This is a genomic window from Pseudomonas sp. CNPSo 3701 (assembly GCF_028674975.1).
GTDB classification, from domain to species: Bacteria; Pseudomonadota; Gammaproteobacteria; order Pseudomonadales; family Pseudomonadaceae; genus Aquipseudomonas; species Aquipseudomonas straminea.
In genome coordinates this window covers 394,599-507,246 of the sequence record NZ_JAQZSI010000003.1, presented here as the reverse complement: position 1 = coordinate 507,246, position 112,648 = coordinate 394,599, and the positions used below count along the sequence as shown (strand labels likewise).

General features: G+C 61.9%; 110 protein-coding genes and 5 tRNA genes (2 of these 115 only partly in view). 35 read left to right on the top strand and 80 right to left on the bottom strand.

Features of this window, described 5'->3' with window-relative positions; translation table 11 throughout:
* From PVA39_RS11610 to ihfB, 11 genes are all read right to left on the bottom strand, one after another.
* Positions 1–906: the 5' portion of a glycosyltransferase gene (locus tag PVA39_RS11610; RefSeq protein WP_274124172.1), read on the bottom strand. Its footprint begins 63 nt before the window's first position; the window shows 906 of its 969 coding nt (coding positions 1–906); it begins with the start codon at positions 904–906; the stop codon falls past the left edge of the window.
* Entirely contained in the window at positions 903–2,258 is a 1,356-nt protein-coding gene (locus PVA39_RS11605; RefSeq protein WP_274124171.1) for an oligosaccharide flippase family protein, read from the bottom strand. Before PVA39_RS11605 ends, PVA39_RS11610 begins: the two co-directional genes overlap by 4 nt.
* Positions 2,240–3,259, bottom strand: coding sequence for a GDP-mannose 4,6-dehydratase (locus PVA39_RS11600; RefSeq protein WP_274124170.1), 1,020 nt, complete (start codon positions 3,257–3,259; stop codon positions 2,240–2,242). The genes PVA39_RS11605 and PVA39_RS11600 overlap by 19 nt, the downstream gene beginning before the upstream one ends.
* Complete coding sequence (locus PVA39_RS11595; protein WP_274124169.1) at positions 3,256–4,131, bottom strand: NAD-dependent epimerase/dehydratase family protein; 876 nt, start codon at positions 4,129–4,131, stop codon at positions 3,256–3,258. Before PVA39_RS11595 ends, PVA39_RS11600 begins: the two co-directional genes overlap by 4 nt.
* Entirely contained in the window at positions 4,131–5,444 is a 1,314-nt protein-coding gene (rfbH, locus tag PVA39_RS11590; RefSeq protein ID WP_274124168.1) for a lipopolysaccharide biosynthesis protein RfbH, read from the bottom strand. The genes PVA39_RS11595 and rfbH overlap by 1 nt, the downstream gene beginning before the upstream one ends.
* A 50-nt stretch (positions 5,445–5,494) precedes the next feature.
* Positions 5,495–6,562, bottom strand: coding sequence for a CDP-glucose 4,6-dehydratase (gene rfbG, locus PVA39_RS11585; RefSeq protein ID WP_274124286.1), 1,068 nt, complete (start codon positions 6,560–6,562; stop codon positions 5,495–5,497).
* Positions 6,563–6,567: 5 nt separating this feature from the next.
* On the bottom strand, positions 6,568–7,341 hold the full coding sequence (rfbF, locus tag PVA39_RS11580) for a glucose-1-phosphate cytidylyltransferase (protein WP_274124167.1): 774 nt from the start codon (positions 7,339–7,341) through the stop codon (positions 6,568–6,570).
* A gap of 19 nt (positions 7,342–7,360) precedes the next feature.
* Positions 7,361–8,344, bottom strand: coding sequence for an FAD-binding oxidoreductase (locus PVA39_RS11575; protein ID WP_274124166.1), 984 nt, complete (start codon positions 8,342–8,344; stop codon positions 7,361–7,363).
* Positions 8,345–8,437: 93 nt separating this feature from the next.
* Complete coding sequence (locus PVA39_RS11570) at positions 8,438–9,868, bottom strand: mannose-1-phosphate guanylyltransferase/mannose-6-phosphate isomerase (RefSeq protein WP_274124285.1); 1,431 nt, start codon at positions 9,866–9,868, stop codon at positions 8,438–8,440.
* A gap of 147 nt (positions 9,869–10,015) precedes the next feature.
* Positions 10,016–11,533 carry an MBL fold metallo-hydrolase gene (locus tag PVA39_RS11565; protein WP_274124165.1) on the bottom strand — a complete coding sequence of 506 codons (1,518 nt, stop codon included), beginning with the start codon at positions 11,531–11,533 and terminating at the stop codon, positions 10,016–10,018.
* A gap of 440 nt (positions 11,534–11,973) precedes the next feature.
* Positions 11,974–12,261 (bottom strand): integration host factor subunit beta, encoded by a 288-nt coding sequence (gene ihfB, locus PVA39_RS11560; protein WP_013791075.1) that lies wholly within the window; start codon positions 12,259–12,261, stop codon positions 11,974–11,976.
* Positions 12,262–12,522: 261 nt separating this feature from the next.
* Here ihfB and PVA39_RS11555 point away from each other — a divergent pair, with 261 nt between their 5' ends.
* Complete coding sequence (locus PVA39_RS11555) at positions 12,523–12,792, top strand: YheU family protein (RefSeq protein ID WP_443200956.1); 270 nt, start codon at positions 12,523–12,525, stop codon at positions 12,790–12,792.
* 71 nt (positions 12,793–12,863) lie between these two features.
* Here the strand turns inward: PVA39_RS11555 and PVA39_RS11550 are convergent, their stop codons facing one another.
* The 6 genes from PVA39_RS11550 to PVA39_RS11525 form a co-directional block, all read right to left on the bottom strand.
* On the bottom strand, positions 12,864–14,393 hold the full coding sequence (locus PVA39_RS11550; protein WP_274124163.1) for a DHA2 family efflux MFS transporter permease subunit: 1,530 nt from the start codon (positions 14,391–14,393) through the stop codon (positions 12,864–12,866).
* Between the two features lies 1 nt (position 14,394).
* Positions 14,395–15,582, bottom strand: a complete 1,188-nt coding sequence (locus PVA39_RS11545) for an efflux RND transporter periplasmic adaptor subunit (RefSeq protein WP_274124162.1) — start codon at positions 15,580–15,582, stop codon at positions 14,395–14,397.
* A gap of 9 nt (positions 15,583–15,591) precedes the next feature.
* On the bottom strand, positions 15,592–17,037 hold the full coding sequence (locus PVA39_RS11540; protein ID WP_274124161.1) for an efflux transporter outer membrane subunit: 1,446 nt from the start codon (positions 17,035–17,037) through the stop codon (positions 15,592–15,594).
* Positions 17,037–17,504, bottom strand: coding sequence for a MarR family winged helix-turn-helix transcriptional regulator (locus tag PVA39_RS11535; RefSeq protein ID WP_274124160.1), 468 nt, complete (start codon positions 17,502–17,504; stop codon positions 17,037–17,039). The genes PVA39_RS11540 and PVA39_RS11535 overlap by 1 nt, the downstream gene beginning before the upstream one ends.
* 202 nt (positions 17,505–17,706) lie before the next feature.
* Complete coding sequence (locus tag PVA39_RS11530) at positions 17,707–18,351, bottom strand: DUF1109 domain-containing protein (protein WP_274124159.1); 645 nt, start codon at positions 18,349–18,351, stop codon at positions 17,707–17,709.
* Positions 18,341–18,925: a sigma-70 family RNA polymerase sigma factor gene (locus PVA39_RS11525; RefSeq protein WP_274124158.1), complete on the bottom strand. Its 585-nt coding sequence runs from the start codon at positions 18,923–18,925 to the stop codon at positions 18,341–18,343. The genes PVA39_RS11530 and PVA39_RS11525 overlap by 11 nt, the downstream gene beginning before the upstream one ends.
* Positions 18,926–19,127: 202 nt before the next feature.
* Here PVA39_RS11525 and PVA39_RS11520 point away from each other — a divergent pair, with 202 nt between their 5' ends.
* From PVA39_RS11520 to PVA39_RS11505, 4 genes are read left to right on the top strand one after another with little or no spacing between them, the layout of a single operon-like run.
* Complete coding sequence (locus PVA39_RS11520; protein WP_274124157.1) at positions 19,128–19,409, top strand: BufA1 family periplasmic bufferin-type metallophore; 282 nt, start codon at positions 19,128–19,130, stop codon at positions 19,407–19,409.
* A 19-nt stretch (positions 19,410–19,428) separates the two neighbouring features.
* Positions 19,429–20,262, top strand: a complete 834-nt coding sequence (gene bufB / locus PVA39_RS11515) for an MNIO family bufferin maturase (protein WP_274124156.1) — start codon at positions 19,429–19,431, stop codon at positions 20,260–20,262.
* A complete protein-coding gene (locus tag PVA39_RS11510) occupies positions 20,259–21,005 on the top strand; it encodes an HvfC/BufC N-terminal domain-containing protein (protein ID WP_274124155.1) in 747 nt (248 codons plus the stop codon). The genes bufB and PVA39_RS11510 overlap by 4 nt, the downstream gene beginning before the upstream one ends.
* A 12-nt stretch (positions 21,006–21,017) precedes the next feature.
* Positions 21,018–21,467 carry a DoxX family protein gene (locus PVA39_RS11505; RefSeq protein ID WP_274124154.1) on the top strand — a complete coding sequence of 150 codons (450 nt, stop codon included), beginning with the start codon at positions 21,018–21,020 and terminating at the stop codon, positions 21,465–21,467.
* Between the two features lie 122 nt (positions 21,468–21,589).
* Here PVA39_RS11505 and PVA39_RS11500 read toward each other — a convergent pair whose 3' ends face one another.
* The 6 genes from PVA39_RS11500 to PVA39_RS11475 all read right to left on the bottom strand — a co-directional run bounded on the left by PVA39_RS11500 (position 21,590) and on the right by PVA39_RS11475 (position 28,334).
* The gene (locus PVA39_RS11500) at positions 21,590–22,591 is read right to left on the bottom strand and encodes a TRAP transporter substrate-binding protein (protein WP_274124153.1); all 1,002 of its coding nucleotides are present in this window, start codon (positions 22,589–22,591) and stop codon (positions 21,590–21,592) included.
* A gap of 138 nt (positions 22,592–22,729) precedes the next feature.
* On the bottom strand, positions 22,730–23,554 hold the full coding sequence (locus PVA39_RS11495) for an HpcH/HpaI aldolase/citrate lyase family protein (protein WP_274124152.1): 825 nt from the start codon (positions 23,552–23,554) through the stop codon (positions 22,730–22,732).
* Positions 23,555–23,687: 133 nt separating this feature from the next.
* Positions 23,688–24,890, bottom strand: a complete 1,203-nt coding sequence (locus tag PVA39_RS11490) for a CaiB/BaiF CoA transferase family protein (RefSeq protein ID WP_274124151.1) — start codon at positions 24,888–24,890, stop codon at positions 23,688–23,690.
* A 14-nt stretch (positions 24,891–24,904) separates the two neighbouring features.
* Positions 24,905–26,257 (bottom strand): MmgE/PrpD family protein, encoded by a 1,353-nt coding sequence (locus tag PVA39_RS11485; protein WP_274124150.1) that lies wholly within the window; start codon positions 26,255–26,257, stop codon positions 24,905–24,907.
* A gap of 10 nt (positions 26,258–26,267) precedes the next feature.
* A complete protein-coding gene (locus tag PVA39_RS11480; protein ID WP_274124149.1) occupies positions 26,268–27,431 on the bottom strand; it encodes an acyl-CoA dehydrogenase family protein in 1,164 nt (387 codons plus the stop codon).
* Between the two features lie 75 nt (positions 27,432–27,506).
* Positions 27,507–28,334: an FAS1-like dehydratase domain-containing protein gene (locus PVA39_RS11475; RefSeq protein ID WP_274124148.1), complete on the bottom strand. Its 828-nt coding sequence runs from the start codon at positions 28,332–28,334 to the stop codon at positions 27,507–27,509.
* Positions 28,335–28,462: 128 nt separating this feature from the next.
* Here PVA39_RS11475 and PVA39_RS11470 point away from each other — a divergent pair, with 128 nt between their 5' ends.
* From PVA39_RS11470 to PVA39_RS11455, 4 genes are all read left to right on the top strand, one after another.
* On the top strand, positions 28,463–29,359 hold the full coding sequence (locus tag PVA39_RS11470; protein ID WP_274124147.1) for a LysR substrate-binding domain-containing protein: 897 nt from the start codon (positions 28,463–28,465) through the stop codon (positions 29,357–29,359).
* A 255-nt stretch (positions 29,360–29,614) separates the two neighbouring features.
* Complete coding sequence (locus PVA39_RS11465) at positions 29,615–30,283, top strand: CsgG/HfaB family protein (RefSeq protein WP_013791755.1); 669 nt, start codon at positions 29,615–29,617, stop codon at positions 30,281–30,283.
* Between the two features lie 14 nt (positions 30,284–30,297).
* Complete coding sequence (locus PVA39_RS11460) at positions 30,298–30,645, top strand: DUF4810 domain-containing protein (RefSeq protein WP_027906510.1); 348 nt, start codon at positions 30,298–30,300, stop codon at positions 30,643–30,645.
* Between the two features lie 5 nt (positions 30,646–30,650).
* Positions 30,651–31,313, top strand: coding sequence for a DUF799 domain-containing protein (locus tag PVA39_RS11455; RefSeq protein WP_093502488.1), 663 nt, complete (start codon positions 30,651–30,653; stop codon positions 31,311–31,313).
* 41 nt (positions 31,314–31,354) lie between these two features.
* Here the strand turns inward: PVA39_RS11455 and PVA39_RS11450 are convergent, their stop codons facing one another.
* Positions 31,355–32,908 (bottom strand): sigma-54-dependent transcriptional regulator, encoded by a 1,554-nt coding sequence (locus PVA39_RS11450; protein ID WP_274124146.1) that lies wholly within the window; start codon positions 32,906–32,908, stop codon positions 31,355–31,357.
* A gap of 214 nt (positions 32,909–33,122) precedes the next feature.
* Between PVA39_RS11450 and phhA the strand changes: the two genes are divergently transcribed.
* From phhA to cobF, 5 genes are all read left to right on the top strand, one after another.
* Positions 33,123–33,908: a phenylalanine 4-monooxygenase gene (gene phhA / locus PVA39_RS11445; RefSeq protein ID WP_274124145.1), complete on the top strand. Its 786-nt coding sequence runs from the start codon at positions 33,123–33,125 to the stop codon at positions 33,906–33,908.
* 107 nt (positions 33,909–34,015) lie between these two features.
* Positions 34,016–34,372 carry a 4a-hydroxytetrahydrobiopterin dehydratase gene (locus PVA39_RS11440; protein ID WP_274124144.1) on the top strand — a complete coding sequence of 119 codons (357 nt, stop codon included), beginning with the start codon at positions 34,016–34,018 and terminating at the stop codon, positions 34,370–34,372.
* A gap of 190 nt (positions 34,373–34,562) precedes the next feature.
* Complete coding sequence (locus tag PVA39_RS11435; protein WP_274124143.1) at positions 34,563–35,852, top strand: MFS transporter; 1,290 nt, start codon at positions 34,563–34,565, stop codon at positions 35,850–35,852.
* 88 nt (positions 35,853–35,940) lie between these two features.
* Complete coding sequence (gene ggpS / locus PVA39_RS11430) at positions 35,941–38,202, top strand: glucosylglycerol-phosphate synthase (protein ID WP_274124142.1); 2,262 nt, start codon at positions 35,941–35,943, stop codon at positions 38,200–38,202.
* A gap of 184 nt (positions 38,203–38,386) precedes the next feature.
* A complete protein-coding gene (gene cobF, locus PVA39_RS11425) occupies positions 38,387–39,151 on the top strand; it encodes a precorrin-6A synthase (deacetylating) (protein WP_274124141.1) in 765 nt (254 codons plus the stop codon).
* Positions 39,152–39,380: 229 nt separating this feature from the next.
* Here the strand turns inward: cobF and prmB are convergent, their stop codons facing one another.
* Entirely contained in the window at positions 39,381–40,286 is a 906-nt protein-coding gene (gene prmB / locus PVA39_RS11420; RefSeq protein WP_274124284.1) for a 50S ribosomal protein L3 N(5)-glutamine methyltransferase, read from the bottom strand.
* A gap of 247 nt (positions 40,287–40,533) precedes the next feature.
* On the opposite strand from prmB, the gene PVA39_RS11415 reads away from it, so the two are divergent.
* The 3 genes from PVA39_RS11415 to PVA39_RS11405 all read left to right on the top strand — a co-directional run bounded on the left by PVA39_RS11415 (position 40,534) and on the right by PVA39_RS11405 (position 42,136).
* Positions 40,534–41,133: a cysteine hydrolase family protein gene (locus PVA39_RS11415; protein ID WP_073265086.1), complete on the top strand. Its 600-nt coding sequence runs from the start codon at positions 40,534–40,536 to the stop codon at positions 41,131–41,133.
* 78 nt (positions 41,134–41,211) lie between these two features.
* Positions 41,212–41,532, top strand: coding sequence for a hypothetical protein (locus PVA39_RS11410; RefSeq protein ID WP_274124140.1), 321 nt, complete (start codon positions 41,212–41,214; stop codon positions 41,530–41,532).
* 46 nt (positions 41,533–41,578) lie between these two features.
* A complete protein-coding gene (locus PVA39_RS11405) occupies positions 41,579–42,136 on the top strand; it encodes a Smr/MutS family protein (RefSeq protein WP_027906500.1) in 558 nt (185 codons plus the stop codon).
* Between the two features lie 89 nt (positions 42,137–42,225).
* On the opposite strand, the gene efp is transcribed toward PVA39_RS11405, so the two are convergent.
* The 5 genes from efp to PVA39_RS11380 form a co-directional block, all read right to left on the bottom strand.
* Complete coding sequence (efp, locus tag PVA39_RS11400) at positions 42,226–42,798, bottom strand: elongation factor P (protein ID WP_013791768.1); 573 nt, start codon at positions 42,796–42,798, stop codon at positions 42,226–42,228.
* A gap of 46 nt (positions 42,799–42,844) precedes the next feature.
* Complete coding sequence (gene earP / locus PVA39_RS11395) at positions 42,845–43,969, bottom strand: elongation factor P maturation arginine rhamnosyltransferase EarP (RefSeq protein ID WP_274124139.1); 1,125 nt, start codon at positions 43,967–43,969, stop codon at positions 42,845–42,847.
* A 13-nt stretch (positions 43,970–43,982) separates the two neighbouring features.
* Positions 43,983–45,329 carry an MFS transporter gene (locus tag PVA39_RS11390; RefSeq protein ID WP_274124138.1) on the bottom strand — a complete coding sequence of 449 codons (1,347 nt, stop codon included), beginning with the start codon at positions 45,327–45,329 and terminating at the stop codon, positions 43,983–43,985.
* Positions 45,330–45,727: 398 nt separating this feature from the next.
* On the bottom strand, positions 45,728–46,423 hold the full coding sequence (locus PVA39_RS11385) for a histidine phosphatase family protein (RefSeq protein ID WP_274124137.1): 696 nt from the start codon (positions 46,421–46,423) through the stop codon (positions 45,728–45,730).
* A gap of 242 nt (positions 46,424–46,665) precedes the next feature.
* Positions 46,666–46,755: transfer RNA gene (locus PVA39_RS11380), tRNA-Ser, on the bottom strand.
* 338 nt (positions 46,756–47,093) lie between these two features.
* Here PVA39_RS11380 and PVA39_RS11375 point away from each other — a divergent pair.
* Entirely contained in the window at positions 47,094–47,783 is a 690-nt protein-coding gene (locus PVA39_RS11375) for a crotonase/enoyl-CoA hydratase family protein (protein WP_147176556.1), read from the top strand.
* Between the two features lie 89 nt (positions 47,784–47,872).
* On the top strand, positions 47,873–48,844 hold the full coding sequence (locus PVA39_RS11370) for a magnesium and cobalt transport protein CorA (protein ID WP_274124136.1): 972 nt from the start codon (positions 47,873–47,875) through the stop codon (positions 48,842–48,844).
* 31 nt (positions 48,845–48,875) lie between these two features.
* Here PVA39_RS11370 and PVA39_RS11365 read toward each other — a convergent pair whose 3' ends face one another.
* The 3 genes from PVA39_RS11365 to PVA39_RS11355 form a co-directional block, all read right to left on the bottom strand.
* On the bottom strand, positions 48,876–49,661 hold the full coding sequence (locus PVA39_RS11365) for an ABC transporter permease (RefSeq protein ID WP_093502494.1): 786 nt from the start codon (positions 49,659–49,661) through the stop codon (positions 48,876–48,878).
* Positions 49,661–50,593, bottom strand: a complete 933-nt coding sequence (locus PVA39_RS11360; protein ID WP_274124135.1) for an ABC transporter ATP-binding protein — start codon at positions 50,591–50,593, stop codon at positions 49,661–49,663. The genes PVA39_RS11365 and PVA39_RS11360 overlap by 1 nt, the downstream gene beginning before the upstream one ends.
* A 231-nt stretch (positions 50,594–50,824) precedes the next feature.
* Positions 50,825–51,445, bottom strand: coding sequence for a glutathione S-transferase family protein (locus PVA39_RS11355; RefSeq protein WP_274124134.1), 621 nt, complete (start codon positions 51,443–51,445; stop codon positions 50,825–50,827).
* Positions 51,446–51,778: 333 nt separating this feature from the next.
* Between PVA39_RS11355 and PVA39_RS11350 the strand changes: the two genes are divergently transcribed.
* Positions 51,779–54,226 carry an acyl-CoA dehydrogenase gene (locus tag PVA39_RS11350; protein WP_274124133.1) on the top strand — a complete coding sequence of 816 codons (2,448 nt, stop codon included), beginning with the start codon at positions 51,779–51,781 and terminating at the stop codon, positions 54,224–54,226.
* Between the two features lie 74 nt (positions 54,227–54,300).
* On the top strand, positions 54,301–54,711 hold the full coding sequence (locus PVA39_RS11345) for a PA2817 family protein (protein WP_274124132.1): 411 nt from the start codon (positions 54,301–54,303) through the stop codon (positions 54,709–54,711).
* 100 nt (positions 54,712–54,811) lie between these two features.
* Here PVA39_RS11345 and PVA39_RS11340 read toward each other — a convergent pair.
* The 4 genes from PVA39_RS11340 to PVA39_RS11325 all read right to left on the bottom strand — a co-directional run bounded on the left by PVA39_RS11340 (position 54,812) and on the right by PVA39_RS11325 (position 55,204).
* Positions 54,812–54,887 (bottom strand) — tRNA-Gly (locus PVA39_RS11340).
* Between the two features lie 13 nt (positions 54,888–54,900).
* Positions 54,901–54,976: transfer RNA gene (locus PVA39_RS11335), tRNA-Glu, on the bottom strand.
* Positions 54,977–55,023: 47 nt separating this feature from the next.
* Positions 55,024–55,099: transfer RNA gene (locus PVA39_RS11330), tRNA-Gly, on the bottom strand.
* A gap of 29 nt (positions 55,100–55,128) precedes the next feature.
* A tRNA-Glu gene (locus tag PVA39_RS11325) sits at positions 55,129–55,204 on the bottom strand.
* 315 nt (positions 55,205–55,519) lie between these two features.
* Here PVA39_RS11325 and PVA39_RS11320 point away from each other — a divergent pair.
* Positions 55,520–56,287: a hypothetical protein gene (locus PVA39_RS11320; protein WP_147176549.1), complete on the top strand. Its 768-nt coding sequence runs from the start codon at positions 55,520–55,522 to the stop codon at positions 56,285–56,287.
* A 32-nt stretch (positions 56,288–56,319) separates the two neighbouring features.
* Here the strand turns inward: PVA39_RS11320 and PVA39_RS11315 are convergent, their stop codons facing one another.
* Positions 56,320–56,802, bottom strand: a complete 483-nt coding sequence (locus PVA39_RS11315; RefSeq protein WP_274124131.1) for a GAF domain-containing protein — start codon at positions 56,800–56,802, stop codon at positions 56,320–56,322.
* Complete coding sequence (locus PVA39_RS11310; RefSeq protein ID WP_274124130.1) at positions 56,799–57,689, bottom strand: ATP-binding protein; 891 nt, start codon at positions 57,687–57,689, stop codon at positions 56,799–56,801. Before PVA39_RS11310 ends, PVA39_RS11315 begins: the two co-directional genes overlap by 4 nt.
* Positions 57,690–57,790: 101 nt before the next feature.
* Here PVA39_RS11310 and PVA39_RS11305 point away from each other — a divergent pair, with 101 nt between their 5' ends.
* Complete coding sequence (locus PVA39_RS11305) at positions 57,791–60,100, top strand: hybrid sensor histidine kinase/response regulator (RefSeq protein ID WP_274124129.1); 2,310 nt, start codon at positions 57,791–57,793, stop codon at positions 60,098–60,100.
* Between the two features lie 15 nt (positions 60,101–60,115).
* Here PVA39_RS11305 and PVA39_RS11300 read toward each other — a convergent pair whose 3' ends face one another.
* From PVA39_RS11300 to msrB, 3 genes are all read right to left on the bottom strand, one after another.
* The gene (locus tag PVA39_RS11300) at positions 60,116–60,568 is read right to left on the bottom strand and encodes a MarR family winged helix-turn-helix transcriptional regulator (protein WP_093501361.1); all 453 of its coding nucleotides are present in this window, start codon (positions 60,566–60,568) and stop codon (positions 60,116–60,118) included.
* Positions 60,561–61,049, bottom strand: coding sequence for a glutathione peroxidase (locus tag PVA39_RS11295; RefSeq protein WP_274124128.1), 489 nt, complete (start codon positions 61,047–61,049; stop codon positions 60,561–60,563). The genes PVA39_RS11300 and PVA39_RS11295 overlap by 8 nt, the downstream gene beginning before the upstream one ends.
* Before the next feature lie 118 nt (positions 61,050–61,167).
* Complete coding sequence (gene msrB, locus PVA39_RS11290; RefSeq protein ID WP_093501365.1) at positions 61,168–61,566, bottom strand: peptide-methionine (R)-S-oxide reductase MsrB; 399 nt, start codon at positions 61,564–61,566, stop codon at positions 61,168–61,170.
* 147 nt (positions 61,567–61,713) lie between these two features.
* Here msrB and PVA39_RS11285 point away from each other — a divergent pair, with 147 nt between their 5' ends.
* From PVA39_RS11285 to htpX, 3 genes are all read left to right on the top strand, one after another.
* On the top strand, positions 61,714–62,925 hold the full coding sequence (locus tag PVA39_RS11285) for a pyridoxal phosphate-dependent aminotransferase (RefSeq protein ID WP_093501367.1): 1,212 nt from the start codon (positions 61,714–61,716) through the stop codon (positions 62,923–62,925).
* A gap of 61 nt (positions 62,926–62,986) precedes the next feature.
* Positions 62,987–63,430 carry a hypothetical protein gene (locus PVA39_RS11280; RefSeq protein ID WP_274124127.1) on the top strand — a complete coding sequence of 148 codons (444 nt, stop codon included), beginning with the start codon at positions 62,987–62,989 and terminating at the stop codon, positions 63,428–63,430.
* Between the two features lie 217 nt (positions 63,431–63,647).
* The gene (gene htpX, locus PVA39_RS11275) at positions 63,648–64,520 is read left to right on the top strand and encodes a protease HtpX (protein WP_013791788.1); all 873 of its coding nucleotides are present in this window, start codon (positions 63,648–63,650) and stop codon (positions 64,518–64,520) included.
* A gap of 57 nt (positions 64,521–64,577) precedes the next feature.
* Here htpX and PVA39_RS11270 read toward each other — a convergent pair whose 3' ends face one another.
* Positions 64,578–65,228 (bottom strand): thiopurine S-methyltransferase, encoded by a 651-nt coding sequence (locus PVA39_RS11270; RefSeq protein WP_274124126.1) that lies wholly within the window; start codon positions 65,226–65,228, stop codon positions 64,578–64,580.
* Between the two features lie 105 nt (positions 65,229–65,333).
* Between PVA39_RS11270 and PVA39_RS11265 the strand changes: the two genes are divergently transcribed.
* Positions 65,334–66,101: a DODA-type extradiol aromatic ring-opening family dioxygenase gene (locus tag PVA39_RS11265; RefSeq protein WP_274124125.1), complete on the top strand. Its 768-nt coding sequence runs from the start codon at positions 65,334–65,336 to the stop codon at positions 66,099–66,101.
* Here the strand turns inward: PVA39_RS11265 and pabB are convergent.
* The 4 genes from pabB to PVA39_RS11245 all read right to left on the bottom strand — a co-directional run bounded on the left by pabB (position 66,086) and on the right by PVA39_RS11245 (position 70,883).
* Entirely contained in the window at positions 66,086–67,450 is a 1,365-nt protein-coding gene (gene pabB / locus PVA39_RS11260) for an aminodeoxychorismate synthase component I (protein ID WP_274124124.1), read from the bottom strand. The genes PVA39_RS11265 and pabB overlap by 16 nt on opposite strands.
* A gap of 138 nt (positions 67,451–67,588) precedes the next feature.
* The gene (locus tag PVA39_RS11255) at positions 67,589–69,295 is read right to left on the bottom strand and encodes a DEAD/DEAH box helicase (RefSeq protein WP_274124123.1); all 1,707 of its coding nucleotides are present in this window, start codon (positions 69,293–69,295) and stop codon (positions 67,589–67,591) included.
* Between the two features lie 295 nt (positions 69,296–69,590).
* Positions 69,591–69,989, bottom strand: a complete 399-nt coding sequence (locus PVA39_RS11250; protein ID WP_274124122.1) for an ester cyclase — start codon at positions 69,987–69,989, stop codon at positions 69,591–69,593.
* A 120-nt stretch (positions 69,990–70,109) separates the two neighbouring features.
* Positions 70,110–70,883: a spermidine synthase gene (locus PVA39_RS11245; protein ID WP_443200955.1), complete on the bottom strand. Its 774-nt coding sequence runs from the start codon at positions 70,881–70,883 to the stop codon at positions 70,110–70,112.
* Between the two features lie 172 nt (positions 70,884–71,055).
* Here PVA39_RS11245 and PVA39_RS11240 point away from each other — a divergent pair, with 172 nt between their 5' ends.
* The 3 genes from PVA39_RS11240 to PVA39_RS11230 all read left to right on the top strand — a co-directional run bounded on the left by PVA39_RS11240 (position 71,056) and on the right by PVA39_RS11230 (position 73,488).
* Positions 71,056–72,402 carry a class II 3-deoxy-7-phosphoheptulonate synthase gene (locus tag PVA39_RS11240; protein WP_274124121.1) on the top strand — a complete coding sequence of 449 codons (1,347 nt, stop codon included), beginning with the start codon at positions 71,056–71,058 and terminating at the stop codon, positions 72,400–72,402.
* 103 nt (positions 72,403–72,505) lie between these two features.
* Positions 72,506–72,673 carry a DUF2897 family protein gene (locus PVA39_RS11235; protein WP_093501385.1) on the top strand — a complete coding sequence of 56 codons (168 nt, stop codon included), beginning with the start codon at positions 72,506–72,508 and terminating at the stop codon, positions 72,671–72,673.
* Positions 72,674–72,732: 59 nt separating this feature from the next.
* Positions 72,733–73,488, top strand: coding sequence for a CPBP family intramembrane glutamic endopeptidase (locus PVA39_RS11230; RefSeq protein ID WP_274124120.1), 756 nt, complete (start codon positions 72,733–72,735; stop codon positions 73,486–73,488).
* Between the two features lie 14 nt (positions 73,489–73,502).
* Here PVA39_RS11230 and PVA39_RS11225 read toward each other — a convergent pair whose 3' ends face one another.
* The 8 genes from PVA39_RS11225 to PVA39_RS11190 form a co-directional block, all read right to left on the bottom strand.
* Positions 73,503–74,030, bottom strand: a complete 528-nt coding sequence (locus PVA39_RS11225; protein ID WP_274124119.1) for a hypothetical protein — start codon at positions 74,028–74,030, stop codon at positions 73,503–73,505.
* 110 nt (positions 74,031–74,140) lie between these two features.
* Entirely contained in the window at positions 74,141–74,689 is a 549-nt protein-coding gene (locus PVA39_RS11220) for a hypothetical protein (RefSeq protein ID WP_147176536.1), read from the bottom strand.
* Positions 74,686–75,273 (bottom strand): RNA polymerase sigma factor, encoded by a 588-nt coding sequence (locus PVA39_RS11215; protein WP_274124118.1) that lies wholly within the window; start codon positions 75,271–75,273, stop codon positions 74,686–74,688. The genes PVA39_RS11220 and PVA39_RS11215 overlap by 4 nt, the downstream gene beginning before the upstream one ends.
* A 2-nt stretch (positions 75,274–75,275) precedes the next feature.
* Complete coding sequence (locus PVA39_RS11210; RefSeq protein WP_274124117.1) at positions 75,276–76,934, bottom strand: vWA domain-containing protein; 1,659 nt, start codon at positions 76,932–76,934, stop codon at positions 75,276–75,278.
* Positions 76,935–77,017: 83 nt separating this feature from the next.
* Positions 77,018–78,448, bottom strand: a complete 1,431-nt coding sequence (locus PVA39_RS11205; RefSeq protein ID WP_274124116.1) for an aminotransferase-like domain-containing protein — start codon at positions 78,446–78,448, stop codon at positions 77,018–77,020.
* 152 nt (positions 78,449–78,600) lie between these two features.
* Complete coding sequence (locus PVA39_RS11200; protein WP_274124115.1) at positions 78,601–79,410, bottom strand: OmpA family protein; 810 nt, start codon at positions 79,408–79,410, stop codon at positions 78,601–78,603.
* Positions 79,407–79,760, bottom strand: coding sequence for a DUF4398 domain-containing protein (locus PVA39_RS11195; RefSeq protein WP_093501404.1), 354 nt, complete (start codon positions 79,758–79,760; stop codon positions 79,407–79,409). The genes PVA39_RS11200 and PVA39_RS11195 overlap by 4 nt, the downstream gene beginning before the upstream one ends.
* 9 nt (positions 79,761–79,769) lie before the next feature.
* On the bottom strand, positions 79,770–80,600 hold the full coding sequence (locus PVA39_RS11190; protein WP_093501406.1) for a substrate-binding periplasmic protein: 831 nt from the start codon (positions 80,598–80,600) through the stop codon (positions 79,770–79,772).
* A 97-nt stretch (positions 80,601–80,697) separates the two neighbouring features.
* Between PVA39_RS11190 and PVA39_RS11185 the strand changes: the two genes are divergently transcribed.
* Positions 80,698–81,663, top strand: coding sequence for an alpha/beta fold hydrolase (locus PVA39_RS11185; protein ID WP_147176532.1), 966 nt, complete (start codon positions 80,698–80,700; stop codon positions 81,661–81,663).
* Between the two features lie 62 nt (positions 81,664–81,725).
* On the opposite strand, the gene PVA39_RS11180 is transcribed toward PVA39_RS11185, so the two are convergent.
* The gene (locus PVA39_RS11180; RefSeq protein WP_147176531.1) at positions 81,726–82,655 is read right to left on the bottom strand and encodes an electron transfer flavoprotein subunit alpha/FixB family protein; all 930 of its coding nucleotides are present in this window, start codon (positions 82,653–82,655) and stop codon (positions 81,726–81,728) included.
* A complete protein-coding gene (locus PVA39_RS11175) occupies positions 82,655–83,404 on the bottom strand; it encodes an electron transfer flavoprotein subunit beta/FixA family protein (protein WP_093501412.1) in 750 nt (249 codons plus the stop codon). Before PVA39_RS11175 ends, PVA39_RS11180 begins: the two co-directional genes overlap by 1 nt.
* Positions 83,405–83,724: 320 nt before the next feature.
* On the opposite strand from PVA39_RS11175, the gene PVA39_RS11170 reads away from it, so the two are divergent.
* Entirely contained in the window at positions 83,725–85,389 is a 1,665-nt protein-coding gene (locus PVA39_RS11170) for an electron transfer flavoprotein-ubiquinone oxidoreductase (RefSeq protein WP_274124114.1), read from the top strand.
* 39 nt (positions 85,390–85,428) lie between these two features.
* Here the strand turns inward: PVA39_RS11170 and PVA39_RS11165 are convergent, their stop codons facing one another.
* The 3 genes from PVA39_RS11165 to PVA39_RS11155 all read right to left on the bottom strand — a co-directional run bounded on the left by PVA39_RS11165 (position 85,429) and on the right by PVA39_RS11155 (position 87,352).
* Complete coding sequence (locus PVA39_RS11165; RefSeq protein ID WP_274124113.1) at positions 85,429–85,995, bottom strand: DUF1285 domain-containing protein; 567 nt, start codon at positions 85,993–85,995, stop codon at positions 85,429–85,431.
* A gap of 12 nt (positions 85,996–86,007) precedes the next feature.
* Positions 86,008–86,613, bottom strand: coding sequence for a DUF4823 domain-containing protein (locus PVA39_RS11160; RefSeq protein ID WP_093501416.1), 606 nt, complete (start codon positions 86,611–86,613; stop codon positions 86,008–86,010).
* 100 nt (positions 86,614–86,713) lie between these two features.
* Positions 86,714–87,352 carry a TetR/AcrR family transcriptional regulator gene (locus tag PVA39_RS11155; protein WP_075959504.1) on the bottom strand — a complete coding sequence of 213 codons (639 nt, stop codon included), beginning with the start codon at positions 87,350–87,352 and terminating at the stop codon, positions 86,714–86,716.
* 73 nt (positions 87,353–87,425) lie between these two features.
* Between PVA39_RS11155 and PVA39_RS11150 the strand changes: the two genes are divergently transcribed.
* Positions 87,426–88,559, top strand: coding sequence for an aminotransferase class V-fold PLP-dependent enzyme (locus PVA39_RS11150; RefSeq protein ID WP_274124112.1), 1,134 nt, complete (start codon positions 87,426–87,428; stop codon positions 88,557–88,559).
* Between the two features lie 231 nt (positions 88,560–88,790).
* On the opposite strand, the gene PVA39_RS11145 is transcribed toward PVA39_RS11150, so the two are convergent.
* The 13 genes from PVA39_RS11145 to PVA39_RS11085 all read right to left on the bottom strand — a co-directional run bounded on the left by PVA39_RS11145 (position 88,791) and on the right by PVA39_RS11085 (position 98,985).
* Positions 88,791–89,582, bottom strand: coding sequence for a TatD family hydrolase (locus PVA39_RS11145; protein WP_274124111.1), 792 nt, complete (start codon positions 89,580–89,582; stop codon positions 88,791–88,793).
* An 85-nt stretch (positions 89,583–89,667) separates the two neighbouring features.
* A complete protein-coding gene (locus tag PVA39_RS11140; RefSeq protein WP_013791815.1) occupies positions 89,668–90,024 on the bottom strand; it encodes a PilZ domain-containing protein in 357 nt (118 codons plus the stop codon).
* A gap of 34 nt (positions 90,025–90,058) precedes the next feature.
* Positions 90,059–91,045 (bottom strand): DNA polymerase III subunit delta', encoded by a 987-nt coding sequence (locus PVA39_RS11135; protein WP_274124110.1) that lies wholly within the window; start codon positions 91,043–91,045, stop codon positions 90,059–90,061.
* Positions 91,038–91,670 (bottom strand): dTMP kinase, encoded by a 633-nt coding sequence (tmk, locus tag PVA39_RS11130; RefSeq protein ID WP_147176526.1) that lies wholly within the window; start codon positions 91,668–91,670, stop codon positions 91,038–91,040. The genes PVA39_RS11135 and tmk overlap by 8 nt, the downstream gene beginning before the upstream one ends.
* Positions 91,667–92,731: an endolytic transglycosylase MltG gene (gene mltG, locus PVA39_RS11125; RefSeq protein ID WP_274124109.1), complete on the bottom strand. Its 1,065-nt coding sequence runs from the start codon at positions 92,729–92,731 to the stop codon at positions 91,667–91,669. The genes tmk and mltG overlap by 4 nt, the downstream gene beginning before the upstream one ends.
* Positions 92,732–92,734: 3 nt before the next feature.
* A complete protein-coding gene (pabC, locus tag PVA39_RS11120; RefSeq protein WP_274124108.1) occupies positions 92,735–93,547 on the bottom strand; it encodes an aminodeoxychorismate lyase in 813 nt (270 codons plus the stop codon).
* Positions 93,547–94,791: a beta-ketoacyl-ACP synthase II gene (fabF, locus tag PVA39_RS11115; protein ID WP_147176523.1), complete on the bottom strand. Its 1,245-nt coding sequence runs from the start codon at positions 94,789–94,791 to the stop codon at positions 93,547–93,549. The genes pabC and fabF overlap by 1 nt, the downstream gene beginning before the upstream one ends.
* A 214-nt stretch (positions 94,792–95,005) precedes the next feature.
* Positions 95,006–95,242 (bottom strand): acyl carrier protein, encoded by a 237-nt coding sequence (gene acpP, locus PVA39_RS11110; protein ID WP_003245177.1) that lies wholly within the window; start codon positions 95,240–95,242, stop codon positions 95,006–95,008.
* A gap of 191 nt (positions 95,243–95,433) precedes the next feature.
* Complete coding sequence (gene fabG / locus PVA39_RS11105; RefSeq protein ID WP_274124107.1) at positions 95,434–96,177, bottom strand: 3-oxoacyl-ACP reductase FabG; 744 nt, start codon at positions 96,175–96,177, stop codon at positions 95,434–95,436.
* A 15-nt stretch (positions 96,178–96,192) separates the two neighbouring features.
* Positions 96,193–97,143, bottom strand: a complete 951-nt coding sequence (gene fabD, locus PVA39_RS11100) for an ACP S-malonyltransferase (protein WP_274124106.1) — start codon at positions 97,141–97,143, stop codon at positions 96,193–96,195.
* Between the two features lie 99 nt (positions 97,144–97,242).
* Positions 97,243–98,259, bottom strand: a complete 1,017-nt coding sequence (gene plsX, locus PVA39_RS11095; RefSeq protein ID WP_147176520.1) for a phosphate acyltransferase PlsX — start codon at positions 98,257–98,259, stop codon at positions 97,243–97,245.
* A 3-nt stretch (positions 98,260–98,262) separates the two neighbouring features.
* Positions 98,263–98,445, bottom strand: a complete 183-nt coding sequence (gene rpmF / locus PVA39_RS11090) for a 50S ribosomal protein L32 (protein WP_013791824.1) — start codon at positions 98,443–98,445, stop codon at positions 98,263–98,265.
* A 12-nt stretch (positions 98,446–98,457) separates the two neighbouring features.
* Positions 98,458–98,985 (bottom strand): YceD family protein, encoded by a 528-nt coding sequence (locus PVA39_RS11085; protein ID WP_013791825.1) that lies wholly within the window; start codon positions 98,983–98,985, stop codon positions 98,458–98,460.
* 111 nt (positions 98,986–99,096) lie between these two features.
* On the opposite strand from PVA39_RS11085, the gene PVA39_RS11080 reads away from it, so the two are divergent.
* Complete coding sequence (locus PVA39_RS11080) at positions 99,097–99,675, top strand: Maf family protein (RefSeq protein WP_274124105.1); 579 nt, start codon at positions 99,097–99,099, stop codon at positions 99,673–99,675.
* A gap of 145 nt (positions 99,676–99,820) precedes the next feature.
* Here the strand turns inward: PVA39_RS11080 and recD are convergent, their stop codons facing one another.
* The 4 genes from recD to PVA39_RS11060 all read right to left on the bottom strand — a co-directional run bounded on the left by recD (position 99,821) and on the right by PVA39_RS11060 (position 109,523).
* Complete coding sequence (recD, locus tag PVA39_RS11075) at positions 99,821–101,860, bottom strand: exodeoxyribonuclease V subunit alpha (protein ID WP_274124104.1); 2,040 nt, start codon at positions 101,858–101,860, stop codon at positions 99,821–99,823.
* Complete coding sequence (gene recB / locus PVA39_RS11070) at positions 101,857–105,507, bottom strand: exodeoxyribonuclease V subunit beta (RefSeq protein ID WP_274124103.1); 3,651 nt, start codon at positions 105,505–105,507, stop codon at positions 101,857–101,859. The genes recD and recB overlap by 4 nt, the downstream gene beginning before the upstream one ends.
* Positions 105,504–108,956, bottom strand: coding sequence for an exodeoxyribonuclease V subunit gamma (recC, locus tag PVA39_RS11065; protein WP_274124102.1), 3,453 nt, complete (start codon positions 108,954–108,956; stop codon positions 105,504–105,506). The genes recB and recC overlap by 4 nt, the downstream gene beginning before the upstream one ends.
* Positions 108,957–109,049: 93 nt before the next feature.
* Positions 109,050–109,523 (bottom strand): winged helix-turn-helix transcriptional regulator, encoded by a 474-nt coding sequence (locus PVA39_RS11060; protein ID WP_274124101.1) that lies wholly within the window; start codon positions 109,521–109,523, stop codon positions 109,050–109,052.
* A 262-nt stretch (positions 109,524–109,785) separates the two neighbouring features.
* Here PVA39_RS11060 and PVA39_RS11055 point away from each other — a divergent pair, with 262 nt between their 5' ends.
* On the top strand, positions 109,786–110,970 hold the full coding sequence (locus PVA39_RS11055) for an MFS transporter (protein ID WP_274124282.1): 1,185 nt from the start codon (positions 109,786–109,788) through the stop codon (positions 110,968–110,970).
* A 15-nt stretch (positions 110,971–110,985) separates the two neighbouring features.
* Here the strand turns inward: PVA39_RS11055 and PVA39_RS11050 are convergent, their stop codons facing one another.
* From PVA39_RS11050 to PVA39_RS11040, 3 genes are all read right to left on the bottom strand, one after another.
* Entirely contained in the window at positions 110,986–111,762 is a 777-nt protein-coding gene (locus tag PVA39_RS11050) for a hypothetical protein (protein ID WP_274124100.1), read from the bottom strand.
* A gap of 181 nt (positions 111,763–111,943) precedes the next feature.
* Complete coding sequence (locus PVA39_RS11045) at positions 111,944–112,501, bottom strand: ankyrin repeat domain-containing protein (RefSeq protein WP_274124099.1); 558 nt, start codon at positions 112,499–112,501, stop codon at positions 111,944–111,946.
* 80 nt (positions 112,502–112,581) lie between these two features.
* Positions 112,582–112,648, bottom strand: the end of a protein-coding gene (locus tag PVA39_RS11040) for a catalase (protein WP_443200963.1). Its footprint extends 1,433 nt past the window's final position; the window shows 67 of its 1,500 coding nt (coding positions 1,434–1,500); its start codon lies beyond the right edge, outside the window; its stop codon occupies positions 112,582–112,584.

Genomic DNA, 112,648 nt, shown 5'->3' with positions numbered 1-112,648 from the left:
TAAAACCCGAAGAAACAATCTATCAATAAAACAAACATCCAACAACGGCAGAGTCCTCAATAAAAGATAATCATTTGAATAACAATAAATAGAAAAGACAAACTTAAAAGAAGTAATTCTTCTTTGGTATAGAGACAAGCATTGACTCGCCACATTCCAATAGATCTTATTTGACAAAACCAAATTAAACCACAACGGTATCTCATGATATAAAATTAAAGTCTTACTTGAAGCCCATGTTTTTTCAGCCCCTCTTAGCAACACGGTCTTATCAGGCATACAAAAGACACTAACCTTAAAGCCTTGCTCGCACTTCCTTGCCAAGGAATCCCATATCACCCCAGTATACGCATGACTAGTTCCCATATAGCGTGCAGAAAAATCAAAATTAAAGTTTTCAGCAAAAAAAACAAAAGAGCCAAACGGCATGAAACTCCAAACATGAGAGAACGCCGCGGCCGGACAATCGAAACTCCTCCCCAGAAGTTCTGACGGCAAGTGCCCTCTAACCACTCTTAAACCATCATCAGCATGAAAGCCATTTAATAAAATCAAATCATATCTAGAGCGGGACACTAACTCTAATATAGCTAAAACAGACTCTCGACTGATAAAGTCATCATCCCCCAGAGGGAATATATATTCCGCGTCAGACAACCCAATCGCGCAAAGCATATTTTGATCTATAGTCAACAGTGCATCGTGATACTTGACTTTAAGACCGCAGTATTCTTCATCTTCCAACGACTTCAAAAATGAATGAGTGGTGTCCGAGCATTTATTAGCAGAAATACATAACTCTATGATGTCATCAACTAGCAAAGGCAGCAGCTCATTCACAACCCCCTTCAGGTATTTAACTCTATCAATCGTAGGGATAACTACTGCTAGCTTATACTTCTTCATGAAAATATCCTCTCACCCAAAATATTTTTTTGCCTATAAATTATAAAATACCATACCTGAACGGGACTTATTAACGAACTTAACAATATTGAAATAATTGTAGAACAAAGCACACCAGCAATTCCAAGGTCAAAAAATCTCACAAGAAAGATAGAAAGCGGAACATTAATCAGTGCAGACAAAAACGTATGTATCGCACCTAGCCTAACTTTATTAATAGCACCCAGAACAACACCAAAAATATTATTCCATATAGAAACAATTATAAAAACAGCAAAGATAAAATAAAGAGACCGATCAACAGAAAACTCTTCTCCTATCCATACTTTAACAATCCAAGGACCCAAACCTGCAAAAACGACAACACCAACAACTATTAAAAAATAAAACTTTAACTGATAATTAATGCTACGCGCAATCCAATCTAGATCGTTCTTTTGATATGCATCAGCACAAGCAGGCCAAAGTGGCGCAAGTATTAACCCATGAACCACAGTAAAAACACTGAACAATTTAAACAAAACATCATATGGCATTACATACTGCGGACCTAAGAGCTGCGTAATTAAAATTTTATCCGTCATGAAAATTAATAAAACTGATACCTGAATAACGAAAAACTTTAAACTTAATGCCAATAACGGTTTAACCTTATAAAAATCAAACTTTCTAACAGAGGGTATTAACTGACGCTTCGCGCTAAAAATAAATCGCGTAAGCAGTAAATTAGAAAAAAATAACGCACCACCATGCGAAAAGACCATAAATAAAATGGAGGAATTAGAAAATTTATATAAAAAAACAACTACTATTAAAGCAAAAAAATTTGATATTAATTGACCTAATACCACCATGGAGGATCTTTGCAACCCGTGGTATATTTGATTTACCAATCCTAGCCAAAAATTTAGAAAAACAAAAAACGATAGACATATAACCAAAAGCCTCAAATGACTTTCTGAAAAAATTCTCGTATTAAATATTGCCTGCCAAGGAAGCCAAAAACTAAGTGCGATAAAAAGAACAAACATAATCACCGAGAAACAACCGATGAGGATGTAAGCAGTTGAAATATAACCTGCCGCCGCCTTAACATCACCTATCGCAACGCTCTGAGCAATCTTATTTTTTAATCCACTGCCAATTCCAAGATCAAATATCATTATCCAAGAAAGAAGTGTGAGCATAGTCGACCACACTCCGAACTGCTCTGCACCTAAATACCTAAGCATAATAGGCACGGCTAAAAAACTTGAAGCTACGGCACCTATTTTATAGAAAAAAGCCCCCTTAAGCTGTTTAAAATAACTCTTGCCTCTGCTATTTGAGTCGCTCAACTTTTTGAAACCCACTCAATCATTTTCCTTATGCCTTCTGCCTTATTGACAAGTGGCGACCAGTTGATTGCATTTCTTACCTTGCCTATATCAGCAATAAATACACGCTGATCACTTTCTCTAGGTGGAATCTTATGAAAAGCCATCTTAATATTTAACTCGCCTTCTAAGAAATGAAATAGCTCTAACAAAGATGAGGAATTTTCAAGCCCACCACCTATATTGAATACCTCACCTTTAATGGACTCTATTTTTTTCGCAGCTTCTAAATATAAAGAAACGCAATCTGAGGCATAAAGCAGATCACGAACCTGCTTGCCACTGCCGGAGACAGTGAAAACCTCCTTGGCTGTTCCTGTTTTAATTTCGACAGCTTTCTGGACAAACCATCCCAGCCAGCCTTGATCAGCAGTCGCAAATTGCCTACCACCAAACATTGAAGAATGACGGAAAACAGCCGTTTTCAAACCATATATTCTTGCAAAATCCAGCATATATTGATCAGCACATCCTTTGGACGTGCCGTAAGGCGAATGAAAGTCTAAGTTTACATCCTCACCAAATCCAAAGGGCTTTTCGACACACTCGTAACGAGTAGCTGTCTCCTCATAATTGAATTGTTCAAGGTCTCCATAGACCTTATTTGTAGAAGAATAAATCACTGCAGTTTCGGGGGAGTACAGCCGAACCGCATTTAACAAATTAAAGCTACCGACTGCATTCACTTCAAAATCCATCCGTGGGTCTGCAATCGAAGTTGTCATAGCAACTTGACCAGCCAAGTGGTAAATCACATCTGGCTTATAATTCTTTATTACCCTCTCAATATCATTAGCACTCCTGATATCACCGTGAGCAAACTCAAAACTTCCTTGTAATTTAAGCCATTCAAGATTCTGATAACTACCATGCCTGTATAAACTGTCGAAGATGACTAATTCTTGGCCTGTCCCAAGCAATTCACTGGAAATGTTTGAACCAAGAAAACCACAGCCACCAGTGATTAAATATTTCATTTATTTTCCTTAAAAATTACTTTCAGCCCTTGCTCGACTGTAAAATCAATCTTCCAGCCCAACTTAATAAGTTCGTGATTATTTACGCATATAGATAGCGATTCCCCCGAGCGCATAGGAATATCACCAAACCCTAACTGCGAATTATTTCTTGGCTGCTGTGTCTTATACATTCTATATACGGCTTCGACAAACTCACGAACAGGCATCAGCAGACCCGTCGCTACGTCGAACTCAGAATATGCCGGAAGCAACGTTGCAATTTTAAGGATTAAAAGATATGCACCCACTACATCATCTATATAGATAAAGTCTCTTAACTGATTACCCTCTGTAAGCGGAACCCGGTCTACGTTGTCTCTAAGCTGCTTTATTAGCCATGGTAAGAATTTTTTTTCATCGTCTTTAGGTCCATACATATGTTCGACCTTAAGATTGACAACGCTTATCTCTTTGCTTCGATGTTGAACCCACTCACTGAAATGTTTTTTGGATAAAGAATACGAATTCAGATCTTTTGGCAACAATGTATCAGTGTTAATGAAAACCCCAACACCGTATTTAACTGCCGAATCAAGCAGCCGCAGACCGAACATTAGATTTGACTCTACAATCTCAGATGCCGCCTCACCACTTCGGCCATAACTACATGCTGTATGAATAACCGTATCAATTCTTTCAACTTTGAAAATATCTTCAATGCTGATTTGATCAACATCATAGCTACTAACGCTTCCTAAAAGCCCTTCGATGCGCCAAGTATCGGAGGTTGATCTCTTAAGGATAGTCACCTTATACCCTTGCGAAACCAAGGCCTCTAGCAGGTGACTACCTAAAAAGCCGGTCGCGCCAGTCAGTAGTACATGTTGCATCAGAAACTCAGCCCGAAGAATTCTTCAAGTTTTTCAGCCACAAATTCAAAATGCTCTTGGCCCAATGAGGGCTGCACACCCAGCCAGAACGTCTGATTCATGGTCCGGTCTGTGTTGGTCAAGTCTCCCACCACCCGGTACTCAATGTTCTGGAAATATGGTTGGCGTGTCAGGTTACCTGCGAAGAGCAACCGAGTGCCAATTTTGTGCTGATCCAGATACTTCAACAAATCTACACGCTGCACGCCGCTGCTTTCCTTCAGCGTAATTGGAAATCCAAACCAGGAAGGCTCGCTGTTGGGAGTAGCCTCGGCCACCTCGAGAAACTCAGCCAAACTGGCCAAGCGCTCTTTCAACAGTTTGTAATTACGCTTACGGGCAGTAATGAATTCAGGCGCACGCTCTAGTTGCGCCAGGCCGCAGGCAGCCTGCATGTCAGTAATTTTCAGGTTATAGCCCAAGTGGGCGTATACATATTTGTGGTCGTAACCTTGGGGGAGGCTTCCGAACTTCTGCCCGAAACGATTACCACACGTGTCATCGCAACCCGGAGCACAATAACAATCGCGCCCCCAGTCACGAAAAGACTCGGCAATAACTTTCAAAGTGGGGTCATTGGTAAATACTGCCCCGCCTTCCCCCATGGTGATATGGTGCGCGGGATAAAAGCTCAGGGTCGCAATATCACCCCAGGTACCTACCATTTTTCCGTCGTAGGTTGCGCCAAGCGCGTCACAGCAGTCTTCTACTAGCCAAAGTTTATATTTCTCACACAAGGCTTTCACTTTGGCCAAGTTGAACGGATTCCCCAAGGTGTGCGCGAGCATGATCGCTTTGGTCTTGGGTGTAATGGCGGCTTCGATCAGATCAGCATTGATATTGTGGGTCTGCATGTCGACATCCACAAATACCGGTATGGCGCCGAACTGCACAATGGGGTTAACCGTAGTCGGGAATCCGGCTGCAACACCTATTACTTCATCGCCCTTCCTTATCGCACGCTCGCCCAGTTTTGGGGAAGTAAGCGTACTGAAGGCGACCAGATTGGCAGAAGACCCGGAATTCACGGTGATCAGATACTTCACACCAATGAATTCAGCCAGCTTCTTCTCAAACTCAGCGTTAAACCGGCCCGTCGTCAGCCAACCATCCAAAGAAGCTTCAACCATCAATTGCAGCTCACGAACACCAATGACCTTGCCGGATGGAGGTATTACAGTCTCACCTGGTACGAAATTCTTGGTTGCCAGCGCAGTGTCAGCATACTGCTGTACTAGCTTACTTATTTCCTGGCGGAGTACTTCGGGAGTCATATTCGCTTCTCTATTATTCAATCGTATTTTGGGTCAGGTTTATGCCGGGCTCAGCGGAGCCCGTAGTAGTGAATCTGCTGTAGTGTTTTCTGGCGCATATCCTCGCCTCGCAGCCAGGCTTGATGCCAATCGACTATGCAGTCAAGCGCGTGTGCAAGTGACCAGCGAGGCTGCCATTCGAGCTTTGTTGCTGCCTTGCTGATATCAAGCTTTAACAATTGTGCTTCATGAGGTTGGAGATTAGTGTCCAGCTGCCAACAAGCTCCTGTTCCCCAACGCTCAGTCATGTGATTGAGTATCCAGGTTACCGGCTGTACATCTTCATCTCTCGGCCCAAAATTCCAGCCATCAGCATAGGCCTGACCTTTTGTATAAAGCCTTTCTGCCAGGATGAGGTAGCCACTCAATGGTTCCAGCACATGCTGCCATGGGCGGGTTGCCAGTGGGTTACGGATTGTCACTGGCTGTCTCTTTTCAAACGCACGCAGGATATCGGGTATCAGGCGATCTTCAGCCCAATCTCCGCCACCGATCACGTTCCCTGCCCGAGCGGACGCCAAGGCGGCATTATCCGGAGCACTGAAAAAAGAACTTCGATATGCAGCGGTTACAAGTTCGGAGCACCCTTTGCTGTTGCTGTAGGGATCGTGCCCACCCATTGGCTCGTTTTCACGGTAGCCCCATACCCACTCACGGTTTTCATAGCACTTGTCAGTTGTGACGTTGACTATGGCCTTCAGGTTGACACATTGCCGCGCAGCTTCCAGCACATGTACCGTGCCCATGACGTTTGTGGCATAAGTTGCAACAGGCTCGCGGTACGACAACCGCACCAAGGGTTGAGCTGCCATATGAATGAGCACATCGGGATTAAACGATACCATTGCACTGGTGATGGCCTGCATATCACGGACATCGCCAACGATAGATTCCATACCTTCCGCTACGCGTGCCTGCTCGAATAAGGCTGGCTGAGTGGGTGGCAGTAATGCAAACCCCCTTACTATTGCCCCCATACTTTGCAACCAGAGTGAGAGCCAGCTGCCTTTGAATCCTGTATGCCCAGTCAAGAATACTTTTTTTCCCTGCCAGAACGCTGGACTAACTGAAGCGACCATAATCATCAATCCCACGTTTTCCAGGGGGCTTTACCACTTTCCCATAGTTCTTCCAGCAGGAATTTATCGCGCAGCGTGTCCATTGGCTGCCAAAAGCCATGATGCTCATATGCCATCAGCTGGCCATCCTGTGCCAACTCCATCAAAGGTTCCTGCTCCCAGATAGTGGAGTCGTCGGCCAAATAATTCAGTACTTCCGGCGCAAGAACAAAGAAACCACCATTGATCATGGCGCCGTCGCCTTTGGGTTTTTCCTTGAAGTTCACCACTTGCTTGTTTTGAATATCCAAGGCACCAAAACGGCCAGGCGGGTACGTTGCCGTAAGTGTGGCGGCCTTACCATGCTCCTTATGAAAACGAATGCTAGCGGCAATATCGATATCGCCGACACCGTCACCATAGGTGAAGCAAAATGCTTCTTCGCTCTTCACATAATCCGCCACACGGCGCAAGCGCCCGCCGGTCATGGACTGCTCACCGGTATCGACCAAAGTGACATTCCACGGCTCAGCGCGCTTATTATGAACTTCCATTCTATTTTCGCGCATGTCGAAGGTAACGTCGGACATATGCAAAAAATAATTTGCAAAATACTCTTTTATTATGTAGCCCTTGTAACCGCAACAAATAACAAAATCGTTAACCCCATGCGAAGCATACATTTTCATAATATGCCAAAGAATCGGTTTACCTCCGATCTCGACCATTGGCTTGGGCCGCACGCTGGTTTCTTCGCTGAGCCGGGTACCCAAGCCGCCTGCAAGTATTACAGCTTTCATTTTTACCCCACAATTACAATTAGTTAGAACTGACGAATGCGTCAGATCGGAAATTCCTAGGTTCAAGGCCTGAAGCGATAAACTTTTCACGTGCGGACTCAATCATCTTTTCAGAGCCGCATGCGTAGACAATCGACTTTCTTAAATCTATACCTGCTGCAATGACAACATCCTGAACGTAGCCATTAGCAACAGTACTGCTTGCTGAGCGAGAGAGGACGGGAACAAAGTTGATATCTAGCATGGAAAAATCTAGCGGGAAATAGATATCACTCTCGTGCCGCCCGCCCCAATAAACATGTATGGCGCTGTAGGTATTCAGACTTACCTCCGAGGCAAGTTGCTGAAGCATTGCGTTGATAGGTGCGATGCCCGTTCCGGTTGCCAAAAATATCAGTTCAGAGGCATTAGTTTTCCTCAAAAAGAAAGTGCCAAGCGCGCCCTCCAGTCGCAGAAGGTCATTCACCTTGGCTTCCTCAAACCAATATCGACTCATTTCACCGTCTGCAACCTTTCTTATTTGCATTATGATCTTGCCGTCGCCCTGCGGAGCATTAGCGATCGAATAACTACGCCGTAAGCTGCCTTTTATGATATCGATATATTGGCCTGGCAAATACTGCAGAAAATTTCCAGGCGGCAATCTCAGCGTCACCTCAATGACATTTGAAGACAACATTTGCAGCGCATCTATACGGCAGGGTAATGTCTTGACTGAATAACCGGCCAGCTCGCTCAAGTCTTCTATATCAAGCTCAACGTCCGTCACCGCAGTTCGGCAGCAGGTCAGAATCATATTATTGCTAAGATCTTCTTGATCCAGTGACGCCTCATCAATGAGCACAGAGGTAGCGCCACTTATCACCCTCGCTTTGCATATCCCGCAGCGGCCTGTGCGACAACCATGTTCTAACAATAGGCCCTGCGCACGAGCCGCTTCAAGCAATGTCTGTTCACGGCTGCAGGAGAAAACTTTGGAATTCGATAATTTTACCACTGACATATCTTGTCGCATCTTTCTATACCGAGTAGCTAAAAGCTACTTTTATAACAAACCGTACACAGCGCTTGGCGGTCAATGGGCCTGACTTCAATGTCAATGGCTTCTGCCATATTGGTCGTCAAAGCGCACGATATCGTCTTCGCCCAGGTAACTGCCGGATTGCACTTCGATAATTTCCAATGGAATATTACCCGGATTAGAGAGGCGATGAACTTCGCCCAGAGGGATATAGGTGCTCTGATTTTCGCTCAATAAAAGCGTTTCACTACCCCGGGTTATTTCGGCAGTACCGTGTACGACTATCCAATGTTCGGCTCGATGATGGTGCTTCTGCAGGCTAAGGCTCGCTTTAGGGTTGACCTGTATACGCTTGACCTTGAAGCGCCCGCCTGCATCAATGCTGTCGTACCAGCCCCAAGGGCGGTGAACCTTGCGATGCAGGGCATGCTCTTCGCGTGACTGTTGGTTGAGCAGGCTCACAATATGCTTAACGTCCTGGCACCGGCTTCTATCAGCAACGAGAACAGCGTCTGCCGTCTCAACCACCACGAGGTTTTCAACGCCGGCTAACGCTACAAGGCGGCTACTGGCATGTACCAGCGAATTACGGCTCTCAGTTATCAGCACATCACCTTGGAGGGCATTGCCATCGTCATCCTTGGGCAAAACGTTCCACACAGCATCCCAAGCGCCCAAGTCACTCCATCCCGCATTCAAAGGCAACATCTTGATCGGCCAGGCACTACCAGGGCACTTCTCCATGACGGCGTAATCGACCGACTCCCCAGGAATGGCCATAAATGCCTCTTTCCCAGGCCGAACAAAGGCGCCATCGATACGCTTGCTCTCCCAGCTATTCACACTTGCCAAAAGGATGTCAGGGCGGAAACTCTCCAAAGCTGCCAGCCAGACCGAGGCCTTGAGTACGAATAGGCCAGCGTTCCAGTAATAGCCGCCTTCGTCCAGATAAGCTTGCGCAGTTTCCTGATCGGGCTTTTCAACAAAACGCTCGACGGCAGCAATCGCCCGGTCGCTGCTGGCTACTTTGATATAGCCGTAACCTGTTTCCGGCCGGTCAGGGGTAATGCCGAGGATCACGATGTTCCCCTCGATCGCTGCTTCAACCGCTTGGCCCATCGCCACGCGGAAGGCATCGCCATCGGTGATGGCTTGATCTGCCGGTGTCACGACGAGCACAGGGTCGCTTCCCGAATCGCGCGCAGCCAAGGCGGCGAGCGTCAGTGCTGGTGCGGTATTGCGCCCCACCGGCTCAAGCAAAAATGTAGCACTCTCGACCCCAAGTTCTCTGAGCTGTTCTTGCGCAAGAAAGCGGTGCTCTTCATTGCACACGATGTAAGGCGATAATCGCGCGTCACTACCCCCAGCGTCAGTCATGAGTCGCTTGACGGAGTGCTGGAATAAACTGTCCGTACCTACCAGGCAGAGGAACTGCTTTGGAAAGCCTGACCTTGACAAAGGCCACAAACGTGTGCCTGACCCGCCACATAGCACGACTGGTTGAATGGAGTTAGCTGAGAGCATTGAACGTCGAACCTGTGCAATGGGTGTTTATATAGAGGCGTTGGCAAACCGATCTTCCGGCTCACCACGCTCTAGATGCGATAGAAGCCGCACTTCTGCGGCTTCTGTATAGAGGAGATAGCAAGGGGATTAGCTCACTGCTTCTTCGTCATTGGTAATTCCAGGCAATATGACGTCCCCCTCCCGCGCTTGGCTAAGATAGCGCTCCCTTAATGCATTAGCCAAAGCACATTTTGCCGACTTGTCACCGTGCACCAACCGAATCTCTCCCGGCCACTGCTCCATCGCCGTGACAAAACCGACCAACCCCGCCTGATCCGCATGCGCCGAATACCCACCAATGCTGTGTACTGCTGCCCGAATTTCATAGCGCTGCCCATCAAATTCCACATAACCATTGCGCGGGCTGAAGCGCTGGATGGCATGGCCCGGGGTCCCTCTGGCCTGGTAGCCGACGAACAGCACGTCGTGCCGTGGGTCCCCCAACATGGCTTTCAGGTAGTTGACGATGCGGCCGCTGGAGCACATGCCGTTGCCGGCTATGACGATGGCGGGCCGGGCGCTGCTGACCAGGTAGCTGAGAATTTTCTGGTGATCAGCGTGGCTGTCGATGGTGATCAGTTGATCGAACGCCAGTGGCCTTCTGCCGGACTGCAGGCGTGCCAGGGCTTCATCATTCCAATGGTCTTTGAGTTCACGGTAGGCCTGGGTGAAGCGGCTGGCCAGGGGTGAGTCGAGGATTATGGGTAGGCGTGGCCAGTCGATTTCGGGCTGGGCATTGGCTGATGCATCAAGATTTTCGCGGGCGTGGCCCGCTCCCACAGGTGTTTGCGCAGCGGCTGGAGTATCCAGCTTTTTGCTGTGGATGATGTCTTCCAGTTCGTAGAGCAGTTCCTGGATGCGGCCGACGCTGAAGGCGGGGATCAGCACGGTGCCGTTGTTGGCTAGGGCATGCTCGATGACCTGTTCCAGCCGCTGGCGGCGGGTGCTGCGGTCTTCGTGCAGGCGGTCGCCGTAAGTGCTTTCTAGCACCAATATGTCGGCACGTTTCGGTGGCACGCAGGGCTTGAGAATCGGCGCGCCCGGTGCGCCAAGGTCGCCGGAGAAGACGACTCGCTTGCTGGTTTGGCCTGGGCTGTACTGCAAATCAACTTCCACATAGGCAGAGCCGAGCATATGGGCGGCGCGCTGCAGGCGCACTTTGGCTTCCAGGCCCTTATCGTTCTGCAGGGTGAACCAGTGATCGTAGGGCAAGGCGATGATTCGCTCGCGCACATGTTTCAGATAGCGTTCTACCTGCTTCTGGTCGCGGCTGAAGATAAGTTTGAAGGCATCTTCCAGCACGATGGGGAGCAGCTTGGCCGATGGCTCGCTGCACAGGAGCGGCCCTTTGAAACCGGCGGCCAGCAGATAGGGAATGCGCCCTACATGGTCGGCATGCACATGGGTGACGATCAGGGCGCGAATGCCATCCAGAGGGAACTCGATAAGCTGGTGATCGGCCCGCGCACCGAGTGGCGAGGCGTCGGCGCCCTGAAACAAGCCGCAGTCGATGAGAACACTGCTGTGCTGCGTGATATGCAGCTGGTGGCAGGAACCGGTCACGCCGTCCTGGGCGCCGTGGTGGGTGATGTGCGGGTACTCCATCAGTTAATCCTTTAACGTCTGGCAGGTTATTTTGACGGGCGCAATGATGCGCTACGCGGCGGTTTGAAGAAAGCGCCAGTATGTAGAGTGTTTTTGCTAAATCTACGCTTGGCTCACGGGGGAACGCTTCGCTCAAGCCAGTCTACAGCTGATCCCGCAGGCTAGTGGCCAGGCTGCAAGCTGCGCGCCATTCGAGAAATCGCGACCATGGACTGATCGCCCTGCCCGCTCCTATAACAGAAACTCGAGGATAGAGGCTTTTGGGCGACATCTCTTACGTAGAGATAAAGAAGCCTTAGGGGCTTAAAAGAATTACTTGAAGGGAAAAGCGGAAACTTCACCGCAGCCCGTTGCAAGCTGAGGATTGCGAGCTACTGCCACTCGCGTGGCGTTGAGTGATCAAAGCGCAACTGACGAGGAGTCAGCACAAGCCAGGAGAATCACTCCTCCTCGTCGTTCACCCGATCACGCAATTCCTTGCCCGGCTTGAAGTGCGGAACGAACTTGCCATCCAGGCGTACCGACTGGCCAGTCTTGGGGTTACGGCCCACGCGCGGAGCGCGGTAATGGAGAGAAAAGCTGCCAAAGCCGCGAATCTCGATGCGGTCACCGGTCGCCAACGCCTGGGACATCTGTTCCAGCATGGTCTTGATGGCCAGCTCGACATCTTTGTTTGAAAGCTGCCCTTGATGGGTGACGATTCTTTCGATCAACTCCGACTTGGTCATACTTTTCCCTTCGTTTTCAAGCGGCTATGTCACTCGATGGGAAAGGTTGTAGCACGCTGATCAGCTTTTGAACAGCCTAAAAAATCACCAATTTCGAAAATGTGCCGCAGCACCAGAATCGATCAGCGCAGTTTCGAGCAGGTGTCGGTAAGTCGTTGACTGTGCGGCAATGTTGGTCGGCGCAGCACCCCGCTCGTCCATACGGCTCGCGGGTGAACTGAAAGGTGATCAAACGACCGCTTGCGCCGTCCAACAAAATCCATGCGTTCGCTACCAGCGCCTCAGGAGATAAAAGTGCTAATCCCCGCCAACATGATCGAGGCAGATACCCTCACCCGCCTGATCGAAGATTTCGTAACGCGTGAAGGCACCGATAACGGTGACGAAACACCGCTGCAAACGCGCGTCGACCGCGTGCGCCGCGCTCTGGACAAGGGCGAGGCGGTAATCGTATTCGACCCGGAAAGCCAGCAGTGCCAGCTGGCGCTGAAGCGCGATGTGCCCAAGGAGTGGCTGGAGGATGAGGAGTAACGAAAAGCGCGTGGAGCGCTGATCGCCCCACGGTTTGACAGTTCTCGGCAACGCGTTAACACGCCCGAGACTTAGTGCCCGCCGGCAGACTCTGCCGCGCCTTTGGCCGAGAACGGTGGTTTGGCCAGGTAGATGATCAGGATCAGGCCGAAGAACAGCCAGCCCATCAGAGTGAAGTAGTCCACCGTGGAGAGCATGTAGGCCTGGCTTTCCACCACCCGGTCGATCTGCATATAGGCCGACTGCGAGGCGCCGCCAAGCTGTTCCAGATAATGCTGGCTAGCCGGATCGTAGGGCGTCACGTGCTCGGTCAGCTGGGCGTGGTGGTAGATCTCCCGGCGGTGCCAGATCCAGGTGGTCAACGACGAAGCGAAGCTGCCGCCCAGCACACGCAGGAAGGTGGCCAGGCCCGAGCCGTCGGCGATGTCCTTGGGTGGCAGGCTGGAGAGCAGGATGCTGGTGGTCGGCATGAAGAACAGCGCGATCCCCAGGCCCATGAACACCTGTACCTCGGCAATATGCTGGTAGTCCACCTCGGTGTTGAACGAGGCGCGCATGAAGCACGAGGCGCCGATCACCAGGAACGAGCCACCGGCCAGCAGGCGCAGGTCGAACTTGTGCGCGTACTTGCCCACCAGCGGTGACAGGAACAGCGGCAGGATACCGATCGGTGCCGCTGCCAGACCGGCCCAGATCGGCGTATAGCCCAGCTGGGTCTGCAGCCATTGGGGCAGCAGCAGGTTGATGCCGAAGAAACCCGAGTAACCGAGCACCAGCGCCAGGGTGCCGAAGGTGAAGTTGCGGTACATGAACAGGCGCAGGTTGATGATCGGGTGCTGGTCGGTCAGCTCCCAGATCACCAGCGCCACCAGCGACACAACCGAGATGGCGGTGCCGATCTGGATGAAGGTCGACTCGAACCAGTCCAGGTCGTTGCCCTTGTCGAGCACCACCTGCAGCACGCCAACACCGAGCACCAACAGCATCAGCCCGACGTAATCGATGGGCTGATGCTCGGTGGTTTCCGGGCGGTTGCGCATCTGCGCCCATACCACCAGGGTGGCGAGAATGCCGATCGGTACGTTGATGAAGAAGATCCACGGCCAGCTGTAGCTGTCAGTGATCCAGCCACCGGCGATCGGCCCGATGATCGGCGCCACCACCGTGACCATCGCCAGCAACGCCAGGGCCATGCCCCGTTTGGCGCTGGGAAAGATCGCCAGCAGCAATGTCTGCGCCATCGGGTACAGCGGCCCGGCGACCAGCCCCTGCAGGGCACGGAACACCACCAGCTCGGGCATCGAGCGGGCGATGCCGCACAGGAACGAGGTGATCACGAACAGCACCACCGCGGCGAGGAACAGTTTAACCTCGCCGAAGCGCCGAGCCAGCCAGCCGGTCAGCGGCAAGGCGATGGCGTTGCATACGGCGAACGAAGTGATCACCCAGGTGCCCTGCTCCGAACTGACGCCCAGGTTGCCGGAGATGGTCGGCAGCGCGACGTTGGCGATGGTGGTGTCGAGCACCTGCATGAAGGTCGCCAGGGAGATGCCGATGGTGGCCAGCAGCATGCTGGCCGGACGGAAATTGGCGTCGCTCATGTCAGCCCTGCTTCGCCGGGGTGGCGCTCTGCGGACCGTTGTCGTGGATGATGCGCTCGATCAGCGCGTCGGCCTGGCTCATCGGGGCGTCGTAAACGGCGGTGCTGAAACGTGCCTGCTTGGGCGTCTGGGTGGTCAGCTGGGCACCGGCCTGGTCATGCAGGTCGACGGTCACGGTTGTGGACAGGCCGATGCGTAGCGGGTGCTTCTCCAGCGCCTCGTCGTCCAGGCGGATACGCACCGGCAGTCGTTGGACAATCTTGATCCAGTTGCCGCTGGCGTTCTGTGCCGGCAGCAGCGAGAAGGCGCTGCCGGTGCCAACACCGAGGCTTTCCACGTGGCCCTGGTAGGTCACGTCATCGCCATACAGGTCGGCTTCGACGGTGACCGGCTGGCCGATGCGCATCTCGCGCAGCTGGGTTTCCTTGAAGTTGGCGTCGATCCACACCTCATGCAACGGCACCACGGCCATCAGCGCAGCGCCAGGCTGGATGCGACTACCGACCTGCACCGAACGCTGTGCCACATAGCCGCTGACTGGCGCCACCAGGGTGCTGCGGGCGTTGTTGAGGAAGGCCTGGCGCAACTGCGCGGCGACGCTCTTCACGTCCGGATGCGAGGCGATTACGGTGTCGTCGACCAGCGCCTGGTTGGTATCCAGTTGCTGCTGGGCCGAGGTCAGGGCGCTCTGCGCGCTGTTCAGGGTGTCCTGGGCATGGGCCAGCTCTTCACGGGAGATCGCGCCCTTGCCAGCCAGCGTCACGCGGCGCTGGTAGTCGGCCTTGGCACGCTGCACGTCGATCTTGCGAGAGGCCACCTGGGCCTTGTAGCTGTCGACGTTGCTGTACAACCCGCGCACCTGGCGCACGGTACGCGCCAGGTTGGCCTCGGCGCTCTGCTGGGCCACTTCAGTATCGGCCGGGTCGAGCCAGACCAGGGGCTGGCCGGCTTCGACATAGTCGCCGTCATCCACGGCGATACGGGTGACAGTGCCGGTGATCTGCGGGGTGATCTGCACCAGGTTGCCACCGACGTAGGCGTCGTCGGTTTCTTCATAGAAGCGCCCGTACAGCTCGTGGTAGGCGAAGATGGCCGCGCTGACCAGAACAACGATAAGGCCCAGGCCCAGCAACAGACGTTTGCGCTTGCCCGAATTCGGGTTGGCGGAGGTGGCTTGAGAGTCGGTCATGGCGAGTACTCAGCGTGCGGAAGTGGATGATTGAGCAGGCGCTTCGAAGCCGCCGCCCAGGGCCTGCATCAACAGCACCGAGGCGTCGATACGCTCGGCACGCAGGCTGGCCAGTTGTCGTTCGTTCTGCAGCAGCTGTTGCTCGACGCTCAGCGCGTCGAGGTAATTGCCGATGCCATCGGCGTAGCGCTGCATGGCGATGTCGTAAGAGCTGCGGGCGATGTCACGGGCCCGTTGCTGCTGGGCGATCTGCTGCTCCAGGGAGCGGATGCGGTTGATGCCGTCAGCGATATCGCCCAGCGCACCGACCAGGGTCTGGTTGTACTGGGCCACGGCCACGTCGTAGTCGGCGTTATGCCCGGCCAGCGCGGCACGGCGCGCGCCACCGTCGAAGATTGGCAGGCTAAGCGCCGGACCAATATTGAAAAAACGGCTAGCGCCACCGAAAACGGCATCACCGAGCAGTGACTTGCTGCCGGCCGCCACACTCAGGTTGAGGTTGGGATAGAAGTCGGCCTTGCTGGCGGCGATGTCCTTGGTGGCCGCTTCGACGCGCCAGCGCGCGGCGACCAGATCTGGGCGACGGCCGAGCAGTTCGGCGGGCACGTTGGCCGGCAGGCTCATGGCATCCGGGGCGATCAGCTGCGGACGCGGTAGCGTGTCCCCACGATCCGGCCCCTGGCCAAGCATCACCGCCAAGCGGATGCGTGCACTGTCCACGGTTTGATTGGCGGCGGTCAGGCTGGCTTCGGCGGCAGCTTCCAGGCTCTGGGTCTGCTGCAGCTGATATTCGCTGTCCAGCCCAGCATCCACCCGGCTACGCGCCAGGTCGAGCATGTCGCGGCTGCGCTTGAGATCTTGCTCGGCGAGATCCTGGGTGGCGTAGGCCAGCCCGAGGTCGTTGTAGGCGCGGGTCACTTCGGCGGCCAGGGTCAGGCGGGCGCCCTGCTGGTCCACTTCACTGGCGCGGGAACGGCCCAGGGCTGCTTCCCAGGCTGCGCGATCGCCACCCCACAGGTCGAAGTGGTAGCCACCTTCCAGCGACAGGCTGCGCAAGGTGCTATAGCGCCGACCCTGCCCGGTGGGATCGTCGACCCGCGCCAGGCGCGAACGGGTGACGCCGGCATTGGCGTCCAAGGTTGGTTGGCGCTGGGCGTCGGCAGCTAACACCGCGGCATTGGCCTGGCGCGCACGGGCATCGGCGACCTGCAGGTCTGGGTTGCTACGCAGGGCTTCTTCGATCAGCGCGTTGAGCTGCGGATCGCCCAGGCGGTTCCACCAGTCGCTGGCCGGCCAGGCCGCCGTCGACAGGTTGCCGATGAATGTCTGCCCTTGCAGGCTGGCGGCGTCGAGGGTGTGGCCTTCGGTGTGCAAGCCATCCTGAGAGGCACAGGCGGCCAGCAACAGGGCGCTGAAAAGCAGGGATAGAGGCGTACGCAACGGCATGGTGTTCATCATTCTCCTGGCAGCTCTGGCAAGGCGTCGGCGGCCATCAGCATCTTTTTCATCAGGCGTTGGAATTCGTCGAGTTCGGCGCGGGTCAGGCAGCCGGTCAGCTCGTTGGTGGCGTCGGCGGCGATCTGCGGTACTCGCACGCCCAGGGCTTCGCCGGCTTCAGTCAACGTGAGGCGAACTTGGCGGCGGTCTTCATGGCTGCGCTCGCGGGTGAGCAGACCTTTCTGCTCCAGGCGGTCGAGCATGCGGGTCATCGCCCCGCTGTCGAGGCTAAGCAGGCGCACCAGATCGGCGGGCGTACTGGCGCGACTCTGGCTGATCAACAGCACCACCTTGAACTGCGCGGCCGTCACGCCGTGATCCACCAGATGGCGCTCCAGCAGGCGATCCTTGAGCTGATTGGTCAGCGCAATGAGGTGGCCGGGTGAGTGCTGCAGCGAAAATCGCTCGCGGTCGAAATGTGGCATCGGCAATTACCTGCCCAGGCAGTGAATGCCATGCAGGTTACTGCCCAGGCAGCGATCGGCCCAATTACATTTCGTAATACTCGGTATTAACGCTGGAAATACCTTGAAATACTTGATCGCTGATCAGAGTGGATGCCGGGCCTGCACATCGCCCGCTGGCAGAGCCCCGCAGGAGCGCTGGATCACCTGATTAGCTGCAGCCCTACCATTTCAGCAGGGCGGGCCCCAGCGCAGCACCGAGAGCACTCGGCACCAGCATGCCCAACACATACCAGACGCCCCAGAAGGCAACGCTCATTTCGGGGCAATGCAGGGTGTAGGCAAGCGTCGCCAAGGCGCCCGCGAGCAAGCCACCGGCAGCACCCGCCAAGCGCAGACGCGTCGGTGCCATATCACGCAACGCCCAGACCACTGCGATGAAGACCGGCACGGACAGCAAGGCGATATTGAGCGGACAACTGCGCCAGGTTTTCCCCAGCACCATGTCCAAACGCAGATCCGCAGGCGCGTCTAGCAGCACAAGCGCGCTGCCCAGCCAGACACCCAGCAGTGGCACGCTTAGCAACATCAGGCCCACCAGACCAGCGCCTACGCCCGGCCTGCCCAGACGGTTGGCAAGCAGCACGCCGGCAGCGAGCAAACCGACCGGCAGCGCCACCTTGGCCCAGAACAGCCAGGTGCCCATGACCTCGACAAGATCAGCGCGAACCCCGAACAGCACCACGACCATCAACAACGCTGCCGCGCCACCAGCCAGCAATGCCAGCGCGAAGCGCTTGAGCTGCCAATGCCTATCCGGCGCCGGCTCTGCGGCCGCCAGAAAGCTAATCAGTTCGTCAGTTTTCATTTTCTTTATTACCTCTAATCAGGCTGGCCAACGCCTTTAGCCCGCGGTGAATTCCCACTTTCACGGCAGAACTGGAGAGCCCGGTGAGCTGGGCCGTCTCTTCGACAGAGAGACCTTCCAGCTTGACGTGCAGAATGGGCAACCGCTGCCGATCGGGCAGTTGCTGCAGCAATCTGGACAGGTCACGGCTCGCCTGAGCGGGTTCCTGGTCTTCGGCCTCGAACAGTTCGTCCGCGTCATCGAGTGGCTGATGCAGGGCACCTCGACGGGCATAGCCACGGAAATAGTCGGCCAGCTTGTAGCGGGCGATGGCTTGCACCCAGACCGTCAGCGGTTGCTCCACGCGGTAGGTGTGCCGCGCGTTGTGCACGGCCAGCAGGACCTCTTGCAACAGGTCCTCTATTTCATCTGCATGCTGCGGCAAGCGCCGGCGCAGAAAACCGCGCAGGTGTATGCCGAGTGCGGACAGAAATTCCTTGTAAGCCGCCGAGTCACCATCCTGCGCGCGGAGTAGCAGCGCCTGTAACTGGGCCTCTCTCGCGTGCAATGCCTCTTGGTTATTAGTTCGCTGCATGGGCCGCCCGGGTTACACCCCGCCTGATTTTATTTCGCTGTCTGAACTGCTCGCCGGCTTAGACAGGCAAGCACGGTAGAGAGAAAACCGGCAAAGCTCAAAATAATTTTCGGTGGGCTGTAACCAGCCGGGCAAACGCGACGAACTACCTATCAAGCCGTCAGTAGAACGCTGAGGCCCTCACCCACTCGGAGACACCATCATGAAAACAATCGCTCTCGCTACCGCTGCACTGGCTCTGGCTTCTCTCGCGGGCGCCGCCGTGGCCGACGAAATGGGCGCCAGCAAGGCCGGCGCGATGGAGAAGTGCTATGGCGTGGCCATGGCCGGAAAGAATGACTGCAAGGCAGGCGCAGGCACCTCGTGCGCCGGCAGCTCCAAGAAGGACTACGACATGTCCGCGTGGAAAAACGTCCCTGCCGGTACCTGCACCACGATCAAGACACCGCACGGCATGGGTTCGCTGACCCCAGGCAAAGCCTGATCGACAGCGGCCGCCGATCATGAACGCATCACGCTCTCTGGGTGCAGGCCTGGGCCTCAAGGCAGAGCATTACGCCGAAAGCCTCGACTGCCAGGACGCCGGACTCTGGTTCGAAGTCCACCCGGAGAACTACATGCTCGGCGGTGCACGCCTGGCCTGGCTGCAGCGGGTGGCGCAGCGCCACCCGCTGTCCCTGCACGGCGTGTCACTGTCGCTGGCTGCCGATGCGCCGCCACGGGCTGAACATCTGCAACGCCTGCGCACGCTGATCGATAAGGTTCAGCCAGCGCTGGTGTCCGAGCACTTGGCCTGGTCTACCTGGCGCGGCCAGTACCACCCGGACTTGCTGCCTTTCCCGCGTAGCAGCGAGGCCATGATTCGCATCACCGACAATATTCAGCGTACCCAGGACGCCCTGGGCCGACGCATCGCGATCGAAAATCCCAGCCACTACCTGCACCTGCCTGGCCATGACTGGGAAGAAATCGACTTTCTCAGTGAACTGGCAAAACGCAGCGGCTGCGGCCTGTTGCTCGACATCAACAACGTGTATGTCAGTGCGCACAACCTGGATTTCGATGCAGCCCGCTACCTAGAGCGTTTTCCGGCTGCAGACATCATGGAAATCCACCTGGCCGGACACAGCCGCGATGCCGACGCAAGGCTACTGATCGACTCCCACGACAGCCCCATCGATGATCAGGTCTGGGCGCTGTATCACCACCTGATCCAGCGCATCGGCCCACGCCCAACGCTGATCGAGCGGGACGATCAGATTCCTGCCTTTACAACCCTGATGGCCGAGCGCAACAAGGCCCAGAGCATTCTCGATCAGGCAGGAGCCGCGCCATGAAACGCAGTCTCGGGCAGTTTCAGGACGACTTCATCGACGCGCTCTACCAGCGTTCAGTGCCGGCACTCGTCGCGCTCAGCGAACAGCCTGGTTTCAACGTTTATCGCAACACCGTCATCAAGGCTTGCTGCGATGCCCTGTGCGACAACCTGCCCAGCGTCGAGCGCCTGGTGGGGCGTGACTGGCTGAGCGCTGCCGCCGCCATTTACGCACATGACACACCGCCCGAAGATGCTCGGCTGATTTTTTACGGAAAGGAATTTCCGCAGTTTCTGCAGCACTTCGAACCCGCCCGCGAGCTGCCTTACCTGGCCGACGTGGCACGCCTCGACCTGCTCTGGATCGACACCTTCACAGCAATCGAGGAGCCCGCCCTGGAGCTGAGCACGCTGCATGACCTGAGCGCCGCCGAACTGGCCCAACAATGCCTGCAGCCGCGTGCCAGCACGCGTTGGCAGTGGTTCGCCGAGCAGCCGATCTACAGTCTTTGGCACTGCAGCCGCGAGGCGCAGCCGATACCGCAGCACCTGCCCTGGCAGGCAGAGGGAGCTCTGCTCTACCGCTCAGCCGGCGGCGTGTCCTGGCAGCCGCTCGAGCAAGGCGGCTGCGTATTTCTCAACGCCTGCGCCGCTGGCTTGAGCCTTGACCAAGCATCGGCGCAGGCGCTGGCCGCGCAAGCCGACCTGGACTTCACCGACCTGCTCGCTCGCCTGCTCGGCGCCGCAGCCTTTGCGCCACTTTGAAAGGACATCACCATGCACACACTCTGCGCATTACGGCGGCACTGCAACCAATTAGCCGACGGCCTACAACGCTTGCTGGGGGACAGCCTGCTGTGTTTCGTCGCACGCCTAGGTATTGCCTCAATCTTCTTTCTTTCCGGGCGCACCAAGGTCGAAGGCTGGCTGACCCTGACGCCCAGCACCTTCGAGCTGTTCCAGAGCGAATACGCCCTGCCGCTGCTCTCGCCAACGCTCGCCGCCTACTTGGCTACCTATGCCGAGCATCTGTTTTCCATTCTGCTGATTCTCGGCCTATGCACCCGGCTTTCGGCAGCGGCGCTACTGGGCATGACGCTGGTGATCGAGATTTTTGTCTACCCCGACGCCTGGTCGACCCACCTGTCCTGGGCCGGGTTGCTGTTGCTGCTGATCGCCAGAGGTGGTGGCCGCTGGTCCCTGGATCACCTGATGGGCATTCGCTAAAGCAGCCCACGGCACCTGGCTGAGCCTCACCCGCTCGGCTCGCAGACGGTGAACAGCCCAGAAAAAAACAGGGCCGCATCCTGATGGATGCGGCCCGTGGTGCAGTACAAAACAGCAATCGATCACTGCGCCTTGTTGGACGCCTCGGCCGCCTTGATCAGGTCAGCGCCGATCTCGCCCTCGAACTTCTTCCACACCGGGCGCATGGCTTCGCGCCATTGCTCACGCTGTTCGGGGGTCAGCTCGATGATCTCGGTGGTGCCGGCCTTGGCGATGTCCTGCTTGGCGGTACGGTTGAGGTCATCGGCCTGCTTGTTCACCTCAACGGAAACCTCAGTCATGATCTTTTCCAGCTCGCTGCGCACGTCATCCGGCAGGCCATTCCAGAACTTGGTGTTGGTGATCACCATGTAGTCGATCAGGCCGTGGTCGGACTCGGTCATGTACTTCTGCACCTCGTGGACCTTCTGGCTGTAGTAGTTCGACCAGGTGTTCTCGGTGCCGTTGACCACGCCGGTCTGCAGGCCCTGATAGACCTCGGCGAAGCTCATCTTGCGCGGATTGGCGCGCACTGCCCTGAACTGCTCCTCGAGTACGGCAGAGGCCTGCACGCGGAACTTCAGGCCACGGGCGTCGGACGGCTCGCGCAGCGGCTTGTTGGCCGACATCACCTTCAAGCCGTTATGCCAGTAGGCCAGGCCGGTGATGTTCTTGTCTTCCATGGAGGTCAACAGGCCACGACCCTCGGGGCTGGCCTGGAAGCGGTCGACCGCCTGCATGTTGTCGAACAGAAACGGCAGGTCGAAGATCTGCATCGGCTTGGCGTACTGCTCGAACTTGGCCAGCGATGGCGCCAGCATCTGCACCTCGCCAAGCAGCAGCGCCTCCATTTCCTTGCCATCACCGAACAGCGAGGAGTTGGGGTACACATCCACCTTGACCCTTCCTGGCAGCCGCTCCTCGGCCAGCTTCTTGAACATCAACGCGCCCTGCCCCTTGGGCGTGTGGTCGGCCACCACATGGGCGAACTTGATGCTGATGGGCGCGGAGTCGGCGGCGTATGAAACGCCAGTGATGGAAACGGCTACGGCGCAGACCAGCGCCTTGAGGGAAAGCTTGAGCATGGTGTACCTCATCTTGTTTTTGTAAGTGGGTAGTGGTCGAGCCTGTGGTGCTTTTTTCCTGGTTTACGGTGCCTTGCGTGGGTGAAATGAGTGATGGATAAACGCGCGCCAGGCAATGCCGGGCGCGCACGAAAAAAGTCAGGTCAGGCCGCCGGCGCGGGCGACGATACGGTGCGCGCGGCCAACGACCGGCGCATCGACCATCTGGCCATCGACCACGAACACCCCGTCACCGCTCTCGCCTGCCGCCAGCACCCGGCGCGCCCAGGCGAGTTCCTCGGCCGTGGGGGCGAACGCCTGATGCACCACGGCAACCTGGCTGGGATGAATGCAAAGCAGGCCACCGAAACCCATATCGCGGGCATCGCGGCTGGCACGGTCGAGGCCGGCCTGATCCTGAATCGCCGGAAACACGCTATCCAGTGGCGCCGCCAAATTGGCCAGGCGGCTGTGCAGCAGAATCGCGTAGCGGGCCTGGTCGAGCAGGCGCTCGGCGGCCGGCGTGCCACTGTTAAGGCCCAGATCGAGGCCCAGGTCCAGGGCGCCGAAGGACAAGCGTTCGACGCCCGCCGCGGCGGCGATGGCCGGCAGTTCGTGCAGGCCACGCGCGCTTTCGATGATCGGCCACACCGGCTTGCCGGCCTCAGCGACGCGGGCCACCTGAGCGGCGCTTTCCACCTTGGGCAACAGCACGCCGATTACCCCGCCATGGCGCTGGCACAGGGCAATATCGGCGGCATGCCCTGCATGCTCGGGTGAGTTGATGCGCACCAGCAGACGCGCTTGCGGGTTATCTGCCAGAAAGAGGTCAAGGTTGCCGCGGGCTTCGACCTTGAGGCTTTCCTGCACGGCGTCCTCGAGATCGACGATCACCACGTCGGCGCCAGTGGCGAGGGCCTTGGGAATGCGCTCAGGCCTTGAGGCTGGAACGAACAATGCGGTTCGGATGATGGAGGTCGTCATGGCATCGGGTTCCTGACGTGTGAAAATCGTTAATTGGAAGGGACTACTCTGGGATGTCGCGGGCTTTTGGTGGGAACGGGCCCGCTCCCACATAAGATCACCGAATGCCCTTGAAGCCCTTTGATGCATCGCCTCAAACCGCCCCACTGACCCTCAACCCGGCTATCTGCGCCTCGCCGTAACCCAGCTCGGCCAGCAGCGCTTCGGTGTGCTCGCCGAGCGCCGGCACCGGGTCCATGCGCGGGGCGAAGGCGCTGTTGCTGCCTGGCGGCAGCAGCGCGGGCAAGCTGCCGGCGGGGCTGTCGACCTGGCGCCAGCGGTCGCGGGCCTTGAGCTGCGGATGGGCCCAGACGCCGGCCATGTCGTTGACGTGGGCGTTGGCGATCTGCGCCTGTTCCAGCCGCTCGATCACTTGTTCGGCACTCAGCGCCGCGAAGGTCTCGACGATGATGCCACGCAGCACCTCGCGGTTGGCCGAGCGTTTGAAGTTGGCCGAGAAGCGCTCATCCGAGGCTAGCTCTGGCTGCAGCAATACCCGTTCGCAGAACGCCTGCCATTCGCGCTCATTCTGCAGGCCAAGCATCACTGTGCCGCCGTCAGCAGCAGGGAACGGGCCGTAGGGATAGATGGTCGAGTGGGCGGCACCGGCACGCGGCGGCGGCGTGGCGCCGTCGTAGGCGTAGTACAGGGGATAGCCCATCCACTCGACCAGGCTCTCGAGCATGCTCACGTCGATGCGGCTGCCCACCCCGGTCTTGCCGCGCAGCAGCAGGGCCGAAAGAATATTGCTGTAGGCATACATGCCGGCGGCGATATCGGCAATGGAGCAACCGGCCTTGGCCAGTTGATCGTCACCCGCGCCGCCGGTCACCGACAGGAAGCCGCCCTCGCTCTGGATCAGCAGGTCGTAGGCTTTCTTCTTTTCGTAGCTGCCGCCCTCGCCGTAGCCCGAGATATCGCAGACGATCAGTTTCGGAAAGCGCTCATGCAGCGCCTCGAACGACAGCCCCATGCGTGCCGCCGCTCCCGGTGCGAGGTTCTGCACCAGCACATCGGCCTTGGCCAGCAGGCTGTCGAGCACCTCGGCGGCATCGTCCTGCTTGAGATCCAGGGTCAGACTTTCCTTGGAGCGGTTGGTCCATACGAAGTGGGAGGCCAGACCGTTGACGCGCTCGTCGTAGCCGCGGGCGAAGTCGCCGCTGCCAGGGCGCTCGACCTTGATGACCCGGGCGCCCATGTCGGCGAGCTGACGGGTGCAGAACGGCGCGGCGATGGCATGTTCCAGGCTGACCACGGTGATGCCGTCCAGTGGCCGGGGGTGTTGTGCGTTGTTCATGTCCATGTCCTCGGTCAGGCCAGGTTGCTCAAGTCAGCGGTCTCTCGCAGGCGCCAGACCCTGGCGATCAGCTCGCCCGCCTCATCGCTGCTGCGTTTGCCGGCGAAGGCCAACAGGCGGCGGAACTTGTCTTCCAGCTCCGGGCGGCTGAGGGTGTTGCCGGGATCGCCCTTGGGCTCGTCGATAGCGCCATGCAGGGTGCGGCCGCCGGTGGTGACCACCTCAACCCGGCCCAACCAGCGCGCGGGATAAGCGCCATCCACCGCGGGATCGAGGCGCATGCTGACCTTGTCACGAAACGCGGCGACGTCCGCATCGCTCAGCGCCAGGTTGGCGAACTCGGTGAGCTGCGCCTTGCCATGCACGGCGATCAGACCGAGCACCGTGCCCATGGAGAACTTGGCCTGGTGCACGGTCTGCGGCACCACCACCCGACCCAGCACATCGATGGCGCCCTGGTGCACATGGGTGATGACCTTGGCGATATCGCCATGGCGCAGGCCCTCGCGCCACATCAGGTCAAGCAGCGCATCGGCGGCCGGGTGGGTATGACGGCAGGAGGCGTGAAACTTAAACGAGGTTTCCACCAGCGCCCAGCGTCGGCCCAGGCGGTCGGACAGTTTGCCCGGGTCGGCATCACTGGACATGCCCGCCGCCATGCCCTGCTCGCCCTCGAGAATGTTCTGCGCGCCAGTCAGGCCTTGCTCGGTGAAGTACGCGGCCAGCAGGCCATCGGCGGCAGCCTTGGCGGTGTGCAGTTGCTTGGAGTCGGCGGCGTCACGCAGGAACTCCCAGAGCCCGGCGGCCTGGGTGCCGGCATTGCCGAGCAGATGCACGAACTGCTTCTGGTCGAAGTTCAGCAACTTGCCCACGGCCACGGCGGCGGCCAGGGTGCCGACCGTCGCCGTGGTGTGGAAGATGCGGTAGTGCGAGCGGCCAAGGAACTCGCCGATGCGGATACCCGCCTCGTAGCCGGCCACCGAGGCCAGCAACAGCTCGCGGCCGGACTTGCCGAGATCCTGCGCGGCCGCCAGGGCCGCCGGGAACACCACGGTGGCCGGGTGCAGCACCGAGCTGTTGTGCAGGTCGTCCTGCTCGACCAGATGGGACGAAGCGCCGTTGACCAGCGCGGCGAAGTACGCCGAGGTGCCGCGCCCGTTGACCAGAATGCGCGCTGGGCCATCGGCCGGGCCCATTTTCTGTGCGTAGGCCTCGAACAGCGGGATCGGCCGCGCGCCCTCACTGGCCAGGGCCGAGCCGAGCCAGTCGAGGAACAGGTCTTCGGCGCGATCCAATACGTGGGCGGGAATCTGCTCGTAGGAAAGCTCGGCGAGGAATGCGGCCAGTTGTTGAGTATTTTTGCTCATCGCCAACTCCTCAAAACGAACGCGGCAGTTCGAGCAGGTGCTCGGCCACGTAGGACATGATCAGGTTGGTGGAGATCGGCGCCACCTGATACAGGCGGGTCTCGCGGAACTTGCGCTCGACGTCGTATTCGTTGGCGAAACCGAAGCCGCCGTGGGTCTGCAGGCAGGCGTTGGCCGCCGCCCAGGAGGCTTCCGCCGCCAGGTACTTGGCCATGTTGGCACTGGCCCCGGCGTTCTCGCCGCGGTCGTACTGCTCGCAGGCGCGCCAGCGCATCAGGTCGGCGGCCTCCACTTCGATGTGGGCCTTGGCGATGGGAAATTGCACGCCCTGGTTCTGGCCGATCGGGCGGCCGAACACCACGCGATCACGGGCATAGGCACTGGCCTTCTCGATAAACCAGCGACCATCGCCGATGCATTCGGCAGCGATCAGCGTACGCTCGGCGTTGAGGCCATCGAGGATGTAGCGAAAGCCCTTGCCCTCTTCGCCGATCAGGCTGCTGGCGGGAATTTCCAGGTTGTCGAAGAACAGCTCGTTGGTTTCGTGGTTGACCATGTTGGCGATCGGCTGCACGGTCAGGCCGTTGCCGATGGCCTCGCGCAGGTCGACCAGGAAGATCGACATGCCCTCGGATTTCTTCTTCACCTCGGCCAGCGGCGTGGTGCGCGCCAGCAGAATCATCAGGTCGGAGTGCTGGATGCGCGAGATCCACACCTTCTGACCGTTGATCACGTACTTGTCGCCCTGGCGCACGGCGGTGGTCTTGATCTTGGTGGTGTCGGTGCCGGTAGTGGGCTCGGTCACGCCCATGGACTGCAGGCGAAGCTCGCCGCTGGCCAGCTTGGGCAGGTAGTAGCTTTTCTGCGCGTCGCTGCCGTTACGCAGCAGGGTGAACATGTTGTACATCTGCCCGTGGATGGTGCCGGAGTTGCCGCCGCAGCGGTTCACTTCCTCGAGGATTACCGACGCCTCGGCCAGGCCCAGGCCGGAGCCGCCGTATTCTTCCGGGATCATCGCCGACAGCCAGCCTGCTTCGGTCATGGCGCTGACGAAGGCCTCGGGAAAGCCCTTCTCCTCGTCGATCTTGCGCCAGTATTCGGCCGGGAATTCGGCGCACAGACCACGTACGCCTTCACGGATGAAATTCAGCTCTTCGCTCTGTTCCGGGGTCATCTCGATTCCTCGATTCTTGTTGTTTTCGCGGCCGATAGCGGTGGATCGGTGAAGCGTGATCCACCCTCGGCTCAATCATTCGAATTGCACTTCGGCCTGCTGGGCCATGCCAGCGGCATTACCCGCCCACAACTGCGCCCTGCCGGGCCTATCGATTCGCCCGGCCACCTCGAAGGGCTCGGGCGCAACCAGCGGGCGCAGGCCGCGGTAGGCGAAACGGCGCAGCCGCGCCTGGGGCTGGGCGCGGCAGAACGCGCGCAGGTTGAGGGTGGCGATCAGCGGACCATGCACCACCAGGCCGGCGTAACCTTCGGTTTCGGTGACATAGGGCCAGTCGTAATGGATGCGATGGCCGTTGAAGGTCACCGCGCTGTAGCGAAACAGCAGCGTCGGGCTCGGCACCACGCCTTCTCGCCAGTCACCGGCTGGCAGCGCTTCGCCGGCGCCGCCCTTGGGTGGGCTCGGCTCGCGGTAGACGATGTCCTGCTCCTCGCGGATCGCCAGTTCGCCGTCCTGCAGGTAGTCGTGCTGCACGGTGACGAACAGCAGCGCGCCGGTGCGCCCGTGCTTTTCCTCGATGTGCTTGATGGTCGAGACCCGGGTGGCCTCGCCGCCGACCCGCAGGGGCGCGATGAACTCGACGCGCCCTCCGGCCCACATGCGATTGCGGTTATCCGCCGGTGGCAGGAAGCCGCCGCGTGCCGGGTGCCCGTCGCCGCCCAGGCCGCTCTCGGCGATGGGATCCTGGAAGAATGCCCAATGCCAGAGCGGCGGTAGCGCCTCGCCATGGGCGGGGGTGTCCTCGCCCAGGGTCGCGGCGATGCGCTTTACCAGGTTGCGGCTCAATTGATCGTGGGCTTCTTCGGTGCGGCCGATCCAGGCGGCGAAGGCAGAGTCACTCATGGTCGATCCCGGCTTGTTCTTGGAGTGCAGGCAGCATGCAATCCGATGAACGTTCCGAGAATCCGCATTTATTTAAGCCGGCGTTCGGCTATGCTGAACGCCATTTTGCAACTCGCCCCAGAGCCGCCATGCACTTCGACCTGCCGGATTTGCGCCTCTTCATCCATATTGCCGAATCGCCAAGCCTGACCCAGGGCGCACGCCGTGCTTCCCTGTCGCCAGCGGCGGCCAGCGCGCGCATCAAGGCGCTGGAAAGCCAGCTGGATACTCGCCTGCTGTACCGCGACAGCCGCGGCGTGGAGCTGACGCCAGCCGGCCAGCGCCTGCTGCAGCACGCGCGACTGATCATGCGCCAGGTCGATTACCTGAAAAGCGAGTTCACCGAATACGGCAGCGATTCGGCCGGGCATATCCGCATCTTCGCCAACACCACGGCGGTGACCGAATTCCTGCCCGAAGTGCTGGCTGGCTTCCTTGCCGAGCGCCCCGGCGTGACGGTGGACCTGCAGGAGCGCCTGAGCCGCGATATCGTGCGTGGCGTGCTCGATGGCGGCGCCGACCTGGGCATCATCGCCGGCCCGGTGGAAGCGGCCGGCCTGCAGGTGCTGCACTTCAGCACCGACCGCCTGGTGCTGGTGGTACCGGCCGGCCACCCGCTGGCCGGCCGCGAACGCGTCAGCCTGCGCGATACCCTGCAGTACCAGCACATCGGCCTGCACGACGGCAGCACCCTGCTGACCTTTTTGCGCGAGCATGTCGAGACCCTGGGCGGCACCCTGTCGCTGCGCATCCAGATGTCCGGCTTCGAAGCCATCTGCCGCATGGTCGAGGCCAACGTCGGCATCGGCATCATCCCCGAGTCCGCCGCCAGCCGGCACCGTCGCACTATGAAACTGCACACCATCGAACTCGACGAGCCCTGGGCCGTGCGCGAACGCAGCATGCTGGTACGCGACCTCGAAGCCTTGCCGGGCAGCGTGCGGGCGTTGATCGCGACGTTGCTGCCGCAAAGCTCGGTCGCCTGATCAGGCCTGGCGAGCCTGGAGACGCGAAACCCATCACAGCGGCGGCCGGCATTACTGGCAAAACGCCTTATTGATCTCTAGAATCGCCGTCGCAGGAAGCACCCCGCACCCATTCAGGGTCAGCGTCATGGATCGACTCACCTAGCGTTTCGCGCCGCCCGCGCGAAGCCCGCCATGCGCCATACCTCGTGAACGTGCCCGGCTGATTCCTGCCCGTTACAGGCTCGCCCTGCCCACTTCGCAAACGAGATTCGTATGAACAAGATGATTACCGCTGGCCTCGCAGGCATGCTCGTGCTGCTCGCCGGCTGCGCCACCGAAAGCTCGCGCACGCTGGAAGTCGCCAAGGTCAATACCGCCACCAGCCAGTACAGCGGCCCGCGCAGCCCGATCGCCGTTGGCAAGTTCGACAACCGTTCCAGCTACCTGCGCGGCATCTTCAGCGACAGCGTCGACCGCCTTGGCGGGCAGGCCAAGACCATTCTGATCACCCACCTGCAGCAGTCCAACCGCTTCAACGTGCTGGACCGTGACAACCTCAGCGAGCTGCAGCAGGAATCGGGCTTCTCCAAGCAGGCTCAGCAGATCAAGGGCGCCAACTTCGTGGTCACCGGTGACGTGACCGAGTTCGGCCGCAAGGAAGTCGGCGATCATCAGCTGTTCGGCATCCTCGGCCGCGGCAAACAGCAGATCGCCTACGCCAAGGTGAACCTCAACATCGTCGATGTCGCCACCTCCGAAGTGGTGTATTCCAGCCAGGGCGCCGGCGAATACGCCTTGTCCAACCGCGAGATCATCGGTTTCGGCGGTACCGCCAGCTACGACTCCACACTCAACGGCAAGGTGCTCGACCTGGCGATTCGCGAGGCCGTCAACAAGCTGGTCAGCGGCGTCGACAGCGGCGCCTGGCGCCCGGTCAAGTGAGCGAGGAGCGAACGATGAAATCCCCACTTCTGCTCACCACCGTACTGGCCGCCGCCCTGCTGGGCGGCTGCGCGCAACAACCCAAATCCCTCTACTACTGGGAGGGCTACCAGCAGCAGGTCTACCAGCGTTTCGAGAACACCACCGGCACCGAGGAGCAGATCGCCGCGCTGGAAGCCAGCGCCCAGAAGGCGCGCGCCGCCGACCGCACCCTGCCGCCGGGCTTTCACGCCCATCTCGGCATGCTGTACGCGGAGATCGGCAAGCCCGATCAGGTGCGCCAGCAATTCGAAACCGAGAAAGCCCTGTTCCCCGAGTCCGCGCAGTACATGGACTTCTTGATGCGCAATATGGCCAAGTGACCGACATGCCTCTACTGACATCTCTCAGAACCCTCGCGGCCCTGGCCGCCATCGCCCTGCTGGCCGGTTGCGCCACCCAGCAGCCCTACGACTACAGCGCCTTCAAGGAAAGCAGCCCGGCCTCCATCCTGGTGCTACCGCCGGTCAACAAATCGCCGGACATCAAGGCTACCTACAGCCTGTATTCGCTGATCACCGCGCCCCTGAGCGAGGCCGGTTACTACGTGCTGCCAGTGGCGGTGGTCAACGAGACCTTCAAGCAGAACGGCATGGCCAACGCCGAGGAAATCCGCGAAGTCCCGCCGCAGAAGCTCTACGAGATTTTCGGTGCCGACACCGTGCTGTACATCGACGTGACCGAATACGGCAGCAGCTACAAGGTGATCAGCAGCGAGGTGGCGGTGGCCGCCAGCGCCACCCTGGTCGACCTGCGCACCGGTAAGGAATTGTGGAAAGGCGTGGCTCGGGCCAGCACGGCAGAGCAACAGCAGAACAGCGGCGGCGGCCTGGCCGGCATCCTGATCACCGCCCTGGTCAATCAGGTGATGAACAGCCTGAACGACCGCGGCCATGAGATCGCCGGCATCACCAGCTCGCGCCTGCTGAGCAGCAACGCGGTCAACGGCATTCTGCCCGGCCCCCGCGCGCGGCCCGTCAGCGCTCGCTGAAGCCCGCCACACGAGCCCGGCCCCCCCGGGCTCGTTTCTTTCTACTCCTTGCCCACCCCATGTTCGCGCAGCTTGTTGGCGATGGTGGTGTGGGACACGCCCAGACGCTTGCCGAGCAGGCGGCTGCTCGGGAATTCGCCGTGCAGGCGTTCCAGCACGGCTTTCTCGAAACGCCCGACGATGGCGTCCAGCCCGCCTTCCAGCGAGAAGTCACCCAGCGGCTGCGCCGCGCCGTAGCCCGGCAGGCGAACGTGCTCGGGCTTCACCACCGCGCCGTCGCACAGCGACACCGCCTGGAACAGCACGTTCTCCAACTGCCGCACGTTGCCCGGCCAATGGTAACGACCGAGCTTGTCCAGCGCGGCGGGCGCCAGGCCCGGTAGCGGGCAGCAGATCTGTCGGCTGGCGCGGTCGAGAAAATGCTCGGCCAGGGGCTGCAGGCCATCCAGGCATTCACGCAGCGGCGGGATGTGCAGGCTCAAGACATTGAGACGGTGGTAAAGGTCTTCCCGGAATTCGCCGCGGGCGCACAGCTCGGAAAGGTCGACCTGGGTGGCGCAGGTCACCCGCACATCCAGATAGACCTCCTCGTCGCTGCCGACCCGCCGAAAGCAGCCGTCCTGCAGAAAGCGCAACAGCTTGGCCTGCAGCCGCGGGCTCATTTCGCCGACGCCATCGAGAAACAGCGTGCCGCCTGCGGTCAGCTCCAGCAGGCCCAGTTTGCCTTCGGCGCGGGCGCCCTCGAAGGCGCCGGGGCCGTAGCCGAACAGCTCGGTCTCGGCCATCGACTCCGGCAAACCCGCGCAATTCAGGGCCATAAATGGCGACTGCCCGCGGGGGCTGGCCAGATGGCAGGCACGGGCCAGCAGCTCCTTGCCGGTACCGGTTTCACCTTCTATCAAAAGCGGTGCGTCCAGCGGCGCCATGCGTCGCGCCTCGCGCACTACGGCGGCCATCACTTTGGAGCTCTGGAAGATGCTGTCGAAGCCGCGTAGTTCCTGCTTGCGCACCTGATAGATACGCTCGCCGACGCGATCGGCGCGGTGCAGGGTCAACACCGCGCCGGCCATGGCTTCGCTGTCGTCGTGCTCGCTCTGCAGCGGCGCGATATCGGCGAGAAACACATCGCCGCAGACCTTCACCCGCAGCCCGTTGATGCGCGAGCGATTGGCCCGCACCAGCTCCGGCAGGTCGAAATCCTCGACGTAGCGCGACAGCGCGATACCCGGCACTTCGTCCACGCGCACGCCGAGCAGCGCTGCCGCGGCGCGGTTGGCGGCGACGATGCTGCCGCCCATGTCGATGGACAGCACCGGAAACTCCAGGGCGCCAAGCAGCGCATTGAGCTCCAGATGCCGGCGCTCGCTGGGCATCAGCCCCACGCGCTTGACGCCGAACACGCCGGTGATGGCCTCGAACTTGGCGCGCAGGGCCTGGAATTGCAGGTTGATCAGGTTGGGGCAATGCAGGTAGATGGCGTTGCCCTGCTCGCCACCGACCTCGCCACGGGCGACGTTGATGCCATAGTCGACCAGCAGTTCGAGGATGTCGCGCAGGATGCCCACACGGTTCTGGCAATGGATCTTGATACGCATGACGGCCGCTCTTGTTATTTTCGTCAAGGTTTCTTGCCAGTCTAGAGGAAGCCACTGAGCCAGGAACAGGCTTTCCCGCGTTACGTAATGCTTTCTTTACGAAAACCGCCATCCGCCCTCACTCGTCGGTCGCGCGCAGCCGCGCAAGGCACGCGTGCGTGGGGCATGCTCAGGCCAGCCATGATCAGAACGGATGTGCAGGGAGATCGCCAAGATGAGAGCCAGCCAGTACGTTGCCAGGCAGCCTGACGCGAACGGCTTCATTGACTACAGCGAGGTCGAGCACCGCACCTGGCAGACGCTCATCGAGCGCCAACTCAAGGTGATCGAGCCCCGCGCCTGCCAGGATTACCTGGACGGAATCGACAAGCTCGCCCTGCCCCATGACCGGATTCCCCAATTGCCGGACATCAACCGCGTGCTGCAGGCCGCCACCGGCTGGCAGGTCGCCCAGGTGCCGGCGCTGATTCCCTTTCAGCGCTTCTTCGAGCTGCTCGCCAACAAGCAGTTTCCGGTGGCCACCTTCATCCGCACCGAGGCTGATCTGGACTACCTGCAGGAACCGGACATCTTTCACGAGATCTTCGGCCACTGCCCGCTGCTGACCAACTCCTGGTTCGCCGAGTTCACCCATACCTACGGCCGCCTGGGGCTGGCCGCCAGCCCGCAGGAACGGGTATTCCTGGCACGCCTGTACTGGATGACCATCGAGTTCGGTCTGGTCGACACGCCCGTCGGTCGACGCATCTACGGCGGCGGCATTCTCTCCTCGCCCAGGGAGGCGGTGTATTGTCTATCCGACGAGCCCGAGCATCAGCCGTTCGACCCCGTGGAGGCGATGCGCACCCCCTATCGCATCGACATCCTGCAACCGCTGTACTTCGTGCTGCCGGGCCTGCAACGGCTGTTCGCCCTGGCGCAACAGGACATCATGAGCCTGGTGCACCAGGCCATGGCACTGGGCCTGCACGCACCGAAATTTCCGCCCAAGGCGGCCTGATAACCTGCTCACGATCTGCTGTGCGCCGGCACTTCTGCGCCAGCCAAGCCCGGGCGAGGCGCCGCCGCCAGAAGCTCATCTACCATCTGTGAACTCGAGGAAACCCCATGACCGCACTGTCGAAAGCCAATTGTGAAGCCTGCAGCGCCGATGCGCCCAAAGTCAGCGAGGCCGAACTGGCACAGCTGATCAAGGAAATCCCGGACTGGAACATCGAGGTTCGCGACGGCGTGATGCAGCTCGAACGCGCCTACTCTTTTCGCACCTTCAAGCATGCGCTGGCCTTCACCAATGCGGTGGGCGAGATCGCCGAGGGCGAGAACCATCATCCGTCGCTGCTCACCGAATGGGGCAAGGTCACCGTCACCTGGTGGAGCCATTCGATCAAGGGCCTGCACCGCAACGATTTCGTCATGGCAGCACGCACCGACGAGCTGGCAAAGGTGGCCGATGGGCGCAAGTGAGGTGCCCCGTAAACGGGAAAATTCGCTCGCGTACGCACCGAGCTGGTGCCTTTCACTGCTCCGAAAAATCGAAAGACCGTTTGTCGGTAAAAATAAACCTTAAATATCATATAGATAGAAAACAACCTTAGAGATCACTGGCGCGCTTCCTGCTTGCCATCACCGGCATAGTTCCCTAGGGTTGTTCGCCATGTGGTCCTTGATTGCCCCTATCAGCTCGTTGCTGGGTGGGGTCGCGTTACTCCTCCTCGGCAACGGTCTGCTCAACACCCTACTGACTCTGCGTGGCGTCGCCGAAGGCTACTCCACCGGGATGCTCGGCCTGATCATGTCCGGGTACTTCGTCGGTTTCCTGCTCGGCACCTGGCTGGCGATTCCGCTGGTGCGTCGCGTTGGGCATATCCGTGCCTTCTCGTTCTGCGCCGCCCTGGCCGCTATCACCGCCCTGCTTCACGTGCTGATCGTCGACCCCTGGGTCTGGCTCGGCTTGCGGGTGCTCTACGGCCTGGCGTTGGTCAGCCTGTACATGGTCATCGAGAGCTGGCTCAACGCCCAGGTTCCCAACGACAAGCGCGGGCAGATGTTCGCCGTGTACATGGCGGTCAACCTCGGCGCCCTGGCGGCCGCCCAGCAATTGCTGAACCTGGCCGATCCGGCTGACTTCCTGCTGTTCGCCCTGGCGGCGATGCTGATCAGCGCGGCCCTGATGCCCATCACCCTGACCCGCCAAGCGCAACCCAACGTGCCCGATACCCTGCACACCAACCTGCGCGCCATCGTCGGCATCGCGCCGCTGTCGATCGCCGCGGCCGGCCTTTCCGGCCTGGCCCTGGGTGCGTTCTGGGGGATGGCGCCGGTGTATGCCAGCCTCAACGGCTTTGACCCCGCCGGGGTCGGCCTGATGATGAGCGCGACCATTCTCGGCGGCGCGCTGCTGCAATGGCCGATCGGGCGTTTTTCCGATACCCACGACCGGCGCTGGGTGCTGTTCTGGGTGGTCAGCGCAGCGGTCATCGTCGCACTGGTGATGAGCCTGCTGCCCGCTGGCCGCCCGCTGCTGGGATTGATGTTCCTGTTCGGCGGGCTGTCGTTCGCCATCTACCCCATCGCCGTGGCGCAGCTGATCGACCAGTTGCACAGCGACGAAATCCTTTCCGGCTCCAGCAGCCTGCTGATGGTCAACGGCATCGGCTCGGTATGCGGCCCGCTGCTCGCCGGCCTGCTCATGCAATACAGCGGCGCGGCGGCGTTGCCGCTGTACTTCGCCGCCACCCTGGGCTTGTTGGCGGCCTACACCTTCTATCGCCTGCGTCATGTCAGCGACCTGGTCGCCGGTGAGCAGGCGCACTTCGTGCCGATGCTGCGCACCAGCCACACCGTGCTGGAGCTGATGCCCGATGCCCCGCCGTCTGCGGATGACGTCGACTCGGACAACGATCACACCGGTGACGAGCGGGAGCCCGTCACCACTTCGTCGTAGGCACACGCACGCCTACATAACAGAGGCGCCACCAAGGTGCCCGTTTTGCTCGCCGGTCGATGCCGGCGTTTTGACAGGGAGACAGCCCATGCTACTTGCTACCGATCTCGATGGAACCTTTCTCGCCGGTGATCCCGAGGATCGCCTTAGCCTCTACCAGACCATCGCCGCGCACCCGGAAATCCAGCTGGCCTACGTCACCGGGCGCAGCCTCGAAGCGGTCCTGCCGCTGCTCGCCGACCCCACCCTGCCGCAACCGGACTTCATCATCGCCGACGTCGGCGCCACCTTCGTGCATGGCGACAGCCTGCAACCGATCCAGCAGCTACAGGGCCAGGTCGACGCCCGCTGGCCCGGCGAAAGCCAGGTCGCCCAGGCACTGGAAGGCTTCGGCCTGGAACGCCAGGACGTGCCCCAGTCGCGCCGCTGCTCGTACTTCTGCACGCCCGAACAGGCCGCCGATCCGGCCCTGGCCCAGGTCTCAGAAACCCTAGGTTGCGATCTGCTGTATTCCGCGGATCGCTACCTCGACTTTCTGCCCAAGGGCGTCAACAAGGGCACCAGCCTCAAGGCGCTGGTCGACTGGCTGGGGCTCGATGACGGCGAGGTGCTGGCCTGCGGCGACACCCTGAATGACCTGAACATGCTCGACGGCACCTACAAAGGCGTTTGCGTGGGCGAATCCGAGCCCAACCTGATCAAGGCCACCGAACATCAGTCGTGGATCCTGCACGCGGACCGCCCAGGCTGCGGTGGCATTCTGCAGGCCTTCGTGCATTTCGGCTTTCTTGGCGAGCACGGCATCGCCGCCGAAAAACGCACCGCCACCAAGCCGGGTCGCGCCGAGCTGGTGATGGTCTATCACCGTCTGCCCTACGAAGAGCACCGCGGCGCGGACGGCAAGGTACAGCGCCGTCGCCCCACGTCCCCCAACGGCATCATCCCGACCCTGATGAGTTTCTTCGGCGACTCACGCCCGGGTTCCTGGGTCGCCTGGGCTGTCGACGAAGGCGGCGACGAGCCGTTCGAAACCCACACCACCGTGGACGCCGAGCGCTACCCGAAGCTCACCGCTGCCCGGGTGGCGCTGAGCAAGCAGGAGGTCGACATCTTCTACAAGCGCTTCTCCAAGGAGGCGTTCTGGCCAACGCTGCACACCTTCTGGGAGCGGGCACGCTTCGACGAGGACGACTGGCAGGTATTTCTCAAGGTCAACCGCGCCTTCGCCGAGCGTACCGCCAAGGAAGCCGCTGAAGGCGCCGTGGTGTGGCTGCACGACTACAACCTGTGGATGGTGCCCGGCTACCTGCGCGAGCTGCGCCCGGACCTGCGCATCGCCTTCTTTCACCACACCTACTTCCCTTCGGCCGACGTGTTCAACGTGCTGCCGTGGCGCCGGCAGATCATCGGCAGCCTGCTGCAGTGCGACTACATCGGCTTTCATATCCCGCGCCAGGTGGAGAACTTCGTCGACGTGGCTCGTGGCGTCACACCGCTGCAGACGGTCAGCCGGCAGAACTGCGCGCCGCGCTTCGTCACCTATGGTTGCGCCGTTGGTTTGGAGCGCATGACCACCGCGGTGAACACCGGCAGCCGGGTGGTCAAGCTCGGCGCCCATCCGGTCGGCCTGGATATTGACCGCGTGCGCAACGCCCTGACCCAGGACAAGACCCGCGAGCAGATGGCCAACCTGCGCGAGGAGCTGAGCGGCATCAAGCTGATCCTGTCGGTCGAGCGCCTGGATTACACCAAGGGCATTCTGGAGAAGCTGCAGGCCTACGAGCGCCTGCTGGCCGACAATCCGGAGCTGCACAAGAAGATCACCCTGGTCAGCATCTGCGTACCGGCAGCGCGCGAGATGACCATCTACGACGAACTGCAATCGCAGATCGAACAGGCGGTGGGGCGCATCAACGGCCGATTCGCACGGGTCGGCTGGACGCCCGTGCAGTTCTTCTTCCGCAGCTTCCCGTTCGACGAGGTGGTGGCCTGGTACGCCATGGCCGACGTGATGTGGATCACCCCGCTGCGCGACGGCCTCAACCTGGTGGCCAAGGAATTCATCGCCACCCAGGGGCTGACCGACGGCCAGGGCGTGCTGGCGCTATCGGAATTCGCCGGCGCCGCCGCCGAACTCAAGGGCGCGCTGCTGACCAACCCCCATGACACCGCCGACCTGGCGCAAACCTGCTACCTGGCGCTGAACATGCCCAAGGCCGAAGCCCGGGCTCGGCTGCGCGAGCTGTTCGATATCGTCAGCTACAACGACATCCGCCGCTGGGGCGACGAGTTCCTTGCCGGCGTCGCCGAGCCGGAGCATGAGACGGTGCTCCAGCTGGTAGCGGGCTGAGCCAAGGCAATATATCTGTGGGAGCGGGCGGGGACGCCCAGTCCATGCCCGCGAAGCTTTTCGGGCGCATGGCGCCCTCCCACAAATGCGGCTCTAATTCAAAATCGCGAAGCACTGCTCTGCGAGGCAGCCAACAACCAGCACCTGATATGCTGCGCGCCATCGCAAGAACGAGACGTGCAGCATGAACGACATCCTGATCATCGGTATCGGCGCCGGTGACCCTGACTATCTGACCACCCAGGCGATCAAGGCCCTCAACCGCGCCGACGTGTTCTTCATCCTCGACAAGGGCGAGGCCAAGGACAAGCTGATCGCCCTGCGCCGCCTGATCCTCGATCGCTATATCGCCCCAAACCGCCAGTACCGCGTTCTGGAGGCCACCAACCCGGAGCGCGAGCGAGACGTGTCAAACTATGACGCCAGCATCGACAGCCTCAACCGCGACAAGCAGGCGGTGTTCGAGCAGTTGCTCGGCCAGCTGCAAGAGGGTGAAACCGGCGCCTTTCTGGTCTGGGGCGATCCGTCGCTGTACGACAGCACCATCCGCATTCTCGATGGCGTGATCGCTGGCGGCCGGCCCCTCGCCTACGAAGTGATCCCCGGCATCACCAGCGTGCAGGCCCTCACCGCACGCCACCGTATTCCCCTCAACCAGATCGGCCGCGCCGTGCAGATCACCACTGGGCGTCGCCTGCGCGAGGGCTGGCCCAAGGACGTGGACAGCGTGGTGGTGATGCTCGACGCCCAGGACAGCTATCGCCAGGTAATCGACGAAGACCTGCACATCTACTGGGGCGCCTACGTCGGCACGCCGGACGAGATCCTGATCGCCGGCAAGCTGGTGGAAGTGGCCGAGCAGATCGCCACGACCCGCGCAGCAGCACGCGAAGCCAACGGCTGGATCATGGACAGTTATCTGCTGCGCCGTGGCGAGCGGGAGGCCTGATAGCAGACTTGTGGGTAGCGCCCGCCCGCAGCCTGTCGCCTGGCTGTTTGATCGCAGCAATGGCATAAGTGGACGCTGAGCAGGGCTTTGTCGGAGAGGCTTTAGCCTCGATTTTGCCAGCTAGGTGTTAAGAGCTCGGGGCTAAAGCCCCTCCCACGAAATCGCAAAGGCCAGTATTCAGCGTCCGGCCCGGCGACTTTTTTCAAGCTGGCCGATCGAGAACATCGCCTCAACAGCGTTCGCGAAACAGCGCCTGGTGCTCGCGGCACTGTTCGGCCGAGAGCATGAACACGCCGTGGCCGCCGCGGGCGAAGTCCAGCCAGGCGAAATCCACTTCCGGGTACAGTGCTTCGACGTGCACCTGGCTGTTGCCCACCTCGACGATCAGCAAGCCTTTCTCGGTCAGGTGATCGGCAGCCTCGGCGAGCATCCGCCGCACCAGGTCCAGGCCATCGTCGCCGCAGGCCAGGCCCATTTCCGGCTCGTGCTGATATTCGGCCGGCATGTCGGCGAAATCCTCGGCGTCGACATACGGCGGGTTGGAGACGATCAGGTCGAAGCGCTGCCCCGGCAGTCCGACGAAGCCATCGCCTTGCACGGTATAGACGCGCTCCTCGAGGCCATGACGCTCGATGTTACGGTTGGCCACTTCCAGCGCCTCGAAGGACAGATCGCCAAGCACCACTTCGGCGTCGAGGAATTCGTAGGCGCAGGCGATGCCGATGCACCCGGAGCCGGTGCACAGGTCGAGAATCCGCGCGGGCTCGCCGGCCAGCCAGGGAGTGAAACGCTGCTCGATCAACTCGCCGATCGGTGAGCGTGGCACCAGCACGCGCTCGTCGACGATGAACGGCAAACCGCAGAACCAGGCCTCGCCCAGCAGATAGGCGGTGGGCACGCGATCTTCGATGCGGCGCTTGAGCAGGGTCTGCAAATGCAGATGCTCGTCGTCCTCGAGGCGGCAGTCCAGGTAACCGTCGGCGATTTCCCAGGGTAGGTGCAGCGCGCCGAGCACCAGCTGACGGGCTTCGTCCCACGCATTGTCGGTGCCGTGCCCGAAGAACAGCTCTTCGGCCTGAAAACGGCTCACCGCCCAGCGGATGTAGTCGCGCAGGGTGCGCAGGCGGGTTTTCAAGGCTGGGTGGGCATCGGTCACGACAGGGCTCCGGGCAAAAGCCGTTAGTCTAGCAGGCCAGCCCCAGCATTCCAGCGCCCTGCAAAGGATTGGCAGCCCGCTGAGCGTTCAAAAGTGTCAGCTTGCTGAAACGATTCTGCTGCCAGCGCTGCGCTGCCAGGCAGCAATACAGCCAACAGAGAGGTTCACAGCAGCGTCATAGAGGCGGACAATATGCACCGTTAACCGCGCCAGCAAGGAGTCGTACATGTCGTCCCACCCGCAAACGTTCTATCAGCTCACCGGCCGTGGCCACGCCCCCGCCAACCTGAGCAATGCGACCCTGCTGGTCATCGATGCTCAGGAGGAATATCGCAGCGGCGTGGTGCAACTGCCCGGCCTCGATGCCGCGCTGGTCGAGATCGCCAAGCTGCTCGACGCCGTACGTGCTCAGGGCGGCGCCATCGTGCACATCAAGCACCTGGGCATTCCCGGTGGTCTGCTCGACCCGCGCGGCCCGCGGGGTGATCACCTGCCGGAAGTGGCACCGCTGCCCGGCGAGATCGTCGTCGAAAAGCGCATGCCGAACGCCTTTTCCGGCACCGAACTGCACGAGAAGCTGCAGTCCCTCGGCCACCTGGACCTTATAGTCTGCGGTTTCATGACTCACTCGAGCATCAGCACCACCATCCGCGCCACCAAGGATTACGGCTACCGCTGCACCGTGGTGGACGCCGCCTGCGCTACCCGTGACCTGCCGACTCCGGACGGCAAGGTAATCAGCGCCGCCGAAATGCACCGTGTGGAGATGATCGCCCTGGCCGACAATTTTGCTGCTTGGGTGCCGGACGCCAACGCTTTACTCTGAGCATTCAGGTGCTTTATCGGTTGGAACCCGCTACTACACTGCCAGTCATAGCGAGAAGATCCCTCAAGGAATCAGCGCATGAAGCAAACAGACGGTTTCAGTGCCAGTCTCCGCCCGCGACGCTCGTTCAGCTGGCGACTGCGTTTTGCCGCTGCGCTGACGGCGCTGTTTGCGGTATTGGGCATTCTGCTGCTGATGGCGGGCGCGTCGACCCTGCTGGGTCGCCCGCCGGCTCTGGGCAACCTCAATGACTCGACCACCGACGCCAGCGTACTGCTGGTGCTCGGAGTGGTGCTTCTCTGGGGTGGCGTACTGGGCTGGCGCAAAGCCCGACGCCGCATGCGCCAGCGCAGGGCTGACCTGGCCATATCACCCCACCTGATGAAGAAACGCGACTGACCCACCCTGCGCCGCTTGGTAAACTGGGCGCCCCTGCGGAGGCCCCATGCAAGACGACGACCTTTCCCTGTTCAAAGCCCAGCTGCAAGGCGTGAAGCCGATCAAGCACGACCGTGCAGACACCGGCAAACCGAAGAGCGACCGCGCGCGACTGGCCACCTTGCGCCAGGCTGCCACCCAGCGTACCGACACCATCAAGGTCGACGGCCTGTCCGATCAGTTCGTCATCGACGTCGGCGCCGAAGACGCGCTGTTCTGGGCCGGAAACGGCGTGCAGGACGGCCAGATGCGCAAGCTCAAGCTGGGCCAGATTCCCTTCGACGGCAGCCTCGACCTGCACGGCATGAGCGTGGAAAAGGCCCGCGACACACTCTGGGAGTTTCTCGCCGAAGCCACCAAGCTGGAAATCCGCTGTGTGCGGGTGACCCACGGCAAGGCAGTACGCACCGATGGCCGCAAGCCGATGATCAAAAGCCATGTGAACACCTGGCTGCGCCAGCATCCGCAGGTACTTGGCTTTGCCTCCTGTGTGGCCAAGCACGGAGGCACGGGGGCAGTCTATGTGATGCTCAAACGCACCATGATGGATGGCCGTGACGAGTAATCGCTTGATCGCCCCCCTACAAAACGCTGATCGCAGCGCATAAAAAACCCGGCGCCAGGCCGGGTTTTTCAGTACAGCGCAGAGCTGAATCAGGCCGGCGCTTTGGCGCGGGACTTGTACTCGCCGGTGCGGGTATCGATTTCGATCCAGTCGCCGATTTCGCAGAAGTCGGCAACCTTCACTTCGGTACCGTTGTTCAGCTTGGCAGGCTTCATCACCTTGCCGGAGGTGTCGCCACGGGCGGAGCCTTCGGTGTAGGCCAGCTGACGCACGATGGTGGTCGGCAGGTCGACGGAGATAACCTTGCCTTCGAAGAACACGGCTTCGCAGACGTCGTTCATGCCTTCTTCGATGAACGGCAGAACGCTTTCCAGGTCTTCGGCGCGCAGCTCGTAGGAATTGTACTCAGGATCCATGAACACGTAGTCGTCGCCGCTGATGTAGGACAGGTTCACTTCCTTGCGTTCAAGGATCACCGGCTCCATCTTGTCATCGGCTTTGTAGACGGTTTCGGTTTTGGAGCCGTTGATCAGGTTCTTCAGCTTCATCTTGACGATAGCGCTGTTACGACCGGACTTGGTGAACTCGGCCTTCTGGATCAGCCATGGCTGGCCGTCGATCAGGGCCACGCTGTTAGGCTTCATTTCTTGTGCGGTTTTCATACGAATATCCGGATCTGAATGGATTTACAAAATTCGAGGCCGCGTATCATAGCCAATTTCGATAAAACTGCACCAGCGCCGCGGCAAGATCTGCATATACCGCCTGGCGCCTGGCCCAGACTTGGGCATGGGCGGCCAACTCATCGGCGCGCTCCAGCCAGGCAGCCCAGGCCGGCGCCATGCCTTCGCCTGCATTCCACGCCCGCCACACGAGGCGAAAGGCGGCCTCGGCCTCGCTCGAAAGCCCCTGGCAATACAGTGCCATGAAGGCCTCGAGCTTTTCCCAGTGCGCCTCTTCCTGCTGTGGGTAGATATGCCAGACCAGCGGTCGGCCCGCCCATTGCGCACGCACGAAAGAATCCTCGCCGCGCACCAGGTTGAGGTCACAGCACCAGAGCAGCGCGTCATACTGATCCTGCTGCATGAAGGGCAGCAGCTGCACGCTCAAGGCGCCGCGCTGCATGACCTCGCCAAGCATGAGCGGCGAACCGGTCCAGCGTTGTAAATCGCCGAGGATGCGTCCTTCCGGGACCAACAGATGGGTCGACCTAGCAGCGCCCGCCAGGGCATCCAGCCAACCGGCCAGGGCACTATTCTCATAGGCGAACAGGGAAACCAGGCGCGCGTCGGTGAGCGGGCTGATACCCAATGACGCGAGAAAATCAGTGCGGGCTCTGGCGTCACTCTGCAGCCGGTCGCGAGCGGCGAGCAGCCCGCTTTCGCGCAGCAGCCCACCCGTGCCGGCGCTGAAGCCTGGAAAGAAGAAGAACTTCTGCAGCCCATTACCCTGCATCGACGGCAGGCCGTGGCAACCTTCGACCCAGCTCTCGGCGCTCAGGTACTCCAGGTTCAACCAGAGTACGGGCGCCTTGCGCGCCGCCATCGCCGCCACATACTCGGCGGGCAGCTCGCAGGCGAAGGCTTCGATCACCACATCCGCCGGCTCCACCGCCTGCCAGGCCTGCGGCCAATGGCACACCTCGACGCTGCTCAATAGCTGACAATCGGAATCGGCATCGGCCTGCGGGCAGATACGCGCCAGCGCCGCCAGATCATCGACCCACAGGCGCACCGCAGCGCCCTGCTCGGCCACCAGCTGCCGGGCCAGGCGCCAGGTCACGCCGATATCGCCGTAGTTGTCGACGACACGGCAGAAAATATCCCACCTCATAACGCCCTTCCCTTCAGGCCTGCAGCCCGCCCTCACACTGCCGCGTGTTCATGCTGGCATCGACCAGCGGCTCGGCCACTTCGACGCCGGGCACCACATCGGAAAGATCTTCCTGGCGCTCGTGCTCCAGCGCGCCCTGGACCAGATCCTCGGTCACCCGCAGCTCCGCACCCACCATCGAGGCGGGCGTCGCCGGCTCGAATGGTGCCACAGGCTGAGGCGCGGGGCGCAGCTTGCGGCGCCAGAAGAACAACAGCACCAGGCAGCCGTTGAGCAGACTGAAGGCCAGGAACAAGCCGGCGTCGCCATCATGCTCCATCAGCGGCGAGATCATCAGCGGGCTGATCGCCGAGCCCAGAGAGTTGATCAGCAGCAGCCCCTGCACCATACGCACCAGCGCCCCAGCAGGCGCCCGGTCAGCGGCGTGGCTGACTGCCACCGGGTAAACGGCGAACACGCCACCACCGAGCAGGAACAGCAGTACCATGAGCAGCAGCGGCGAAGACGGCAGAATCATGATCGCTAGGGAAATCAGCAGGCAGAACAGGCTCAGCACGATCAGCACACTCTGCCGATCATGCTGATCGGACCAACGCCCCACCGGGTACTGCAGCAGCATGGCGCCGAGAATCACGCTGGCCATCATCTGTCCGACCTCGCTGACGCTCATGCCGACGCGCTGCAGGTACAGCGGCAGCAGCGAATAGACCGCGGCGATGGCGATACCGGAACCGAAGCAGCCAATCACCCCGGTCGGCGTCATACGGATCAACTGCTGCGGCAGCAGCGGCTCGACCTTCTCCACCAAGGGCGTAACCCGCGGAATGATGCCCATGGGCAGCACCGACAACGACGCCAACAGCCCGGCCACCATGAACGGCGCGGTGTCGCCCCAGGCATCGATGGCGCCGAGCTGCAACTGGCCGAGCATGCCGGAGCCGTAGAGCGCCATCATGTACAACGCCAGCAGGCGACCACGCACTTTCTGGTCACCCGCCAGAAGCATCCAGCTTTCGACGACGAGAAACACACCGAGAATCGACCAGCCGGCGATCAGCCGGAAGACGAACCAGGCCCAGGGGTCGAAGAACAGCCCCTGCAGCAGTACGCTCACCGCCGTCAGCGAGGCGAAACTGCTGTAGGCGCGGATATGGCCGATGCGCAGGATCAGCCGGTCATTGAACAGCGCTCCCAGGGTCAGGCCGATGAAATAGGACGCCGACACGATACCGATCACCGTCGCCGACACGCCTGCCGCATCCAGGCGCAGTGTGGTCAGCGACGAAATGAAGCCGTTGCCGATACTGATGATGAACAAACCGAGCAAGGGCCCCAGCGCCATGCCAAGCAATTGCGACATAAAAACCTCGAAGCGATGCAGCCCCTTGAGCGCATCGGAAAAAAGAATGCTGTGACCGTTACAGGCTGCGCACACCACGCTGCTCGACGACAAGCGATGCTTGACCGAATGGGGGAATGTTTCAGGGAAAGACGCCGCACGTAAACACGGACGCCAACACCCAAAAACCTCGAAAGCCGGGCGGCTCTGGTTTTTGATTTTGTAAGGCGAGGGAGCTGAAACGGTGAAACCTGAGGGGCGCAGGCCGCCCATCAAAGGCCGCGGACGATACACGAGCAGAGGGGCTCGAACAATCGGCTCAGCCACGCAGTCGTGATCGATTGCCCATTAACCGCAACAGCAAAATACGACGAGGCCGTCGCCTGCCATGCAAGCGACGGCCTCACTGCTCTGAGGGCTTAGCCTCGCTGGCGCTGAGCCTGATCATTCAATGCACTCTTCCAGTCATCGGCGTCGAGAAAACCGATTACCTGCAGCGAGTCGGAACCCTCGGATTTGCTGAAGAAAAGTGCAGTCCCGTATTCCGGCGTGTCGCTGTCATAGCCCAGAGAGTTCTCAAACGCGGAGATGCAGCTGCTGTGGGTGACCAGAACCATATTCTTGCCCGGCACCTTGTGCTGCAGCGCATTGTCGAGCATCGATTCTCGACATTTATAAAGCCAGTCCTCGTCGACACCGAGGTCATTAAAGACGAGTTCCTCGGTCTGAGCTGTACGGGTAAGCGGACTGTTGTAAACGTCGGTTCTGGTCAGGCCCAGCTGCCCGAAGCCATCAGCCAGCCAGCCACCAACAGGGAGTGATCGGGAGGTAATGCCCTCTGTTCCTTCCAGGCAGGGATAATCTTCCTTGTCGCAGCGCTCCAGATGACGCAGCAGAACGATCACATCGCCCTCCTGCCACTTGGCAAGGAGACTGGGCAACTCATGGCTGCGCTCTTCGGAAAGATCTTCGATCTCGGGCGGCTGCATCACGAACGCCCCCAGGGCAGTCGCGAAGGAAGCCGCCACGCAGGCGGCCACTGCGCCACGACGTTGACGAGCGCTCAGCTTGCTGTACAAGCGCCGCGCCGGGCGTAGAAACAGGGATTGCAACATCGGAACTCCAGCTTGACCGCCTCTATATCTTTCATCGGCGCGATCTAAGCTGACTCCATCGGTTGCGGATAGTTCGCAAATGGCGACAAGGCGGTTTGTAAGCCGATGTGCCTGCAAGCAGCTAACGGTGGATTGTTGGCTGCAAAACTGCCGTTTTAGCCCAAGACCGTTCCAAAACCTGAACACCAGAAACACAAAACCCGCTTCGCTAGGAATGACGGGGGTTTGCGTTAAATCGAAAGTGGCGGTGAAGAAGGGATTCGAACCCTTGATACGGTTTCCCGTATACACACTTTCCAGGCGTGCTCCTTCAACCGCTCGGACACTTCACCGGATCTCGCCAAACGCACTGTCTGTCGAGGCGCGCTAATGTAATCGAAGGTTCTTCCAAACGCAAAACTTTTTTCAAAAGATTCATGCGCTTAAGCCATTGAGAGATGTCGGGGCGACGTACGCGCCATCGCTATGGTGCGAGCAAGCGCGCGTAGCGCTGGCAGGCGAGGCCCGAGGAAAGCCGACAGTGGTGATCAGTCCACTCCATCACCGGCATGACTACCCCGCCCTGCACCTACATCGTCCAGCCACCCTGACTCTACAGTCACCCTTCGTGCTTTACCGGATCACGGCGGATGGGTAACTTCAGCCGCACTTTCACAACAAGGAGTCGACCATGAGCGACCTGATCAGCTACCAACTCGATGACGGCATCGCCACGCTGACGCTCAACAACGGCAAGGTCAACGCGATCTCGCCAGCGCTGATAGAGGCCTTCAACGCGGCCCTGGACCGCGCGACCCAGGACAAGGCCATCGTTATCCTCACCGGCCAGCCGGGTATTCTCTCCGGCGGCTACGACCTCAAGGTGATGACCTCCGGCCCGCAAAACGCCATCGATCTGGTCGCTGCCGGCTCGACGCTGACCAGGCGCATGCTCGCCCATCCTTATCCCATCATCGCCGCCTGCCCCGGCCACGCAGTGGCCAAAGGCGCCTTCCTGCTGCTTTCCAGCGATTACCGCATCGGCGTCGAAGGAGCCTTCACTATCGGCCTCAACGAAGTGCAGATCGGCATGACCATGCACCACGTCGGCATCGAACTGGCGCGCGATCGTCTGCGCAAGTCCGCCTTCCATCGCTCGGTGATCAACGGCGAGATGTTTGACCCGCAAAGCGCCGTCGATGCCGGCTTCCTCGACAAGGTGGTACCGGCCGAGCAATTAATGGCTACCGCCCAGGCCGCGGCGGCGCAGTTCAAGAAGATCAATATGAACGCTCACCGCAAGACCAAGCTCAAGGTACGTGCCGCGCTGCTGGAAACTCTCGACAAAGCAATCGAGCTGGACAAGCAGCACTCGCTGTAACGCCAGCCGTGAAAGAGCCGCTCAGCGGCTACTGAGCACATCGAGATAAGCAGGTAAGCTGCGACCACTAATCTGGCACGGGGTACACCATGGGCGATGTGGTCGCAGCAGCGGTTTACAGCAAGGGTCGCAAAGTCAGCGACATTCACCTCGACGAAGGTCGGGAATGGGCCGCCAAGCCCGAACACTTCGTGTGGATCGGCCTGCACGACCCCGGCAACCAGGAACTCGGCAACCTGCAACAACAGTTCAATCTGCATGAGCTGGCTCTAGAAGATGCGCTGCAGCGGCACACACGCCCCAAGCTGGAAATCTTCGGCGATGCGCTGTTTCTGGTGCTCTACTCGCCCGTACATCTCGCTAATGAACTGACTTTTGTGGAAACCCAGCTATTCGCCGGCAAGGGTTACGTAATCAGCGCCCGCTACGGCGACTCCGCGTCTTACACCAAGGTACGTCAGCGCTGCGAGGCGCGGCCGCTGCTGCTCGAGCACGGCGAAGACTTCGTACTCTACGCCTTGATCAGTTTCATCATCGAGAACTACCGGCCGCTGATGGACACCTATTACACCGAGTTGGAGCAACTCGAGCAAACGGTGCTCGAATGCGCCATGACCCACGGCGAGGTGGTACGTATCCAGCAGTTGCGCCGAGATCTTCTGCGCCTGCGCCGCAATATCGGGCCCCTCGCGGAGATCTGCCAGGAGCTGCAGCACCTGGACTTCCCCTTTATCGACAAGAACATGCGACCGTACTTTCGCGACGTGGCGATTCACGTCAATCGGCTGCTCGAGGACCTGACCAATCTGCGGGAGATGGCCGACCATGCCATCGAAGTCGGCCTTCTGCTCGAGTCATCCCGGCAGAGCGTGGTGCAGCGCAAGTTCGCTGCCTGGGCGGCGATACTGGCCTTTCCCACCGCGGTGGCCGGCATCTACGGCATGAACTTTCACAACATGCCGGAGCTGAACTGGCAGTATGGCTACTTCGCCGTACTTGGCGTGATCGGCGCTGGCTGCGTGGGGCTGTACGCCAGCTTCCGCCATTATGGCTGGCTGTAGGGTTCGCCCACAGCCTGCTGCGACACACTGCTTACTGACGCATCCCGCGACCACTGACCAGCAGACGCACGCACAGCACATAGAGCACCGCCGTGGCGACCAGCATGAAGCCGATGGCGGTGCCGATGCTGATGTCCGACACGCCGAGGATGCCGTAACGGAAGGCGTTGACCATGTGCAGCACCGGGTTGGCCATCGATACCGTCTGCCAGAACGGCGGCAGCAGGCTGATCGAATAGAACACCCCACCCAGGTAGGTCAGCGGCGTCAGCACGAAGGTCGGGATGATCGAGATATCGTCGAAGTTGCGCGCGAACACCGCGTTGACGAAACCACCGAGGGAGAAGATCGTCGCCGTCAGCAACACCACCAGTACTGTCAGCCCAAGGTGATGCACCTGCAAATGGGTGAAGAACAGCGACAGGATGGTGACGATGACGCCCACCGCCAGGCCGCGCAGCACGCCACCGGTGACGTAACCGATCAGGATGGTATGCGGCGAGACCGGCGAGACCATCAATTCTTCGACCGAGCGCTGAAACTTGCTGCCGAAGAAGCTCGACACCACGTTGCCGTAGCTGTTGGTGATCACCGACATCATGATCAGCCCTGGCACGATGTATTCCATGTAGGTGAAGCCACCCATGTCGCCGATCTGCCGGCCGATCAGGTTGCCGAAGATCACGAAGTAAAGAACCATGGTGATCGCCGGCGGCAGCAGGGTCTGCGGCCAGATGCGCATGAAACGGCGCACTTCCCGGTAAACGATGGTGCGCAAGGCCACCAGGTTGGCGCTGAACTCGGACTGCTCGTGCATCATACGGCTACCTTCGACAGGTTCTTCTCGACCAGGGACACGAACAGCTCCTCCAGGCGGTTGCTCTTGTTACGCAGGCTCAGCACCTCGATGTCGTGCGCCGCCAACTGACGGAACAGGTCGGTGACGCCCTGGCTCTTGTCGACCTGCACTTCGAGGGTGTGATGGTCGACCAGCTTGACCGGATAACCGGCAAGGGCCGGCACGGCAGTCAGATCGTGCTTGAGATCGAGCAGGAAGGTCTCGACGTGCAACTTGCCCAGCAGCGCCTTCATGCTGGTGTTCTCGACGATCCGCCCGTGGTCGATGATGCCGATGTTGCGGCACAGCTGCTCGGCCTCTTCCAGGTAATGGGTGGTGAGAATGATGGTAATGCCTTGCTTATTGAGGTCGGTGAGAAAGCTCCACATCGACCGGCGCAGCTCGATGTCGACACCCGCGGTCGGCTCGTCGAGGATCAGCAGACGCGGTTCATGCACCAGCGCGCGGGCGATCATCAGCCGGCGCTTCATGCCACCGGAGAGCTCCCGTGACGCCACGCCGCGCTTTTCCCACAGCCCCAGCTGGGTGAGGTATCGCTCGGCGCGCTCCTTGGCCAGGCGCGCCGGAATGCCGTAATAGCCGGCCTGGGTCACGACGATGTCGAAGACCTTTTCGAACTGGTTGAAGTTGAATTCCTGGGGCACCACGCCGATACAGCGCTTGAGCGCGGCGGGCTGGGCGTCCAGATCGTGGCCGAATACGTTGACCGTACCGCTGGACTTGTTCACCAGGGTGGAAAGAATTCCGATGGTGGTGGACTTGCCGGCGCCGTTTGGCCCCAGCAAGGCGAAGAAGTCGCCCTCGGCGACGTCAAGGTCGAGACCATGCAAGGCGGTGAAGCCGTTGCCGTAGGTCTTGGTCAGCTGTCGGATCGACAGAGCAGTACTCATAAAGGATATGCACCCATTAAAAAGACAGGGTTTAGAGGGGGATGCCATGCAAACATTGCAACGCAATTGCCCACTCAGGGCGCCTCTAAAAACGTAGGCGAGGCAGTCATCGCAAGGCCTAGGCGGCCCCACAAAAACAGGCGAAAAAGCGGAGTTTACAGCTTGTAAATGAGCATTTTTAGCCTGTTTTCAACGCTGCGATGACAACGCAGGTGGTTTTTAGAGGTGCCCTCAGGTCAGTTCGGTCATCACCGCGCGCCGATAGGCCGGCCGCTCACACAAGCGGGCGTACCAGGCCTGCAGGTTGGGCTGCGCTGGCCGCTCGATGGGCATTTCGAACCAAGCATAGATGAAGCTGCCCAGCGGGATGTCGCCCATGGCGAAGCGCTCGCCGGACAGGTAGGGCTGCTTGCCCAACGCTTTTTCGGGCAGCGCCAACAAGTCGATACAGCGTTGCCGAGCCGCTTCGATCACCACTTCCTTGCGCTGCTCGACCGGAGTACGCAAAACGCCCCAGAACAGATCGCGAAATTCGCCGGCAAAGCTGGAGGTAGTCCAGTCCATCCATTTGTCGCCGCACGCGCGGTTGGCAGGCTCTTCAGGGTAAAGGCTGCCCAGCGCATAGGCCGCAGCCAAGTAACGCACGATGGCGTTGGATTCCCACAACACCAGATCGCCGTCCTCGATCATCGGCACGCGGCCGTTGGGATTGCGTGCCAGGTACTCGGGTTGGTCGACCACCCCGAAGGCGCCACCGGCCTCGACGCGCTGGTAAGCGACACCTGCCTCTTCAGCGCACCACAGCGCCTTGCGTACATTACTGGAATTCTTGCGACCCCAAATTTTCAGCATCACCCATCGTCCTTATCAGAGTCCTGCCTGCCAGGAGGCTGACAACCCTACCATTGTGCCGCCAGGAAGGAAGCCGGCCGCAATAATGTTGGCTATCGACCGGGTTCATACCGCAGACAGTCAGCACCATTGGGCACCTGACCAACAGGTCATCCGCGCAGACAATTTGTTATCCGAACTCGCCTGCCTGGCGCGGGGTCACTATCGGAACGTGACCGGCCGCATCTGCTCAGCAAGCGCCCTGTTACACCCCCTGTCGGCAACTTCCACCCAAGCCGACTACGATTATGGCGGCGCTTGCCGTTCTGCTGTCGCCATCACGGAGGATTCTGCATGCTCGCTGTCTGGTTGCTCGTCCTGGTTCTCGGTACGGCCTATCTGGCCCACCGCCGCACGGCTCCCCTGCCCGCCCTGGCCATCGTTGCCGCCTACCTGTTCGTCATGGGCGCCTACAGCCATGCTCCCGGCTGGCTGATGGTGATCTTCTGGCTGCTGTGGCTGGCCGTCGCCCTGCCACTGGCGTTGCCGGAGCTGCGCCGCAAGCACTTCACCGCGCCGCTGTTCGGGTGGTTCCAGAAGGTGCTGCCGCCGATGTCCAATACCGAAAAGGACGCCATCGAGGCCGGCACCGTCTGGTGGGACGGCGAGCTGTTCAGCGGCCGCCCGGACTGGGACAAGCTGCTGGCCTACCCGAAAGCCACGCTGACCGCCGAGGAGCAGGCCTTTATTGATGGTCCCACCGAAGAGCTGTGCGCCATGGTCAGCGAGTGGGAAATCGGCCAACGCATGGACCTGCCGCCCGAGGCCTGGGAGCACATCAAGCAGCACGGCTTCTTCGCCCTGATCATTCCCAAGGAATACGGTGGCAAGGGCTTTTCCGCCTACGCCCACTCGCAGGTCGCGATGAAGCTGGCCACCCGCAGCGGCGACCTGGCCTCCACCGTGATGGTGCCCAACTCCCTCGGCCCGGCCGAACTGCTGTTGCACTACGGCACCGAAGAGCAGCGCAACCATTATTTGCCGCGCCTGGCCCGCGGCGACGATATCCCCTGCTTCGCCCTGACCGGTCCACTGGCCGGCTCCGATGCCGGCGCCATGCCCGACAGCGGGGTGATCTGCAAAGGCCAGTGGAACGGTGAGGAAGTCGTCGGCCTGCGCCTGAACTGGGAAAAGCGCTACATCACCCTGGGCCCGGTGGCCACCCTGCTTGGCGTGGCCTTCAAGGCCTATGACCCGGATCACCTGCTCGGTGACAAGGACGAACTGGGCATCAGCCTGGCGCTGATTCCCACCGACACCCCCGGCGTGAACATCGGCCGTCGCCACATACCGCTGGGCGCCGCCTTCATGAACGGCCCCAACTCCGGCAAGGATGTGTTCATCCCGCTGGACTATCTGATCGGCGGCCCCGAGTACCTGGGCAAGGGCTGGATGATGCTGATGAACTGCCTGTCGGTAGGCCGTTCGATTTCCCTGCCGGCGGTGGGCACCGGCGCCGCCAAGTTCACCAGCCTGGTCACCGGCCAGTACAGCCAGGTACGTGAACAGTTCAACGTGCCGCTGTCGGCCTTCGAAGGCATTCAGGAAGCCCTGGCGCGTATCGGCGGCAACGCCTGGCTGATGGACAGCGCACGCATCCTCACCGCCAACGCGGTGGACCTGGGCGAGAAGCCGTCGGTGCTGTCGGCGATCCTCAAGTACCACCTCACCGAGCGCGGCCGCGAATGCATCACCCACGCCATGGACGTGCACGGCGGCAAGGGCATCATCATGGGCCCGAGCAACTACCTGGGTCGTTCCTGGCAGGGTGCGCCGATCTTCATCACCGTCGAGGGCGCCAACATCCTCTCGCGCAACCTGATGATCTTCGGCCAGGGCGCGATTCGCTGCCATCCCTACGTACTCAAGGAAATGGCCCTGGCCGGCCGTGAAGACCGCGACCAGGCGCTGCTGGAGTTCGACGATTTGCTGATGCAGCACATCGGCTTCGCCGTCAGCAACGCCGCCAGCACGCTGATACTGAGCCTGAGCATGGGCCTTCTCGGCAAGGTGCCGGGCGACCGTATCAGCCGCCCCTACTTCCGCGCCCTCAATCGCCTGAGCGCCGCGTTCGCCATGCTCGCCGACCTCAGCATGATGCTGCTGGGCGGCGAGCTGAAGCGTCGCGAGCGCCTGTCGGCACGCCTGGGTGACGTGCTCAGCCACTTGTACCTGGCATCGGCGGCGCTCAAGCGCTACCACGACCAGGATTACCCGGAGCACGTTCGCCCGCTGCTGCACTGGGCGCTGAAAGAAAGCCTGGGCAAGGCTGAAACCGCCATCGACGAACTGCTCAGCAACTTCCCCAACCGCCTGCTCGGCAGCGCCCTGCGCGTGCTGGTGTTCCCCTTCGGCCGCCGTCACCAGGGCCCGGACGATCACCTCGACGCCCAGGTCGCCGCGATCATCGGCCGCAATGCCGGCGACCCGGCGCTCGAAGAGCTGCTTGAAGGCTGCTTCCGCCCCACCTCGACCGACGATCCGGTCGGCGCCCTGCAACACGCCCTCAACCTGCTGCAAGAAGCCGCGCCCCTGCAGAAAAAGCTCTACAAGGCCGTCAAGGCCGGCCAGGTGCGCGAAACACCCGGGCAGAACGAGATCGAAACCGCAGTCGCCGCGGGCGTGCTCAGCGCCGAGGAAGGCCAGCAGCTGCAGCGTGCCGAGCAGGCACGCCGCGTGGTGATCGATGTCGATGACTTCGGCAAGGAAGAGCTGCTGCCCAGCGAGGGCAAGGTCAGGTAGTCGAACTGCAGAGACGACAGCGGGCGCCGTGGACTTTATACTCCGGCGCCCGTTTTACTTTCAGGATCCCGGACATGGCCAGCCCCCACCTCGACCACCACATCGCCCTGCTCAATCACCTGCGCACCATCCTGGTGGCCCTGGGTGAAGCCGAGCAGATCCTCGATGCCAGCCATGCCAATTTCCTCGAGCGCTACGATGAACTGCTCGCCGAACTGCCGGTGGACTTCGAACGCAGCCAGTACCTGGGCCAGGACCTGATCAGCCAGATCTTCCAGCGCTACCCGCAGATCGCCCACCTGGTACCGCGTGACCTGCTGTGGTTCTTCGGCGGCGATTGCCTTCACTTCATGCCGGACGAAGAGATCGAGCTATACCAGCAGCTCGACGAACGTCGTTTCTACGCCGAAGAGAACGACGAGCCGTTCGACTGGAACCAGGAAAAGCAGCTGCTGGCCATGCCGGCACCGACAAGCCGCCACTGACGAAAAAGCCCGCCAGCAGTAGTGATGCTGGCGGGCTTTTTCTTAGCGCCGAAACGCAGATACGAAAACGCCGCTCGATTGAGCGGCGTTTTCGTTTATTTGGAGCGGGAAACGAGACTCGAACTCGCGACCCCGACCTTGGCAAGGTCGTGCTCTACCAACTGAGCTATTCCCGCATTTACAACAAATTGGCGTCCCCTAGGGGACTCGAACCCCTGTTACCGCCGTGAAAGGGCGGTGTCCTAGGCCACTAGACGAAGGGGACCTGGAACTTCTTAACGCAATTCGGCTGCCACGCCGAACCTGAAAATCTGGAGCGGGAAACGAGACTCGAACTCGCGACCCCGACCTTGGCAAGGTCGTGCTCTACCAACTGAGCTATTCCCGCAATCTTTGCTACTCCACTTCTTCTGGAAGTGGCGTCCCCTAGGGGACTCGAACCCCTGTTACCGCCGTGAAAGGGCGGTGTCCTAGGCCACTAGACGAAGGGGACATTGCCCGGAATCTCCGGCTTCCCCGCTGTGCTTTTCAGCATTACCGTGGAAGTGGCGCGCATTCTATGGAGCCTTTCAACACTCGTCAACAGCTCATATAAAAATTTTTAAAATCAACGACTTCAATCTGATTCCAGGACCATCGGCAGAGTGCTTGCCGAGCATGCCTGCTTTAATGCGACAAGCGAAACGCGCAGGCTTCGCGCAAACCGCGCAATGATGGCAGAACGCGAGTAAGATGACTGACATCGACAGGCAGCCACCGCCTCGCGGATCGCTGCGCCCTGCCCCGACAGCTTAAAGAGGTTAAGACGATGTCCTCGCTCGTTATCACCATGGCGATAATCGGCGGTATCACGCTGTTGGTGCTGCTGGCCTACCTGAATCAATTGGCTGAGAACAACAAACGCAAGAAGGCCCGACTCAAGGCTGACCTGGCTGAGCGTTACCGGCGCATCGCCGACCTCAACGAGCAGTTCGTCGGCCAGTTCATGAGCCCTGAACTCAAATTGCTGCTGTGCCGCCTGCAGCTGCAGTTCGCCGAACGCATTCTGGAAGTCGACAAGCAGGACACGGTCTACGCGACCATGGCCGAAGAGCTGCGCAAGCTGATCGCCATGGGCCAAGACATCCCCGTTCGCAATGCGCCTTACGCCATCACCGACGATGCCAAGGCTACCCAGGTCCGCGCCCAGCTGGAGGCACTGCATGGCCAAGTTGGCAAATTAGCCCAGAACGGCCAGCTGCCGGTGGACGAAGCGAAAAAGTGGGCAAAGGATATTCGCCACATGCTGGTGCAGCTATACATTGACCTTTACGGTAACCAAGCCAAGCAGGCGTTGCAGCAGCAACAGAACGGGCATGCCCGCCTGGCTCTGGAGCGTGGTGTGCAGTTCCTGCAGAAGCAGCCAGACACTGCGCGTTATCAGGCGACCCTGGCGCAGTTCCAGAAGCAGCTGGAGCGGGTCAATGCGATGCTGGTCAGCGCCCAAGCGCCAACCGGCGACGCCGACAGCGAGCTGACCGAGGGACTCAAGTCGATGGAAGACGACGGCTGGAAGAAAAAGGCGCTGTACGACTGAGAGGCCTGCGCCTCTCAGCCCTCACTTCTCTTTCAGCAATCACTGGCGCGCAGCAGCACAGCGGCCAGCCCTTCGATACCGCGCTGATCCACCTCGCTGAAACGCCCCACTCTTGGGCTGTCCAGATCCAATACGCCGATTAGCCGGCCATCCTTGACCAAAGGCACCACCAGCTCGCTGTTGGATGCGCTGTCGCAGGCGATATGCCCGGGGAAGGCATGCACATCCTCGATGCGCTGGGTTTGCCGCGATGCCGCCGCAGCGCCGCACACGCCGCGTCCGAAGGCGATCCGCACGCAGGCCACCTTGCCCTGGAACGGGCCGAGCACCAGCTCATCGTCCTTCGCCAAGTAGAAGCCGGCCCAGTTCAGGCCTTCCAGCTCGTGATAAATGAAGGCGCTGAACTGCGCAGCATTGGCGATGAAGTCCCGCTCACCGGACAAAAGTGCTTCCAGCTGGGCAGTCATCAAGGCGTAACCATCCAGCCCCGAACCGGTCTGACTCAAATCGATCATTGCGAAGTCTCCAGTAACTGCAGCCCGACCCAGTGGCGGGCAAACTGATAGGCGCACCTTCCATTGCGGTTGCCGCGTCCGGTGGCCCAGCGCACGGCGAGCTTTTCCAGCTCCTCGCTCCACCGCCATTGCAGGCCGGCCTGCTCTGCCTGGACCTCCACCCAGTGACGCACCACATCCAGGTAATGCTCCTGGGTGAACGGATAGAAGGAAAGCCACAGGCCGAAGCGGTCCGACAATGCGATCTTGTCCTCGACGGCCTCGTTCGGGTGCAGCTCGCCGTCGACCATCTTGGTGTTGGCATTGTCGCTCTCGCGTTCCGGCACCAGGTGCCGACGGTTGGACGTGGCGTACAGCAGCACGTTCTCTGGCGAGCGCTCTAGCGAGCCATCGAGCACGCTCTTGAGTACCCGGTAATCACCCTCGCCTGCCTCGAATGACAAATCGTCGCAGAACAGGATGAAACGCTGTGGCAGCGTCATCAGTTGCTCGACCACCCGCGGCAAATCGGCCAAGTGGTCACGCTCGATCTCGATCAAACGCAGCCCGGCGCTGGCATGCTCGGCCAACAGCGCGCGAACCAGCGACGATTTGCCTGTGCCACGCGCGCCCCAAAGCAGCGCGTGGTTGGCCGGCATGCCCTGCACGAACTGGCGGGTGTTACGCGCCAGTTGCTCGCGCTGGGCATCGACGCCAATCAGGTCGGACAGATTCATGTCCAGACTGACCCTGAGCGCCTGCAGATAGCCCGAGCGCCCCTCACGCTGCCAGCGCGCGGCAAGGGTATGACGCCAGTCCAGCGGTTCACGCTCGGCCGGCAATAGCGGCTCCAGGCGCGTCAGCACGCTCTCGGCGCGCTGTAGAAAATCGGTAATGCGCGAATCCACGTAGCAGCTCCTCGGATATTCAGTCTGTGAGTCAGGCGTGCCGAAAAACAGGCCAGATCGACTATGCTTGGGCAGCGAACGGAACGAGACAGCGCCCCAATATGGAAATACCACTCAGACAGCGACTGTCATTCAAGCAGGCAGGCCTCACCGTTCTGGTCACCTTCATTCTCGGCGCACTGCTCAGTCTGGTGCAGATCGGCGTCGATTATGCCAGTGAAGACGCTGCCATCAACCGCGAGATTCGTGCACTGATGGAGATCAGCCACGATCCCGCCGCCCGAATCGCCTACAACATCGATGCCGAACTCGCCCAGGAGCTGGTCGTCGGCCTGCGCCGCTCCCCCGCGGTAATCACCGCACGCATCGTCGACAGCAATGGCGAAGAATTGGCCAGCGCCACGCAGCCATCCATGCAGAGCCGCTACCGACTGTTCAGCGACTTCCTGTTCGGCGCCACACGTCACTTCCAGACCACACTTTCGGTCGGTCACGCACCGGATGAGCCGCTCGGCATGCTGCAGCTGGACATCGATACCTACGCGTTCGGCAGCAATTTTCTCAAACGCTCGATGCTGACGATGATCAATGGTTTCACCCGCAGCCTGCTGCTTTCGGCGATCCTCCTGGTGCTGTTCTACTTCATGCTGACCAAGCCATTTAACCAGGTTATCCAGGCACTGGCCGAGCGCGACCTGCGTACTCCGGATCGCACGGCACTGCCCTGCCCCCCCGGTCACGAGCGCGATGAACTTGGCGTACTGGTGAAAGTCGCCAATCGACAATTTGCCAGCATCGCCACCGAGATCGAGCAGCGGCGCAGTGCCGAAGACCGGCTTACCGACTATCTGGGCGAACTGGAAGCCATCGTCTCGGCCCGCACAGTCGAGTTGAAGGCCGCCAACAGCCGCCTCAGCCGCTCCAATGAAGAGCTGGAGCAGGCCCGCCGTGACGCCTTGGCCATGGCCCAGGCGCGCTCGATTTTCCTGGCCAACATGAGTCACGAGATCCGTACGCCACTGAACGGCTTACTTGGCATGCTCGCCCTGTCACTCGAAGGCCCGCTGAGCAGCGAACAACGCCAGCAGCTGTCCATCGCCCACGACTCGGGCAAGGTGCTGGTCGACCTGCTCAACGACATTCTCGATTTGTCCAAATTCGAGGCCGGCCAGCTGGAACTGGAGCGTATCGCCTTCGACCTCGGCGCGCTGGTGGAAGGCACTGCCAGCCTGCTCTCGCAAAATGCCCAGGCCGGCGTGGAGCTGACCTGCCTGATTGATCCCCGGCTGCCCGCACAGGTGCTCGGCGACCCGACCCGGGTCCGGCAGATCGTCAGCAACCTGCTGTCCAACGCCCTGAAATTCACCCGCGAAGGACGCGTCGACATTCGCATCGGCGCCGAGGGCGAACGTATCCGTATCGAGGTGTGCGACACCGGTATCGGCATCGCCGAAGATGCCCAGGCGCGTATCTTCCAGCCGTTCACTCAGGCCGGCGCCAACATCACCCGGCAGTTCGGTGGTACCGGGCTCGGCCTGGCGCTGACTCGCCGCCTGTGCGAGGCGATGCAGGGCAAACTGGAGCTGCAATCCACACCTGGCAGCGGCAGCCGTTTCAGCGCTATCCTGCCATTGCAGGGCCTGGAGGTACCGTCCGCGGCGCCAAAGCTGGGTGGGAGCGTACTGGCGATTTGCGGCGCCGATACCGGGCTTGCCGAGCTGCTGCCGGTGCTGATCGGCAATTGGGGCCTGAGTTACCGCCGCCTGGACAGCGCCCGGGACGTCGAAGATATCGAGGCTGACGTAATCATCAGCGACTGCCCCAGCTGCATGAAAAAGCTGCGCGGGCAAACCGCGGTGCCGATTATCCTGGTCACTGCATACGGTAGCTTTCTGGATGCCGAACAGGCTGCCGCACTGGCTCCACTGGAACAGGTCGCAAGACCCCTGACACGCCAGCATCTGCTGCAGGCACTCAGCCATGCGCTGAAAAATTCGCCGGAAGAATCGACCAGCGCTCCTGCTCCGACTGTGAGCGACCGCAAGCCGGCCCGGGTGCTGCTGGTCGAGGACAACCCGGTCAACCAGCTGGTCGCCAAGGGCATGCTGGCCAAACAGGGACTCGAAGTGGTGCTGGCCAATAATGGCCAGCAGGCGCTGGAGCGGCTGCAGGAAAACACCTTCGAACTGGTGCTGATGGACTGCAACATGCCGATCATGGACGGCTACGAAGCCAGCCGCCGCATCCGCGAAAACCCGGCTTGGCGGCACCTGCCAGTCATCGCCCTGACCGCCAACGCGCTGTCGGACGAGCGCGAGCGCTGCCTGGCCGCGGGCATGAACGACTACCTGGCCAAGCCGTTTCGCCGTGAAGAGCTGCTCGCCCTGCTCGACCAGTGGCTGCCCGCCTGAGCGGCAGCCCATCGGCTAATCAGAAATTTGCCCGGCGATGCGCTGCAACAGCACATCCAATTGCGCGCGCAAGGGCGCCAGCTGCTCGCTGTCGACGCCCTGCTCGCAGAGCAGCTGACGCTTGAGAGCCGGCACGCGGTTGCGAAGCTCACGGCCCTGCTCGCTGAGGCATAGATGCATCTCGCGCTCGTCCGCATTGCTGCGCCGGCGGTCGATCAGCCCGGCCGCCTGCAGACGCTTGAGCAGCGGCGTCAGGGTACCCGAGTCGAGCAGCAGGCGCTCACCAAGGGCCTTGACCGTCGGCTGTGGCGGCGCCTGCTCATCCCACTCCCAGAGCACCAGCATCACCAGGTACTGCGGGTAGGTCAGCTGCAGCGCTTCGAGCATCGGCTTGTAGGCTCGCACCACCTGTCGGGACGCGGCGTACAGCTTGAAGCACAGCTGCCGGTCGAGTTTCAACTCATCCATCGATGAGCGCTTCGATGGCCGCCTGCAGCGCATGCGGCTTGGTGGCCGTGGCGAAGCGCGTGACCTGACGGCCATCGCCGCTGATCAGGAACTTGGTGAAATTCCACTTGATGCCCTGGGTGCCGAGCAAACCCGGCGCGCGGCGCTTGAGCTCCACGAACAGCGGATGGGCGCCCGGGCCATTGACCTCAACCTTGCGAAACAGCGGAAAGCTCACACCGAAATTCAGCTCACAGAAACTGGCGATGGCTTGCTCGTCACCCGGCTCCTGCTTACCGAACTGGTTGCAGGGAAATCCCAGTACCACCAGCCCTTTGTCACGATGCTGCTTCCACAGCGTTTCAAGCCCTTGATACTGAGGCGTGTAGCCACACTGGCTGGCGGTGTTGACCACCAAAATGGCCTTGGCGCCGAAATCGGCCAGGCACTTCTGCTCGCCGGCGATAGTAGTGCAGGGAATTGTCAGCAGATCCTGGCTCATTAGATGACGCTCTTTTGATGGATAGAGCGTAAAGAATAGTAAGCAATTAAATTGCATACAACTTAATTAATTAAAAATCAGGCCCGCCATCAGCGGGCCTGATGACGAGCCCTGGCGCCTACGTTTCGCGCGGCACGTGCTTGAGCGACACCGAGTTGATGCAGTAGCGCTGCCCGGTCGGCCGCGGGCCATCGGGAAACACATGACCCAGGTGAGCGTCGCAATTGCTGCAGCGCACTTCGATGCGGTGCATGCCGTGGCTGAAGTCGTCCAGCTCGGTGATCACCTGGTCGTTGAGCGGCTGGAAATAACTTGGCCAGCCACAGCCGGAATCGAACTTGGCATCCGAGTCGAACAGCGGCGTGCCGCAGCACACGCACTGGTAGATGCCCGGCACCTTGCTGTCGTGGTACTCACCGGTGAACGGCCGTTCGGTGCCGCCCAGGCGACAGACGTTGAACTGCGCGTCGGTCAGCTCATCGCGCCAGGTTTCCAGTGGTTTTTCGAGCTTGCTCACAGGCCGTCCTCCTCAGGATAAAAAAGCCCTATCTGTATCTTTGCCCGACTCAGGCTGACACGTATGATTCGACACCTCAACCCGCCACGGCGCGCAGCCGCCTCGGCCCATTAGAGGCCGCCTTTCTTCGATTCGGGATTCTTCACCATGCAGGTCAGCAAATCCAACAAGCTCGCCAACGTCTGCTACGACATTCGCGGCCCGGTGCTCAAGCACGCCAAGCGTCTGGAAGAGGAAGGCCAGCGCATCCTCAAGCTGAACATCGGCAACCCCGCGCCGTTCGGCTTTGAGGCCCCCGAAGAAATCCTCCAGGACGTGATTCGCAACCTGCCCACGGCGCAAGGCTACAGCGACTCCAAGGGCCTGTTCAGCGCGCGCAAGGCGGTGATGCAGTACTGCCAGCAGAAGCAGATCGAAGGCGTTGGCATCGAGGACATCTACCTGGGCAACGGCGTGTCCGAGCTGATCGTCATGGCCATGCAGGCGCTGCTCAACAACGGTGACGAAGTGCTGATCCCGGCGCCCGACTACCCGCTTTGGACCGCCGCCGTGGCGCTCTCCGGCGGCAAGCCGGTGCATTACCTGTGCGACGAGCAGGCCGGCTGGTTCCCGGATATCGCCGACATGCGCGCCAAGATCACCCCGAACACCAAGGCGCTGGTGCTGATCAACCCGAACAACCCCACCGGCGCCGTGTATTCGCGCGAAGTGCTGCTGGATATCGTCGAACTGGCCCGCCAGCACAACCTGGTGATCTTCTCCGACGAGATCTACGACAAGATTCTTTATGACGAAGCCCAGCACATCTCCACCGCCTCCCTGGCGCCGGACGTGCTGTGCCTGACCTTCAACGGCCTTTCCAAATCCTACCGGGTGGCCGGTTTTCGCTCCGGCTGGGTGATCATTTCCGGCCCCAAGCACAACGCGAAAAGCTACATCGAGGGTCTCGATATCCTGGCCAACATGCGCCTGTGCGCCAACGTGCCCAGCCAGCATGCGATTCAGACAGCCCTGGGCGGCTACCAGAGCATCAATGATCTGGTACTGCCCAACGGTCGCCTGCTGGAACAGCGCAACCGCACCTGGGAGCTGCTCAACGACATTCCCGGCGTCAGCTGCGTCAAACCCATGGGCGCGCTTTATGCCTTCCCGAAGATCGACCCAAAGGTCTGCCCGATCCACAACGACGAGAAGTTCGTCCTCGACCTGCTGCTCTCCGAAAAGCTGCTGATCGTCCAGGGCACCGCCTTCAACTGGCCGTGGCCGGACCACTTCCGCGTGGTCACCCTGCCCCGCGTCGACGATCTGGAACAGGCCATTGGCCGCATCGGCAACTTCCTCAAGACCTACCGCCAGTAACTCCAGTCTGTGCGGATGCCAGACCAGGCATCCGCCTCCTTCGCCGCCAGAGCACGAGCCCATGGACCTGCAGATAGACGACTTCTACAAGGACGCCGCCAGCGGCTTGCTGATGCTCTACCAGGCCTTTCCGCGCAAGGCATCGCTGTACGTGGAAGACCTGATCGGTCGCGAAGAACCGGATGAATTTGGTTTGCCGAGCAAACGCCACCAGGCCTGCCTGGGCGCGCTGCTGTGGCTGGCCGAAGAAGGCTACCTGCGCTACGAATCCACCATCGGTTATGACGCGCTGGATCAGGCGGTGCTGACCGAAAAAGGCTTTCTGCGTCTGTCGCGCGGCATTCCCCGGGCGATCAGCGAGGGGGAAGCCTTGCCGCCGGCGGTGGATCGAGTGCAGGCGACCCTGGCCTTCCAATTACGCGAAGCGCTCGCCCAGCAACATGGTGAACGGATTGCACGCCTGACCCGCCAGTTGTTCGAACAGCGCCCTGCTGCCCCTTACTGACTGCACTCGGCGCAGCGAAAGCAGCGGTTTTTCTTGGCCTCGATTGAAATAAACGCGAAAAAGCCCATCTAAGCTTTGCCGCCCGCGCGAGGCTGCTTGCAGCCGCTGAGCCAGGCGACACAGTTTGAAATAGTGACTCGGTTGAATCGCTACAGGGCGCGCCCTTATATAGCCGCCGTATCGAGCCTGTCTTTCCCTTGAGGAGTCGTTTCACACCATGATGCGCATTATGTTGTTCCTGGCTACCAACTTGGCGGTACTGGTTATCGCCAGCATCACCCTCAAACTGCTGGGGGTTGATCGCTTCACCGGCCAGAACCACGGCAGCCTGCTGATCTTCTGCGCCGTCTTTGGTTTTGCCGGCTCGCTGGTCTCGCTCTTCCTGTCCAAGTGGATGGCGAAGATGAGCACCGGGACCGAAATCATCACCCAGCCGCGCACCCGCCACGAACAGTGGCTGCTGCAGACCGTCGAAGAGCTGTCGCGCGATGCCGGCATCAAGATGCCGGAAGTGGGTATCTTCCCGGCTTATGAATCCAACGCCTTCGCCACCGGCTGGAACAAGAACGACGCGCTGGTTGCCGTCAGCCAAGGCCTGCTCGAGCGCTTCTCGCCTGATGAGGTGAAAGCCGTATTGGCACACGAAATCGGCCACGTGGCCAATGGCGACATGGTGACGCTTGCGCTGATCCAGGGCGTGGTGAACACCTTCGTGATGTTCTTCGCACGTATCTTCGGCAACTTCGTCGACAAGGCGATCCTGAAGAACGAAGACGGCCACGGCATTGGCTACTTCGTGGCGACCATCTTCGCCGAGTTGGTGCTGGGTATCCTGGCCAGCATCATCGTCATGTGGTTCTCGCGCAAACGCGAGTACAAGGCCGACGAAGCCGGCGCACGATTGGCCGGCAAGGGTGCGATGATCGCCGCCCTGCAGCGCCTGCGTGCCGAACAGGGCGTACCGGTGCAGATGCCCGACAGCCTGACCGCCTTCGGCATCAACGGCGGCCTTAAGAACGGCCTGGCGGGCCTGCTGATGACTCACCCGCCGCTGGAGGAGCGTATCGAAGCCCTGCGTCGTCTGGGCTGATCGAAACGCAAAGAAAAGGCGACCTGAGGGTCGCCTTTTTCATACTCATGATTCGCCCTAGAGCAGGCGCAGGTGGTAGGCCCGCTCATCCATACGCGTGAGGCCTCGAGCCCTGAAACGATCCTCCAGGGCATCCTGGCTTTCCAGCAATTCGCTTTCCCAGATAGCGCCGTTCCAGTTGCGCACCTCGGCGTCAGTCACCGAGAACGGTGGCCCTTCCATCAGCGCCTGGTCGTAATCCAGAGTCACCAGCAGGCCGTGGCTTTCCGGCAGCAGGATCTGCCGCAGGTGACGCACGTAGCGCTCACGCATCTCGGCAGGCAGCGCAATCAGCGCCGCGCGATCGTAGAACAACGCGCAACCCGGCATATGGCGGGCTTCGAAGGCAAAGAAGTCGCCGCAGAATAGTTCTACTCGGCCGTGACGATACACCTTGAAGGCGCCTTCCTGGGTGATCACCGGCTCGAGGCCCTGCTCGGCGAAGAATGCCGCGACCGCCACTTCGGCCAGTTCCACGCCCACCACGCGATGCCCCTGCGCCGCCAGCCAGGCAACATCCAGACTTTTGCCACACAAGGGCACCAGCACGGTCGCGTCGCTCGCACCGGCCACCGTCGCCCAGTGTCGTTGCAACTGGCCGTTGACTTGGCGGGCATGAAAGCCGATCTGATTGGCGTGCCAGCGTTGCAGCCAGAATGATTCCTGCATGTTTTGCTCCAAAGCCATCAAGAAAACAGATAACACCGAGCAGGCTTTACCTGTTGTTAGGCCAACTTAGCTGATGGATCATGCCTGCAATATCAGGAGAACACCATGCAACCTAGCCTGTTCATTTCCCACGGTTCGCCCATGCTCGCCCTGCAACCCGGCGCCAGCGGCCCTGCCCTGGCGCGTATCGCCGCCAATCTGCAGCGGCCAGACGCGATCGTGGTGGTCTCGGCACATTGGGAAAGCGAGACGCTGCGAGTGATGAGCAACCCGCAGCCGCAAACCTGGCACGACTTCGGTGGTTTTCCGGCCGAACTCTACCAGGTGCAATACCCGGCGCCCGGCAGCCCGCAATTGGCCGAAGACATTGTACAGCGCCTGCACGCCGCCGGCCTCGCCGCCGCCACCGATGACCGCCGCCCGTTCGACCATGGCAGCTGGGTGCCGCTGTCGCTGCTCTACCCCAACGCCGATATCCCGGTGGTGCAGGTCTCACTGCCCAGCCGCCAGGGCCCGGGCCTGCAAGTACGGGTAGGCGAAGCACTGGCCGCACTGCGCAAGCAGAACGTACTACTGATCGGCTCCGGCAGCATCACCCACAACCTGGGCGAGCTCGACTGGCGCTCCACCGGCGATGAAGCCGCGCCCTGGGCACTGGAGTTTCGCGACTGGATGGTCGAGCGGCTGCAGGAGGACGACCTCACCGCGTTAATCGATTACCGCCGCCAGGCCCCACACGCACAGCGCAACCACCCAAGCGAAGAACACCTTCTACCATTGTTCTTCGCCCGCGGCGCCGGCGATACCTTCACCATCGAGCACCAGGGGTTCACCCTGGGCGCCCTGGGCATGGACATCTACCGCTTCGACTGAAAAAAGCTTTCCAAGGTGCTGAGCAGCACCTGCACCTTGGTGATGGATTCCTGATACTCGGCCTGCCAGGCCGAGTCGGCGACGATACCGCCACCGCCCCAGCAACTGATCACACCGTCTTTGGCCAGCAGGCTGCGGATGGCGATGGAGCTGTCCATCTCCCCGCGTACGTCCAGGTACAAGAGCGACCCGCAGTAGGGGCCACGGCGCGTCGGCTCCAGCTCGTCGATGATCTGCATGGCGCGGATCTTCGGCGCGCCGGTGATCGAGCCACCGGGAAAAGCGCCCAGCAGCAGGTCCAGCGCATCCCTGTCGGCGGCCAGCTCACCGGTCACCGCGCTGACCAGGTGGTGCACGTTCGGATAACTTTCCAGGGAAAACAGCTCGGGCACACGCACCGAGCCGATGCGGCAACTGCGCCCCAGGTCGTTGCGCAGCAGATCGACGATCATCAGGTTCTCGGCGCGGTCCTTGATGCTGGTGAGCAGCACCTGAGCGTTGCGTGCATCTTCCTGCTCGTCACGCCCACGAGGCTGGGTGCCCTTGATCGGACGCGTCTCCACCTGACCGCCACTGAGGCGCATAAAGCGCTCGGGGGACAGACTCAGTAAGGTGCCGCCACCGGGCAGAGTCAGATAACCGGAAAACGGCGTCGGACAAGCGCTGCGCAGCGCCACATAGGCCCGCCAGGGATCGCCCTCATAAGGCGCCTGAAAGCGCTGCGCGTAGTTGACCTGGTAACAGTCGCCGGAGCCGATATAGGCCTGGATTCTGCCAATGGCTTCGGCGTAGCACGCTTGTTCGATGTTCGCTCTAAATGGAGCCAGCAGGACGAATGGCTGCGGCCCTTCGTCGTCTTGCGCCGGATGCTCGAACAGCGCCAACAGGCGTGCCCGCTCACCTTCCGGCAAGGAGGGATGAAACACCAGCTGGCTGCTCTGTTTCTGGTGATCAGTGATCAACGCCCAGGCGTATAGGCCGAAGACCGCGTCGCTCAGCCCCAGATCGTCCAGCGCCTGCTCAGGCAGCGCTTCGATACGGCGACCGAAGTCGTAGGCCAGATAACCCAGCAGGCCGCCGGCGAACGGCAGCTCTATGTCGGCCGGTAATTCGGCTGCCCCCAGAGCTGCAAGCTGCTCGCGCAGGCGTGCGAAGAATGTAGCGCCCGACTCATCCTGCGCAGGTGTCAGCTCGGCCTGCGGCCAAGCACTGAGCAGATCAAAACGCCCGCGGCTTGCCACCGGCTTGCCGGCATCCAGCAACACCGCCCCAGGCGCCTGGCGCACCACCTGAAAATACACGGCAGGATCGGCCTGATACGGCAGGCGGTGAACGAGACAGATAGGCATTCGAGGCATCACGAAAACGAGGACGGCCGATTGTAGAGCCGCCGGCCGGATCGTCCTAGAGCTGACACGCGACGGTTCAGGTTCCAGAAACGACTCGGGGGAGCCCTTGGCTCCCCCGATTCAGTGCTGCATTGCGGATCAGTCTTCGCGGTAGCGACGCAGCTTCAGCGGCTTGCCGGCAACGCGGGTGTCCTTGAGCTTGCCGAGCAGGCGTTCCAAGCCCTCCTCAGGCAGCTCCACCAGGCTGAAGCTCTCGCGGATCTGGATACGGCCGATGGCTTCACGAGCCAGGCCGCCTTCGTTGAGAATAGCACCGAGCAGGTTCTTGGCAGCGATGCCATCACGGGCACCCAGGGCGGTGCGGCAGCGCGCACGACCTTCGGCCAGCGGCATCGGTGCACGACGTTCACGCGGCTCACCGCTGCGCTCGCCATCGCGCTCACGACGCTCGCGGGGTGCACCACCGACGCCCGGCACCAGCGGCTGCTCGCGCTCGACGCTGGCCAGATCCAGAGCCTGGCCATTGGTGGCCTTTTTCAGCAGCGCAGCGGCCAGGGCACGCGGGCTGCAACCGATGTCGGCGGTCAGACGGTCGAGCAGATCGCCATGACTGGCTTCGGCATCGGCCACCAGCGGCTCCAGGCTGTTGGTGAGCTTCTTGATGCGCGCATCCAGCACCTGCTGGGCATTGGGCAGCTTGACCTCGCCAACCTTCTGGCCGGTTACACGCTCGATAACCTGCAGCATGCGGCGCTCACGCGGGGTGACCAGCAGCAGCGCACGGCCATCGCGACCGGCACGGCCTGTACGGCCGATACGGTGCACGTAGGACTCGGGGTCGTACGGCATGTCGACGTTGAATACGTGGGTGATGCGAGGCACATCGATACCACGGGCGGCGACGTCGGTAGCCACGACGATGTCCAGGCGGCCATCCTTGAGCGACTCGATGACGCGCTCACGCTGGTTCTGGGCGATGTCGCCGTTCAGTGCAGCGGCCTTGAAGCCCTTGGCTTCCAGGGCGGCGGCCAGGTCCAGGGTGGCCTGCTTGGTGCGCACGAAAGCGATCAGCGCGTCGAATTCCTCGACTTCCAAGAGACGCAGCACGGCGTTGGTCTTCTGATCGGCGTGGATCATCAGGTGCGCCTGTTCGATGCGCGAGACGGTCTGGGTCTTGGCAGCGATCTTGATGTGTTGCGGCTCGCGCAGGTGCTTCTCGGCGATGGCGCGGATCGAGTGCGGCAGGGTCGCGGAGAACAATACGCTCTGGCGGCTTTCCGGCATGGCTTCGAAGATCACTTCGAGGTCGTCCATGAAGCCCAGCTTGAGCATTTCGTCGGCTTCGTCGAGTACCAGATACTGGATGGTCGACAGCACTTTCTCGTCGCGACGCAGGTGATCGACCAGACGGCCCGGCGTAGCGACGATGACCTGTGCGCCCTGGCGAATGGCCTTGAGCTGCGGGCCCATCGGCGCGCCGCCGTAGACAGCGACCACGTTCAGGCCAGGCATCTGCTTGGAGTAGGTTTCGAAGGCGGTGGCAACCTGCAGGGCCAGCTCGCGAGTCGGGGCGAGAATCAGCGCCTGAGGCTCACGCTTGGCCGGGTCGATCTTCGACAGGATTGGCAGCGCGAAGGCGGCGGTCTTGCCGGTACCCGTCTGTGCCTGGCCGATCATGTCCTGACCGGAAAGAATTACCGGGATGGCTTGCGACTGAATGGGAGAAGGCTCTTCGTAGCCGACTGCGGTCAGGGCGGAGAGAATATTGGCGTGAAGGCCGAGTGCGGCGAAGCCGCCGGTTTCCTGGGTCATGGGTCTGCCTCTCGTGCATCCGCAAAGACCCATGTTCCAAAGCTGCACATGCCATGTAGGACCTTGTGGGTCACCCTGGCAGCAATGTAGGCGAGAATTTGCGAAGACTGTGGTGGTAATGAATCGTCAAGATAGCCCGCTTGGCGGACTGGCTGCCGGAAAGCTTCCGGGCGAGTTGCACTACTTGAACGGGGCCATGAATTGGCCGGCGCGTACTATACCGGAATTCATATAGACGTGTGCGCTTTTTCACACAATAAATAGGACAAAAGCCGGCGGCGGCCCCATTGCGACGCTATGCCGCAGCCGCCCGCCCCTGATCGATCAGTCAGGCTCTGCTAGCCAGCTGTGCTTCGATCGCCACCTTGTCGACCACCGACCAGACCTCGGCGATCCTGTCGTCCCGAAAGGCATAGAACACGTTCTCACTGAAGGCCACCTTGCGGCCATGGACCGGCACATCGAGAAAGCGGCCTTTCGGGGTACAGTGGAAATCCAGGCGGCTGGCAATCATCGAATCCTCGCAAGTCAGCAGGCGGATGTTGAACTGCAGATCGGGAATTTCCTGGAAGTCACGCTCGAGCATCTCGCGATAGCCGCTCAGCCCCAGACGCCGACCGTTGTGCACCACGTCATCGTGAACAAACTGCCCCAGGCTGGCCCAGTCCTGCCGATTTAGGCCGTCGATATAGGCGCGATACACCGAAGGTAGATCTTGATCGGTCATGACAGGGCTCCGTCGCAGTGGGCTTGAGGGTTCGCAGGCTCAGGTGATGCGCTGAGCCCTGCAAGGCTCTAAAAGGACAGCGTCGGTGGCGGTTAATTCCTGCAGCGGCTTAAGCGCCCCTCAGCTCGCCATGCGCACGGCATCGATCAACGGCTGCAGCGAATAACCGAGCTGCGGCTGCAAGGCCTTAGCGCGCTGGCTCACCGCCTCGCGGTCGAAATGCTGATCCAGATCGGCTGGCACCAACACCACCACATTGCCTTCCACCACCGGGCATTCCCAATAATGGCGGTGATAGAGACCGCGCAACAGTGCGGCGCCCAGCGGCTTGCCGTCATCGCCGGCCCACTGGTTGATAATCAGCCAGCCGCCGGGGTTGAGCTTGGCCCGACAATCGTCGAGAAAGCGCCAGGCCAGGTGGCCGACACCGGGGCCGGTGTCGGTGTAGAGGTCGACGAAGATCAGATCCGCTGTTTCCGCGGTAGGCAGCAACTGCATGGCATCGCCGATGCGCACGGTCAGGCGCTCGTCGTCTTCCAGCCCCAGGTACTGCATGGCCAAACGCGGCACGTCAGAGCGCAGCTCGATGGTCTCGACATCGTCCAGCGGCAAAAAGCGCAGACAGGCCTGGGTCAGCGTGCCGGCGCCAAGGCCAAGAAACAGCGCACTTTCCGGCGCCCGGTGGCACAGCGCACCGACGAACATGGCGCGGGTGTAGTCGTACTCCAGCCAACTCGGATCAGCGGTGAACACGCAGCTCTGCTCGATCGCCTCGCCGAATTCGAGAAACCGGTATTCACCGACCTCGACCACACGGATCACCCCGAAGGCGTCGCGCACCTCGGCCAGCACCACTTCGTCCTTCATATCCTCCACCGGAGGCAAGCCAGGCATACGCAGATTCTCCACCATCGCGTTACCCGGCTGCCGCCGGGCTGGGCGCTGATTGTCGGCCATGGAGCACGCCGAGGTCACGTGCTAAATGCCCTGGGCACGAGCCGGGCGGCATGCTTGGTGTTGCGCTGTGATCGGTTACCATGGCCAATAGCCAACAAGAGATGCCGCCATGAGTCAGCCCTGGAGCCCCGATAGCTGGAGAAGCCGCCCCATCCAGCAACAACCTCAGTACCCGGACGCCGCGAAACTAGCCCAGGTCGAGCAGACCCTGGCGAGCTTTCCGCCCCTGGTGTTCGCCGGTGAGGCGCGCGAGCTGCGCAAGCAGTTCGCCGAGGTCACCCAGGGCCGCGCATTCCTGCTGCAGGGCGGCGACTGCGCCGAGAGCTTCGCCGAGTTCAGCGCCGCGAAGATCCGCGACACTTTCAAGGTGCTGCTGCAGATGGCCATCGTCATGACCTTCGCCGCCGGCTGCCCGGTGGTGAAGGTTGGCCGCATGGCCGGCCAGTTCGCCAAACCGCGCTCGGCCAATGACGAGACCCTCGACGGCGTCACCCTGCCTGCTTACCGCGGCGATATCGTCAACGGTATCGGCTTCGACGCGGCCAGCCGTGCGCCGGACCCGCAGCGCCTGCTGCAGGCCTACCACCAGTCCACCGCTTCGCTGAACCTGCTGCGCGCCTTCGCACAGGGCGGCTTCGCCGACCTGCATCAGGTGCATCAGTGGAACCTGGATTTCATCGCCAACTCGGCACTGGCCCAGAAGTATCACCAACTGGCCGACCGCATCGACGAAACCTTGGCCTTCATGCGTGCCTGCGGCATGGACAGCGCGGCCCAGGTGCGCGAGACCAGTTTCTTCACCGCCCACGAAGCCCTGCTGCTCAACTACGAAGAAGCCTTCGTACGCCGCGACAGCCTGACCGGCGACTTCTACGACTGCTCGGCGCACATGCTGTGGATCGGCGACCGCACCCGCCAGGTGGGCGGCGCCCATGTGGAATTCCTGCGCGGCGTGGGCAACCCGATCGGCGTCAAGGTCGGCCCGAGCATGACCGACGAGGACCTGATCCGCCTGATCGACATCCTCAACCCGGATAACGACCCGGGTCGCCTCAACCTGATCGTGCGCATGGGCGCCGACAAGGTCGAGGCCGGCTTGCCACGGCTGATCCGCACCGTGCAACGCGAGGGTCGCCAGGTGCTGTGGAGCAGCGACCCGATGCACGGCAACACCATCAAGGCCTCGAGTGGCTACAAGACCCGGGATTTCGCGCAGATCCTCGCCGAGGTCAGGCAGTTCTTTGCCGTGCACCACGCCGAGGGCAGCTACGCCGGCGGCATCCATATCGAGATGACCGGCCAGGACGTGACCGAATGCATCGGCGGTGCCAAGCCAATCACCGAGGCCGGCCTGTCGGATCGTTATCACACCCACTGCGATCCACGGATGAACGCCGACCAATCCCTGGAACTGGCATTCATGATCGCCGAAACCCTCAAACAGGTTCGCCGCTGAGCGGCGCGTTAACCTGAACCAAGCGGACCGGCCAAAGGTCTTCAGAACAGGGTTTCGAGAGAAGAAAACGGCGAAGCCCATCATCCGACAGAAGGAGTCGCACATGCCCTGGTATGCCTGGTTGATCCTGATTGTGGCGATCGGCTCCATCGTTGGTGGCCTGCTGATGCTGCGAGACAGTGCCAAGAAGTTGCCGCTCAGTGAGGAGCAGCTCAAACGCATTCACGAACGCGAAATCGAACAGAACGCCAAGGACGCACAAGATCGCTGATCACACCGCGCAAGCTGACCCTGCCGCGCTGTAAACTGCGCCTCCAGCCAGGAGGCGCAATGCCGCTAATTCACCGCCTGTTACTACCCTGCTTCCCGCTTCTGGCGGGTGTTCTCATGGGCCATATCCAGCCCAGCGGCCTGTTGCTCGCCTGCCTGTTCATCGCCCTGGTGCTGGCGCCAATGCGCCTGCCACAGTGGCTATGGAGCCTGCTGGTGATACTCGCCAGCGTGCTACTGGCGGCGCACCTGCTACCTGGCTTTGCACCATGGCAACTCGCCGAGCCGCAGCGCATAAGCGCCGATGCGCTGCCTTATCTGCTGAGACTGTCATGGGACAAGCTGCTGGTGGGTTGTACGCTGCTTGCCTGGTGGCTGGGCTTGCCGTCGAAACCGGCGCTACGGCCAACACTCTTGGCACCGATCTTTATCCTCACTCTGCTGGCGGTGCCGGGCCTGGCGCTGCTGTCGGGCGTGGTCGCCTGGCAGCCGAAATGTCCGGATATGCTCGGCGCCTGGCTGGCGGTCAACCTTGCCGTAGCCGTGCTGGCCGAGGAACTGCTGTTTCGTGGCATCTTGCAACCGCGCCTGATCGGCTGGCTGGGCATGTGGCCGGGACTGCTGGTGACGGCGCTGCTGTTCGGCGCCGTGCATATCCCCTTCAGCCCGACCTTTGCAGTCATGGCCGCGGTTGCGGGTTTGGGTTATGGCTTGGCCATGCAGGTCAGTGGCAGGCTCAGCATGGCGATCGCCCTGCACGGGCTGGTCAACCTGCTGCACTTCACGCTGCTGAGCTATCCATTGCGGATCGACTGATACCCGGCACGCGGTTAGCGTCGGAACTCGAATTGCAGCTGAGCGCCCTCCACGCTGTCCCAGGTCTGGGAACCCAGCTCGCCGGTGAGCAGCTTGCCGCTGACCTGAAAGGGGTTGATCGAAGGCTTACGCTCCTCGAAAAACGCCGGAAGGATGGGTGCCACACCATCACTGGCGGCCTTGTCTTCAGCGTCCAGTGCGGCAGCAAGTTCGGGTGGCAGGCTCAGGTCCAACTTGGTCTTGGGTGCTTCATGGGCCATTTTTTGCGCCGGCTTGCTCTGCGCCTTAGCGCGCTGAGCGGTCTTTTTCGGCTCGGCAGGCGCCGGCTTCTGTACCGCCTCGGTTTGCGGCTCGGCAGCCTGGGCTGGTGCGGCCTGTGGTGCTGGCGCGGGGCTCTGTTCGGCGGATTTCGCAGGAGCCTTGGCGGGCTCGGCGGCTACTGCTGGCTCGGCGTTCTTGCGCGGCACATCCTTGCCCTGCTCATCGGAACCACAGGCACTCAGCAGCACGGCAAGACAAAGCGGCAGCAACAGATAACGCATCGAACTCCTCACCCCTGATTGATCACTCGGTAGCCCTTCATTCTAAAACGACTGTGCAATAACGCCAGCCGGTCTGCCGAATGGCAACACCGCCCGTCGTACAAACGCCCTCAGCGCTCGGGCAAACGCTGGAGCTCGGCCTCGATATCCAGCCCGGGATGTTCGGCCTGCAACTGCGCCTTGCGCCGCTCGGCCTCCTCACCCTCTCCAGCAGCGCGCAGCTCGGCAATTTCGCGCAGTTTCGCCAACACCTCGTCAGCTGGCGGTGCTGCCTTGGCGGCCATGCGCGCCATCAACCGTGGCGCCTCTGTCATCTCGGCCATCGGTGCCGGGCTCGGCGGTGCCTGCAGGGCCATGGGCGCCTGACGTTGCATCGCGGCGGCTGGTGCATCGTAGCGAGGCGGTGCCTGTTCCAACGTGCGCAAGCTCAGGCCAAGCCCCACGCCCAGCAGCGCCAGACACCCGAAGGCCGCCGACCAGCGCCCGCGCGTGGAGGCGCCACTCAGCGAGTGTCGTAGCCGCTGCCAGAAGCCCTGCGGCTGGCGTCGCTTGGCCGCATCGGCAGCAGCTGCCAGGATATGCGCATCCAACGCCGGCCTCGGCTCTGCGCGACTGTGCTCACTCACATGGCGTAGCAAGGCCTCGTCGTGATCGTTCATGGTGCTACCTCTTCAGCCGCGCTGAGCAAGCGGCGCATTTTCTGCAACGCATAACGCAGGCGACTTTTTACCGTTTCTGCCGGTGTGCGGGTCAACTCGGCAATCTCATGCAGTTCCAGGTCGCCATGGGCACGCAACAGGAACACTTCACGCTGTTCGGCCGGCAGGTCGGCGAGCGCTGCCTGGATGCGCGCCCGGTCCTGGCTGAGGCTGAGTTGCCGCTCGGGATCCGGCTCGTCGATGGCCTGGTCGTGCAGTTGCTCGTCGAACACCTCTTCGCGCTGCAGGCGTTTGCCCTGCTTGCGCCAGTGATCGATCAGGCGATTACGGGCGATCTGATACAACCAGGTCTTGAACAGCACCGCCGCTTCTCGCTGCACCGATTCGCTGCGAATCAGGCTCATCCAGGTTTCCTGGAACACTTCCTCGGCGACCGCCTGATCGCAGCACAAGCCCATCAGAAAGCGAAACAGCCCCAGGCGATGGCGCTCGTAGAGTTGCGTGAATGCTGCAGCGTCGCCGGCCCGGTAGCGACGCAACAGGTCGGCGTCGCCGGGCTCGGCATTGGAGGGATGGACAGTCACACTCACTCGGCTCCGGGGGTGCGGGAGTCGCCAGTTTGCAGGCTTTGCGCCAGTTCCACCAGTTGCACGAACTCGCTGCGCAGGCCGAACGGGTCTTCGCCACGACTGCCCCGCGCCAGCGCCGCGGTAGCCCCCCAATCGAAGCGACCGGTGTAACGACCGCCGCTCAGTTGCTGGGCGAACGCGGCGACAGCGGCAGCGAAACGCAGATCCTCGCTGGCCTTGGCGATTGGCGTAATGGACGCGGGCGCTTCGATGGCTGTCTCCAGCAGTTGGCTGTCATTGCTCTCCGGTGCCTTGTAGCGGATCCGCAGCCATGCCAGCTCGCCGGCTCCCGGTACCGAGGGCGACGCCTGCCGATAGCGCAGCGGCTCCAGCCAGCCCGGGTTGCCGACCGGCACGATTTCGTAAAGCGCCGTGACACTGTGTCCGGCGCCGATATCGCCAGCATCGACCTTGTCGTTGGCGAAATCCTCACGATTCAGGGCACGGTTCTCATAACCGAGCAGGCGGTACTCGCTGACCTGGGCCGGGTTGAATTCGACCTGAATCTTCACATCCCGCGCCACCGTGGCCAGGGTCGAACTGAGCTGCTCGACCAGCACCTTGCGCGCCTCGCGCAGGTTGTCGATATAGGCATAGTTGCCGTCACCGGCGTCGGCCAGCTGCTCCATCAGTTGCTCGTTGTAATTGCCCGCGCCGAAGCCCAGGGTAGTCAACGAGATGCCGGTCTTGCGCTTGTCGGCCGCCAGCGCCTTGAGACTTTCGAAATCGCTGATGCCGACATTGAAGTCGCCATCGGTGGCCAGCAGGATGCGGTTGATGCCGCCCTTGATAAAGCCCTGCTGCGCCTGCTGATAAGCCAGCTGGATACCCGATTCCCCCGCCGTCGAACCACCCGCGCGCAATTGCTCGATCGCCGCGCGGATCTGCGCTTTTTGCGAACCTGCCGTCGGCTCCAGCACCACACTGGAATCGCCGGCGTAGATCACCAGCGAAACACGGTCCTGTGTACGCAACTGGTCCACCAACAGCTTCAGGGTGCTCTGCACCAGCGGCAGGCCGTCGGGGCGATCCATCGAGCCGGACACATCGACCAGAAACACCAGATTGGCGGCCGGCAGTTGGGTAACCTGCATGTCGGAGGCCTTTATGGCGATGCGCAGCAGGCGGCTCTGAGAATTCCAGGGCGTGACCGCCAGCTCGGTGCCGACACCAAACGGCGTGCTGCCGGTGGGCAACGGATAAGCGTAGGGGAAGTAATTGACCAGTTCCTCCAAGCGCACCGCCTCGGCAGGTGGCAGGCGGCCTTCGTTGAGGAAGCGGCGCACGTTGGCGTAACTGCCGGTATCGACATCGATGCTGAAGGTCGACACCGGCGCCTCGGCAGCCGACTGCACGGGGTTGGCAGCCAAACGCTGATACTGTTCGCGGCTGGCTTCTGGTTGCGGCAAGTACGCGTACTCGCGCGCTGCCGGTGCGGCCATGCGGGTCGTCATCGGCGCCGGGGCAATGGCTGGCGCAATGCGAGGCGCTTCAACGGTCTGTGCTGGCTTGGCTGCTGAGTCTTGCGAAGGATTCTGCCCGGCACTGCAAGCAACCAGCGACAGTACGATGCTGCCGGCGAGACTGTACGACACGAATTGGCAAAGGCTGCCCATGATGTTTCTCCTGGATCGAAAGAGCGCTTCGATCCAGTAGACGCAGGCCGCCGCCGATTCGGGTTAATCCGGCGCGAGCTGCCTCAGCTCGCCTCGTGGCACAGCTGGGTGGCCAGCATGCCCAGGGTCATAACGGCGCGCTCGGCCTCGCGGTTCCACGGGATGCCGCAGTTGATGCGTACACAGTGGTTGAACTGCTCGGTATTGCTGAAGATTAGCCCCGGCGCGATGCTGATGCCCTGCTGCAGCGCATTGATGTGAAGATCCTTGGTGTTGACCCGCGCCGGTAGGCTTACCCACAGAATAAATCCGCCGTTGGGCCGAGTGATCTGCGTGCCTTCGGGGAAGTACTGCTGGATGGCCAGCTGGAAGGCGCTGAGGTTCTTGCGGTACTCCTGACGGATATGTCGCAAATGGCGGTCGTAGCCGCCGTTCTCCAGGTAGGCAGCCACCGCCATCTGGGTGACGCTGCACGCAGAATGGGTGGTGAACATCTGCAGACGCTGCACTTCGTCGTGGTACTTGCCGGCGATGATCCAGCCGATGCGCACGCCGGGCGACAGGGTTTTCGAGAAACTCGAGCAGTACACCACGCGGCCTTCCAGATCGCTGGCCTTGAGCGCCTTGGTGCGGCCCTGCTCGAACATCAGCTCGCCATAGATGTCGTCCTCGACGATCTGGATGTCGAAGTCGCTGGCCAGGCGCAGCAACTGTTTCTGCCGGGCGTCGGGAATGGTGCCGCCCAGGGGATTGCTCAGCCGCGCGGTCAGCACCAGCGCCTTGATCGGCCACTGGCTGGCCGCCAGTTGCAGGGCCTCGACGCTGATTCCGGTGGTCGGGTCGCTGGGAATCTCGATGACCTTGAGGCCCAGCAGATCGGCCAGCTGCAGCAAGCCATAGTAGGTCGGCGACTCGGTGGCGATCAGGTCGCCGGGACGCGTCAGCACCCGCAGGCTCATCTGCAGGGCATCGACGCAACCGTGGGTGATCACTACCTCGGAAGGATCAACCAACACGCCGGCATCGCGCATGCGAATCGCCACCTGGCGGCGCAGCGGCTCGAAACCCGGGCTGAACATGTAGCTGAAGGCGCGCGGGCTCTGGAAACGGGTGACCTTGGCCAGTTGCTGGTGCAGTGCGCGTACCGGCAAATACTCCACGTGAGGCACTGCCGCGCCGAGCGGGAACACACCCTCGCGACGGGCCTCGCCGAGCACCTGGTTGATGATGCTGCTGCGCGTAACCAGACCGGGCCGCTCGACCCGGGCGATCTCCGGGGTTTCGGCTGTCAGCGCCGGCGTCTGGTGCACGTAGAAACCGGATTGCGGACGAGCGCGAATCAGCCCGAGGTCTTCAAGATTGGCGTAGGCCTGCAATACCGTGGCGTGGCTGACGCTGAGCTGGGCGCTCATCTTGCGCACCGAAGGTACGCGCTCGCCGGGCTGATAGACGCCGCGGCGGATGTCATCCGCCAGTTGCTGGGCAATTCGCTGGTAAAGCAACAGATTGGTCATGACCGTGTGATCCCGCTACTGAACCATAACAGTACTCCATGAAATTGTTTCTGTACCGGTACAGCCCTGAAATATCTCGACGATACACTCATCTCAGAGGCAATAAAAAACCCCGCTCTGTTATTCAGTGGCGGGGTTTTTCGACAACTGACTCAGCGTGTGGCGCCCAGACGCCCCTGCTCGTCGGAGAACAGGATTTCTACGCGGCGGTTCTGCGCACGGCCCTTGGCCGAGGCGTTTTCGGCGACCGGGAAACTCTCACCGAAACCCTGAACTTCGATACGCTTGGCATCGACCCCCAAGTCGATCAATGCATCGGCAACGGTCTGCGCCCGCGCCCTGGAGAGTTCCAGGTTTTCCTCACGCTTGCCACTGCTGTCGCTGTAACCCTCGATACGCAAGGTGCGCCGCGGGTTGAGCTGGAGAAACTGCACCAGCTTGAGCACGGTGCGATTGGCGCTGGTCTTGAGGCGCGCCTCGCCGGCATCGAACAGCACGTCACCGAGGGTCATCACCAGGCCACGGTCGGTTTGCGCCGTGGCCAGGTTAATGATCTGCTCTTCCAACCAGGCATTCTGCTCCTGCACGCTGAGCAGCTTGGCCTCACGCAAGGCCAACTGCAGGCGCTGACGATCCAGTTCCAAACGCGCCGCGCGCTCCTGATCCAGAGCGAGCTTGGCGTGCTCGCGAGCGATTTCGCTGTAGCGTTGGCTCAGGTAGGCATAATGGGCCACGTCATCGGCGCTACCCCAGTAGTCAGCCAGGCGCTCGGCACGGCCCAGGGATTCGCCAGCGCGAATCACATCCTTAGGCGCGCTGCGCAGCACTTGTGGATCTTCCTTCACGGACTGAAAGCTGGTGCGGGCAGCCTCAAGCTCAGCCTGTTGTTTGTCTCCGAGCCCGGCACAACCGGCCAGGGTCAGGCCCATCAGCGCCAGCACGCCACCACGCAGCAGGCTCATGGCATGGCTCCCAGCTGGTCGCGTAAGCGCCCGATACGGCGATTGAGTTCAGTCAGTTCGGCCTGGCTGCGCAGCGTCAGCACACGGGCCTCGGCCAGTCGCGCATCCAGCTCGGCCTGTTCGGCCTGCACACGGGCCGTGCGATAGGCGCCCGCAGCCATGGCGCCCTGGGCCTTGGCGAGCTTTTCTTCGGCCAGGCTCAGCTCGGCGACGGCGTCACCGGCAGCCACAGTACGTGCCTGCTCGACTTCCTGTTCGGTCAAACGCATCTGCTCGGTCGGCGCGGGATCGCTGGCACAACCCTGGAGCAACAGCAACGCCAAAGCGGCACTGGTATATCGATAGATCACGGGTACGTCCTACTGATTCGGAACACTGGCGGCCGGTGCGGGCTGTTGCTCCTTCCAGCGCTGCAAGTTGCGCTGCAGAAGGGTTTGCGGCATGCCGGCGGAAGTGAATTCTGTCATTTTTTTGGCCAGCTGTCCGCGCAGCCAGGCGTCGTTGCAGGCCGAGTTGTGCGACAGCGCCAGATGCAGGCCTTCGCTGGAGACCGGCGGGTCAAGCACCTGCAGATCGTCCTGCAGCCCCAGGGTCGAGGCCAGTGCCTGGCCGGGGTAGCGCTCGTAGATCACGTAATCGGTACGTTCGAGCATCAGCTTCTGGAACGCCTGGGTGAGGCTGGAAACGCCTTCCAGAGTCAGGTTGTCACGGGCATAGGCATCGAAGGCCTGGCCAAAGCTGTTATTGACCAGCGTATCGCCGGTGCGGCCTTGCAGATCGGCCCAGCTGGCATAGGGAAACTCATGGCCCTTGCGCACCCACACCACGCTTGGCGTGGAGAGAAAAGCCGGGTGCACAAAGTCCATGGTTTCCAGACGCGGTACGGTCACAAAGGCGCCAGCGAGCATGTCGACACGCCCGGCGCGTACTTCTTCCTGGGCTCGCGACCAGGGCCCGGCATAGATCACGTCAATGCCGACGCCAAGATCGGTGGCGACCGCCTTGAGCAGATCGACCGTCGCACCGATCAGCTTGTCCGGGTTCTGCGGATCACGCCACAAGTAAGGTGGATACTCTGGGTTGCCCGTGGCGACCAGTCGCTCACACTTGCCGGCGGCCTGCGCACCACCGGCCAGCAACATGGCGGCGCACGCCCAAAGCCCAACCCTGCTAAAGCCTCGCTCACCCATTGGCATACTCTCGATTGCGATACGACCGGCGACCACCGGCCATAGATTCGTGACATGCTAGCTCATACGATCTCGATAATCAGCGATAAGACGCCGCATGAAGAAATTGATCCTTGCCGTATTGGTTCTCCTGACTGCCGCTGGCACCGCTCTGTACCTTTCACCAGCGGCGCAGCTGGCGGTCTATCAGGGCGTCGAGCAGTGGCGCGCCGGGCTGCACGCGCGCAGCATCAGCGTGAACGACCTCAAGGTCAGCTATTACGAAGGCGGCCCCCAGGGCGCCGAAACCGTACTGCTCGTTCACGGCTTCGGTGCCGACAAGAGCACCTGGCTGTGGTTCGCCCGGGACCTGACCGAGCGCTACCACGTCATCGCTGTGGACCTGCCCGGTTTCGGCGACAGCGACCGCCCCAACGGCAGCTATGACGTCGGCACCCAGACCGAACGCCTCGCCGCATTCGTCGACGCCCTGGGTATCCGCCGCCTGCACCTCGCCGGCCATTCCATGGGCGGGCATATCGCAGCGCTCTACGCAGCCCGCTATCCCGAACAGGTGACCAGCCTGGCGCTGATCGCCAACGCCGGGGTCACCGCGCCGCGGCGCAGCCCGTTCTTCCAGCGCCTCGAGGAACAGGGCGACAATCCGTTGCTGGTGGACAGTGAACCGCAATTCGACGAGCTGCTCGACTGGCTGTTCGTCGCCCCGCCACAGTTGCCCGAGCGCCTGCATCAGTACCTGGCGCAACGCGCCGTGGCGGACAGCGCGCACCAGCGCGAAGTCTTCGAGCACCTGCGCGATCGTTATGTGCCGCTGGAGCCGGAGCTGCCGAGAATCCAGGCTCCGACGCTGCTGCTGTGGGGCGATCAGGACCGCATCCTCGACGTGTCCAGCATCGAGGCCATGCAGCCGCTGCTCAAAGACGCCAGCGTGGTGATCATCAAGGGCTGCGGTCATGCGCCAATTCTCGAGCGCCCGCAGGAAAGCGCCGCCGACTACCTCAAGTTCATCGATCAGGCGAGCCTGCAGGCAGCCGAGGCCCGCAGGACGGCGCCAAGGCAATAGCGCGCTGCCAGCCAATAAAAAACCCGCTCGATGAGCGGGTTTTTCGTTGCGGGAAAGCGCGGTCAGACCAGCTTTTCCAGCTCCGGTACGGCTTCGAACAGGTCAGCCACCAGGCCGTAGTCGGCGACTTGGAAGATCGGTGCCTCTTCATCCTTGTTGATCGCGACGATCACCTTGGAGTCCTTCATGCCCGCCAGGTGCTGGATGGCGCCGCTGATGCCGACCGCGATGTACAGCTGCGGCGCGACGATCTTGCCGGTCTGACCGACCTGCATGTCGTTGGGCACGAAGCCGGCGTCGACGGCTGCACGGGAAGCACCCACTGCCGCACCGAGCTTGTCGGCCAGGGTGTACAGGTGCTTGAAGTTGTCGCCGTTCTGCATGCCACGACCGCCGGAAACGACGATCTTGGCGGCGGTCAGCTCCGGACGGTCGGACTTGGCCAGCTCTTCACCAACGAATGCCGACTTGCCGGCGTCGCCACCTGCCGAAACGTTCTCGATGGCAGCGGAGCCGCCTTCGGCCGCCACGGCGTCGAAGCCAGTAGCACGCACGGTGATGACTTTCAAGGCAGCCGACGACTGTACGGTCGCGATGGCGTTACCGGCATAGATCGGGCGCTTGAAGGTGTCCGGGCTTTCCACGGAAACGATCTCGGAGATCTGGTCGACGTCCAGCTGCGCAGCGACGCGCGGCAGGATGTTCTTGCCATTGCTGGTGGCAGCAGCCAGTACGTGGCTGTAGCTCTTGCCCAGCTCGGCAACCAGCGGCGCAACGTTTTCCGGCAGCTGATGAGCGAACGCAGCGTTGTCGGCAACCAGCACCTTGGCCACGCCAGCGATCTTGGCAGCGGCCTCGGCAACGGCGCCAACGCCCTGGCCGGCAACCAGCACATGGATGTCGCCACCGATCTTCTGGGCCGCGGCAACGGTGTTCAGCGTGGCAGGTGCCAGCACGGAATTGGTGTTTTCAGCGATTACCAGGATAGTCATCAGATCACCTTCGCTTCGGTTTTCAGTTTCTCGACCAGTTCGGCGACCGACTTGACCTTGATGCCTGCGCCACGTGCCGCAGGCGCTTCGACCTTGACGGTCTTAACGGTGGACGCGGTGGAAACGCCCAGCGCGTCAGGCGTCAGGGTTTCCAGCGGCTTCTTCTTGGCCTTCATGATGTTCGGCAGCGAGGCGTAGCGCGGCTCGTTCAGGCGCAGGTCGGTGGTGACGATGGCCGGCAGATTCAGAGCAACGGTCTGCAGACCGCCATCGATCTCACGGGTCACGTTGGCCTTGTCGCCATTGATCTCGACCTTGGAGGCGAAAGTGCCCTGAGCGTAGCCGGTCAGCGCGGCGAGCATCTGGCCGGTCTGGTTGTTGTCGCTGTCGATAGCCTGCTTGCCGAGAATGACCAGCTGCGGCTGCTCCTTATCGACTACGGCCTTGAGCAGCTTGGCGACAGCCAGGGAGTTCAGCTCGTCGGCGGACTCGACAAGGATGGCGCGATCAGCACCCAGCGCCAGAGCGGTACGCAGTTGCTCCTGAGCCTGGGTCGGGCCAATGGAAACCACCACGATCTCGCTGGCCACACCCTTCTCTTTCAGGCGCACGGCTTCTTCAACGGCGATTTCACAGAAAGGGTTCATCGACATCTTGACGTTGGCAAGATCGACGCCACTATTGTCCGGTTTGACGCGAACCTTGACGTTGTAATCGACCACTCGTTTGACAGCTACAAGAACCTTCATGGATTCCTCGTTACTCTCCGGTGAATAGGAATGTCGCCAGAAGCGAGCATGCGGGTGATGCAGACAAGCAGGACGCGAGCGACCTTCAGCCCAGACGGCGAGCGCAAAACCGCCCGTATCTTGACCGTACGACCTAGCTCGGTCAATACGACTGGCTGCGAGCCATTCGTGTTGTAGCCGGATTCTAGCAGGCCTACAGAAAATTCAAACAAACGTTTGTATTGGCCCTGATCGGGGCTCGCTATATACTGCGCGAGCGTGCCTCGGGAAGGATGCCGGCCCGCCATGAAAATTAGAGAGCCTTGATGAGGAGATAGCCCGTGGAACGCGAATTTATGGAGTTCGACGTCGTCATCGTCGGCGCCGGCCCTGCCGGTCTGTCCGCCGCTTGTCGCCTGAAGCAGAAGGCCGCCGAGGCTGGCCAGGAAATCAGCGTCTGCGTGGTCGAGAAAGGCTCCGAAGTCGGTGCCCACATCCTCTCCGGCGCGGTATTCGAACCGCGTGCCCTGAACGAGCTGTTCCCCGATTGGAAAGAGCTGGGCGCCCCGCTCAACACCCCGGTCAAGGGTGATGACATCTATGTGCTCAAGGATGCCGAAAGCGCCACCAAGGTGCCGGGTTTCTTCGTGCCCAAGACCATGCACAACGAAGGCAACTATATCATCTCGCTGGGCAACCTGTGCCGCTGGCTGGCCCAGCAGGCCGAGAACCTCGGTGTGGAAATCTACCCAGGCTTCGCCGCTCAGGAAGCGCTGATCGACGAAAACGGCGTGGTGCATGGCATCGTCACCGGTGACCTGGGCGTCGACCGCGAAGGCAACCCGAAAGAAGGCTACTACACCCCCGGCATGGAACTGCGCGGCAAGTACACGCTGTTCGCCGAGGGTTGCCGCGGCCATATCGGCAAGCAGCTGATCAAGAAGTACAACTTGGACAGCGAAGCCGACGCCCAGCATTACGGCATTGGCATCAAGGAAATCTGGGACATCGACCCGAGCAAGCACCAGCAGGGCCTGGTGGTTCACACCGCTGGCTGGCCGATGGACATCATGGGCACCGATAACACTGGCGGCTCCTTCCTCTATCACCTGGAGAACAACCAGGTGGTGGTCGGCCTGATCGTCGACCTGTCCTACGCCAACCCGCACCTGTCGCCGTTCGACGAATTCCAGCGCCTCAAGCACCACCCGGTGCTCAAGCAGTACCTGGAAGGCGGCAAGCGTGTCGCCTACGGCGCTCGCGCCATCGCCAAGGGCGGCCTCAACTCGCTGCCGAAGATGGTCTTCCCGGGCGGCGCGCTGATCGGCTGCGACCTAGGCACCCTGAACTTTGCCAAGATCAAGGGCAGCCACACTGCCATGAAGTCCGGCATGCTCGCCGCCGAAGCCATCGCCGAAGCTCTGGCCAGCGGTAGTGAAGGCGGCGACGAGCTGCGCAGCTATGTAGACGGCTTCAAGGCCAGCTGGCTTTACGACGAATTGTTCCGCAGCCGCAACTTCGGCGCGGCGATCCACAAGTACGGCGCAGTGATCGGCGGCGGCATCAACTGGGTCGACCAGAACCTGTTCGGCGGCAAGCTGCCCTTCACGCTGCACGACAACAAGCCGGACTACGCCTGCCTGAAGCCTGCAGCCGACTGCAAGAAGATCGAGTACCCAAAACCGGATGGCAAGCTCAGCTTCGACAAGCTCAGCTCGGTGTTCCTGTCCAACACCAACCACGAAGAAGAGCAGCCTTGTCACCTGAAGCTCACCGACCCGAGCATCCCGATCGACAAGAACCTGCCGCTGTACGATGAGCCGGCGCAGCGCTATTGCCCGGCCGGCGTATACGAAGTGGTGGCCAACGACGATGGCAGCAAGCGCTTCCAGATCAACGCGCAGAACTGCGTGCACTGCAAGACCTGCGACATAAAGGATCCGGCCCAGAACATTACCTGGGTGGCGCCGGAAGGTACGGGCGGCCCCAACTACCCCAACATGTAAGTGCCCAAAAGGCTCCCTCGGGAGCCTTTTTCTTGGCCGCTACTCCAGCGGGCCGATGGGAAAGAACACTCCGCCGCCCCACACGCCCAGCCAGGGTTGGCCATCGATTTCGCGAGCCTGGGCCAGCTCCACCAGCTGATAGAACACGTTGCGGTGAATCAGTGCTTCCAGGTTGGCGCGCACGTGCACGTAGGGCGAAGGCTCCTGGGTTTGCGGGTCGAGTTCTACCCGCAGCGAATGCTCGGCACCTGCCTCGACCTCGTCGCCTACGTTGGTGACGAACTTCAGCACCTGGGTTTCGCCCTGCCCGCTCGCCTCCAGCGACACCGCCACGAAGGGCGCGTCATCGACGGTGATGCCGACTTTCTCCACCGGCGTGACCAGGAAGTAATCATCGCCATCGCGGCGAATGATGGTCGAGAACAGCCGCACCATCGCCGGCCGCCCGATCGGCGTGCCCATATAGAACCATGAGCCGTCCCGGGCGATGCGCATGTCGATATCGCCACAGAAATCAGGGTTCCACAGGTGCACCGGCGGCATGCCCTTGTTGCCTGCCGGCGGGATTTGCGCCAGCACGTTGCCGGCCTTGTCGCCCTCACTCATGAACACTCCGGGTTACTGACTGAAACCCAGGAGTGTACGCGCATAATCCTCGAGCGGCGCCCGGATCAGGTCTTCGGGTTTGGCGTCGTAGAAAGTCAGGAATCCGCCGCGGCTGCGAATGCGCGCGGTGTCCACTAGAAAACGAGTGTTGGTTTCAATCAGCATCAGTTGCAGCACGCTGCGGTCGGTGCCCAGGCGATCGAATTCCTCCTGATCCTCCCACTCCTCCATCGTACCGATGCGATCGTCTGCATAGGCGAACCGGGTGTAGAGCAGATAGTGGGCGCCGGCGGCACGAGCCTCGCCCAGCGCCTCATCCAGGCCGACCGGCGCGCGGGCGCGGCGAACCATGGGGAAGTACTCCACGAAACCGCGGAACGCCTCCTCGGCCACCACGTTGGGCCGCGGATAGGCGTGCTTGCCGCTGGGGGTGAATGGCCCCTGGGCGATGTAGATGAACGAATCGGGCTGCAGGCGCCAGGAAGCCGAGCGGCGGATCTTGCTGTAGTCCAGCACGCCGGCATCGCGCAGGTGGTAGGTGGCGCCATCGGCCATGTCGCTGACGTTCATGCAGCCGGTCAGGCTCAGCACGAAAGCCAGGGCGAACAGGTTACGCATATGTAATCTCCCGACACCGGCGACGGAAAACCGGCGAATGACTGCTCCAAGCAGGTTTCGCGCCAGGAGACGCGCGCGACCGCGACAGGTCGCGCATGACTCAGGCGGGAGGCGTTTCGCTGTCGCGCTTGCGCTTGTTGCCCATGCGCACGCCGATGTCCATCAGGAACTGGAAGAAGCCTTCCTGATCCTCGAGCACGTTGCTCCAGAACGGCGAGTGATAGAGCGCCACGGCGCCGTGCACCAGCGCCCAGGCCGCGCAGTAGTGGAAGTACGGCGGCACGTCTTCGAGCTTGCCTTCGGCGATACGCCCCTTGATCAACTGGGTCAGCCGCTCGAAGTTCGAGGCGCGGATGGCGTGCAACTGCTCGACCAGTTCCGGCACCTGATTGCCCTTGACCACCTTCTCTTCCAGACGATCAAACAAACGGTAGCGCTGCGGGTCGCGCATGCGGAACTCGAAATAGGCCCGCGACAACGCTTCCTTGTCACGGTCGATATCGGACGAGTGCAGCAGCTCGTTCAGATCCCGCTCGTAGTCGAGCATCAGGCGCAGGTAGATTTCCGCCTTCGACTTGAAGTGCTTGTAGATAGTGCCTTTGCCGATACCCACGGCATCGGCAATCATCTCCACGGTCACGCTGTCCTCACCTTGCTCGAGGAAGAGTTTCAGAGCGATGTCGAGGATCTCCTGCTCGCGGCGGCGAAACTCACGGATCTTGCGGGGTTCTTTCTGCATAGGGAAATGACAAGGTCGGAATTCGAGTCCGCTATTATGCCCAACTAACGCCAAATTGCACGGATCATGCGACATGAATGCCATCATTGACGAGTTTCCCCAGCCGGCCGATCTCTACTACCTGAACCACTCCGCCGTCGCCCCCTGGCCGGCACGCAGCGCACGGGCTGTGGAGCGCTTCGCCCGGGAGAATATCGCCACTGGCGCCCGCGACTACGCGCAATGGCTGGTCACCGAGCGCACCCTGCGCGAACGCCTGGCGCGCCTGCTAAATGCGGCCTCACGCGCCGATATCGCGCTGGTGAAGAACACCTCTGAAGCTCTTTCCTTTGTGGCCTTCGGCTTGGATTGGCGCGAAGGCGACCAGGTGATCATCAGCACAGAGGAATTCCCCTCCAACCGTATCGTCTGGGAGGCGCTGCGCCCGCGTGGTGTGGAAGTGGTGCAGGTCGATCTGCAGGGTGGCGATGCCGAAGGCGCCCTGCTCGCCGCCTGCACACCGCGCACCCGCCTGATGGCGATCAGCGCCGTGCAATACGCCAGCGGCCTGCGCCTGGACCTCGAACGCCTAGGCCTGGGCTGCGAGCAACGCGGCGTGCTGCTGTGCGTCGATGCCATTCAACAACTCGGCGCCCTGGCCATGGACGTGCAGCGCAGCCGCTGCGCCTTCGCCATGGCTGACGGCCACAAGTGGATGCTCGGCCCGGAAGGCCTGGGCGTGTTCTATTGCCGCCAGGATCTGCGCGAACGCTTGGCGCTGCACGAATACGGCTGGCACATGCTGGAAAACGCCGGCGACTACGACCGCGATGACTGGGCACCCGCGCGCAGCGCCCGCCGCTTCGAATGCGGCAGCCCTAACATGCTCGGCGCCATGGCCCTGGAGGCCAGCCTGTCGCTGCTCGAGGAAGTGGGCATGCCCCAGGTCGAACGCGCATTGCACGAGCGGGTGCAATGGTTGCTCGATGGCCTCGAGGGGATGCCAGGTGTGCGCCTGCTTAGCGCTCAGGAACGCGACCGGCGTGCCGGCATCGTCACCTTCACGGCGGACGGCTGGGACAATCGCCAACTGCACGAACGCTTCAAGGCGGAACAGATCATCTGCGCCCAGCGCGGCGGTGGTATCCGCCTGTCACCGCATTTCTACACCGAGGCACGGGTGATCGAGCATAGCCTGCAGCGCGTGCGGGCCATACTCAGCGAATAGGCACTCAGAGGCGGCGGGAGTATTCCAAATCCGTTTAAAGCCGGCGTGGACGATGGCTGCGGATGACCAATACTCAATCGTACCGGTGCGGCATATTCCCCCAAGTGTCGCAGCGGCCGAAGTGCCGAGGACCGCGCACTTCGTTTGACTCCTAATGGTCTTGACCCGGATTCCGTCCCGAAGCCGGGTTTTTTTATGCCTCGCCATTCCTGGCGACCACCCAGCGGCACGTCAGGCGTCAGCGGGGACTCGGGCCAGGGGAAACAGACGTCGGAAGTTGTCGCCAGTCTGCTGCGCCAGGGTTTCGTAGCTGACGCCGCGCAACGTCGCCAAATACTCGGCGACATCGCGCACGTACTCTGGCAGGTTCGGCTTGCCACGGTGCGGCACGGGCGCGAGATAGGGTGAATCGGTTTCTACCAGCAGCCGGTCGGCTGGTACCTGACGGGCGACTTCGCGCAGTGCCTCGGCATTGCGGAACGTAACGATGCCGGACAGCGAAATGTAGAAGCCGATATCCAGCGCTGCCCTGGCCATCTCCCAATCTTCGGTGAAGCAGTGCAACACGCCGCCCTGGGGCAGCGCGGCTTCGCGCAGCAACTTCAGGGTATCGGCGCGGGCTTCACGGGTATGCACGATGACCGGCTTGCCGGTGATCTGCGCGGCCCGCAGGTGCAGGCGAAACGCCTCCTGCTGCAGCTCGGCTGCTTCGGGCTCGTAGTGATAATCCAGGCCGGTCTCGCCGATGGCCACCACGCCAGGATGGTCCAACTCGGCGAGCAGCCAGTCCAGCGCCGGCGCACTGCCGGGCTCGAGGTCCAGCGGGTGGATGCCGACGGAGCAGTCGACATCGGCGTAGCGACCCGCCAGCTCACGCACGGCGACAGCGTTGTCGGCGCTTACGCCGATGCACAGGAAGTGGCCGACGCCACGGGCGCGGGCAGCAGCCAGCGCGTCGTCCAGGGAACCGCCATGGGCGGCCAGGTCGAGACGGTCGAGGTGGCAGTGGGAATCGATGAGCATAAATCAGAACCTTGAGCGGCAGGCGGGATGCGCAAGTGGAGCGGCAGGCCAAGAGGCCCACCAGCGTTGCGCGAATGGGCCGCTGTTACATCGTATGGGTGGGGCGATCGGACTTGAGGGCACCAGCTAGGTAGGTCTCGATCTTGTTGCGGGCGGTGTTGTCGCCTTCGTTGAACTGCACACCTACACCAGCGGCGCGGTTGCCCTGGGCGCCTTTCGGGGTGATCCACACCACCTTGCCGGCCACCGGGATCTTCTCCGGCTCGTCCATCAGGTTGAGCAGCATGAACACTTCATCACCGAGCTTGTAGCTCTTGTTGGTGGGAATGAACAGGCCGCCATTCTTGATGAAGGGCATGTAGGCGGCATACAGCACGGACTTGTCCTTGATGGTCAGGGACAGGATGCCGTTACGGGGTCCCAGATTAGGTGGCAAGTTCATGCGTGATTCCTGAAGTCATGACGTAAGCCCGATTCTAGCCCGGTCCAGGCAGGCTTGCCCACTGCACCAGCAAGGCTTCGAGAAGCAGCACACGGTTGAGGTTGGCTTTGCCCAGCACTTTCTGGCGCTGCTGCAGCAACCATTCCTGGATGGCCAACACTTTGGCCTGTGAAGCTTTCTGCGCCAGGTACTGAACCACCTTGGCCATGTCCGCGGGGCCAAGGCCCTGTTCGTCCTGGGTGAGCTGATAGCGCAGGGTAAGGTGTGCCCAGTCGCAGAACCAATCGAACAACAGCGTCAGCGGCACGTCCTTCCAGCCTTCGGCCAGCTGGCTAGCCGAGGCCTGCTGCTTGTGCAGCCTCTTCACGCCGTCGACCACCAGCGCGCGCTGATCGCGCACGCCCTGCTCCTGCAGCCTGGCAGCCGCCAGCGGCGAGCCCGCCGCCAGGTACAGCAGCTCGCGGATTTCCTGCTCGCTGCAAGCTGGCAGGGTTTCGCTCAACCATTGCAGGCTCATCGCTTCGCTGGGCAGCGGGCAAGCCTGCTGCACGCAACGGCTCTTGATGGTCGGCAGCAGGCGGCTCGGCTGGTGGCTGATCAGCAGCAGCACGGTATCTCCCGACGGCTCCTCGAGGCTTTTCAGCAGCGCGTTGGCGGCATTGAGGTTCATCGCTTCGGTAGGTTCGAGCAGCACCACCTTGCGCCCGCCGAGCTGCGCGGTCTGCACCACGAAGTTGACCAGCGCACGTACCTGGTCGACCTTGATCGGCTTGTCGGCCTCTTCCGGCTCCAGCACGTAGTTGTCCGGGTGACTGCCGGCAGCCAGCAGATGGCACGACTTGCACTGCTCGCACGGCTGCAGGTCCACCGGCGACTTGCACAGCAGCAAGGCCATCAGGCGCTCGGCCAGCGCACGTTTACCAATACCGGCCGGGCCATGCAGCAGATAGGCGTGGGCATGCTGCGTGCGGCCAGCCAATTGCTGCCAGAGCTCGGTCTGCCAGGGGTACACGTCAGCCACGCTGCAGCTCCATCAGTTGCGGCAGCAACGCATCCAGGTCGCGCTGAACTGCCTCCAAAGACTGCGACGCATCGAGAATGCGATAACGTGCAGGCGCCGCCTTGGCACGCTGCAGGTAGGTGGCACGCACCGCTTCGAAGAAGCTGCGGCCCTCCTGCTCGAAACGGTCCAGGCGACCACGGGCGGCGGCGCGGGAGAGACCGACTTCAACCGGCAGGTCGAACACCAGGGTCAGGTCCGGGCGCAGCGCGCCCTGCACGAATTCTTCCAGCTGAGCGATGCGCGCGACATCCAGGCCGCGGCCGCCGCCCTGGTAGGCATAGGTGGCATCGGTGAAGCGATCGCAAAGCACCACCGCGCCGCGTTCGAGGGCTGGAACGATGACCTGGGCCAGGTGCTGGGCACGGGCGGCGAACACCAGCAGCAGTTCGGTATCGCTGGCCATGGGCTCGTCACTGGGCGCCAGCAGCAGCTCGCGCACCCGCTCGGCCAGTGGCGTGCCGCCGGGCTCGCGGGTCAGCAGCACATCGATCCCCTGCTCGCGCAGACGCGCCGCCAGGTACTCCCGATTGGTGCTCTTGCCGGCGCCCTCGGGGCCTTCCAGGGTGATAAACAAGCCGCTCACTGGGTGTCCTTTTCGCTGGTCTGGGGAATGGGCGCCGGGCTGGACCGATAGTCCGCACGGCGCTTCAACTGGTACTCGCGCACGGCGCGGTTGTGCTCGTCGAGGGTTTCCGAGAACACATGACTGCCGTCGCCGCGCGCCACGAAATACAGAGTCTTGCCATCCACCGGATGCAAGGCTGCATGAATCGCCTCACGACCGACCAGGGCGATCGGCGTCGGCGGCATGCCGTCGATGGTGTAGGTGTTGTAAGGCGTGGGTTCGCGCAGGTGAGCACGGGTGATGCGCCCCTGGTAGCGCTCGCCGAGGCCGAAGATCACCGTCGGATCCGTCTGCAGGCGCATACCGGTAGCCAGGCGCCGTACGAACACACCGGCGATCTCGCCACGCTCTTCGGGCACGCCGGTTTCCTTCTCGATCATCGAGGCCATGATCAGCGCCTCGTAGGGATCCTTGTAGGGCAAACCGTCGGCACGCTTCTCCCACTCTTCGTCGAGCACCACCTGCAGACGCTTGTGGGCCTGTTTGAGCAGGTCAAGATCGCTCATACCGCGTACGTAGCGGTAGGTATCGGGGAAAAAGCGCCCTTCAGGATTCTGGTCGGGCTTGCCGAGCTTGGTCATGATCTCGGCGTCGCTGAGCTTGCTCAGGGTCAGTTCCAGCTTGTCCTGGCGCGCCAGGGCAGCGCGCACCTGGCGGAAGGTCCAGCCTTCGACCAGCATCAGGCTGTACTGCACCACTTCACCGCGGCGCCACAGGTCGAGCATGTCGCGTACCCGCAGGTCGGGGGTCAGGCGGTACTCGCCGCTGTGCAGTGGCTGGCCCTGCAGGTTGAAACGCCAGTACAGGCGCAGCCAGAAGGCACCGTCGATAACGCCATCGGCCTCCAGGCGATTCAGCACGCCGCCGGGCGTGGCGCCGGCCGGCACTTCGATCAGGCGCTCCTCAGTGAGAGTCAGCGGCTGCTCGAGCGCGCGATGCTGCTGCCAGGCGACCAGACCGAGGGTAAGGCCGGCCAGCACCACGACGATTTCGAGCATCAACAGTAATTTGCGAATCACGAATCAGCGGTCCAGTAGATGACGGGCAAGGGCCTGCAGTTTACGGGTGAGCGGGCCCACCGGCCAGTGACTGGCCTGCAGCCGACGCACCGGCCACACGCCATACAGGCTGTTGCAGAGAAAGACTTCATCGGCGCCCAGCAGTTCGTCCAGTTCGATATCTCGAACCTGACACTCGATACCCAGCGCCTGTGCCTGCTCGAGCAGCTCGGCGCGCATCACCCCGGCCACACCGCAACGCTGCAGGTCTGGGGTGACCAGCACGCAGCCTGCGACCAGAAACAGGTTGCTGAACACCCCTTCGATCACCCGACCGGACACATCGCGCATCAATCCTTCGGCATGCTCGGCATCTTGCCACTCGGCACGGGCCAGCACTTGCTCGAGGCGATTGAGGTGCTTGAGGCCGGCGAGCAGCGGCTGCTCTGCCAGTCGCATCGAACAGGGATACAGGCAGATGCCCTGATCGGCGTGCTGGGCGGGATACACCGGCATGGCGGCGGATTGGAGGATATGTCGTGGCGTACCGGTCGACGGCGCATAGCCGCGCAGGCCATCACCACGGGTGACGATCAGTTTGGCGACGCCCTGCCCCAGCTCGGCACAGAAGGCCGTTACTTCGCGGCGCAGTCGCTCGGCATCCAGAACGATATGCAGGCGTGTGCAACCAGCCGTGACCCGCGCCAGATGCCGCTCCAGCAGCACCGGCCGGCCGCCGCGCACCGCCATGGTCTCGAACAGGCCGTCACCGTAGGCCAGGCCGCGGTCAGCCAGGGGCAGCGACGCCGCTGGCTGACCGTCGACCCAGTGCAGCATCAGTCGGCGTACCGACGGAATACCAGCGAGCCGTTGGTGCCACCGAATCCGAAGGAGTTGGACAGCACCACGTCCATCGGCATCTTGCGCGCCTCATGGGGCACGAAGTCCAGGTCGCAGCCTTCGTCCGGCTGGTCCAGGTTGATGGTCGGCGGCGCGATCTGGTCGCGTAGTGCCAGCACGCTGAAGATCGCCTCGACCGCACCAGCGGCGCCCAGCAGGTGACCGGTCATGGACTTGGTCGAACTGACCGCCAGCTTGTGCGCGTGCTCGCCGAACACGGTCTTGATCGCTGCCACTTCCGCCTTGTCGCCGGCCGAGGTGGAGGTGCCGTGGGCGTTGATGTACTGCACCGCGGAGGGCTCGATACCGGCATCGCGAAGGGCGTTGGCCATGCAGCGCGCCGCGCCAGCGCCATCTTCGGGCGGCGAGGTCATGTGGAAAGCGTCGCCACTCATGCCGAAACCGATCAGCTCGGCGTAGATGGTCGCGCCGCGGGCCTTGGCATGCTCGAGTTCTTCGAGCACCAGAGCACCGGCGCCGTCGGACAGTACGAAGCCGTCACGGTCCTTGTCCCACGGACGGCTCGCCTTGGTGGGCTCGTCGTTGCGGGTGGACATCGCCCGCGCTGCGCCGAAGCCACCCAGGCCAAGGCCGCAGGCGGCCATCTCGGCGCCACCGGCGATCATCACGTCCGCCTCGCCGTAGGCGATGTTGCGCGCGGCCATACCGATGCAGTGGGTGCCGGTGGTGCACGCCGTGGAGATGGCGTAGTTGGGGCCCTGCAGACCCAGGTGGATCGACAGGAAACCGGAAATCATGTTGATGATCGAGCCAGGCACGAAGAACGGCGAAATACGTCGCGGGCCCTGCTCATGCAGCGATTTGCAGTTGTTCTCGATGTTGGTCAGGCCGCCGATGCCGGAACCCATGGCCACACCGATACGGTCACGGTTGGCGTCCGTGACTTCCAGGCCGGAATCGCGGGCGGCCTGGAAGCAGGCGGCCAGGCCGTACTGGATGAACAGGTCGAGCTTGCGCGCCTCTTTGGGCGACAGATAGGGCTCGACATCGAAATTCTTCACCGAGCCGCCGATGCGGGTCGAGAAAGCGGAAAGATCCATGTGTTCGATCAGGCCGATACCACTGCGGCCGGCCAGAATGCCCTGCCAGCTGCTCGGCACATCGTTACCCAGCGGCGACAGCATGCCCATACCGGTAACCACGACGCGTCTACGCGACACAGCAATCTCCTCTTATCAGGTTTTTCGACGCCACGATGCACCTGGCAAACCGTTGCCAAGGCGTTGATCATCCGGCGATTGGCTCAGGGTAGCCGGTACCCGAGCGAAAAGACGCCCAAAGGGCGCTGTTGAAACTTTTACAGCGAACCGTCAAAGAAAAGCCGCACGCCTTTGCAGACGTGCGGCTTTTCCGATTCGGGAAGCGACGAACTGCTTACTGAGCGTGAGCAGTAACGTAGTCGATGGCTTCCTGAACAGTGGTGATCTTCTCGGCTTGTTCGTCCGGGATCTCGGTCTCGAATTCTTCTTCGAGAGCCATCACCAGCTCAACGGTGTCAAGCGAGTCGGCACCCAGGTCTTCAACGAAGGAAGCGCTGTTGGTTACTTCTTCTTCCTTCACGCCCAGTTGCTCGGCAACGATTTTCTTGACGCGTTCTTCGATGGTGCTCACGTGTTATCACTCCTATTGGACAAATCCAGCCAGCTGGTTGTGCCGGCAAGTGTATAGAAAGGGTTTTCAGCTTTTCAAGCTGAAAGCCGGTGGCGCCCACGGAAATACGCCAACGATTCGATCTGCAAACTGACTGCTTTACCACCAGGTTCGCATCGAATCGTCGACGTTCGCCGACGACGCGCCTTTATTCAGCTCATGTACATCCCGCCGTTCACAGGGATAGTAGCCCCTGTGACGTAAGCTGCACCATCGGAGGCAAGGAAAGAAACCACGTTGGCGATCTCTTGCGCCTGCCCCAGACGGCCCAGCGGAATTTGTGTCAGCAGCGCTTCACGCTGTGCTTCAGGCAGCTCACGGGTCATGTCGGTATCGATGAAACCCGGTGCCACGGCGTTGACCGTGATCGAGCGCGAGCCCACTTCACGGGCCATTGCACGGCCAAAACCTTCGAGGCCGGCCTTGGCAGCTGCGTAGTTCACCTGCCCGGCGTTGCCCATGGCACCCACCACCGAACCGATGTTGATGATACGCCCGAAACGGGCCTTGGTCATGCCGCGCAGGACGGCTTTCGACAGACGATAGAGGCTGTTGAGGTTGGTATCGATCACGTCGTACCACTCTTCGTCCTTCATGCGCAGCATCAGGTTGTCGCGGGTGATACCGGCATTGTTGACCAGCACCAGCACCTGACCGAAGTCCTTCTGGATCTTCTCCAGGGTCGCAGCGACGGACTCGTCGTTGCTGACGTTGAGCATCAGGCCGGTGCCTTCGATGCCGTTTTCCTTGAGGGTTGCCGCAATGCGCTCGGCACCCACCTCGGACGTGGCGGTACCGATGACCACGGCACCCTGACGACCCAATTCCAGGGCGATGGCCTGGCCAATACCACGGCTGGCACCAGTGACCAGTGCAACCTTACCTTGCAGACTCATAGCATTCTCCCTTGTTCAGGACTGTACGGCGGCCAGTGCGGCGCGCGCAGCGGCAAAGCTTTCGGGGGTGTCGAGGTTGTGCGTATTGACGCCCTTGACACAACGCTTGTTCAGGCCCGACAGCACTTTGCCCGGACCACATTCGACCAGATCGGTAACGCCCTGCTCGCCCAGACGAACGATGGACTCGACCCAACGCACCGGGCTGTACAGCTGAGCCAGCAGGTCGCGCTTGAGGGTATCCAGGTCGGCTACCACGGCAGCGCTGACGTTCTGCACCAGCGGGATCTGCGGCGCCTGCCAGGCGATGGCGCTGACCGCCTCGGCAAAACGCTCGGCGGCTGGGCGCATCAGCTCGCAGTGCGACGGCACGCTGACCGGCAGCGGCAGTGCACGCTTGGCACCACGGGCCTTGCAGGCCTCGACGGCGCGAGCGACGGCAGCAGCGGAGCCGGCGATGACCACCTGCCCAGGCGCGTTGTAGTTCACCGCGCTGACCACATCGCCCTGGGCCGCTTCGGCGCAGGCCGCCTGCACGTCGGCATCTTCCAGACCAATGATCGCCGCCATGCCGCCCTGCCCGGCCGGCACGGCCTGCTGCATCAGTTGGCCACGCAGCTCGACCAGCTTGACCGCTTCGGCAAAGCCGACGGCGCCGGAGGCGACCAGCGCACTGTATTCACCCAGGCTGTGCCCGGCGACGAATGCCGGACGCGCGCCACCTTCGGCCAGCCACAGGCGCCACAGGGCGATGGAGGCGGCGAGGATCGCGGGCTGAGTCTTGTCGGTCTGGTTGAGCTGCTCTTCCGGGCCCTGCTGGGTCAGTGCCCACAGATCATAACCCAGGGCGCTCGAAGCTTCGCCGAAGGTATCGAGGATCAGCGCGTGCTCTGCGCCGTGTCCGGCCAACATGGTCAGCGCTTGCGAGCCCTGACCGGGAAAGACGAATGCGAGGGATGCAGACATGGAACGGTTCCCTTAGTGATCTTCTCGTCGAAAAATTTACGCTCGCCTCGGGCAAGCGTTGAAAAACTGACACCTTGGATGGCTGACCATCCCGAGCGGTCACATATTACGGATCAAGTGCTCGATTCGACCACCCAGTCGCGCCGGTAAATTCTCCTGCACATCGGTCATGGCCCGGCGAATGGCGCTCTTTATACCATCCGGCCCGGCACTACCGTGGCTCTTCACCACGATGCCCTGCAAGCCCAGAAAACTCGCGCCGTTATGACGCGCCGGCGCCAGCTCGCCACGTAAGCGGCGCAGCAGCGGCAAGGCCAGAAGCCCGGCGACCCGGCCCAGCAAGCTGCCGCGAAACAGCGCCTCAAGCCGCGCCACAATCATGGTCACCAGCCCTTCGCTGGACTTGAGCAACGCATTGCCGACGAAACCATCGCACACCAGCACGTCAGCCTCGCCGCCATACAGGCCATCGCCTTCGACGAAGCCGACATAGTTGAGGCCGTCGACACCTTCGAGCAGCGCCGCAGCCTGCTTGACCTGCTGATTGCCCTTGGTCTCTTCACTGCCCACGTTCAGCAAGCCGACGCGCGGCGCCCTGGCGCCCTGTACCTCGGCCGCCACCGCACCCATGATCGCGAACTGGCACAACTGCTCAGCCGTGCAGTCGACGTTGGCCCCCAGATCCAGCAACAGGCACACGCCCTTGCGATTGGGAATGGCAGCGATCATCGCCGGCCGGTCGATGCCCGGCAGAGTTTTCAACACGTGCCGCGAAAGCGCCATCAACGCACCGGTATTGCCAGCGCTCACGCAGGCATGGGCCCGCCCGTCACGCACCGCCTCCAGCGCCAAGCGCATGGAAGACTCCGGTTTGCCGCGCAGGGCCTGACTGGGGCGCTCGCCCATCTCGATGCTTTCGGCCGCATGCTCGACGCGCAGGCGCGCGCGATCCACACCGGGAATACCAGCGAGCAATTCTTCGATCAGAGGAGCTTGGCCAACAAGGACCAGGTGCAGCGAGGGGAATTCGGCCAGACAGGCGACGCTGGCTGGAACAATGCAGTGGGGACCGAAGTCCCCACCCATTGCATCAATCGCGATGATCGGAGCGGACAAGATTTACTCGTCAGCGCCCTTGTCGATCACTTTGCGACCACGGTAAACGCCTTCCGGCGATACGTGGTGGCGCAGGTGAACTTCACCGGTGCTCTTCTCAACGGACAGAGCGTTAGCCTCGAGGGCGTCGTGCGAACGACGCATGTCACGGGCGGAACGGGATTTTTTGTTCTGCTGAACAGCCATACTAGTTAACTCCTAAACGTTTGGGTCACGCTTTAACTGTGCCAATACACTGAACGGGTTGGACCGCGTCACCTCGTCCTCGCTCGGTTCGGGCTCATCGAGGCCCGCCGGCTGCTGGCAATCTTTCGGGTCATGCATTGGCACGATGGGCAAGGCGAGCAACAGCTCATCCTCGATCAAGGCCAACAGATCCAGAGGATCTTCACCCATTTCCAGTACGTCATAGCCTTGCGGCACGGACTGGGTATTCGCGCCTTCCTTCACCACAGCGTAATCACACTCGCTGAGGATCGGTAAGGTGACCTGATCCAGACACCGCTGGCAAACCATCTTGACTTCGACCTCAAGCTGGCTGTGGATGACCACAGCGTGGCGCTCGTCACGCTCGAAGCTCAGCTTCGCGCGCACGTTGCCGCCGTTATCGGCGAGAGGATCGCAGAGCCTCGACAAATCAGCTAACGGCAATTCACCCTGAAGGGTGGCGCCGCGGTCAGCGAGTTTGCGTGGATCAACGTGAGGTGGAATCGGGCCATTTGACATAGGCGCCGCATTCTATGGATGCAACCGTGCGCTGTCAAAGGAAATTCCGCCTGTCCAGGCCCTTTGCCGACGACTAGAATCGGCGCTCCGTTTCGCACGAGGTCAATGCCCATGTTGCCCCTGGTTCTCGCTTCCAGCTCCCCCTATCGCCGTGAGCTGCTGAGCCGCCTGCGCCAGCCCTTCGAATGGGCCGCGCCAAGTATCGACGAGTCGCGCCAGGATGGCGAGCCAGCCGAAGAGCTGGTGCGCCGCCTGGCCCGGGAAAAGGCCGCGGCATTGGCGGGGCGATTCGGCGCTCACCTGATCATCGGTTCTGACCAGGTGGCCGTGCTCGACGGTCAGGTGCTCGGCAAGCCCCACGGTTTTGAGCGCGCCCATGCCCAGCTCAGCGCCGCCAGCGGCAAGAGCGTGACCTTTCTCACCGGCCTGGCCCTGCTCGACAGCAGCAGCGGCGCCTGCCAGGTCGACTGCGTTCCTTATACCGTACATTTTCGCCCCCTGGATGCCGAGCAGATCACCCGTTACCTGCAGGCCGAAGAACCGTACGACTGCGCCGGCAGTTTCAAGGCCGAAGGCCTGGGCATCAGCCTGTTTCGCCGAACCGAAGGCAGCGACGTCAACAGCCTGATCGGCTTGCCGCTGATTCGTCTGGTGGAAATGCTCGACGAGGTTGGAGTGAAGGTGCCCTGAGTTGATAGCTGCTGGTTGATGGGCTGCCGCCCATCCTACGACCTGACTCATCTATTTAATTGTGGGAGCGGGCCATGCCCGCGAATCGGGCGCATGGCGCCCTCCCACATTTGATAGATCCGCAGGATGAATCGGAGCCAACCCATCAATCAATATATGCATCCCCAACCAACCGCTCCCACAGCCCACTGCGCCTTTCGACTCGCCGCCCAATGGCCGCTTCGAAAATACCGGCACGGCTCTCGATCAGGCTGAAGCAATCCCGGGCGCGGGTGATGCCGGTGTACACCAGCTCCTTGGTCAGCACCGGGTTGAGGGTATCCGGCAGCACCAGGGCGCAATGGGCGAATTCAGAGCCCTGGGATTTGTGCACGGTCATGGCGAACACGGTTTCCACCGCGCCCAGGCGGCTGGGCAGGATCGAGCGCAGCTCGCCCGAACCATCGTTGCGTGGGAACACCACGCGCAGCGCTGAGCGCAATGGGCCACCCGCCTCCAGCGCCGGCTCGGGCAAACGCAGGGCGATGCCGATGTCGCCGTTCATCAGGCCCAGGCCATAATCGTTACGGGTGACCAGCACCGGCCGCCCTTCGTACCAGCCATGCTCCTGCTCGATCAGGCCACGCTGCAGCAACGCACGGGCGATACGCCCGTTGAGCGCCTCGACGCCCCAGGGCCCCTTGCGCACCGCACAGAGCAACTGAAAGCGATCGAAGGCCGCCAGCACCGCGGCAGTCCAGCCGCTCCAGCGCTCGTCGCCGTCGGTCAAGCCTGGGCGCTGCTCATGCAGCACGTTCAAGTAATCCGCATAGCCCACTGCCCGCCCCTCACCGCCGGGCAAGCCATCGAGCAGAAGGCGTTCGAAGGCACGATCCTGCTCGCCGGCAAGGCGCAACTGGTGCAGGCCCGCCCCGCCACCTGCCAGCACCTCACGGGCCTCCAGGGCTGCACCGCGATTCACCGCCAGGGCCAGGCGGCCGATACCCGAGCCCCCGGCAAAGCGCCGGGAATGGCGGAGCATCACGATGTGCTGCGACAACGCCTGCTCGCCCGGCTGCAGCCCTGCTCCCTCGATACGTTCGCCGGTCTGCTGCGCCAACCAGGCGCGGGTGGCCTCGCTGTAGCTGCCGGCTTCAGCGTCGCGGCACAGATCACCAAGTACCGCCCCCGCCTCCACCGAGGCCAGCTGATCCTTGTCGCCGAGCAGGATCAACCGCGCATGCATCGGCAGCGCGTCGAGCAGGTTGGCCATCATTTCCAGGTCGATCATCGAGGCTTCGTCGACCACCAGCACATCCAGCGGCAGCGGGTTGGCCGCATGGTGACGGAAATGACGGCTGTCCGGACGACTGCCCAGCAGGCGGTGCAGCGTGGTGACGGTATTGGGAATCTGCTCGCGCACCTGCTCGCTGACCGGCAGGGTCGCCACCTGGCCGCCGATGGACTCGGTCAGCCGCGCCGCCGCCTTGCCGGTAGGCGCGGCCAGGCTCAGGCGCAGCGGCGCACCGTGATCCAGCGCGGCGGCCTGCAGCAGCGCCAGAAGGCGCACCACGGTCGTGGTCTTGCCGGTACCAGGGCCGCCGGTGATCAGCGTGAAGCGCCCCCGCGCCGCCAGGGCGCAGGCCAGTTTCTGCCAGTCGGTGAAGCGCTGGCCATCGAGCTGCAATGGCTCGGGGAACAACACGGCCAGGCGCTGAGCGAGATCGGCCGGCGCATCGCCCGCCGCCTGCAGGCGCTCGCCAATATCCTCGGCGACGCTGCGCTCGTAATCCCAGTAGCGGCGCAGGTACAGGCAGGTGCCGCGCAGCACCAGCGGCGCGACTTCATCTTCGGCATCACGCAGCAAGGCGCTGCCGGCACAGGCTGCCAGCCAGGTGCTCGCACTCAGGCCGGCCAGCACCTCGGAGGGCAGCAGGCTGACGCCCTCGGCGTCCTCGCCTTCCGGTGGCAGCGACAGCGCCGAATCCGGATCGGCCAGGGTGGTCTGCAGGTCGAGGCACACATGGCCCTGGCCCAGCTGATGACTGGCCAGCGCCGCCGCCAGCAACAGCAACGGCGTTGCCTGGGGGTCCAGCTCGGCGAAGAAATACGCCAGGGTACGATCCAGTTCGCGCAGCCAGCCGCGCTCGCTCCAGGCGGCGAGCAGCTCGAACAGCGCGTCGCGGTTTTCCAACATCGGCGTCATGCCGGCTCCTCCACCGGCTCGCCGAGAAACAGCGCGTCCAGCCTTTCGATCAGCGCCCGCTGCGGCCGTGCCAGGTACTGCCCTGCACCAGGCGCACGCAGGAACAGGTACAGCGCGCCGCCCATATGGGTGTCGTAGTCATAGTCGGTCAGGCGCAGCCGCAAATGACGATGCAGGGCCAGCACGTAGAGCACGTACTGCAGATCGTAGCGATGGCTGGCCACCGCGGCGTGCATCGCCTCATTGGTATAAGCCTGTTCGTCGGCGCCGAGCCAGTTGGACTTGTAGTCGACCACGTAGTAACGCCCCTCATGCTCGAACACCAGATCGATAAAGCCCTTGAACATGCCGTTCAATGTGTCCGGACTGAGCACGGGCCGCGCCACACCCGGCATCTCGAAACGCTGCACTAAGGCATCCAGGCGCAGCACGTCGACCCGGCGGGCCTCGAACCAGAACTCGAGCTCCGCCTGGTATTCGCTCAACTGCGCCAGACTCACCGCGCTTCCATTGCCGAGCGACAGGGGCTGCACCAGCAGGCCCTGCAGCCACAGCCACAGCGGCTCGATCCAGGTTTCCAGGCCACGCCGCTGGCAGCGCCGCGCCAGGTGTTCGCGCAGCACATCCGGCGCCGCGGCCATGGCCGCGAAACCTTCGGCAGCGGCGATCTCCAGCAGGCCATGAAGGAAGGTGCCGGGGTTGGGCCCGCGGGGAAAACGATGCAGCCCTTGGGCAGAGACTGGAATCTGCTCCAGCGCCAGGGCCGGATCCTCGTCGTCGCTGGCGATCTGCACGGCCGAACTATCCGGGGAAACGTCGTCGTGGCGATCCACCGGGTGGCGATCCACGGCGCTAGCCTCGCCCTCCTCCATGCGCAACGCACTGTAAGAGGCGATCCACCAGTGTTCGGCGGCGCGCCGTGCCGGGGTACGCCAATGGGGCTCGAAAGCGTCGGCGTCCTGGGCGCGATAGGCCTGGTCGCTGGCTTCGGGTGCAGGCAACGCCACGCAGCGCGGCGGATCGGCCAGCGGGCTGAGCCAGTCGGTCAGTTGCGCGCTCTGCGCCAGGGGCTGGCCTGCGCCGAGCAGGTAACCCAGGGCGCTCTGGTGCAGGCGCGAGGTTTTGGCGGTACCGATCTTCAGGTCGGCGATACCCAACCAGCAGGCGTGTCGCGCCCGGGTCAGCGCCACGTAAAGCAGGCGCAGGTCTTCGCCGAGGCGCTCGCGCTCGGCCTTTTCCAGGCTTTCTTCATCGGGCTTGAGCAGCAAACGGCGGCGTTCGCCGTCGTGAACCTGCACCGGCTTCTTGTCGTCCAGCGGGCGGAACGAACAGATGAAGGGCAGGAACACCAGCGGGTACTCCAGGCCCTTGGATTTGTGGATGGTCACCACGCGCACCAGGGCATCGTCGCTTTCCAGGCGCAGCACCTGTTCCTCAGCCGCCTGACCGCGCCCGGCCAGGCAGTCGCCCAAATGGCGGATCAGCGCCAATTCGCCGTCCAACTCGGCAGCGGCCAGCTGCAGCAATTCGGCCAGGTGCAGCAGATTGGTCAGCACCCGCTCGCCATCGGCGCGGCTCATCAGCCGTTGCGGCAGGCCGAAATCCTGCAGCAACTGGCGCAGCATCGGCAGCACGCCCTGGCGCTGCCAACGCTGGCGGTAACCACGGAACTGCATGACCCGCGCCTCCCAGAAGCGCTCGTCGAGATTCAATTGCTCCAGTTCGGAAAGGCTCAGGCCCAGGGTCGAGCTGGCCAGCGCCGCACGCAGGGGGCGGTCCTGATCGGGCTCGGCGCAGGCACGCAGCCACAGCAGCAGATCGTGGGCCTCGACCGTGGCGTACACCGAATCCTTGTCGGACAGGTACACGCTGCGCACCCCGCGGGCCGCCAGCTCGCCGCGAATCGCCTGGGCTTCCTTGAAATCGCGCACCAGCACGGCGATATCGCTGGGGCGCAGAGCCGTCAGTTCGTCGCACTTGAGAAAGCCGGCGCGCTGCTGCTGGCCGAGCACCAGCAGGCGGACGATTTCGCTCGCCGCGCTGGCGGCCAGAGCGTCCAGATAACGCCCCTTGGCGACCGCTTCCTCGCTGGGCAGGTGCCAGAGATTGAGCGCCGGCTGCACCTGGCCCTCCACCGTCCAGACTTCCTTGCGGCCCTGGGCACCGACCGCGATGAACGGCAGGTCGTCACGCAGCAGAAAGGCGCCCTGCCCGCCTTCACGGGCCTCGGCCCGCTCGAACAAGCCGTTGACCGCCGCGACCATGGCCTCGCTGGAGCGGAAGTTGGTGTCCAGGTTGTAGTGCCGTCCGGTCGTGGCCCGGCGAGCGCGCAGATAGGTGTGGATGTCCGCGCCGCGGAACGAGTAGATGGCCTGCTTGGGGTCGCCGATCATGAACAGGCCGCAGTCGTCGCGGTTGGCCTCGACCTGATACAGGGTGTCGAAGATGCGGTATTGCAGCGGGTCGGTGTCCTGGAATTCGTCGATCAGCGCCACCGGGAACTGCTGGCGAATCACCTCGGCCAGACGCGGGCCGCTGTCGCCCTGCAGGGCGTCGTCCAGGCGGGTGAGCATGTCGTCGAAGCCCATCTCGGCACGCTGACGTTTCTCGCGATCGAAGCGCTGGCGAATCCACGCGGCGGCGTGGCGCAGTGCGGCCTCGCCCGGTGCCGGCAAGGCGTCGAGCTCACGCTTGAGCGTGGCCATGGCCTCCAGCGCCGGATGCGCGGGCGGCGAGCCGACCTTCCAGACCTCGGCCAGGCCGTCCGGGGTCAGGCGGGTGAAGCCGGTGCCGATATCCAGCACCTCGTCGTCGCCATCGGCCCAGGCGCGCAGCTTGTCGAGCCAGGGGTTGTAATAGCGCGCCTGCAACTTACGGGCATCGACCTGTTTCTCTGCAGCGGCATGCTCGAGCAGGCCCTGCAAGGCATCGGCCCAGGCGCTCCAGGGTTCCTTGAGTGCCTGCAGTGCGCGCTGGCGGTCACGCAGGGTGCCGTCGAGCAGATCGCCCAACGCCAGGGCTGCGCCGTCGTCCTGCTCGCCAAGCAGCGGGCGAATGCGCTGGCCTAGCGCGTCCGGCGCACCCCAGTTTTCCGCCACCCAATCCAGGGCCAGGCCCTGCAGCGGATAGCAGTGCTGACGCCAATAGTCGCGCACCACTTCGGCGAGCAACTCGCTGTGGTCGGTTTCCAAGGTCTGGCTGAACAGGCTGCCACTGTCGAAGGCGTGCTCGCGCAGCATCCGCTGGCACCAGCCGTGGATGGTCGACACCGCCGCCTCGTCCATCCACTGCGCCGCCAGCTCCAGGCGCCGGGCGCATTCGGGCCACTCGGTCGAGGCGAAGTCGGCCTTGAGGGTGGCCAACAGGGCGTCGCCTTCAGCATCCCCGCGAAACACCGTGGCCGCTTCCACCAGGCGCGCGCGGATGCGGTCCCGCAGCTCGCGAGTGGCGGCATCGGTAAAGGTCACCACGAGGATCTGCGGCGGCAGCAGCGGCTCGCGAAAGGCTGCGTCGCCACCGTGACGCAGGATCAGGCGCAGGTACAGCGCCGAAATGGTGTAGGTCTTGCCGGTGCCGGCGCTGGCCTCGATCAGGCGGCTGCCATGCAGCGGAAAACTGAGCGCCAAGGGGCGTGCTGGCTGGCTCATGGCTGATCATCCTTGAGTTCGCTGGTCGCCGCCTCGAATAGCGACTGGTAGAGCACCGCACCCCAGCGGGCGAACTGGCCGTCGCCCAGCAAGGCGTCGAAATCCGGGTACTGGCGGGCCAGGCTGGCGCACTGCTGCACTTCGCCAGTGGTGGTGTGACCGTCGCCTTCGTAGACCTTGCGCGCAGCCTCCGCGGCCTTGTCTTCATCCTCGCTCTTGTCGAGCTGGGCGAACCAGGCCGCGACCGTTCTGATCGCCACAGGCAGCGGCGCCTGCATGCCAGCGGCGTAGGCGTCCAGCCACTGGCGCAGCAGGTGGTCGGCATCGGCCTGGCTCAGCGGTTCGAAGGCCAGGTGCACATCTTCGGCGACCAGCAGCGTGGTCAGCGGATGACCACAGGCAGCGGCCGCCACATGGCAAACCCAGGGCCTGAGCAAACGGTGCCACTTGTAGGAACGATCCTTGCGCTTCAACCCGCCAGGCTGCAGCTCCAGCCGCGCCATGGCGTCGCCGGCCGCGTACAGATCGCCGAGCCAGTCCTCAAGCGCGAGATCGCCATGGGCGAAGCTCAGGCGCAGCGGCGATGGCAAGCGTTCGGGCCAGCGCGCCAACAGCGCGGCATAGCCCTTCAACTGTGCCGGCAGTGGTTCGAGCAATTGCGCGCGCAAACGCTCACCGAAGCCGGCCACCGGCAGCAGGCCACTGCGCTGGATACGCCGCGCGGCCCGCTCGAGTGCTATATCGACAGGCTGGTTTTCCTGCAGGGCCAGCGCGGCAGCCTGCAGCAGCGCCTGCTGGATCTGGTGGCGCTGCAGGCCATCGAGGGCAAAGGGCTCGGCATCCAGCTCGGCCTGTTCGGCTTCGTCCAGGTGCACCTTGAGGCGCGCGGTGAAGAACTGCTTCACCGGGTCACGCAGGAAGCGTTGCAGGGTTTCCAGATTCAGCGCGTCGTCCACGACGAATGCGCCCAACGGCTGCTCGTTGGCCTGGGCCAGCGGCGCACGGTGGGAGGCGGCCCATTCGTGCACGTAACTGAACAGCGGCCCGTCGGCGGAAAAATAGCGGCGGCTGAAGGGTTGCAGCGGGTGCTCGGTGGTCAGGGCATGCAGCAGGTCGCCGCCGCCCACCAGGCGCCAGGCGCTGGCCAGGTGATCACGCAGTTGGCCGATCAGCACCGACGGCGGTCGCTCGGTATTGTCGCGGATGCTGCGCCCGACCCAGCTGATATACAGGCGCTCGCGCACCGCCAGCAGCGCTTCGAGCAGCAGGTAGCGGTCGTCCTCGCGGCGCGAGCGGTCGCCGGGGCGGTAGTCGCCGCCCATCAGGTCGAAGTCCAGCGGCGCCTGGCTGCGCGGGTAGTCACCATCGTTCATGCCCAGCAGGCAAAGATGACGGAACGGAATGGCGCGCATCGGCATCAGCGTGCAGACGTTCACCGCGCCGGCCAAAAAGCGTTGGCTGAGCCCGCCTTGATCCAGCCCACCGAGCCAGGCTTCACGCACCACGGCCAGCGGCAGGGCTTCCTCCAGGCTGGCTGCGTCGCACAGCTCCAGCCAACCCTCCAGGGCATCCTGGGCCTGGTTGCGCAGCACTTCGTCGCGTTCGTCCTGGGGCAGGAAGAAGTCGTCCAGCAGCGCCCGCAGGCGCTCGCCCCAGATTACCGGCAGCAGGGTTTCGGCGAGGCTGTCGCCATGCAGTTCCAGCGCATCCAGCAGCCGGGTCAGCGGGCCGATCAGCGCAGCATCCAGGCCGCCGATTTCGTCGAAAGGCTCGATGCCCGCCCGTGCGCCGGCACCACCCACGGCGTAGCCGAGCAGCATGCGGCGCAAACCGAAGCGCCAGCTGTTCTGTTCCAGCCCGGCGCCCAGGCCGAGGCCTTCGCGCTGTTCGGCATCCAGCCCCCAGCGCACACCGGCGCCTTCCAGCCAGCGGCGCAGCAGCGGCAACTGGTCATCGCCGATGGCGAAACGCGCACGCACGGCGGCCACATCGAGCAGATCGAGAATCTCACTGACGCTGAAGCGGCTGTCCGGCAGGCGCAGCAAGTGTTCCAGGGCAATCACCAGCGGCTCCTTGCCGCGCAGCCCCTGGTCCGCCAGGGTGAAGGGAATGAAACGCGGATCGTCGCTGCCGAATTGGCCGAATACCGCGCGGATATGCGCGGCATAGGTGTTGACGTCCGGCACCATGACGATGATGTCGCGCGGGCGCAGGGTCGGGTCTGCGCTGAACGCCGCCAATAGCTGATCGTGCAGCACCTCCACTTCGCGCTGGGCGCTGTGGGCGACGTGAAAACGCAGCGAGTGATCCTTCTCCGGATCGACCGCAGGCCAGTGGGTGCGACTTTCATCGACCGGGCGCAGGTCGAGAATGTCGTTGTGCAACTGGCCAAGCAGCGTGTCTTCGCTCATCGCGCTGAACAGGTCGATGCGCTCGAACTGCTCGCGGTAGCGCTGCGGTTCGTCGTACTGGTCGAGCAGGTTGATGTAGTCGCGGCCCTGCTTGCCCCAGGAGGCCAGCAGCGGCTGACCATGCTGATGCAGCTCCTCGACCTCGAACAGCCCTAGCTGGCCGACCTGCCCCGACTGGCCGCCGGCCTTGCGTTGCTGCCGACGGTATTCGTGGCGCAGCAGGTCCTTGTCTTCGACGATATCGCCCCAGTGGTGCTGGGACGGGTTGTGCACGTAGAGCATCACCTGGCTGAAACGCGCCATGGCCGCCAGCGCTTCGAGCATCTGCGCCGGCAGCGAGGAGATGCCGAACACCGTGACCCGCCGCGGCAGGCCACGCGGTGGCGTATCCAGCTCGGCCAGTCTGGCGACGAAGCGCGGATGCACCCCGGCGCGGCTCTGGGACAGATGCTCTTCGCCGACATCGGCCAACAGCGTGCGCCACAACAGCGGCTGCCACAACGCGGTGTCTTCGAGGGGCTTCACACCGCCGCGGGCGTTACGCAGTTGATCATGCCCTTCGGCCCAGTCCGCCAGCCAGTCGGCGCGGTACACCTGGTACTGGTCGAACAGGTCGGCCAGGCGCTCGGCCAGTTGGTGACGCTTGCGAAGGTCGGCGTCGTCGGCGAGAAAGCGTCGCAGCGGCGCGAAACAGGGCTCGTCGAGCAGGCTCGGCAACAGGCGCATCAGCCGCCAGGTTAAAGGCGCCTTGTCCAGCGGCGACTGCTGGGGAATCGCCTCGCTACCCAGCACCGTGCGGTACGCCTGCCACAGAAAGCGCGCCGGAAGGCTCACATCGGTGGCCGCCGCGATGCCGCAGCCGTCCTGCTCGGCCAGCGCCAGCTTGAGCCACTGGGCGATGCCGTTGCTCTGTACCAGCAGCACCTCGTTCTCCAGCGGGCGCAGCGGATAGCGACGCATCCACTCCACCGCCAGGGCGCGTAGCTCCTCGAGGCGGTTGCCATGGATGACGATCAGACCGGGGTTAAGCGCCGACATGCAGAATTCCTGAGAACAGAATCAGACGGCGAATAATGACAGAGCATGGCGACGAGGTGTGTCGCCAATACTCGATCTCCTTGCCAGCCCCTCTCATGATTCGCTTGGCGACGCGGTCGATACGGGCAGCTTGATCACGCAGGTATCCGCGGCAGCCAGCGGCTGGCCGTCACCTCGGGTCGGCAACAGCCTGGCGACGGGCTTGCCCGAGCTGCGCTCGACCAGCTTGGAGTGGGCCTCGCCCTTCTCGAACAGCTGCTCCTCACCCCACTGCCGCATGGCCACCAGCAGCGGAAACAGCGACTCACCCCGCGACGTCAGCACATAGTCCTGGTAGGCGGAGCCGTCTGATGCCGGTACGGCTTCGAGAATGCCGGCCTGCTCCAGCGCCCGCAGGCGATCGGCGAGGATGTTGCGCGCGATTCCCAGGCTGGCCTGGAAAGCGCCGAAGCGCCGCACGCCATCGAAGGCATCGCGGATGATCAACAGGCACCAGCGGTCGCCCACCAGATCGACGGCGCGCGCCACCGGGCACGGAGAGTCATCGAGGCGTTTGCGTTTGGCCATGTGGGCGCGTCCTTGAAAACCTGCCGGTAAAGATCCGGCAATCGTCTGGTTGCACTTTAAAACGTCTTTGCAGGGGATTGAAGCGCGATTGACCGCTCGGAGTATCTCGCCATGGAGGGAGAGCCTGCTCACCTCTCGTTTGCCAGAACCCCCACAGCCGAAACGCAACGGCTTCTAGTTGCAAATCAAAACCTAAAACCCTAGCCTTATCTGGTTTTAAAATAAAACTAGAAAGGTCATCGAGATGCCTCCCACTACAGCCGTGCCTGCCGCTAGTTCACGTCTGCCGCGCGCCCTGGTCATGCTGCTAGCCTGCGCGGCCGGTCTTAGCGTTGCCAACGTGTACTACGCGCAGCCATTGCTCGATGCACTGGCCCGCGATTTCGCAATCAGCCAGGCCGCCGTTGGTGGTGTCATAACCGCAACGCAGATCGGCTGCGCAATTGCGCTGCTGCTCCTGGTGCCGCTCGGCGACCGAGTGGAAAGACGCCGTCTGATGCTGCTGCAACTGGCTGCGCTCATAGCAGCACTTTTATGCGTTGCAGCGGCGCCGACGCCCGCCCTGCTGCTGGTCGGCATGCTCGCAGTCGGGCTGGTCGGTACGGCCATGACCCAGGGGCTGATCGCCTACGCCGCAGCGGCCACCAGCGATAGCGAGCGCGGCCGGGTGGTCGGCACGACACAAGGTGGTGTGCTCGTCGGCCTGCTACTCGCTCGGGTCATGGCCGGCGGGGTTGCCGACCTGGCAGGCTGGCGCAGCGTTTACCTGACTTCGGCAGCAGTGATGGGCGGCCTGGCACTGGCCCTCTGGCGATACCTGCCGGCTCAGCCGCTTTCATCTGAGGCACCTCGTTACGGGCAACTGCTTCTATCGTTACTGACCCTCCTCGCCCGTCAGCGCACGCTGCAGGTACGCGGCGTGCTGGCACTGCTGATGTTCGCCGTGTTCAACGTGTTCTGGACGGCCATCGTGCTGCTCTTGAGCGCACCGCCGCACAATCTTTCGCAAACCGCCATCGGCGCACTGGGGCTGGTCGGCCTGCTCGGCGCGCTGGCGGCGGCGCGGGCCGGACACTGGGCGGACAAAGGCCTGGGCCAACGCACCACCGGCTATGCCCTGCTCCTGTTGCTGACCTCCTGGCTGCCGCTGTGGTTCGCGCCGGCATCGTTCGGCGCGCTGCTGCTGGGCATCCTGCTGCTGGATATGGCCGGCCAGGCCATTCACGTCACCAACCAGAGCCTGATTTTCGCCACACAGCCGGCAGCTCACTCGCGGCTGGTCAGCGGCTACATGCTCTTCTATGCCGTGGGCAGCGGTTTGGGTGCGATCAGCTCAACTTCGGTGTATGCCGCGCTTGGCTGGAACGGGGTCTGCGTGCTGGGTGCAACGCTGAGCCTGGCGGGCCTCGGGCTCTGGCGGATGACGCTACGCCTGGCAGCGCACTAACGGGGCGCGGGCCAGCTAGCCGACATCCTTGCGCGTGGTGCGCTCGTTGCTGATCCGCGCGCGGCGGAAATTCCAGCCCAGAAGCAGCCGCGAGGCCAGGTTGTCGCGGCTGTGGGGTTCGCCGTAGTGCAAAAGCACCGTGGAGCGCAGCGCCTTGGGGTCGCAGGGCTCGTTGGCGTGCAGCGAGCGGTAGCCCCAGAAGAAATAGGCGTTGCCGGGCACGATCTTGATGGTGATCGGTTTCAGCCAGCCGCGCTTGACCGCGAAGGTGACCAGCTTCTGGGTCAGAGTGTTCTGCATCAGGGCCTTCTCCAGAATGTTGAAGTACAGATTGGAGCGGATGTTGCGCAGGTTGGGGAAGAAGATGAAGTCGCCGCAGCAACGGCCCTCGGTGGGCGTGACCAGCGGGATCAACGCCGTCAGCGCCGCGGCGTCGTAGTGAAAGTAGTAGGACTCGCGCTTGCCAGTCAGCCCCTGCAGGCAGCGCAGCGCCGGAAAGATATCCGGCGAGCGCGGCGGCTGGCCGATGCCGCCCTGATAGATCCGCCGGAACAGATCCTTGACCTGGGGCGAGACGCTCATCTGCTCGAAGATGCTGCCCTTCACGGCGTCCAGCCCCTGCAGCGCGAAGTACTCGTGCTCGTGGCGCGCCACTTCGTGGTGGACGTGGGCGCGTGCGACCTGCAGCTGCTCGTCAGTGAGAAATCCTTCGATAACGGCATACCCCTGTCGCTCCATGTCGTGGAGCAAGCGCGGTACCACCTGCGGGTCGGCTTTGGCGAAGTCGGGCATCGGGCGGCGTCCTTAGCTGATGGCGGCAGTCAGGCTAATGCAGGCTCATGCAGAACCTTTTTTCGGAGTTACCTATAGTTGCTACAGGTTCTCGCTTTGTAGCCTTTTGAATGCCGCTCACCGGCTTTGGCGCGCACTTCTGACGAATGGGTACTGGCCAGAAGATGGCCAGGCCCGTCAGTCAGGGCTGTTTGGCCGACCACTGTGTGCGGATATCGCCCTTCTCCAGATTACTCGCAGTATTTCCGAAAGCGTCTTCAGCCTTGAGGTCGGCCCCCTTACCCGCCAGCGCATTAAGCATCTCGGTACGTTTGAACAGCGCTGCATACATGGCGGCCGTCTGTCCATTGCCGTTACGCTGGTCCGGGCTGCAATCAGCGTCGAGCAGGCGCCGGGCGATACGCACTTCGCCCTTGAAGATCGCCCCCATCAACGCCGTGTTGCCACGCTGATCCTGAGCACAGGCATCGGCGCCTGCAGCCAGCAAACGCTCCACCGCGTCGCGATGGCCGTGGTAGGCCGCCAGGATCAACGCGGTATAGCCCTTCTCGTCTGCCGTATTGAGGTCGTAGCCGGCAGCGATGAACTCGTCGAGCATCGCCACATTGCCCTCACGGGCCGCCTGGAAGTAGTAATCGCGCAATTGCGCCTGGACGCGCTCGGCATCCGGCGCCGGCGTATCGGCCAGCAACGGCGCGGCGATGCCAAGCGCCACAACGAAACAGAAATTACGCAGCATGCAATCCTCCCCAGCGGCCTTGCGCCGCGTTTGGTGGTGACGTGCGGCTCGCCTGAGCCGCACGCCATGCAGTGGCAGGCTCAGTCCTGCAGTTTGGCGGCCAGCGCCTTGACCCGCGCCAGGTCGCCACCGGCTACCTTGGTCAAG

Bases quoted from the DNA above. Each gene is read 5' to 3' on its own strand.
- PVA39_RS11250 (WP_274124122.1), bottom strand. From the start codon at position 69,989: ATGACCGATCAAGATCTACCTTCGGTGTATCGCGCCTATATCGACGGC.
- PVA39_RS11245 (WP_443200955.1), bottom strand. From the start codon at position 70,883: ATGCCTGGCTTGCCTCCGGTGGAGGATATGAAGGACGAAGTGGTGCTG.
- PVA39_RS11185 (WP_147176532.1), top strand. From the start codon at position 80,698: ATGAAGAAATTGATCCTTGCCGTATTGGTTCTCCTGACTGCCGCTGGC.
- earP (WP_274124139.1), bottom strand. From the start codon at position 43,969: ATGAGGTGGGATATTTTCTGCCGTGTCGTCGACAACTACGGCGATATC.
- PVA39_RS11295 (WP_274124128.1), bottom strand. From the start codon at position 61,049: ATGAGCCAGGATCTGCTGACAATTCCCTGCACTACTATCGCCGGCGAG.
- PVA39_RS11600 (WP_274124170.1), bottom strand. From the start codon at position 3,259: ATGAAATATTTAATCACTGGTGGCTGTGGTTTTCTTGGTTCAAACATT.
- PVA39_RS11175 (WP_093501412.1), bottom strand. From the start codon at position 83,404: ATGAAGGTTCTTGTAGCTGTCAAACGAGTGGTCGATTACAACGTCAAG.
- PVA39_RS11315 (WP_274124131.1), bottom strand. From the start codon at position 56,802: ATGATCGATTTGAGTCAGACCGGTTCGGGGCTGGATGGTTACGCCTTG.
- PVA39_RS11155 (WP_075959504.1), bottom strand. From the start codon at position 87,352: ATGCAGAAAGAACCCCGCAAGATCCGTGAGTTTCGCCGCCGCGAGCAG.
- PVA39_RS11145 (WP_274124111.1), bottom strand. From the start codon at position 89,582: ATGCTCATCGATTCCCACTGCCACCTCGACCGTCTCGACCTGGCCGCC.
- PVA39_RS11150 (WP_274124112.1), top strand. From the start codon at position 87,426: ATGAATGCCATCATTGACGAGTTTCCCCAGCCGGCCGATCTCTACTAC.
- PVA39_RS11490 (WP_274124151.1), bottom strand. From the start codon at position 24,890: ATGAACAACGCACAACACCCCCGGCCACTGGACGGCATCACCGTGGTC.
- PVA39_RS11505 (WP_274124154.1), top strand. From the start codon at position 21,018: ATGCACACACTCTGCGCATTACGGCGGCACTGCAACCAATTAGCCGAC.
- PVA39_RS11220 (WP_147176536.1), bottom strand. From the start codon at position 74,689: ATGAACGATCACGACGAGGCCTTGCTACGCCATGTGAGTGAGCACAGT.
- PVA39_RS11140 (WP_013791815.1), bottom strand. From the start codon at position 90,024: ATGAACTTGCCACCTAATCTGGGACCCCGTAACGGCATCCTGTCCCTG.
- PVA39_RS11435 (WP_274124143.1), top strand. From the start codon at position 34,563: ATGTGGTCCTTGATTGCCCCTATCAGCTCGTTGCTGGGTGGGGTCGCG.
- PVA39_RS11210 (WP_274124117.1), bottom strand. From the start codon at position 76,934: ATGGGCAGCCTTTGCCAATTCGTGTCGTACAGTCTCGCCGGCAGCATC.
- PVA39_RS11160 (WP_093501416.1), bottom strand. From the start codon at position 86,613: ATGCGTAACCTGTTCGCCCTGGCTTTCGTGCTGAGCCTGACCGGCTGC.
- PVA39_RS11085 (WP_013791825.1), bottom strand. From the start codon at position 98,985: ATGTCAAATGGCCCGATTCCACCTCACGTTGATCCACGCAAACTCGCT.
- PVA39_RS11390 (WP_274124138.1), bottom strand. From the start codon at position 45,329: ATGTCGCAATTGCTTGGCATGGCGCTGGGGCCCTTGCTCGGTTTGTTC.
- PVA39_RS11530 (WP_274124159.1), bottom strand. From the start codon at position 18,351: ATGAAAACTGACGAACTGATTAGCTTTCTGGCGGCCGCAGAGCCGGCG.
- PVA39_RS11540 (WP_274124161.1), bottom strand. From the start codon at position 17,037: ATGAACACCATGCCGTTGCGTACGCCTCTATCCCTGCTTTTCAGCGCC.
- PVA39_RS11495 (WP_274124152.1), bottom strand. From the start codon at position 23,554: ATGACGACCTCCATCATCCGAACCGCATTGTTCGTTCCAGCCTCAAGG.
- PVA39_RS11190 (WP_093501406.1), bottom strand. From the start codon at position 80,600: ATGGGTGAGCGAGGCTTTAGCAGGGTTGGGCTTTGGGCGTGCGCCGCC.
- bufB (WP_274124156.1), top strand. From the start codon at position 19,429: ATGAACGCATCACGCTCTCTGGGTGCAGGCCTGGGCCTCAAGGCAGAG.
- PVA39_RS11050 (WP_274124100.1), bottom strand. From the start codon at position 111,762: ATGCCCGACTTCGCCAAAGCCGACCCGCAGGTGGTACCGCGCTTGCTC.
- PVA39_RS11060 (WP_274124101.1), bottom strand. From the start codon at position 109,523: ATGGCCAAACGCAAACGCCTCGATGACTCTCCGTGCCCGGTGGCGCGC.
- PVA39_RS11165 (WP_274124113.1), bottom strand. From the start codon at position 85,995: ATGAGTGAGGGCGACAAGGCCGGCAACGTGCTGGCGCAAATCCCGCCG.
- PVA39_RS11345 (WP_274124132.1), top strand. From the start codon at position 54,301: ATGGCCAGCCCCCACCTCGACCACCACATCGCCCTGCTCAATCACCTG.
- PVA39_RS11265 (WP_274124125.1), top strand. From the start codon at position 65,334: ATGCAACCTAGCCTGTTCATTTCCCACGGTTCGCCCATGCTCGCCCTG.
- PVA39_RS11535 (WP_274124160.1), bottom strand. From the start codon at position 17,504: ATGCCACATTTCGACCGCGAGCGATTTTCGCTGCAGCACTCACCCGGC.
- PVA39_RS11300 (WP_093501361.1), bottom strand. From the start codon at position 60,568: ATGGATGAGTTGAAACTCGACCGGCAGCTGTGCTTCAAGCTGTACGCC.
- PVA39_RS11240 (WP_274124121.1), top strand. From the start codon at position 71,056: ATGAGTCAGCCCTGGAGCCCCGATAGCTGGAGAAGCCGCCCCATCCAG.
- PVA39_RS11355 (WP_274124134.1), bottom strand. From the start codon at position 51,445: ATGCTGAAAATTTGGGGTCGCAAGAATTCCAGTAATGTACGCAAGGCG.
- PVA39_RS11440 (WP_274124144.1), top strand. From the start codon at position 34,016: ATGACCGCACTGTCGAAAGCCAATTGTGAAGCCTGCAGCGCCGATGCG.
- pabC (WP_274124108.1), bottom strand. From the start codon at position 93,547: ATGCTGCACTGGGTCGACGGTCAGCCAGCGGCGTCGCTGCCCCTGGCT.
- PVA39_RS11470 (WP_274124147.1), top strand. From the start codon at position 28,463: ATGCACTTCGACCTGCCGGATTTGCGCCTCTTCATCCATATTGCCGAA.
- PVA39_RS11595 (WP_274124169.1), bottom strand. From the start codon at position 4,131: ATGCAACATGTACTACTGACTGGCGCGACCGGCTTTTTAGGTAGTCAC.
- PVA39_RS11405 (WP_027906500.1), top strand. From the start codon at position 41,579: ATGCAAGACGACGACCTTTCCCTGTTCAAAGCCCAGCTGCAAGGCGTG.
- ihfB (WP_013791075.1), bottom strand. From the start codon at position 12,261: ATGACCAAGTCGGAGTTGATCGAAAGAATCGTCACCCATCAAGGGCAG.
- ggpS (WP_274124142.1), top strand. From the start codon at position 35,941: ATGCTACTTGCTACCGATCTCGATGGAACCTTTCTCGCCGGTGATCCC.
- rpmF (WP_013791824.1), bottom strand. From the start codon at position 98,445: ATGGCTGTTCAGCAGAACAAAAAATCCCGTTCCGCCCGTGACATGCGT.
- PVA39_RS11305 (WP_274124129.1), top strand. From the start codon at position 57,791: ATGGAAATACCACTCAGACAGCGACTGTCATTCAAGCAGGCAGGCCTC.
- PVA39_RS11460 (WP_027906510.1), top strand. From the start codon at position 30,298: ATGAAATCCCCACTTCTGCTCACCACCGTACTGGCCGCCGCCCTGCTG.
- PVA39_RS11475 (WP_274124148.1), bottom strand. From the start codon at position 28,334: ATGAGTGACTCTGCCTTCGCCGCCTGGATCGGCCGCACCGAAGAAGCC.
- PVA39_RS11555 (WP_443200956.1), top strand. From the start codon at position 12,523: ATGCGTTCGCTACCAGCGCCTCAGGAGATAAAAGTGCTAATCCCCGCC.
- PVA39_RS11360 (WP_274124135.1), bottom strand. From the start codon at position 50,593: ATGAGTACTGCTCTGTCGATCCGACAGCTGACCAAGACCTACGGCAAC.
- cobF (WP_274124141.1), top strand. From the start codon at position 38,387: ATGAACGACATCCTGATCATCGGTATCGGCGCCGGTGACCCTGACTAT.
- PVA39_RS11575 (WP_274124166.1), bottom strand. From the start codon at position 8,344: ATGTCAGTGGTAAAATTATCGAATTCCAAAGTTTTCTCCTGCAGCCGT.
- PVA39_RS11365 (WP_093502494.1), bottom strand. From the start codon at position 49,661: ATGCACGAGCAGTCCGAGTTCAGCGCCAACCTGGTGGCCTTGCGCACC.
- PVA39_RS11270 (WP_274124126.1), bottom strand. From the start codon at position 65,228: ATGCAGGAATCATTCTGGCTGCAACGCTGGCACGCCAATCAGATCGGC.
- pabB (WP_274124124.1), bottom strand. From the start codon at position 67,450: ATGCCTATCTGTCTCGTTCACCGCCTGCCGTATCAGGCCGATCCTGCC.
- PVA39_RS11320 (WP_147176549.1), top strand. From the start codon at position 55,520: ATGTCCTCGCTCGTTATCACCATGGCGATAATCGGCGGTATCACGCTG.
- PVA39_RS11375 (WP_147176556.1), top strand. From the start codon at position 47,094: ATGAGCGACCTGATCAGCTACCAACTCGATGACGGCATCGCCACGCTG.
- PVA39_RS11415 (WP_073265086.1), top strand. From the start codon at position 40,534: ATGTCGTCCCACCCGCAAACGTTCTATCAGCTCACCGGCCGTGGCCAC.
- PVA39_RS11280 (WP_274124127.1), top strand. From the start codon at position 62,987: ATGGACCTGCAGATAGACGACTTCTACAAGGACGCCGCCAGCGGCTTG.
- PVA39_RS11510 (WP_274124155.1), top strand. From the start codon at position 20,259: ATGAAACGCAGTCTCGGGCAGTTTCAGGACGACTTCATCGACGCGCTC.
- PVA39_RS11525 (WP_274124158.1), bottom strand. From the start codon at position 18,925: ATGCAGCGAACTAATAACCAAGAGGCATTGCACGCGAGAGAGGCCCAG.
- PVA39_RS11255 (WP_274124123.1), bottom strand. From the start codon at position 69,295: ATGGGTCTTTGCGGATGCACGAGAGGCAGACCCATGACCCAGGAAACC.
- recB (WP_274124103.1), bottom strand. From the start codon at position 105,507: ATGAGCCAGCCAGCACGCCCCTTGGCGCTCAGTTTTCCGCTGCATGGC.
- PVA39_RS11500 (WP_274124153.1), bottom strand. From the start codon at position 22,591: ATGCTCAAGCTTTCCCTCAAGGCGCTGGTCTGCGCCGTAGCCGTTTCC.
- PVA39_RS11480 (WP_274124149.1), bottom strand. From the start codon at position 27,431: ATGACCCCGGAACAGAGCGAAGAGCTGAATTTCATCCGTGAAGGCGTA.
- htpX (WP_013791788.1), top strand. From the start codon at position 63,648: ATGATGCGCATTATGTTGTTCCTGGCTACCAACTTGGCGGTACTGGTT.
- fabD (WP_274124106.1), bottom strand. From the start codon at position 97,143: ATGTCTGCATCCCTCGCATTCGTCTTTCCCGGTCAGGGCTCGCAAGCG.
- PVA39_RS11385 (WP_274124137.1), bottom strand. From the start codon at position 46,423: ATGTTGCAATCCCTGTTTCTACGCCCGGCGCGGCGCTTGTACAGCAAG.
- PVA39_RS11350 (WP_274124133.1), top strand. From the start codon at position 51,779: ATGCTCGCTGTCTGGTTGCTCGTCCTGGTTCTCGGTACGGCCTATCTG.
- PVA39_RS11545 (WP_274124162.1), bottom strand. From the start codon at position 15,582: ATGACCGACTCTCAAGCCACCTCCGCCAACCCGAATTCGGGCAAGCGC.
- PVA39_RS11450 (WP_274124146.1), bottom strand. From the start codon at position 32,908: ATGCGTATCAAGATCCATTGCCAGAACCGTGTGGGCATCCTGCGCGAC.
- PVA39_RS11180 (WP_147176531.1), bottom strand. From the start codon at position 82,655: ATGACTATCCTGGTAATCGCTGAAAACACCAATTCCGTGCTGGCACCT.
- fabG (WP_274124107.1), bottom strand. From the start codon at position 96,177: ATGAGTCTGCAAGGTAAGGTTGCACTGGTCACTGGTGCCAGCCGTGGT.
- PVA39_RS11080 (WP_274124105.1), top strand. From the start codon at position 99,097: ATGTTGCCCCTGGTTCTCGCTTCCAGCTCCCCCTATCGCCGTGAGCTG.
- PVA39_RS11370 (WP_274124136.1), top strand. From the start codon at position 47,873: ATGGGCGATGTGGTCGCAGCAGCGGTTTACAGCAAGGGTCGCAAAGTC.
- PVA39_RS11230 (WP_274124120.1), top strand. From the start codon at position 72,733: ATGCCGCTAATTCACCGCCTGTTACTACCCTGCTTCCCGCTTCTGGCG.
- rfbF (WP_274124167.1), bottom strand. From the start codon at position 7,341: ATGAAAGCTGTAATACTTGCAGGCGGCTTGGGTACCCGGCTCAGCGAA.
- PVA39_RS11485 (WP_274124150.1), bottom strand. From the start codon at position 26,257: ATGAGCAAAAATACTCAACAACTGGCCGCATTCCTCGCCGAGCTTTCC.
- PVA39_RS11465 (WP_013791755.1), top strand. From the start codon at position 29,615: ATGAACAAGATGATTACCGCTGGCCTCGCAGGCATGCTCGTGCTGCTC.
- rfbG (WP_274124286.1), bottom strand. From the start codon at position 6,562: ATGGTCGCTTCAGTTAGTCCAGCGTTCTGGCAGGGAAAAAAAGTATTC.
- PVA39_RS11410 (WP_274124140.1), top strand. From the start codon at position 41,212: ATGAAGCAAACAGACGGTTTCAGTGCCAGTCTCCGCCCGCGACGCTCG.
- rfbH (WP_274124168.1), bottom strand. From the start codon at position 5,444: ATGACTCCCGAAGTACTCCGCCAGGAAATAAGTAAGCTAGTACAGCAG.
- PVA39_RS11235 (WP_093501385.1), top strand. From the start codon at position 72,506: ATGCCCTGGTATGCCTGGTTGATCCTGATTGTGGCGATCGGCTCCATC.
- PVA39_RS11200 (WP_274124115.1), bottom strand. From the start codon at position 79,410: ATGAGCCTGCTGCGTGGTGGCGTGCTGGCGCTGATGGGCCTGACCCTG.
- PVA39_RS11455 (WP_093502488.1), top strand. From the start codon at position 30,651: ATGCCTCTACTGACATCTCTCAGAACCCTCGCGGCCCTGGCCGCCATC.
- PVA39_RS11205 (WP_274124116.1), bottom strand. From the start codon at position 78,448: ATGACCAATCTGTTGCTTTACCAGCGAATTGCCCAGCAACTGGCGGAT.
- recC (WP_274124102.1), bottom strand. From the start codon at position 108,956: ATGTCGGCGCTTAACCCCGGTCTGATCGTCATCCATGGCAACCGCCTC.
- PVA39_RS11225 (WP_274124119.1), bottom strand. From the start codon at position 74,030: ATGCGTTATCTGTTGCTGCCGCTTTGTCTTGCCGTGCTGCTGAGTGCC.
- recD (WP_274124104.1), bottom strand. From the start codon at position 101,860: ATGACGCCGATGTTGGAAAACCGCGACGCGCTGTTCGAGCTGCTCGCC.
- PVA39_RS11285 (WP_093501367.1), top strand. From the start codon at position 61,714: ATGCAGGTCAGCAAATCCAACAAGCTCGCCAACGTCTGCTACGACATT.
- PVA39_RS11565 (WP_274124165.1), bottom strand. From the start codon at position 11,533: ATGGAGTACCCGCACATCACCCACCACGGCGCCCAGGACGGCGTGACC.
- efp (WP_013791768.1), bottom strand. From the start codon at position 42,798: ATGAAAACCGCACAAGAAATGAAGCCTAACAGCGTGGCCCTGATCGAC.
- phhA (WP_274124145.1), top strand. From the start codon at position 33,123: ATGAGAGCCAGCCAGTACGTTGCCAGGCAGCCTGACGCGAACGGCTTC.
- PVA39_RS11550 (WP_274124163.1), bottom strand. From the start codon at position 14,393: ATGAGCGACGCCAATTTCCGTCCGGCCAGCATGCTGCTGGCCACCATC.
- PVA39_RS11045 (WP_274124099.1), bottom strand. From the start codon at position 112,501: ATGCTGCGTAATTTCTGTTTCGTTGTGGCGCTTGGCATCGCCGCGCCG.
- PVA39_RS11520 (WP_274124157.1), top strand. From the start codon at position 19,128: ATGAAAACAATCGCTCTCGCTACCGCTGCACTGGCTCTGGCTTCTCTC.